This is a genomic window from Spirosoma pulveris (genome assembly GCF_054781875.1).
This window is the reverse complement of record NZ_BAAGTO010000007.1, coordinates 1-98,673: the sequence shown is the minus strand read 5'-3', so window position 1 is coordinate 98,673 and position 98,673 is coordinate 1. Positions and strand designations below refer to the sequence as shown.

Sequence of the window (98,673 nt, the reverse complement as noted above, 5' to 3'; positions counted from 1 at the left end):
GACCCCGTCGTCTTAACCACATTGGCACTCAGGCGGGTATCGTCAATGGGTCCCGTCTGAATGGCGGTGGCGGCCGTTAGTTGCGTTTGCAGGGCACTCAGGCTAGCCGTGTTGGTGGCAATGCCTGCAGTGTTGGCCGCAACGTTGGCGTTTGCCTGGTTGATGGCTTTGGTGACGGCCGCATTAGCGATGGCATTAGGGGAGGTCGCACTCAGGGCCGTGTCGACCGGCATGGAAGCCCCTCCGCTACCAGCGGGAATGGTGATGGTGGTAGACGTGCCTGTGCTGGTCACGGCTGCATTGACAAAGGTGTAGGTGTGGGTGCTGTCTTTGATAACGGCGCGTACCTGAGCGAGATCGGGCTTCTGATTCCAGGCCTCTTTCTCGGTGTCGGAGACAAAGCGCTGCTGGCTGGTTTGGGTGATGCGGGTGGGGTCGAGGGCGCTGATCCAGCCCGGGTTGGCGTACGACCCCGTCGTCTTAACCACATTGGCACTCAGGCGGGCATCATCCAGCGTGCCCGATGTTAACAGACTGGCATCGGTCGTCACGGCGGTCCCACTGCTACCTGTACCTGATGCGCCGGGAAGATTCAGCGAGTAGGCGCTTACGGCTGAGCTGACCGAAGTTCCATAAGGAACACCCTGGTCATTCAGAAAAAGAGAAGGAAAATAATAAGACGTACTCCCACCTACGATACCTACCTCTATCAGATCATTCGCTTCACGTACATTAACTTTTTCGTACGAATAGCTGATTGGATTGGAACCGTCTGCTTCTGCCCTGACCAGATGATCGTTGACACGATAGAGCCGGATCGCCGTCGTTTCAGACACCTGAGCTTGTAAAGAAATCACGCTGGCAAAAAAGAAGAACAGAAAGAATACGTGTTTCATAACGATTGAAATTGAGTTGATTAAGTAAACGAACACGTTAGCGATAACGCGTCGAATCGAGGTCAGCCAGCCGACTAAACCTGTGCAACAAACAGGCAGGTTGAACGGGCTGTCTACCAGGAGCTACTTCCAGTACGTATAAATGGGAGTGACAGCAAAAACGAGGAGCTGCCTGCGGCTACAGATAACTTGTTTTACGACTGGTTTGCGTTTTCCCGGCTGGTGCTTCCAGCGACTGTATTGTAATGATCTATCAAACAGATTGACAGGCGCCACAGCCGTTCGGGAGATGTTCGTTTGGAATGCTCCTGAAGAAATAACGCAGGGGAAAAACATGCCCAAAGTCTGGCATGCTCTGATGACATAGCGGGTACATTTTTGTTGAGTTGCTCATATTTATACGATTGGTGTTTAGTGAATAATCATTGCTGTTTTAGCCGTAACTATTCACCTGGATAGTATTGATGATTCCCGGGCAGACGCCCGTAGTCAGTCTCGACTCCAGCCGTAATTACTACTCACGTTGACGCTTTTACCAGTCATCCTGTTTCTACTGAAAGCTATGTCAATAGTTGGGTGGAAACCGGAAATTTATTTACGTGAATTCTGTTTACGAAGTGTAGACTTTTTGTACATAAAGTAGTCACCTTTTATCGTCGTTATCCTGCCATATTATTTGAAATTAGTCCTCAATTTTAGAATAAAAAAACATCCATTAAGTCCAAAAAGTCTTATAACGGCCTGACAAACTTAGGTCTGTAGAGATAAAAATAGACTAATTAATAACCTAGATCCTGTAGTTGACTAACATGAAGGATCAACACAGGCATTTCTCGTTTAGCCCCGTGGCCTAAACAAAAATAGGTACTGCTTTCATGTTGGCAAAAAGGTGCTATACGATTGGCTGGTTTATAACGGTGTAACAGTAAAGTATAAGTATAACTTATAGTGAGCCGTGGCTATTGATTTGTCTATTAAATTGACGTTAGTGTACATAGATAAGCTGTTGTTAAAGAGGGTTTGTTAAGCTATTCCTGATCATTATAGTCATAACAAATAGCGGCAGGAATGGAACCTATGGTAGATTACTGGCTAATAATCAATGTTATATAATAAAAAATGCGCTTTTAAATTATTAGGTATAATGGACTGTAATTCAAGTTTTTGATTTAACGTATAGCGGCTACAGTTATGATTTTACAGATTTAATTTTATGATCTATATGGCTGCTTTTATCCTGGTATAATCACGCATTTTGAGTTCTAAAAAAGTCTGTAAAATTAATACGTAATCTTTATATTTTTTCCTTCTAAAATGAATAGGGAAAATAAGCGAAAGTTACTAAGCGGTTAGTAAAAACGAGTTTAATTGTAGTCTTAATTCAATGTTGTAAGATTTATAACGTCTATTTTTGTGAACCATAAAATAGAGACATTCAAAAAGTTGTTGCCGTTTAGAAAAACACTCCGGTAGTCTCGGTCCGTAAAGCCTGGGATAATTTCCGAAAGAGCAAAAAAAACTTTACTGTCCACCCGATTTAATTAACTGCTTATGGCCCGTTTAATAAAGAAAGCTGTAGCTGCAAATTGCTGGCCAGTACAGCCATTAAGTGAGCGCTCAGATACGGATTCCTATCAGTCTAGTTTGTTCCTCACGTTAGTGACAATGGCTTTAATAAAAAATAGGCGTTTTCTATACGCGCTCGTGTTTCTTTTGCTTGGTGTTCAAGCTACGGCAGGCTATGCTAAGTCCGTTTTGTTGGCCGCAAGCGATGACACAGTTGTGTTGACTAAAAGTGAAACACCGGTTATCACAATGAATGGCCACATAACCCTTCCCAATGATGCCGGTAAGCGTGGCGCTAGTGTTGTTGTATCTGCCTCTGCAACATGCAGCTGCACGGTTGGTCGACCCGTTGGCGTACGCAGTGATGGCAAACCCTTAACGGCCGATTATCCAGTGGGCACAACAACCATTACCTGGAATGCCAAAGATGTTAACGGAAATGCAGCGGCTGCCGTTACCCAAACCATTACCGTAATTGACAGTGAAGCGCCGGTCATCAAGACCAATGGCAACAAAACGTTTACGTATAAGACGGGCAAGTGCGGGGTTGTCTTTGAGGCACTCGCCCTGGCTACCGACAACAGTTCGGTGGGTAAACCCAAAGCGGTACGTAGTGATGGGAAGCCGTTAAATGCCGAGTATCAGGCGGGTGTTACCACCATCACCTGGAGCGTAACGGATGGTAATGGCAATCCCGCAGCTGCCGTTACACAGACCATTACCGTAATTGATAATGAAGCACCGGTTATCAAGACCAATGGCAACAAAGTGCTGGCGAACGATGCCGGTAAGTGCGGGGCTGTTGTCGACCTGTTTGCGTTGGCTACGGATAATTGCTCGGTTGGTCAGGCCGTTGGCACACGTAGTGATGGGAAGCCCTTAACAGCCGACTATCCAGTGGGCACAACAACCGTTACCTGGAATGCCAAAGACATTAACGGAAATGCAGCGGCTGCCGTAACGCAAACTGTCACAGTAACCAATGCACCCCCCGTTCTAAGCCAGATCAAAGCACCTAATGACCCGATTAAGGCGGGTGACGAAGTTATCCTCAGTACCACTATTGCCGATAACAATGGCTGGCAGCTGGTATGGTACTGGGGCGATGGTACATCCTCGGCCGGAGCCATAGAGGGGACCGCCGGACGGGGAACACATCGGTATACCAGGGCTGGCGTTTACTCGGTTACCATTACGTTGACAGACATGTGCGGTAAATCGGCCAGCCAGGTACACCACTATGTTGTTATCTACGATGCCAGTGCCGAAGCCGCAATCGGCGGGAGTCCCTCTGTTTCGTCGGTGGGTGGCAGAGAGGCTGTCAAGACGCTGGACAGTGCCTTCCTGCTGCGAAACTATCCCAATCCATTTGCAGCGAAGACCGCTATAGAGTTTATCCTGCCAAACGGGGGCGACTACGCGCTGAGCATTCTGAATATGAAAGGAAGTGTACTGCGTACACTTCAAACCGGGAAAGCCCAGGCCGGTGTGCTGAATCGCGTAATATGGGAGGTTAAAGACTTGCCGACAGGTATGTACATCGGGCGGTTAACGACTCCGGAGGGCGTCAAATCCATAGAGTTGCTGGTTGAGTAAGGCCACGGCCTAGGTATAGTCCGATGCGTTGGGGGGGAACATGGCTGTTTTAAACCAATGAGCAGTGATCGCCTGACAGTCTGCTACCAACTGTTGAAAATTGTCCGATTTGATCAGGTGAGCACTGACACCTGATTCGTATAAAGCCTGAACCGTGGCTAACTCGGCAAACGAGCCTATGGCAATGACCGGAATAGATGACCTTGATGCGTGTGAAGAGTAACTTCGAAACTGCGAAAGAGCTTCCATTCGATCTGTAGGGGTCAGGAAGCACGCACTAAGGAAAACCAGCCAGGGTGCCTCGTGAGTTTCCTCCTCTATACGACGAAAATAGTCCATCAGGCCGGGCTTATCGTTAATTACCGCCAACTGGACGTTTGGTACGCTTTCTTCAAGAGCCAGGCAAAGCTCGACCGCATTGGCGGGATTATCCTCAAGCAGAAGAATACGGGGATTGAGGTACATGAAGTAGTTAACTAGTTGTGGATTTACGACAAATGTAGCAAAGCGATTTTGGCTCTGCATGGAGCCAGGCTTAACCTCATAAGCGTTTGAAAGTCAATAATATAGTCCTTTGATTGAGTAGACTTTGTGAAAGTGACTGATAATAAGTAAGTTAGATGTATATGGCTATATGTTTTACGAGTATATAGTGAGTCGATTCGTTTGTTTTTTTTAGCGTAGGCAAAATTTATTGAATGAATGGTATAAAATGACTTGTAAATACGTCTGTTTATAGTTTCACTTCCTAACTAATTCCGTAGCTATTGGTTCAGAAAAGTTTTCAGGGTTTTTCTGGTGAGACAACGATCATTAACGCTGGAAAGCGATGAGTTTATTTGATCAAAAGACTACAGGATGACCAAACGGGATATTGTTGTGATCGGCGCTTCGGCTGGTGGTGTATATGCGCTTAAAGAATTGGTTGCCTGCTTACCGGCCAATTTTCCGGCCATAGTTTTTATTGTTCAGCATGTCGCGGCTGATGCACCGAGTTATCTGCCGCGTATTTTTAATTATGCGGGTAAGAACAGAGCGTCCCACCCCGTCGATGGCGAAACCATCCGGCCGGGCCATATTTACGTCGCTCCGCCGGATCATCATTTGCTCATCGAAAACGAGACGGTGCTGGTTAAGAAAGGACCTAAAGAAAATCGATTCAGACCATCTATTGATGCCCTGTTCCGGTCGGCTGCTTATTGGTACGGTCCGCGCGTAATCGGTGTAGTGCTAACGGGTTTACTGAATGATGGCACATCGGTTATGTGGACCATAAAACAGTTGGCCGGGATTAGTGTCATTCAGGAGCCGGAAGAAGCCGCTTATCCCAGTATGCCGGAGAGCGTTCGGGAACACGTAGCGGTCGATTACTCCGTGCCGGTTAGCGAGATGGCTGATCTGTTGACCAGATTGACGCAGGAGACGGTCGGCGAACGGCCAATCCTTACCCGGGAGGATGCGATGGGTCTGGAAAAAGAAGTAAAGATTGCTGAACAGGAAAGTGCCTTTACGATGACAATCCTGGAAGATGGCGACCTCTCGCCCATGACGTGTCCCGAATGCCACGGCATATTAACAAGTATTCAGGAGGGTGGCCTCCTGCGCTATCGCTGTCATACCGGGCATGGCTACACGGCCGGTGCCCTGTTGGCCGGAGTAAAGCGTTCTGTAGAGGAATCGCTGTGGAATACCATCCGGGCGTTCGAAGAGACGGTGATGCTGCTGGAGAAAGCGGCAGAAACGCTGGAACAGGGTGGCAACGTAAATGCGGCTCAGGACTACCGGACTCAGATCAGCCAGGCTAAAGGAAAACTTGAAAAGCTGCGTCCGCTGGTGTTTGCCGATTGATTAACTCATCTGAAAACTCATAACAAATCCTGACGAAGTGTACCCTGGGAATAAGGCTTGTAAACTCTTATGTGACGTGACTTATGACCATTTTGGCTGCTACAAACATTTTCTGTCTATACTATGTAGTCTATTGATTGTCAATGGGCCACGGGTCATGGTTGACTCAGCGTCAACGTTACATTTAACACCGAAAACGCGCTGGTCGCTCCAGGAAACAAGCCAGCGCGTTTTCAGCGTCTACGGCTATTATTCCAAAGGCAGTTGCGCAGCGCCCGCAGGCTGATTCTGATGTAAAGTTGCTGTGGTGAACGGCTCATCTTTCAGATAAGGCCGGGCATCTCGTGACCGAAGTTTATTTTTCTTTTTCCGACGTTTTGATGGAACCGGAGCATAGTTGGATGGCTTCGTCACCCAGGTCAGTAATACGGAAGCGAGTAACAGGCCAAGCAGGCCATAGATCATCGTCATGGTGTTGGTTATTTAGTAGTGGACATACGTAGTTAAGTACCTTATTAACCGCTCAGGCCAATTAAACGAACAGCTTGAACCGACAGTATTGTAACCAGCCGAACCTTTAGGGAACGGTCATGACAACCCGAAATGCCGTTAATGGCCGACCAATGAGAATAAATCCTGGTCTTATCCCGAATCTGGCAGCTTAATTGATCCTGCTTACGGCTGTTGGTTCAGGGTGATTCTGGCCGAATCGGACCTGAGCACAAATCCCTGCCCCTGCTTTTGAACGGCGTACGATTCATTATTGATACGCAGGCTGTCCCCCTTCATTTCCCAGGTAAAAGGCGCATCTTTTGATACCATGCCCAGTTGAATATGGTTAGTACCCTTGCCATTTTTGCGGAAGCTGTAAATAGCTTTCGAGTCCAGAAGGTGAGTTAAGCTGGCGGTGTCCGTACGCTCGGTTGAATGAATCGTGTACGTTGCCGTAAACCGCTTGCTGGCAAAGTCATTATCCCGAATGCCGCTTTGGCATCCAATCAGTAAGCCCAGTCCAATGGCCCACAGGCTTATCCGTCGATACATCATAAAACAATCATGTTTTGTAGGTTGGAAAGCGTTACGCCAATTGTTCACCCAAAAAAGTGTGGAATAACTTTCGTTTGGGATGGCGCGGGTTGGGCAGACTGCCACCAGCCCCGTCCTGGCGGTATCAAGGACTCGACCGGCTCACCGGCGGCCAGCCGCCTGACCATCTGGGCCAGCCGGGTTGGCTCGGGGTTGCCGCTGCTGACGTTGAAGACACCCGGCTCATGACGGTCCTCCTGCCGGGTAAGCAGGCAATGCCAGTCGTACATACCTAATAAGGCCCATACCGTTACGGCCTGTATGTCGGCACCTGCGTCTGTCGCCAGCTGCGTCTGCTGCCATACTTCACCCAGCCAGCGCATCTGTTCATCTGCGCAATCGCCCAGATGGGCTTCCGTAATGGCAATTGGCAACCTATAGCGTTCCCAGGTTTCGAGCAGCAAACCACTCAGGCCGGTGCGGTGTTCGGGGCGGGCGCGTACCATCTCGGTGTCGGCATAGGTATGGCGGTTGTTGCCGCCATGCGTGCAGGCCGGATAAGCCCGAATGTTTTCGTCCAGATAACGCTCGCTGGTAACGTAGTGATTCACCCCCAGCACGGACGGCGGGCAGGCATTTTCGACCAGAAACCACAAATCGGCCTCGCTCGCCCCCGACCAGCGCAGGTGATCCCAGAGCGGATGGTCCGGCACTACGCGTCCGCAGAGTAGATCCCAGCTTAACCACCGGCGTTCATTTTCCAGCTCTGCCTGATAACCGAGCAGGGGCGTGCTGTGTATTTTTCCCAGATCGTCGGTTTGTATCAATTGGGCATCGGGCCGCACCTTTCGGATTTCGGTCATGGCCCGGACGGTGGCGCGGCATTCGCGCAGCAGTATATCGACAAACGACCTGGCCGACTTGCCATGCGGGTACCAATGGCCGTAAAGTCCGCCGAAACGGGCGGTGGTCAGCGGTTCATTGACGGGTGTGTACGCGTCGATCCACGGGTATCGCTCGGCAACCTGACGGGCATACCGGGCCAGTCCATGTTCAAATTCGGGCCGGTCGTAGGTGGCATAGCAGGGGCCGCAGCCATGGTGTACCAGTCCCGCAATGGGCCGGATGCCCAGCTCCCGTAATCGATTCAGCCGCTCGTCAGTCCAGGACCAGTCTGGCTTATCGGGGTGGTCCGGGGCGGTCCGTTCCCACAATACCGGGTAGCGGAGAGTGCTGATGCCCAGATCGGCAATTAAGTTCAGATCACTCAGCCTGTCCTGATGGCCCCCGCGTTTAACCTGATCCTGATACACATCGCCTACCCGGTTGACGGTGCACTCGAGGCCTCCCCACAAAGCTGGTTTTGTTGGTTGAGAAACGTATAGATCATCCCGGTTTCGTTGTCGATTGCTCATTGAATTCGTTGTCGGGCCGAATATGTAACGCAGCCAGCCTGTTGGTTAGGCCTGCTCAACACGCGCCCCTTCAGGTATGTCCGCCAATTGGTAATAGGAATGAGGCAACGGTCGAACCGGTTTCTAACCCGTATTCGTTTGTGGCTGCATGGCCAGGAGGAGTAAATACTTCCAAACGGGTAAGTACATTAGTCTGAGGGGAATGACTCGGCAGGGTCGGGGTCCGTTTGCTCACCAATTCGGTCGATTATCGGAAAGTGGAAGCCACTGCACAGTTCAATAGGCACGATCACGCCAGTCCAGCAGGTTTTACAAGGTATGTGGCTTGCCACCGGCTTAATGAATAGCCAATGAATTATACGATCAACAAGTCCGACAAGAGCAGTGCCTTACAGCCCCAGCCAGAAAAGGCACTCGTTAAACATAGCGTAGGAAACTACGCCTTTGTCAGTTCACCTGAGGTTCAGAACCTGGTCTGTTTTTCACACCTGCGCTGGGATTTCGTTTATCAACGTCCGCAGCACCTGCTCAGTCGCGCCAGTAAACAGTGGACTGTCTGGTATGTAGAAGAACCCCAGTGGGGCGAAGCGCTCCGGCTCGACATCCGGCAGGTCGATGACCAGATTCGGGTCGTTGTGCCGCACCTGCCCCACGGTATCGACGACGAAGCCGCCGTTCGGTTGCAGCGCCAGTTGGTGAATCAGTTTCTGGAACAGGAACAGCTCACCGACTTTATTGCCTGGTACTACACTCCCATGGCCCTCCGCTTCACGGCTCACCTCAAACCCCGCCTGACGGTCTACGACTGTATGGACGAGTTGTCCGCTTTTTCGGGAGCCTCTCCGCTGCTTCTCGAACAGGAAGAAAAACTCATCCGACGGGCCGATCTGGTGTATACCGGCGGATACAGTTTATACGAAGCCAAAAAAAACCGGCATCCGCAGGTGTTCGCGTTTCCCAGCTGCATCGACGCTCACCATTTCCTGCCCGGCCGGAACGGTATCGACGATCCCGCCGATCAGCAGAACATTGCGGGACCACGTATTGGCTTTTGTGGCGTCATCGACGAGCGACTCGATCTGAACTTGCTCCGACAACTGGCCCAGCGCCGGCCCGACTGGCAGTTTGTTCTGTTGGGACCGGTCGTGAAGATCGACCCCAACACCCTGCCGCAGGTACCGAATCTGCACTACCTCGGCATGAAGAACTACCGCGATCTGCCCGCCTATTTCGGCAACTGGCAGGTAGCCATGATGCCCTTCGCCATCAATGAAGCCACCCGGTACATCAGCCCGACCAAAACTCCGGAATATCTGGCTGCTGGCCTGCCCGTTGTCTCGACGCCCATTCGCGATGTGGTACGTTCGTATGGCGGCTGGGGTCCGGTGCTCATTGGCGACTCGGCCGCTACATTCGAAAAGGCGATTGAGTTTGCGCTCAAGGCCGGCCATGACGCCGACTGGAAAGCCATTGACGCCCGGCTGGAAGAACAGTCCTGGGATAATACCTGGCAGCAGATGCAGCGGCTCATGAACGCGCAGCTCAAGGGAGTTCTGGCGGAGCAATAAATCCCCTCGTTTTTCAGCGGGTCAAACAGCCTTCATAAAAAATCGCAGCTCAATCTGTCGACTGAGCTGCGATTTTTTATCCGTCTGCGGAGACAGGATTACTTACTGGCGATCTCCTTCAGGCTTTTTACGCCCATGTTCCAGAGGATGAAAGAGTAAATGTCGGCCGTTGTTTCGATGTTCTTTTTCGTGTTACTGGCTCCGTGACCCGAATTTGTATCGATTCGAATCAATACCGGATTAGGTCCTTTGTAAGTGGCCTGCAACGTGGCCGCGTATTTGAACGAGTGAGCCGGTACCACCCGGTCGTCGTGGTCGGCAGTGGTAATAAGCGTAGCAGGGTAGTTGATACCGGGTTTGATGTTGTGCAGGGGCGAGTAGGCATACAGCGCCTTAAACTCCTCCGCCTTGTCGCTGCTGCCGTAATCGGCAATCCAGTTCCAGCCGATGGTGAACTTGTGGAACCGCAGCATATCCATGACACCAACCTGCGGAATAGCCACCCGGAACAGTTCGGGCCGCTGGTTCATGACTGCACCTACCAGCAAGCCCCCGTTCGAGCCGCCCTGAATGGCCAGCTTGGCCGGGCTGGTATACTGCTGGGCAATCAGGTATTCAGCTGCGGCAATGAAATCATCGAAAACGTTCTGTTTTTTGAGTTTCATCCCCTGTTCGTGCCATTTCTCACCGTATTCGCTGCCGCCCCGCAGGTTGGCCTGCGCATATACACCACCCTGCTCCAGAAACGGAATCCGAAACGGACTGAATGATGGCGGTAAACTGACATTGAAACCACCGTAGCCATACAGCAGCGTTGGGTTGGTGCCGTCCAGCTTCAGCCCCTTCCGGTAGGTCAGGAACATAGGCACTTTAGTGCCGTCCTTGCTGGTGTAAAAAACCTGTTTGGTTTCGTAATCGGTAGGTTTGAAGTCGACCTCGGGGGCGCGGAAAACGGTGCTTTTCCGGCTGGCGATATCGTAGCGATAAATAGTGGGCGGGAAAGTGAAAGACGTAAACGAATAGAAAACGAACTTGTCGTCTTTCTCACCCCCGAACCCACTCGATGAGCCAATGCCGGGTAGCTGAACGTCCGTCTCGTACTTGCCGCTGTAGTCGTATACCGCTACTTTAGAGGTCACATCTTTGGCATATTCAACGAATAATTTACCACCGGCCGCGCTGACACTGTTTTCGGAGATGGGCTCGGGCTTTTCGGCGATGAGCGTCGAGAACGTCCGCTTTTTGGTGTCGAAGGCCATGACTTTGCTGTTCGGCGCTTTTTCGTTGGTCAGGATCAGCAGCCGGTCGCCGTCATTATCGACAACCCCGTAGCTAAAATCCGTAACCTCGGCCACCACGGGTGTGAATGTCTTTACCGCCGATTTCGCATCGAGAAAGTACAGCGAATTGCCATCTTTCCCTTTGCCCCGGTCGCTGATCGACAGCAGCGCAAATCGCTCGTCGTCGGTTGTGCTGACGATGTGGAACCGCTGCGGATTTTTGGCGTCTTCGTACACCAGCCGGTCGGCCGATTGGGGCGTGTTCAGCTTGTGGAAGTAAACCTGGTGGTTTTCGTTTTTAGCGGCCAGGGCGCTGCCTTCCGGTTTCGGGTAGCGGCTGTAATAAAAACCATCCCCCTGCCAGGCGGCCCCGGAAACCTTAACCCATTCGATCTTATCGGACAGATAGGTCTTCGTGGCCAGTTCCATCACCTGATATTCCTGCCAGTCGGACCCGCCTTTCGACAAGCCCACGACAGCGTATTTGCCATCTTTGGATAGCGAAAACGCACCCAGCCGGGTAGTGCCGTCGGCTGACAGTTTATTGGGGTCGATTACGAGTTCAGGTTTACCATCCAGCCCCTTTTGCCGGTACAGTACGGCCTGATTTTGCAAGCCGTCATTTTTTGAGAAGTAAAACCACTCGCCTTTCCGGCTCGGGGCTGAGTATTTCGGGTAATTGTAGACCTGCTCCAGTCGATCCTGAAACTGCTTGCGGTACGGAATCTGCGACAGGTAGTCGAACGTAACCTGATTTTCGGCTTTGACCCAGGCGGCTGTTTCGGCCGATCGGTCATCCTCGAGCCAGCGGTAAGGGTCGGCAACGGTTGTCGAATGATAGGTGTCGACCTGATCCGTCTTTTTTGTTACCGGATACGGAAGCGGGCCGGTGGTCTGGGCTAGAATAACAGACGAACTCAACATAGGAAGCAGTCGAATGAGATGAAGGTAACGCATAAGCAGAGCGTTTTTTTAGCTAGTTAAGGGAATCTACGCGAATTACGGGGCTGGCGGTGAAAAACCAAATAAGCCTGTTCGAATAGGTTCTCATCCTGTCAGAAACGTCAATTATTTAGTTACATTTAGCGCCAGGGAAAATCTAAAATTCTTGAATAAGTTACTTATTCATAGTTAGTTATTGTCATGTTTGCTATTTGTTAACGATGCGAACTCTGCTCTGCATTTGTATCCACGTCCTTTGCATCTACCTGCATCAGACTGGGTGGGCACAAACCAGCGCGTCGGGTACGGCTCCGGCTTTCCGGGTCGATCACATTGGCGTACGGGATGGGCTGACCCAGGGGTCGGTCTATTATATGCTGAAAGATAGCCGGGGTTTTCTGTGGTTCGGCACGCAGGACGGACTCAATCGCTACGACGGACGTCAGTTTCGAACTTATCGGCCCGCCCTTGGGAAAGAGGGGGCCGTGGTGCCGGGTTCCATCCGGGGTATCAATATTTTCGGTATCGTAGAGGACCCCGACGGTAATTTGTGGATAGGGACCGAGGAAGGACTTAATCGGTACGACCGGCAACGCGACCGGTTCGATTGCTTTTTCGGGACCAGGTCGGCTACCAGCCAGAAACGGCTTGCCAACCGAATCCTGCCTTTTTTTGTCGACAACCATGAACTTCTCTACCTGAGTGATGCCGAAGGACTGGTGCAGTATCAGTTCCGAACCCAGCGTAAGCTCGTTCTGGCGTCGGTCCCGCATTTAGGCAAAGAGTACGATCTGCAAAGTTCGACCGTTCGCACGCCCTCGGGCGATGTCTGGCTGCATGCCTCCACCGGGCTGATGCGCTACAATATTCGGAACCGAACGCTATCCCGCTATTTTAGCGATCATCCCGACAATCAGTTTGGTGCTGTTCAGCATGTCTTTTCCTTCTTTATTGATGCCAATGAGATTGCCTGGATCGGCACCGGAAATGGATTGATTCGGTTCGACCATCGCCGGGAAATCGCCCAGACCTACGAAACTGTCGGTGCCAAACCTGTCAGCGAGATTTACAGCATTGCCACCGACCAGCGCGGTCGGCTCTGGCTGGGTACCCAGAGCGACGGGGTTCTGTACTTCGACAAGCGATCCCGGCTGTTTGGACAGGTAAACCAATTCACCCAGAACGGTCGCCAGTTGAGTGAGTTGAAGATCAGTAAAGTGTACGTTGACCGGCAGGGGATGATCTGGGCCAATATGGACCCCGACGGACTGGCCCGAATCGTACCCGATGCCTTTCTGTTCGGCGGACTTGTCAAGGCGGTCTCGTACGATACCCTGTCGGCCAGCCAGAAACTGAGCAGCTATACGGTTCGGGGGTTTATGGAGGAGCGATTCGATCGCCTGTGGGTGCTTACCGAAAGCGGTATCGACGTGTTTAATCCCCTTACGAACCGAATCGTAGAGCGTTTTCTAACGCGGAAACCGTCGGATACGGGCCGGGTAAACCCACAGGCCAGATGCCTCTATCGAGACCCGAAACGGCAGATCTGGGTGGGAACTCGCGGGGGCGTACTAATGTACAGTAAGACCGCTAAGGTGTTTGAGTCAATTCGTTTTGATTCGTCCATTCCTGGTCTGGCAACGGACGACTACGTCCGGAACATGGTCAGTATTTCGGATACCGTGCTGATTGCCGCCACCGAAAGCGGTCTGTACGCGCTTAATACCAAACGGCGTTTATGGTCGAAAGTGCCGACGCTGGCCAATCAGAACGTATTTAGTCTTTTCTATAATCCGTCGAACCGGCAGCTATGGGTCGGTACTTTCCTGAACGGGTATTACTGCTATCAGTTAACCGGTGCAAACAAGGCGTGGCGGTTTGTCCGGTCGGGCCTGAAAGGCTACACGATATTGAACATTCGGCCCGATGATCGCCATCCTGCGCTCTGGCTCTCCAGCGACCGGGGGCTGGTTAATCTAACGGATAAAAGTAATCGCTTCCGGCTCTATACAGAACGACAGGGGCTGGCCAATTCCTTCGTGTACGGAACGCTGGCCGATGCCGACAATAACATCTGGATGAGTACAAACCGGGGCATCTCCCGCCTTGACCCGTCAACGCAGATGATCAAGAATTTTATGCCGAATGATGGGCTTCAGGGCTACGAATTCAATGGAAACGCCTTCCAGAAGACGGCTTCCGGCGAGCTGTATTTTGGGGGCGTCAGTGGGTTCAACCGGTGCCTTCCGAATATGTTTCGGCCCAGTGCCTACAATCCATACGTGTATATTCATTCGCTGAACATCAATGAGGAGCCCTTTATTACGGATACGTACGTCGGCGAAGCCAAACGCATTCGGCTGGGGCATACACAGAATACGCTGTCGCTGGAGTTTGCAGCTTTGGACTACGCCAGCAACGGACATAACGGCTACCAGTACCAGCTTTCCAATTACGATGACCGCTGGGTAATGGCGGGTGAACGAAACTATGTCCGGTATGCCAACCTACCGCCTGGTTCGTACACGTTTCAGGTAAAAGCGGCCAATCAGGATAGTCGCTGGAGTGTCCACACCCGCACGCTGGCTATTTACATTGAACCCCCTTTCTGGCGAAAAGGGCCTTTTATCGTTCTGGTTCTGCTAATTCTGACGGCACTGGTGTGGTTGTGGATCATCCATCGTGAAAATGCCATTCGTACCCAACAGGCCGACCGGGTGCGGTTAGCGTACGACATACAGGAGCAGGTAAAGAAAGAAATAGCCCGGGATATACACGACGAAATTGGTACCCGGCTGGCAACGATCAAGCTTTACACAACCCAACTTACGCAACTCGCCGGTGAAACGCCGGGCATCCTTCCCCTTAAAGCAACCATATTTCAGTTGATCAACGATACCATTGGCGATGTGCGCAATATGCTGCGCAAGTTAAATCCCCAAACGCTGGAACGGCATGGGTACATAGCCGCCGTGGATGAGCTGTTTTCCCGGATTACGGCCAGCGGCATTGTGCATGCCCAGTATTCGCTGGATGGAATTACCGAGCAGGAGAACCGGCTTCTGGCCGAGGTGGAAGTAATGTTGTACCGAATTACGCAGGAACTGGTCAGTAACTCCCTCAAGCACGCCAACGCGACCTTGATTGACCTGGGCATAACGCAGATGCCCGACCGGATCGTGCTGGTATACCAGGATAACGGACGTGGGTTTAACTATGAACAAACGCAGAAAAAAGCGTCGGGCCTGGGTATTGGAAATATTGAATCCCGAGTGGCCATCCTGGGTGGGCGCATTACCTGGAAAAGCCAGGCCGATAAAGGGGTACAGGTGACGATAGATGTGCCCGTGAGCCCGCTGGTCAGGCATGCGTTTTCGGCAACGCAATCGAATCTGCCCCTTTCGGGTTAGTGGGCGTTGAACTCAGTGCGGGAAGTGATTCGCGGAATCAGGCCCTGCGCGTCGTTTTTTAACAGCATCTCAAACAGCAGGACGGTAGCTGCCGCGTCGCCCATGGCCCGGTGACGGCCGTTGAGCGGGATTTCGAGTGAGCGGCAAAGCTTACCCAGGCTGTAGGACGGATGCCCCGGCAATAATTTCCGGCTGGTGCGAACCGTACACAGTGTTCGCCGGAAAAAGTCATGGCCCAGCCAATTTAACTCCTTCTGAATAAAGTTGAAATCGAAGCCAACGTTATGGGCCACAAAAATAGCGTCCTGAGTAATGTTCATCACCTCCCCGGCCACCTCCGCGAAGGTGGGTGCATCCTGTACCATTTCGTCAGAAATGCCCGTCAAGTGTCGGATAAACGGTGGAATCGGGCAACCGGGGTTAAGCAGTGAGTGGAATGAATCAACTACCTGCTGCCCGTCGTGGCGGAAGATGGCAATTTCGGTAAGGCGAGTAGGGCCTTTCACGCCCCCAGTCGTTTCAACGTCAACGATACAATACACAAAAGAAAAGTTTACGGGATGCGTTCACTTCTTCAGCTAAAGCAGGTGTGTTCGTCAGGGACTTGACCGTAACCCGTAATTTTTAGCCGGATATCGTAAACGATGAACCGAATACCCTATAAAGGTACGGTTTTACCGCGAAGCCTGCAACGACCGGTCGCGAATCGGTTGTTTATCCGGCCCCGGCCGAACCACCACACCCTCCCGGATAAGTCGTAAGGTGTACTCCAGAATATAGTCCCGATTGGCCATCAGGTCGTCGAAATTGCGGGTGACAATGAAGTCGGGTTCGACGGTAAAACCATTAGCCCGCTCGGTGTTGACCGCGTGCGTCAGTTTTTTTAGCGGAATCCGCACCTGAAGCCGGGAGTTAGGCAGGGTTACCGTCTTGAAATGTCCCGCGAAGTCGCCCCAATACGCGCTACCGCTCGCTTCGCCAACAAAGGTGCCCATACCGGCATCGAGGGTTTTGGCCAGCACTGTGGTTGTTGCCGAGAAAGACGCGCCGTTCTGCATGAAGTAAATATTGCCATGGAACGCATCCCGGTGCCGTGGCCGGTACCGGCGGTTGCCGGAGCGGCTGGCAAAGCCGCCGGATTTATCGGTCCGGTATTGCAGACTGAAATTCAGCGCCGAAAAGGGATTCCAGCGGGTAACCAGTTCGGCGCGGGCCGCCTGTTTCATCTCTTCATGGTCCATAATTCGAAACGGTTTCGGCATCCAGTACCGAAGCAGCCGGGCCGAATTCACGACAATGCCGCCCCCGTTGCCCTGCATATCAACAATCAGGTTTTGAACATTCTGCTCGCGTACAGTTTTGAATGCCCGTTTTAGTCGTCGATTGAATGCCCATTGAAAGGGGTCATTCTTTTTGAGGCCCATAAACGACGAAACCCGCAGTACTGCCGTCCGGGTCAGCGTATCGACGATCCGAACGGACAGATTAGGGCGATGGTCAAGCTCCTCTCCGTACCGACGCTGAATAGTAGCCCGGAAGTTAGCCAGACTTAAACACCGAACCCGCGTTTGCCGAACAAGGGTATCGTCGGTGAGCCGATAGGTGATCTTAACCGAATCGGCCGAGCCGAACCAGGCTGCGTAGTAATCAGCAAACTGGACCATGCTCCACTGGCGTCGGCCGGTCAGGTTGTCGCCGTCCGAGCCGGAATGGTCGGTATTCATGAGTTCGCGGTGAACATCGGCTACTGGTTTGCCATTGATGGATAGCAGTTCGGTGCCGCGCCGTAGGCTGGTATCGGCAGATACGTTGTGGCTTATGTAATACTGCGAATCGACAAGCCGGATATAGAACGGAATGAAGCGCGTTGACTTGCCAATGAAGTTTTTTCGGTGATTCAGGTTCGTGTGCCCGTCTTTGAGAGCGGCTACCAGCGGACTAACGTGGTGAAAGAACGACATATAGTCGTAGGGGGCCGTCAGCCGGTTGTAGAGCGAGTCATACAACTGCTCCATCCGGGGCTGTGGCGTGTAGTAGCCCATGCCGGGATGGAGCAGGTCGAGCTTTCGCTTTAAGTAACTGAGGTCGGCGCGGGCCTGAGCCGGCGTAATCGTCTGGGCTGATAAAATCTGATAACTTAAGCCGACAAATAAACCTATTAAAGCCAGTGTTTTACTAATCTTCATCTTTTCACGTTACGGTATAAGAAATTCTATAGAATTTCTTGGTATTCATTCCGTGAAGATAAAATCTAGCGCAACTAAAATCAATAGGAATTGTTTGTTACCTCATTAAAATTTTGTTCGCGGTCGGTTTAGCTGCGTCAATCAGCTGTCTTTCCGATGCGGAACAACCGTCCAATGCTTCACTCCGGGCATGTTTTCGGCAACGATAGCAGCCGCTACTTCCTCCAGATTTTCTTCATTGGTCGTAAAAAACAGACTCTTGGTCTGATCGTTGTCCTGGGTGGTGCGCACCTCATAATATTCATTATGGTGCTCGATAGCCTGTTTTTCGACGAGTTGGTATTGTGCCATGGTAGAGAAGAGTAGTTAGGTAACGATAACTCGGAAGATGGACGGATGGTTATCCCAGCAATGTAATCAGCACGGCACCTCCAACCATAATGCCTGCGCCGATAAGCTTTCGCAGAATTCCCTGTTCATTAAAAAACCGATACCCGAACAACACGCTGATCAGGGCTGATATTTGAAACAGGGCCAGGGCATAGCCAACGCGCATACCGGCCAGTGCCAGATTACTCATCAGTTGCGAAATACCAGCCGTTGCGCACAGTGCCAGATACGTCGTCTTCTGCGAGAAGACGACTTTTAGCTGCGACCACCATACAGCCCGCATCGTTAGGGCAATCCAGATAGCCGAGAATAAGAAGCCAAACAGACACCAGTAAAAAAAGGCGATGGTTGGCGTCGACAGCAGAATGGATTTTTTGAGAAAAGTGCCGTCGATAGCCGAGAAGACCAGTGCTGCCAGCCGTAGTTTAATTTCCGGCCTTTTCCAGAGAGGAACATGATCGGGCTGCGCCGACGAATGGCGCGATTGTCGATCGGCCAGCACGACGTAGCTGCCGGCAATGATGAGGAGGATTCCGACAAACCCCCACCAGCCCGGAACTTCGTGGAGCAGGAAAATGCTCAATACCATACCAACCACGGCTTTGTAGGCATTGATTGGCCCCAGCACCGACAAATCGCCCAGACCGATTGCCCGAACCAGAAAGACGTTGCCAAACATGGCAAATAAACTGGTCGTCAGAATAGTTTGCCAGAAGGCTGGCGATAAACCTGCAAACTGAAGATGGGGCCAGAACGCCAGGCAAACGACTGCCAGCACGCCGTACGTTACCGACATGATGAACAACGGATCGGCCATCCGCTGCGTCAACTGCTTTTGAAACACATTTTGAAGCGGATTGACCACAATACGGGTCAAAACGGCCAGGGATGTAACGGTGGCGACGGTCAGGATCATAGCGAATAGGCTAAAAGTCTGCTATAAAACGCATAAGTCAAGAAGTAAAAACCTTTTTTTGTACATCACTTTCCTGATTCACAAACGTTTCGTACCTTTGCGGTCTTATTTTTGAGGAGGAGATACGAGGTGAACCCATTACGCGCATACGACATCCACATTGTCGGCCTTGACAACAAACGCTACGAGTACGATTTCACATCGGACAGTACGTTTTTTGCTGCGCTTGAGCAGGAGTTGATCAAAGCAGGCAACGTTCAGACGCATCTGGTGCTGGAAAAATCAGAAACCATGATCCGTCTGGAGTTTCACATCGTAGGTACCGTCGAACAAACGTGCGACCGTAGCCTCGATGAATATGACGAACCGGTCGATACGAAGCAGACAATGCTGCTGAAGTTTGGCGACCACAACGAAGAACTGAGCGACGAGATTGAGCTTATCGAGCGCAACACGTCGACCATTAATGTAGCCCGCTACATTTTTGAGTTCATCAGCCTGTCGTTGCCCATGAAGCGGCTTCACCCCCGGTATCGGGACGAGGACGATCAGGACAATGACGATCAGAACGGTAAGCTCATTTACAGTTCTGACACCGCAACGAGTAATGACGATGCAGACGACCAGAAGGATATCGATCCTCGCTGGGCCGCTTTGCGAAAACTGAGTGATAATTAACCGGTTCTGGCCTACGGGCATCGACCGAAAACGAATAACTGACAACTGTAAACTGACATGGCACACCCCAAACGACGCCACTCCAGCACCCGGCGCGACAAGCGCAGAACGCATTACAAGGCTACGCCTGTAGCGCTTTCAACCGACGCCCAAACCGGCGAAGTACACGAGCGGCATCATGCCCACGTTTTTGAAGGTAATCTGTTCTATAAAGGACAAATGATCATTGAGAATTACGCGAAAACAGCTTAGTTCTTATCCATTTTTGAAAAGTATTTCGCTGACGTCTTTCCCAAGATGAACGTGAAATACTTTTTTATTGCCTGTCACCTCCCTATTTTTACGCGCATTTAGTAAAAAAACCAGCTTAACTGGAGGGTATTGAACAAACAGAGTCAATGAAAATTGCAGTGGACGCAATGGGTGGCGATTTCGCTCCCGACGCTATTATAGAGGGAGTCCTGATGGCCGCTGCTGAATTGCCGGATAATGTAGCCATTGTGCTGATTGGTAAGCAGGCTATAATGCAGGAGTTGATCAAGAAGCATACTGCGGAAGCCGTTGCCAATATAGAATTGGTTAACGCCGACGATGTTATTGATATGAGTGAGCATCCAACCAAGGCACTCTCGCAGAAACCCAATTCCAGTATCGGGGTTGGGTTTAAACTTTTGAAAGAAGGGAAGGTCCATGCGTTTTGTAGTGCCGGGAACACCGGTGCCATGCACGTAGGGGCACTGTTCAGCATAAAGGCTATTGAAGGCGTACTACGGCCGTGCATTGCCGGATTTGTTCCGCAATTGACCGGCGGTTACGCCGTTATGCTCGACATTGGAGCCAATGCCGATTGTAAACCCGAAATGCTCGCTCAATTCGGACATATAGGGTCTATTTATGCCCAGTCGACCTTCAATATCGACAAACCGCGGGTGGCACTCATGAATATTGGTTCTGAGGAGCAGAAAGGCTCTTTAGTCGCGCAGGCAGCCCATCAGCTTCTGAAAGAAAATCACCGGATCAATTTTATCGGTAATATTGAAGGCGGAGATTTCTTCGGCGGACATGCCGATGTGATTATAACCGACGGTTTTACCGGAAATGCGATGTTTAAACTGGGCGAGTCGTTCTACAAAGTAGCGTCCCAACGCGGGATCAGCGACGAGTTCTTAGATAAAACCAACTATGAATCGGTTGGTGGAAGTCCAATTCTGGGAGTTAACGGCAATGTGATTATTGCCCATGGTATTTCATCTCCGTTAGCGATTAAAAACATGATTGGTCTGGCCATCCGGCAGGTTGAGTCCGACGCATACACTAAAATTGCACAGGCACTCAGTTAATTATGGACAGTGTTGGCCTACAGTCCACGGCATTGGCCCGGCTGATTTGCTGATAACTGATCATACGGTACTGTTTACTGATAATTGTACTATCTCCTATGAGTAAAGCTGCCATAACTGGAATCCACGGCTACGTTCCAGACTACATACTGACCAATGCCGAATTGGAGCGTATGGTAGATACAAATGATGAGTGGATTACCAGCCGAACGGGTATTAAAGAACGGCATATTCTAAAAGGCGAAGGCATGGGGTCGTCGCACATGGGGGCAAAAGCTGTGGCAGGTTTGCTCGAAAAGCTGGCTATTAAACCCGAAGAAGTCGACCTGCTGATCTGTGCAACAACGACACCCGATTTTGTTTTCCCCTGTACCGCCAATCTGATTTGCGACATGGTAGGCATTCGGAATGTCGGGAGCTTTGATATTCAGGCCGCCTGTTCCGGTTTCCTGTATGCCCTTACCATCGGCTCACAATTTATCGAGTCGGGCAAATACAAAAAAGTTATTGTCGTAGGGGCCGATAAAATGTCAGCTATTACGGACTATACCGACCGGACCACCTGCGTGCTGTTCGGCGATGGAGCCGGGGCCGTCATGCTTGAACCCAACTCCGATGGTTTCGGTATTTTGGACACGATCATCAAGTCGGATGGCGTCGGGCAGAATCACCTGTTCCAGAAAGCAGGGGGGAGCCGCTACCCACCCACCCACGAGACGGTCGAGAAACGCTGGCATTATGTGTATCAGGATGGGCCGTCGGTCTTTAAATTTGCCGTGAAAAACATGGCCGACGTATCCGCCGAAATTATGGAGCGTAACCACTTGTCGGGCAACGATGTTGCCTGGCTGGTACCGCACCAGGCCAACAAGCGCATCATTGACGCCACAGCGCATCGGATGGGTATTCAGTCTGATAAAGTGATGCTGAATATCCATAAATACGGAAATACAACAGCCGCTACCATTCCACTCTGCCTGTTCGACTATGAATCGCAGTTAAACAAAGGTGATAATCTGGTACTGGCAGCGTTTGGTGGAGGTTTCACCTGGGGGGCTGCCTACGTAAAATGGGCCTATTAACTTTATGTATGATATATGATGTAGGATATATATAACCACAGCCCTACATCATACATCTTACATCTTACATCATACATTTCAAACATGGCAACGACCGCAGATATCCGTAACGGATTGGTTCTTAATTACAACAACGACCTTTTTCAAATAACTGAATTTCAGCACGTGAAGCCGGGCAAAGGCGCGGCTTTCGTTCGTACGAAATTGAAAAGCCTCACCACAGGCCGGGTAATTGACAATACCTTCAACTCGGGGGCAACAATTTATCCTGTTCGTGTAGAGCGTCGGAAATTCCAATACCTTTACAAAGACGAAGCCGGGTTTAACTTCATGGACCAGGAATCGTTTGATCAAATCAACCTCGACGAAAAAATCGTAGAGGGTGCCGATCTGATGAAAGAAGGTCAGGAAGTTGAAATTTTGATAAATGCCGACAGCGATACACCGCTTTCGTGCGAATTGCCTCCGTTCGTTGAACTGGAAGTAACTTACGCCGAGCCGGGTATCAAAGGTGATACGGCAAACAGCCCTAAAAAGCGGGTTGAAGTGGAGTCGGGTGCCAAAATAATGGTTCCCCTCTTTATTGAGTCAGGCCAAAAAATTCGTGTAGACACCCGTACCCGAGATTACGTAGAACGAGTGAAATAACCGAGGAGTGAGGAGCGGGAAGCGAGGAGTGAGAAGACACTATGTCTGGCTCTGCTCCTCACTCCTCACTCCTCGCTTCTCACTCCTGAACTATGAGCACACAAGACATACAGCAACTTATCGACTTCATCTCGCAATCTGGTTTAGACGAGGTTAACATCGAAACAACTGACCTGAAAATCAGCGTCAAGCGTTATGGTTCCGGCGCCCCTGTAGCCGTAGCACCAGCCGCCCCTGCAGTCGTGGCGCCAGCCTCTGTTCAACAGGCGGCAGCTGCTCCGGCGGCACCCGTTGCTGCACCAGCCGCCCCGAAAGCAGATACGTCAAACTACATCACCATCAAGTCGCCGATGATCGGAACGTTCTACCGCTCGGCTAATCCTGAGTCGCCGATGTTCGTTGAAGTTGGCGACACGGTAAGTGAAGGCAAAGTGGTCTGTATTATTGAAGCCATGAAGTTGTTCAACGAAATCGAGTCGGAAGTATCGGGCCGTATCGTGAAAATTCTCGTCGAGAACGCCACGCCAGTCGAATACGACCAGCCGCTGTTTTTGGTAGAACCCATCTAATTGAAAGAGTGAAAGAGCGAAAGAGCGAAAGCGTGATTCTAGCACCTTCGCTCTTTCGCTCTTTCACTCTTTCGCTCTTTCAATCATGTTCAAGAAAATATTAATCGCCAATCGGGGAGAAATTGCGTTGCGGATTATCCGGACGTGTCGTGAAATGGGTATCAAAACGGTGGCTGTTTACTCAACCGCCGATCGCGATAGTCTGCACGTGCGTTTCGCCGATGAGGCCGTTTGCATTGGTCCGCCCATCAGCAAACAATCGTATCTAAGCATCCCCAGCATTATCTCGGCGGCCGAAGTAACCGGTGCCGATGCCATTCACCCCGGCTATGGGTTCCTCTCCGAAAACGCTGAATTCTCGCAGATCTGCGCCGATTATGGTATCAAATTCATTGGTGCTACCGCCGAGCAGATTAACGGAATGGGCGATAAATCGACAGCCAAAGCCACGATGAAAGCCGCCGGTGTTCCGGTTATTCCTGGTTCTGACGGGCTGCTCGAGTCTGTAGAGCAGGGCAAGAGATTATCCGCCGAAATGGGTTATCCGGTTATCGTGAAAGCAACCGCCGGTGGTGGTGGACGCGGTATGCGGATCGTTCGGACGGAAGAAGACTTCGAAAAAGCCTGGAACGACGCTCGTACCGAAGCCGGTGCCGCTTTTGGCAACGATGGACTCTATCTGGAAAAATTCGTTGAAGAGCCCCGCCATATCGAAATTCAGATCGTGGGCGACCAGTATGGCAAAGTTTGCCACCTGTCGGAGCGGGATTGCTCGATTCAGCGCCGTCACCAGAAACTAATTGAAGAAACCCCCTCGCCAATCGTATCCCCCGAACTTCGGGAGAAGATGGGAGCTGCCGCTATCAAAGGTGCCCAGGCTATTGGGTACGAAGGAGCCGGAACGGTTGAGTTTCTGGTCGACAAGCATGGCGATTTCTACTTCATGGAGATGAATACCCGGATTCAGGTGGAGCACCCCATTACCGAAGAGGTAACGGATTTCGACCTGATCAAAGAACAAATCAAAGTGGCCGCCGGTGCCGAAATTTCGGGCCGGAACTACACCCCAAAACTGTTCGCCATGGAGTGCCGGATCAACGCCGAAGATCCCGCCAACGGGTTCCGGCCATCGCCCGGAAAAATCACGAACCTGCACTTCCCCGGTGGGCATGGTGTTCGGATCGACAGCCACGTATACAGCGGCTATACCATTCCACCCAACTACGACTCCATGATCGCCAAGCTGATCGTATCGGGTCAATCGCGCGAGGAAGTCATTACGCGGATGAAGCGTGCCTTGCAGGAATTTGTTATCGAAGGCATTAAAACTACGATACCGTTTCATATCCGGCTGATGGACGATGCTAAATTCCAGTCCGGCCAGTTTACAACAGCTTTTCTGGAAACGTTTGATTTCAGTAAGTTGTAATTCTACGCGGACGAGTTTCCACCCGTGTTAGACGGTTTTACATTAGAAAAAACGGGGTGTTGTCCTTTAGTGACAGACATCCCGTTTTTTTATACTTCTGCATGAATCACCTCGCTACGGCCGATTACATTGTTTTCTTCGTTTACTTCATTATTGTAGTTGGGTATGGCTACTGGGTTTACCGGCGCAAACGCCAGGCCCAGATGAACACAACCGACTTTTTTCTGGCCGAAGGGTCGTTGACCTGGTGGGCCATTGGTGCCTCGTTAATTGCCTCCAATATATCGGCCGAGCACTTTATCGGTATGGCGGGGTCTGGTTTTGCCATGGGACTGGCTATCTCCTCGTATGAATGGTTTGCTGCGGCTACCCTGATAATTGTCGCCGTTTTCTTCATTCCCATTTATCTCCGAAATCACATTTACACCATGCCGCAGTTTCTGGCGCAACGGTATAGTGACACCGTTAGTACCATTTTGGCGGTGTTCTGGCTGGTGGTGTATGTATTGGTGAATCTCACCTCCATTTTGTACCTCGGGGCAATCGCTATCGAATCGCTGGTGGGAATTTCATTCACGACCTGCACGATTGGACTGGCCCTGTTCGCCATTTTTATCACCCTGGGCGGCATGAAGGTGATTGGGTATACCGACGTTATTCAAGTGGTTGTGTTGATTTTCGGCGGTCTGGTCGTCACGTATCTGGCTTTGCAGCTAGTAGCGCAGGAGTCGGGTATATCGGGCGTCTGGACGGGCTTAGTCACGATTAAAGAACACGCCGACAGCCATTTCCATATGTTTTTCCCGAAAGGACATCCGCATTACGAGGTGTTGCCGGGCATGGCACTGGTAACGGGCGGGATGTGGATCAACAACCTGTCTTACTGGGGTTGTAATCAATACATCGTTCAGCGGGCGCTGGGAGCCGATTTGAAGACGGCCCGTTCCGGAATTCTGTTTGCCGCTTTCTTAAAGCTGTTTATTCCGGTAATTGTGGTCATTCCCGGTATCGCTGCCTTTGTCTTGTACCAGAGTGGTCCCTTTCATAATGCCATGACCGATGCATCGGGCGTTGTGAAGCCCGACCATGCCTACCCGGTGCTCATGAATCTGTTGCCAATTGGGATGAAAGGACTGGCCTTTGCGGCTCTGACGGCAGCTGTAGTGGCCTCGCTGGCGGGTAAATGCAACTCGATCTCGACAATTTTTACCCTCGATCTGTACAAGAAATATATTGACAAGTCGGCCTCGGAGCAGAAGCTGGTCAACGTTGGACGTTGGGCTATTGTCGCGTCGTTTGCGGTGGCCATCTCACTGGCACCTATGCTACGGTCTCTCGATCAGGTGTATCAGTATATTCAGGAATACACCAACTTCATTACGCCAGGGGTGTTCGCCATTTTCCTGCTGGGTTTCTTCTGGAAACCGGCTACCAACCGGGCCGCCATGACGGTGGCAATTATGACCATTCCCTTCTCAACCCTGCTTAAATTCTGGCCGGAAGTGATGGGCTTGTTCGATGTGCAGGTCGACACGATTCCCTTTCTGCACCGGACAACGATTGTGTTCTGCATCGACATGGTTCTGATGGTCGTCGTGTCGCTCACCGATCCCGCCGGATATAAAACGGGTAAAAGCATTATCGTAGACAAGCAGATGTTTCGCGTAACACCGTCATTCATCATTGGCTCGGTTGGGATTCTGGCTATCCTGGCAGTTTTGTACACCAAATTCTGGTAAGGCCAATGAAACCGGTTTTGCTAGTCGTATTTCTCTGTATAAGCCTGTCGACGATGGCGCAAGTGCCGCAGCGGCTTGATTCCGTCATGCAGTCAATGAACGCACCAACCGGGCCGGGAGCCGCCCTGCTGGTCAGGGTGAACGGGAAGACCATCTACAAAAACGGCTACGGGCTGGCTAACGTCGAAAAAAAGGTGCGTATTACATCCGAAACGAGCTTCCGGATGGCGTCGGTTTCCAAGCAGTTTACGGCTAAGGGCATTTTGCTACTGGAAAAAGACGGGAAACTATCGGTCGATGATCTCCTAATCCACTTCTTTCCGGATTTTAATCCGCTGGTAGGAAAGAAAGTTCAAATTCGCCATCTGCTGACGCACACATCGGGTATTCTTGATTACGAAGCCGTCATGAACCCGAAGCAGCAGACACAACTGCTGGATGACGACGTGCTGACGCTGATCAAAGACAAGGGTTCACTCTATTTTGAGCCGGGTACGCAATTTCGGTACAGTAATTCGGCTTATTGTTTGCTGGCGCTGGTTATCGAGCGGGTTTCCGGGCAGTCGTTCGCATCGTTCATTCGTCAACGGATTTTTCAGCCGTTGCACATGAACCAGTCTACGGTGTATGAAGCTGGAAAGCCAATTAATAACCGGGCGATGGGGTATCGGAAAGAGGGTGAAAAATTCACCTTCTCGGATCAAAGTGTCACGAGTGCGACTAAGGGCGATGGAGGTATATACACATCTCCCGGCGACTATCAGAAATGGATATATGCGCTTGAAGCCAACAAACTGCTCGATCTGAAGACCGCACTGGCACGAACAGGCAAGGTGATTCCACAAACGAGCGATAGCTTTTACGGAGCTGGCTGGTTTTATCGGCAACCCGAAAAGCCCGTACTATTTCACTCCGGAAGTACCTGTGGCTTCAATAATTACGTTGTGAGTATACCCTCGGAACAGTTTTTGATGGTTTGCTTTTCGAACAAAGCGAACAACAAACTGAATGCATTAGCCATTATGAAAGTACTGGCTGAATCCGGTTATGCGAAGCTGGCCGATATACTAGCTTTGGATGATCTGACACAGTGAAAAATTTCGACATAACTTTTGCTCTATGTTGCTGGTTGACAGCAATAAACTTTTAAATTTGCCCTCTTAACTATTTTGAACATGATCAGCGAAAACGCCCCCCTTGCCAGCCTCGATCAGTGGGAAGATGACGTAATCAGCCGCTACCCCGAGCCTGAACACAAATCGAAAGAAGATTACCGGAATTATGATTCACCAGAGCGTGATACGGTCCGGGAGTTTTATCGGCTGAACCACACGTACCAGACCTACGATTTTGTGCGGGAAAAGGAGCGCGAGTTTCTGAAGTTCGATAAAAAAGAATTGCCGGTTTGGGGCGCTATGGAGTTTTTGAATACCCTCGTAGATGACTCCGACCCCGATACGGATCTTGACCAGCTCCAGCACCTGCTGCAAACTGCCGAAGCCATCCGCGCTGACGGTCACCCCGACTGGTTTGTACTGACGGGCTTCGTACATGACATGGGTAAAGTGCTTTGCCTGTTCGGCGAACCGCAGTGGGCCGTGGTAGGCGATACCTTCCCGGTGGGTTGCCAGCACTCTGACAAGATCGTTTATCCCGAGTATTTTGCTAACAATCCCGATTCGCGGGATGAGCGGTACAATACGAAATATGGCGTGTATGAGCCAAACTGCGGCCTTCGCAACGTGCACATGTCGTGGGGCCATGATGAATACCTGTACCAAATCATGAAAGACTATATGCCCGAACCGGCTCTGTACATGATGCGGTACCACTCATTTTATTCGCAGCACCGCGAAGAGTCCTATAATCACCTGATGGACGAGCACGACCATGAGATGTTCAAATGGGTACGGAAATTCAATCCGTATGATTTGTACTCGAAGAGCCCCAAGCCACCGGTCGTGAGCGAACTGAAGCCCTATTACGAAGATCTGATCGCCAAATACCTGCCTGCTACATTGCGGTTGTAACTATTTTTCTTTATTCTTGTATAAAGAAAATAGCCATCGTAACTAACGCTGTATGTACCTGGAAGAACGCATTGAGCAGGTTGAAAAACAAAATGAGGTAACTTCTAGGGCCGTTGCTGACCTGACGGTTGACGTTCGGGCTATCCGTCGGGATATGACTGAAGGCTTTAAGCAAGTCAATGCCCGACTTGACAACCTGGAAGCTGATGTCAGCATTCTCAAACAGGACGTAGCTGAACTTAAGCTGGATGTCAGCGTCCTTAAACAGGACGTGTCTGAACTTAAGCTGGATGTCAGCGTCCTTAAACAGGACGTAGCTGAACTCAAGCTGGATGTCAGTGGACTCAAGCAAGACGTAGCTGAACTCAAGCTGGATGTAGGGACAATTAAACAGACATTACAGCTTGTGCTCGCCTATCTGCACGAAAAACTGCCGTAAATAGGCGTTTACCCTGTAATTTGAAGGCACAATGTATGCAACGTCTATTTGCATACATTGTGCCTTCTTCGTTAACACCCCGCCGATGCTCCTCTTTTTCATCATCCTATATTTACTCTCTAATGTGCTGGTTGGTGCCTGGGCTGCCCGGCGGGTAACCACGTCGCAGGATTTCGTACTGGCTGGTCGGCGATTGCCTTTGTTGTTGGCGGCATCCGTAACCTTTGCTACCTGGTTCGGCTCAGAGACTATCATGGGCGCACCCGCTGTGTTCGTTGAGGGTGGCTTACTGGCGGTTGTTGAAGAGCCATTCGGCTCTGCACTCTGTCTTTTTCTGGTTGGAGCCTTCTTTGCCCGGCCTCTCTACCGGCTTAACATCACGACCTTCTGCGATTACTTCCGTATTCGGTATGGCCGGTCGGCGGAGTTGTTGTCGGCTATTATGGTTATTCCATCCTATTTTAGCTGGATTTCGGCGCAGTTAGTGGCCATTGGTATCGTACTGAGCGTGGTGACCGACATTCCACGTGAGTACTGCATTGTTGGCAGCGCAGCAATTGTTATGGCTTATACTTTGCTGGGAGGCATGTGGTCTATATCGGTCACTGATTTTTTCCATAACCTTATTATCATTCTGGCTTTAGCCGTGCTGGGCGTTATGCTCTGGAATGACGTTGGTGGCTGGGAAACGATAGAGAAACGAACGCCGGAAGGATTCTTCCGTTTCCTGCCCCAGTCGACCATAAAAGACTGGCTTACCTACATTGCGGCCTGGATAACAATTGGCTTGGGATCAATTCCACAGCAGGACGTTTTTCAGCGCGTGATGGCCGCCAAAACGGAAAAAACAGCGGTTCGAGCCTCTTTCCTGGCTTCAGGAATGTATATGAGCATTGCCATGCTTCCGCTATTTATTGCGCTAAGTGCCAAATTGCTCCACCCTGATTTGCCAAGAGATAACCAGCTTATTATTCCGAATATGGTTATGCGGCATGGAAGTTTGCCGCTACAGGTGTTGTTCTTTGGTGCCGTAACATCCGCTATTCTGAGTGTTTCGAGTGGAGCTATCTTAGCCCCGGCAACTGTTTTTGGCGAGAACGTGATGAAGTTTTTTCGCCCCGACATCAGCGATAAAGCTTTGCTACAAACGATTCGCTGGGTGGTCGTTGTCATCACCGTCATCTGTGTGGGCATGAGCACCACGCGCGACACAAACATTTTTGATCTGGTGGGCGAGTCATCAGCGTTTAGTCTCGTATCATTATTTATACCCTTAGCGGCCGGTATTTACTGGAAACGAGCCAACTTAACCGGTTGCCTGTATTCGATGCTGGTTGGCTTTGGTATATGGTTAACCTGCCTTTGGCTGGATACGGCGTATTCGCCGATGCTCTGGGGCTTGCTGGCGAGTACAGTCGCCATGGTTATTGGGAGTTTGCTTAGTCCGAAACATCCAGCAATCGCCGGTGATAATTAATTTGGCCCAGATGGTAGCCTAGATGCGTTGCGAGATGGATCAGGAGATAGCCAGTCGATGTTTTTTCGTTAAAGACCAGTAAGGGGTACTCTTCGTTCAACTGGCTTTCTGTGATGGTGTCCAGTACGTTATCAACTACCACAATGGTTTCATCAACCTTCGCCAGCAGTTCGTCTTTGGGTATATCTTTCAAGGAAAATTCCAGCTCCCGATGCCGAACATAACCTGTTTTACCAAGTTCGGCTCCCAGGTAGGTGTTTAGATTGCCAATTAGATGAAGGCAAAGATTGCCCGCTGAGTTGGCAATGTTGCCTTCTATCTGCCAGATAGTTTCCTCGTTCTTGTAAGCGTCTATTTCCGTTCGTAAGCGGGTTAGGTCGCGACGGAAAAGTGTTTTTAACGTTTGAATAAGCATGTGGTTCGGTGGGGTAGCCATAAACATAGAGCCTGAGCCTGTTTTGGTTTTTATCATTCAAAATACTTTTGCTCGATACGCCCCACGTACCCCAGGTAAGTAGCGCTGCTGAACCAGGGCTGAAGCCGAGCCCCAATGTTTGGGTAAAGATTATACTGATCCAGCTTAGCAACGGGCAGCCATACAAGATCGAGTGCGGTGGTTTCGTCGGGGTTCAGGACGGGTTCGCCTTGAAGATTGCGGACTGCGAACACAACATGCAACACATCGTCGTTGCGCTCGGTCAGAAGCATTTCGCCCGCTAAAATCATCTCACCTAAATCGACCGAAATTCCCAGTTCTTCCCGAATTTCCCGGATGACCGTTTCCGTCAGAATTTCGCCCCGGTTGGGGTTGCCGCCGGGTAGGGCGTAAACATCCTGCCCGCCGTAAGAGTAACGCATGAACAAGACTTGAGTCTGGCCATCAAACTGACGCCAGATAAGAGCAGACGGACGAACTTTCATAGAAACTTGGGCTTTAATCAGGAAACCCCGGCAAATTAGCAATCGCAGGAGTAATTACCATAGCCGGGATAGCGGGGCGATAAATTACCCGAAACACTTACTACACGGTCTAGAGGAATCACATCGCCGGTGGCTAACTCCAACGATTCAGCACCATTAGCATTTTGCAACTGCTTTATGGTTACGTCGGCTTTAATGAACTCATTCAGGTCGGTCAGGTACTCCAGTCGCACAAATTTGCCAGGAATAATAGCTGCCCTAAAAGCGGCCTCATCGACAGTAAAATCAGACTTAATCAGGTTCGTTTCCATGCCAATAGAACAAACCCTATAAGCGAAACGTGCCCCGATTTTAATCGGGGCACGTTTCGCTTTTTTGTCCTGTTTGACGTCAGCATGATAAAGAAAAATCAATATCCTGCCGTTTCCAATTGCTTTTGAAACTCGCGAAGAATGGTCTCTTTCATCGCGATTTTGCGTTTCTGGGTATTGATCTTGTTCAGAATCTGCTTGTCTTCGTCCTTGTTCGGGTCGAGGCCATCGGCGTCCTGCAAGGCAAACTGAAGGTCGTTTTTCTCCCGCTTAACGAGGTATTCCATCTCCCGAATTTTCGTGCGAATCTGCTCCGACTGGCTTTTGAGTTCAAACGCCGGGTATTTTCGGGTGAGTACGCGGCCAAGGTAGCTCAGTTCAAAAATCTTGTCGCAGGCGGCACGGAAGCGTTCGTTCACCACTTTGTCCTGAAGCTTGAATGGCACCCGAATTTCTTTCCAGCTGTTGAGCAGCACTTTGGCGCGTTCTGCTGCCGCAAAAATATCCGACTGTTTCGACAGCTTTTCGGCTTCGTCGGCCATTTTCATCTGCTGTTCAATGCGCGGGTCGATCTTCGGTACGATTACGATGCCTTTCGCGTCGTTGTACTTGGCGTAGAACATGGTCGTCGCCTTCTTGAACTGCTTGTAGAGCTTGCCGCTTTTCTTAATGGGTACCTCGCCAACCTGTTTCCAGGCATTATTCAGTTTACGGACTTCCTGAAAAGCCGCATCCAGATCGCCCAGCCGGTTAGCCCGGAACGCCAGTCGAATCAGTTCATCGTATTTGTCAAGACGTTCCTGAATAACCTTATTTTGTTCATTGAAGAACTCACGCCGGCGAGTGAAGAAACCATCCAGAAGCTCCTGGAACCGTCCCTCAACTTCGGCTTCTGTGGTCTTGTCGACAGGTCCTGTTTTAATCCATTTGACTTTGATTTCCTGAAGGGCATCGGCTGTGTTTCGCCAATCGGTGCTATCCGCCAGAGCTTCTGCTTCGGCGATCAGGGCACGTTTTATTTCAAGGTTTTTCAGCTGATTGACCGTAATCAGGTCGGCCAGCAGTTTTTCCTGCTCATCCAGCCGCTCTAGAAGAGGTGGGAAATCGCCCAGTGCGTCGAAACCAAGGAGCTTTTTGCGAAGCTGTACCAGTTTTGTCAGATAAGAGCCTTTGTTCTGGGCTTCTTCAATATCTTTTTCTAACTGGCTGACTTTGTTTTCAGCGATGATGAAGCGATTCTTGAAATAATCGAGCGCTTCCTGCTCGGTGCGTTTGACTTCGCCAATCTGGCGGTCTTCGTAATTCAGGTAGCCTTTCAAAAATACCTTTCCGTCTTTGACGTAACCGTATTCATCTACCAGTGAAGCGTTTTCCATTACTGTGCTTGGTTAAGGCTGCGCTGTGGGTTAAATTTGAGGATCAATGCTAACCGCAAATCTATCAGAAATTAATGAGCCAGGAAACCATAATTTTCTCTATGGCAGGCGTGAGTAAAAATATTCCGCCTAACCGACAAATCCTAAAGAACATATACCTTTCCTTCTTTTATGGTGCTAAAATTGGTGTTTTAGGGCTTAACGGTTCTGGTAAATCTACTTTATTACGCATCATTGCCGGTATTGATAAAAATTATACCGGCGAAGTCGTTTTCTCGCCCGGCTACTCGGTGGGTATGCTGGAACAGGAACCGCAGTTTACACCGGGCCGTACGGTTCGCGAAATCGTTGAAGAGGGCGTTCAGGAAGTGGTTAATCTGTTGAAAGAATTTGATGAGATTAATGAAGCCTTCGGCGATCCCGACGCCGATTTTGATAAACTGATTGCCCGGCAGGGTGAGGTGCAGGAAAAAATCGACCATTTCAACGGCTGGGAACTCGACCAGAAGCTGGAACGGGCCATGGATGCCCTGCGTTGCCCTCCGCCCGACGCCCTGATCGACAACCTGTCGGGTGGCGAAAAACGACGGGTGGCCCTTTGCCGTTTGCTGCTTCAGCAACCCGATGTCCTGCTACTCGACGAACCGACAAACCACCTCGACGCAGAGTCGGTTTTGTGGCTCGAAGAACACCTGCGCCTATATTCGGGAACGGTCATTGCCGTAACTCACGACCGTTATTTTCTGGATAACGTAGCGGGCTGGATCCTCGAACTCGACCGGGGTGAGGGCATTCCCTGGAAAGGTAACTACTCATCCTGGCTGGAACAGAAGCAAAATCGCCTAGCTAAGGAGGAGAAGACCGAGTCGAAGCGGCAAAAAACGCTCCAGCGCGAGCTGGAGTGGGTAAAAATGGCTCCCAAAGCCCGGCAGGCTAAATCGAAAGCCCGCCTGGGTGCTTACGAAAAACTGCTGAACGAAGACGCCAAACAGCGCGACGATAAGCTCGAAATCTTTATTCCAGCCGGCCCACGGCTAGGTTCGAAGGTGATCGAAGCGGAGGATGTTGCCAAGGCCTTCGGCGATCGTTTGCTGTTTGAGCACCTGGGTTTCCGACTGCCACAAGGTGGTATTGTTGGCATTATTGGTCCCAACGGAGCCGGTAAAACCACGCTTTTTAAATTAATTACCGGCCGCGAGAAGCCCGACGCCGGGACGTTTGATGTAGGCGACACCGTAAAAGTTGCGTACGTCGATCAGGAGCATGACGGCCTCGATCCAAACAAAACCGTTTTTGAGACAATCTCGGGTGGTAACGAGTGGATTATGATGGGGGGTAAGCAATCGAACGCCCGCGCGTATGTGAGCCGGTTCAACTTTGCCGGGTCGGATCAGGAGAAGAAAATAGGTATGTTATCGGGTGGTGAGCGTAACCGCGTTCATCTGGCTATGATCCTGAAAGAAGGTGCTAACCTGCTGCTGCTGGATGAGCCCACCAACGATCTGGACGTAAATACACTTCGGGCGCTGGAAGAAGGATTGGAAAACTTTGCCGGGTGTGCCGTCGTGATCAGCCACGACCGCTGGTTCCTGGACCGGATTGCCACGCACATTCTGGCGTTCGAAGGCGACTCGCAGGTGTACTGGTTTGAAGGTAATTTTTCGGAATATGAAGAAAACCGGCGCAAACGATTAGGTACCGACGCCACGCCAACCCGAATCAAGTATAAGAAACTGGCGTAGATAAAAAACAAAAGAGGGCAAGTATCAACACTTGCCCTCTTTTGTTGAAAAATAACCGATCAAAACTTCGGACAGGGTAGCTTCTTACTGCGTCGTTTTACGCCACCCCGACGCGCTTCCGGCTTATCAAACACATAGGAGAGGGATAACTCGTGTGAGCCACCGCTGTTGCCAAGCGTGGAGACAGTAATATCGTAGCTATAGCCAATAGAGAATTTTTCCATCCGCCAGCCAATCAGAGCGGCAACGGCATCGTGGTTGTTCAGCGTTTGGTTGTATTTCTTGAAGGGAATACCCCGGTAGTAAGCGCCAAAGGTTAGCGGGGAGTAGGTTAGATAAGCCCCAATATCTAACTGATCGTATTTGCCCTGATGCTTGTACATCAGAACGGGTGAGAAACTAATTTCCCGGTCCTCTTCATCTGCCAATCCCGTAAAGCCGCCCAGCGGAATGCGCAGTCCGGCCTGGATGCTGGTTTTCATGGGTAATCGCTCCTGATCTCCGGCAAAGAACCCCTGCTCGGGCCGGTTGATATGATGGGCCGCTGCGCCAATCCAAAACCAGTCGGAGTAGAAAAGGCCCCCCGTCGAAAAATCCATGTATTTTTTGGTGGGTAATCCGCCCTGCAAGGTTGGATCGCCGGAGATGCTGCCCGTAATGAAACCCCGGTCAGTAAATTGATCGCCCGTTGTCAGACCAAAGTAGTTGATGCTGCGGTTTACGTAAGAGCCTTGTAGTCCAAGGCGCACAAATGCCGATTCGCTTACCTGAAACTGGTAAGCATATTGCAACCCTATGTCCGTCGATTGAATCCTTCCCTGTCCCTGATTATCGCTTTGAATTAGTAAGCCGACACCACTGTTGTACTTTTCGATGAAGTGATCCACACCAACCATCGTTGTCACGTAATTCGTAATGGCTGGCCATTGATTGCGGTAGTTGGCCGTTACACGTGGCGCCAGTGCCGAACCCGCAAATGCCGGGTTCAGATATAACGGAGCCGCGTAAAATTGTGTAAACTGAGGGTCCTGAGCGAACGCATGGCGACTCAGGGTCAGCACCAATATTGTAAGTATAAATCTGTTAAACATATGGCTTGAGCAAGGCAAAGACTGGGCCAATCATAGTGTTGCAACGTTTGTAACGTAAACCAAGTATTTATCAGCACAACAACCTCTAAAATTAGTTGGATTTTAGGCGCTTTTGTGGCTGGTGTCGGATAAAATTTTAACGGGACAATGTCGTTTATACTAACGTAATGCCCCTGTTGTTGTTATGTTGAGTATCGAATTTGCGTGGGCGGGCTTCATTCAACGTTTTTCATGTCAATCTTTAATAAGCATATTCGGTTAGTTGGACTTTGGGCCGTGCTGTTATTGCTGGCCGGGTCGACCGTGGCCTGGGCGCAATCAAGCACAGGCTTTAAAATTAGCGGGAAAGCCTGTGTACCGGATCAGGAATGTAAGGCTGATTCGATTACGTTTACAGATAGTGTTTTGAGAGGTGTAACAACCCGTGTCTGGAATTTTGGCGATGGCACAACAGTTACCAAACAGCGCGACTCGGTGGCCAGGCACGTTTATCAACAGGCTGGTACTTACACAATCACAGTAACCCGGACGGTTAGCCAGGGTGCAACGCAGACGTCAACGGGAACAATTACGATTGGTAATCGGCCGCAATCCTTTGCAAACTGGCGAACGGATACCACTATCTGTAAAGGTGAGGTCATTACGCTGGACCCGTACGCCGGAGGGCCACCGCAGTCGGGACTTCGATTCTTATGGTATCCAAAAGGCGATACTACCCAAAGTATACAGGTCGACAGCTCAGGCTGTTACTCCGTTGAGGTTATGAACTCCCTTGGCTGTACGTACCAGGATCGGATCAACGTCGATGTCTGTGGTGAGAAGAAAGAATCGCAGGGAGTGAAGTGGTATTTCGGGCAAAACGCCGGGCTGGACTTTAGTGGCGGAGGAACCCCCAAACCCATTACCGATGGTAGTCTGAGTACGATAGAAGGGTCATCGTCCATTGCAAATACCAAAGGTGTACTCCTCTTCTATTCGGATGGTATTACTATTTATGATAAGAATGGTAAGCCCATGAAATCGCTTGTGCCCGGCGATACATTAACCACGCAGAAACCTTTGGATGGCAGCAAGAACTCAACACAATCGGCATTGATCGTACCAAAGCCTACTTGCCGGGGTTGTGAATACCTGTACTATGTGTATACAACCTCCGAAATCCGGGGCCAGAAAATACTGACGTATAGTGTGGTCGACATGCGTCAGGATGGAGGTAAAGGAGCCATTGTTGAAAAAAATGTTCCCTTGTCCAATCAAAGCACGGAGCAATCGGCATCCGTTGCCAATACGCGCGATTCGACTTACTGGGTCATCACCCGAAAATACGGAACGAACCAGTTTGAGATTCGGCACCTTACCCGCGCAGAAGAACCTATAGTTACTACCTACAGTGGAGGACAAGCCATTGACTCACTGAATAATGCCGAAGGATACATAAAAATCGGGCCTGCAGACACAACAGGAGGTAATAACGGTAACCGCCCAATGGCAGTCGTTATTCCGGGTCCGCCCAAGAACTCAGTTGACCTCTATACCTTCAATGACTCGACCGGGGTCATGAAATTTGATCGAACGATCGATTTAGGTCCGGCACCACCCAAAGCGTATGGCGTTGAGTTTTCGCCTGACGGGAAGAGTCTATATGTCACAATGCTGGCAGACACCAACGCCGACGGCAGCCTAAAGGGCGCTTCCTACCTGTTAAAATACGATCTGAACCAACGAGACTCATTACTTACAAAGTCAAAAACAGTTGTCGACAGCAGTACGACCCGACAGTATGGTTCGCTTCAGATTGGCCCCGACGGCCGAATTTACGTTGCCATAAAAGGCAGTACCTCGCTGGGTACCATCGAAAACCCCAATGGTGGTTTGCTCGACAGTCTGATCTTTTCTCCATCCGGGCAGTCGCTGGGTGGAAAAACGAGCCAGTTGGGCTTGCCGAACCTGGTAGCAAATTTCAACGACCAGTCGAGTGGTCCTGGGCTTACGTATGCAGATACCTGTGTAAACGCACCAACGGTTTTTCAGATAAGTCCCAACTGTCCTAAGCTGAAAGAGGCCTACACACTGGATTTTGGTGATGGTAGCCGACCTACCTCAACAACGGCTACCAAACCGATTACGCACGCCTACAAAACGCCCGGTCAGTATTTTGTCAGCTTACGGATCATCACCAGAACAAGCGCCGGGGGTATTTGTAAAGACACGCTCATCAAGGACACACTGACCATTCTGGAAACCCCGCCCGATATAAAGCTGGGGGCCGATACCGCAATTTGTAATAAAAAGGGGATAACGCTCGATATTAAAGTACAAGCCAAGGTGTATGTCTGGCTGGTCAATGGGGCCGTTGTGAGTAGGCAACGGACCCTGACACTCACCAGGCCGGGCTATTACTTTGTCGTTGGCTTAGCCGCTAATGGCGAGTGCTTTAAAAGCGATACCATTGAAGTACAGGTAAAACCGGTACCCTCTCTCGATCTAGGACCAGATACTCTTTTCTGTTATCGATCGAAAGTTGATGTAACCGTGCCGCAGAAAACCTGGACGCAGTTTCAGTGGAACAACGGGGCCAATACACAAACCATTTCGGTTAATACTGCCGGCGTATATTCCGTAACGGCTCAGTCGACCGTCAATGGAACGACCTGCGTCAACTCAGATACGATTCGGGTTACGGAGTTGCCCAAAATCAGCGTCCGGGCAGCTCTCACGGGGCCAACAGCCTGTACATCAACCGATGGCTCTATTGTTCTTACACCTACCCCGGCGGGTAATTACCAGTACGTCTGGACGGGTGCAGATGGCGCTACGCTTAAGGATAGTTCGAACCAACAGCGGAATCTTGCCGAGGGCGGCTATAAGGTGAACGTGACCGACACTCTGCACGAGTGTAAAGTAGACACAGCATTCGTGCTAAAATCACCAGAGAACCAGTTACAGCTCACACCCAGAGTGAGAGATGCGCTCTGTGCCGTACCCAATAGCGGTACCATTACCCTGACGGTAACGGGAGGCACTCCCGCAACGTATGCCTGGCTGGACGCAACAAACAAAGTGGTGTCCACAACAGCTGTATTTGGTGAAGCTGCTCCGGGATTGTACACGGTACAGGTGGTCGACACCAAGGGCTGTAAAGCTCTCGAAGACAGCATAAAGGTAGGTCTGGATAGTACCGGCTTTGCCCGATTGGGACCGGATACCCTCAAGTGTAACGGCCTCGCTGTAGCACTCGTGCCACTTGTTGGCGACATCCCCGGCAACGTGTATCAATGGAGCACAGGAGCCAGTACGCCAAGCATTTCTGTAACGCAGCCCGGCTCGTATAGTCTTGTTCTGCGAAATACACTGAATGGGTGCGTGGGTCGAAGCAGTATTCGGGTGGGTGACCGGCCACCGCCAGCGTTTTCGTACACCCAGAAAGCGGCTCTGTGCGAGGGCGATCGGGAAACAACCACACTTTCCGCCAGTGGAGCCGCGGGCTTGTCGTATTTGTGGGTAGGTCGTAATGATACGACCAAAACCATAACGGTTCAGCGAGCGGGCGATTACCCCATTCGAGTTACCGATCCATTGGGTTGTACGGCTACGGCGGTTGCCAAAGTTCTGAACTTATGCGAGCCGCGTGTTAATGTACCGGATGCGTTTACGCCAAACAGCGACGGTATGAACGACCTGCTGCAGGTGTTTACGGCCTATATTACCGACTACGAATTCCGGATCTATAATCGCTGGGGCGAAGTCATATTCTCTAGCAATAACCCTGAGCAAAAATGGGATGGAACATATAAAGGAAGTACGTACCCATCCATGATTTACCCGTACGTTGTCGTCTATAAAAGTGAGTTTTTCCCGGAGCGCGATAGGGTTGTAAAGCGAGGATCTGTCCTCCTGATTCGCTAGTAAATCCGGCTGTTTTTTCGTAAATTTGAGGTAAACGACCCGGTAAAATCTGCCCGTTCAAGGGCGATTATTGAACAGGGTTTGTCCCAATCAAAACCATGCGAAACGACTTTTTGAAAGGTTCAGCCGACGGGATGACCGCTACCGATAAAGAAATTGAACGGGCGCTTCGGCCCCTCTCGTTCGAAGACTTTACCGGTCAGGCCAAAGCGCTTGAAAACCTGGAGGTCTTTGTTAAAGCAGCTATGCAGCGGGGAGAAGCCCTGGACCATGTGCTGCTTCACGGCCCTCCGGGATTAGGCAAGACAACGCTCTCGCACATCATCGCCAACGAGTTGGGTGCGGGTATAAAAATGACCTCCGGCCCGGTACTCGATAAGCCCAGCGACCTGGCGGGGCTACTCACCAACCTGCAGCCTAATGACGTTCTGTTCATTGACGAAATCCACCGGCTCAATCCCATCGTGGAAGAGTACCTGTATTCGGCAATGGAAGATTACAAGATTGATATTATGCTGGACTCCGGTCCCAATGCCCGTACGGTACAGATCAAACTGAATCCGTTTACGCTCATTGGTGCTACAACCCGTGCGGGTATGCTGACGGCTCCCTTACGGGCGAGGTTTGGTATCAGCTCCCGACTGGAGTATTACGATGCCCAACTGCTCACGACCATTGTGCAGCGATCGGCGGCTATCCTGGGAACACCCATCGACGAAACCGGCGCCTATGAGATTGCCCGCCGGAGCCGGGGTACACCACGCATTGCCAATAACCTGTTGCGCCGAACACGGGATTTTGCTCAGGTTAAAGGCAACGGTTATATCAATGTCGACATTGCCGAAATTGCGTTGAGTGCTCTTGAAGTCGATCAGAACGGATTGGATGAGATGGATAATCGGATTCTAATGACGATCATCGAAAAATTTAAGGGGGGGCCGGTCGGTTTGTCGACGATTGCAACGGCCTGCGGTGAGGAGTCAGAAACGATTGAAGAGGTGTACGAGCCTTTTCTGATTCAGGAGGGTTTTTTGAAGCGGACGTCTCGTGGCCGGGAGGCTACCGAGCGGGCTTACATCCACCTGGGCATTGTTCCTCCTTATAAAACCGGGGAGCTTTTCGGGTAAAAAAACATGAAAGTAGCGAAAGCGCCCTAGCACAGATGATTAGTCTGGTGTTAGGGCGCTTTATGTTATCAAAGAGGACAGAACTAATTCAGAATCTTACTCTTGTAGATGCATTCGATTACATCGGCTACGGCGGTATCGACCAGGAAATAGTAGATGTTTTTTCCACTACGCCGAATGTCCAGTATCCCTTTGTCGCGCATGTTGATCAAATGGTGAGATATAAGCGATTGCTCGGCATTGAGATTTTTGTAAATCGCCGACACATTCAGCTCTTTGTTATCGTTCAACATTTGAATGATTCTAATACGCAGGGGATGCGCTACTGCTTTGAGAACATAAGCAGCTTTATCAATTCGCTTCTCGTCATCAACTAGTTTATCAGTTGCCATAAAGAGTCTTTAGTCTATAAGGTATAGTAATGAAAGGTGTTGCATATTAATCAGTAACGTTCTGAAAGTGAGCTGGAATTTATTTAATGGTTGTTTTTAAAATCCTATCGTAAGATGACCATTCATTAATTTCAGCACTTGGTAACTTTTTGGTAAGAAATAGAAGCCATATTTTGAGCAATAATACCTAATCTTGTAATTATTGACAAATTGTATCTTACCATGTCAGTTAATTTAAACTATGTTCGTTAATGTGGACAGGTATACTACCGTCTGATCAATATGATCATTTCATGCAATATAATCGTTATCAATACAATTGCTAACATAGGCACAACAAGGTAACTGATTGAGGAAGCCCTATTTAGTTTAACTGATACCCCTTCAGGCCCGGTTTTGAGCGTGGCGAATCACAAATACATAATTTCTTACGTTTGGCATCAGAGTACAAATAGACTTTTGTAACTCGCAAATTGTCAGGGGCTTACGATTAGTGTAGGTTGCGTTTCATTACTGGTAAACTAGTGCGTACCTGTAAACCCGAAAATGCGCAAAGCCAGTATCGGGTGCAAGTAGCCTTCATGGCGATACCTGATAAAAAGTTGTCAGGCTGCATAAAAAAAGGTCAGGAATTAATTAAAATTCCTGACCCTGTTCAGTTAACTCAATAAAATTTACTTCTGTCGGAAGAATACCGTGATGGGCACGCCCGTAAAATCGAAGTGGTCGCGGAGCCGGTTTTCCAGGAAGCGCTGGTACGACTCCTGCACATACTGGGGCAGATTACAGAAGAAAATAAATGTGGGCGATGGTGTTGGCACCTGAACCATGTATTTTATCTTCACAAACTTCCCTTTAAGGGATGGTGGCGGGTACTTTTCGATTTCCGCCTGCATCGCTTCGTTTAGTTTCGACGTTGCAATTTTCTTGGTCTTGTTCTCGTAGACTTCCATGGCCTTCTCCATAACCTGGAAAATGCGTTGTTTTTCGTGAACCGACGCGAAGATGATGGGTACGTAATCAATGGGCATCATCCTCTGAATCATCTCTTTTCGCAGCACATCGGCCGTACGGTGATCTTTCTCAATGGCGTCCCACTTGTTCACCATGATTACTACCCCTTTTTTGGCTTTAATGGCCTGACCAATGATATTCAGGTCTTGCGCTTCCAGTCCGCGGGTAGCGTCCAGCATGATAATACAAACGTCGGATTCTTCCATCGCCTTGATCGAACGCAGTACCGAGTAAAACTCAATATTGGAATCAACTCGGGCTTTGCGCCGGATCCCCGCCGTATCGGTCAAAATAAAATCTTTCCCATAGGCTTTGTACCGGGTGTTGATGGCATCGCGGGTAGTACCGGCAATGTTCGTAACAATGCTACGTTCCTGACCCGTAAGGACATTCAGGAACGACGATTTGCCTACGTTCGGCCGTCCCAGAATCGCAATGCGGGGGATGCCCGCGTCGGGATCTTCGACACCCGGTGTCTGGAAGTGTTTAACTACTTCGTCCAGTAAGTCGCCCGTCCCGGTACCCGTCTGCGACGAGATCGGGTAAGGGTCGCCGAGGCCGAGTGCGTAAAATTCGGCGGCTGTGTGCGCCCGTTCGGCCGTTTCGGCTTTGTTGGCGACGACGTAGACGGGCTTTTTAGAGCGACGCAACACGTCGGCGAAGTCCTGGTCCAGCCCGGAAATCCCCGTTTGGGTATCAACGACGAACAGCAGCAACGTTGACTCCTGAATAGCCATTTCGACCTGTTCGCGAATGGATTCTTCGAATACATCCTCCGAGCCCACTACATAACCACCCGTGTCGATGACTGTAAAATATTTGTCGTTCCACTCGGCCGTGCCGTAGTGCCGGTCGCGTGTAACACCACTTTCATTATCCATGATGGCCTGGCGCTGTTCCGTAAGGCGGTTAAACAGCGTGGACTTGCCCACATTTGGGCGACCAACGATTGCAACTATGTTTGCCATTTTTTTTTGAAGGAGTGAGGAGTTGGGAGCGAGGAGTGAGGAGCCTCCGGCGGCATAACGTCGTGCGCCAGTCCTCCTCACTTCTCATCAACTCCAACTATTTTTTAATGGAGAGTCAGGAGGGTTGATGCGTGCTGTGCCACCGGATGGCTCCTCAGTTCTCGCTCCCAACTCCTAACTACTAAAGGCATATACTATTCATCATATCCCAGCCGCTTGAGCATACGCTCTTTTTGCCGCCAGTCGGGTTCTACTTTAACGAACTGTTCCAGATACACTTTCTTGCCAAAGAAGCGTTCGAGTTCTTCGCGGGCCATGATTCCTGTTTTCTTGATCATCTTGCCGCCTTCGCCGAGCAGAATTGCCCGTTGAGTGGCGCGTTCAACCAGAATTTCAGCCTGAATAACGATGATATCGTCTTTCTCTTTAAACGCGGTAACCACCACTTCGCTGCTGTAGGGTACTTCTTTCTTGTAGTTCAGAAAGATTTTCTCCCGAATAATTTCCGACGCGAAGAACCGCTCGGGTTTATCCGTCAGCTCATCTTTCGGGAAATAGGGTGGGTGTTGCGGTAACCGGCTGATAATTCCTTCAAAAACGCGGTCAACGTTGAAGTCGTTAAGGGCCGAAATAGGGATTATTTCCGTAGCCTTAAACCGTTCTTCCCAGTACGTGATTTTTTCGTTTACCTGATCCTGGGTTGCCTGATCAATTTTGTTAATCAGCAGCAATACCGGTACCTCCGATTTCTGTAGTCGCTCGATGACATCATTTTCGTCGTGTTGCTCGAAAATGTCGGTCACGAACAGCACTACGTCGGCATCTTCAATAGAACCACGCACGAAGCTCATCATGGACTCATGAAGCTTGTAGAGTGGCTTGATAATGCCGGGGGTGTCGGAGTAAACGAGTTGGAATTCTTTACCGTCGTGGGTTCCATTGAGGATACCCATAATGCGGTGGCGGGTGGTCTGCGCTTTAGCGGTGATAATGGATAACCGCTCGCCGACGAGTTGATTCATCAGGGTGGATTTGCCGACGTTTGGCTTTCCAACGATACTGACGAACCCGGCCTTATGATCGGCCGGGAAATTTTCTATAGTTTCCGTATTCATTCGTAGGTGATCCCGCTGGCTGATTACCAGCGGCTTTAGACAACAACTCTCTCCCGTCGGAAAACGTTTCGATAGAGATAAAAACTTTTTTTTACAAAGATAGTTGTAATTGTAGAAAGTTGTCGTACTTTTGCAGTCCCAACATCGCGGGATGGAGCAGTTGGTAGCTCGTTGGGCTCAAGTTTACCGGTAAAACGGTAATGGCAATGTCAACATTAGTTTAGTCAGAAAGCACGTTTCTGATTAGCGAATTGAAAGATTCAAATGATTGACTTGATGGGCGGTACCGGGGGAAACGCCGGTATGTTAACTTGCCAAATTCGGGGAAGCCGGTAGTGCGGTAATCCCGAGCCAAGCCTGAGGGAAACTTCAGGAAGGTGTAGAGACTGAATGGTAGGCACCCTAACGCATCATGGCGAGGGCGAAGAGACAGTCCAGACTACAAATTCTGCCAACGCAGGAGCAACGAAAGTTGTAGTAGTAAGCATAACCCAAAGGTCGCTGGTTCGAGTCCAGCTCCCGCTACTAAGTAGAAAGCCACTGAAATTCAGTGGCTTTTTTGCGTTTTACCCTTTTTTGCTAGATTTCAATCATGATTACAAAGCAAAAAGGAGACATTGCTGAACAGGCGGTTATTTTACAGGCTCTGCGCCTGGGTTGGGGAGTCTGTAAGCCTGTTGGCGACAGATTACTCTAAATTAGCAATCCTGACGCACTGCTTATTGTATACTCAGCAGCAGGTAGCAGCCAAGTCATCCGACCGAACAGATTCGACGTTGCAGAGTTGGTCCGGCCACACGTTTAACCCGCCATGGCACCGACCTGTAACTATTGGCTTGGTTTAGACTCAGACTCAAAACTATTCCAGTGCGCAATGAGTAGTACTTGAGCATCGAATGTAGCTGATGCTTTATGTATGTCTAAAAACAGACAGTTACTGCTTATTTTTTCCATTGTATTGATTGATGTTATTACGGGAAGTGGGTTGGGTGTGCTGGTGTCAAACTATGTATTGAACTTGCCGGCAAAACCGGTGCTTATGACGGTTGGTACTGCCCTCATGCTGGGCGTTCAACTGGCGGGCTCCCCGGCCATTGGTCGCTGGTCCGATTTGCGGGGCCGCCGACCCGCAGCCATTGCTACTACGGTGGTGTCGCTGTTCTCGTCTCTATTCTTGTTGCCCGTTCAAACCTGGGGATACGTTGCCAGTCGGTGGGTAAAGGGTGGTTCTAATGGACTGTACTCCGTTATGCGATCGGCGGTGGCTGACCTGACCGAAAAAGATGAACTGCTTAAGTACGGCGGGCTGTTTAGTTTCATTGCCGGTTCGGCACCCGTTATTGGACCTATGGGGGCCGGATGGCTCATGCTGGTTTTTCACGAAGCCCGAATCAATCCACTACCCACCGTTCTGCTTTTGCTGGCACTGGGTATGCTGAACATCAGGCTGGCAGTGCTTTTTCGGGAGACGAATCCCAAAAAAGAAGCTGTCGATTACACCGAACTCGCCGACAAAGCGCGTAACTCGTTGAAAGTCGTTTCTATCTGGCGGCAGCTCCTTGAGGCCGATAAACAGCTTCCGGGCATAAAATCCATTCTGATACTGAACTTGCTGGCTACCCTCGGTATGGGGTATTTCGCCTTCTTTGTGGCCTTCCTGACCCAGAGTGAGCTGATTATGACGCCTACCGAAACCGCCCGATTCTTTCTGTACTACGGTGGGCTGGCGTTGGCCGCCAACTTTGTTTTCTTTACCTACATTGTTCAGCATGTCAACAAGCGCATTGCAATTCTGGTCATGGCGTTGATCAGTGTTGTTTTGCAGGTAGTGTATACCTTTTCAGAATCGTCGGTCGAGCTGTTTTATGCCGTGGCCAGTGTCGACGCGCTCACCGTTTCTATCATTACCGGTTTAACCGGAGGCATTCTATCGCAGGTAATTAAAGAAGGGAGCGGGCAGGGCGAAATGTTCGGTAATATACAGGCACTGGGTGGGCTGGCGAGTTTCGCAACGACGTTGGTAAACAGCCTGCTCGCGGGAGTAAACCTGAAAGCCCCCTTTATTTTCTGTGCTATCAGCATGATTGCCGTTGCGATCTGGACAGTACGCCTTACGGAAGACGCCAGGCACTATACCGATTAAAAAACACCTGCGATCTGAGGCTGCTGTTCTTTGCATACCGGTAAGCAAATGCCTGTCCAGTAGGTTGATGGGATGCGTGGTAGTCTGTTGTTGATCAGTAGAATATAATCAAAATAGGTAACTATTTTAATCTATTTTTTCGGTAGATTGTTTATAACTTCGTAGTAAGTCAAAACTCCCTTTGTCTTATGAAAAGCGATCAGGAATCAACCCGGATTAAAGCCAATTTCAGACAGTCGAAAGTGTTGATAATTGACGATAATGATGATCAGTGGCTACTAATGAAACGCGCTTTTCAGGAATCCCTTCCTGAAGTAACGCTGGTTAGAGCTGCTACGCCCGGTGAGGCAGTAACGATGCTGCAGGAATGGCGGATGCAGGAATGGGAAATCCCCAAAATTATTCTGCTGGACTTATACATACCTGACAATAAGGATGGCTGGGAACTCCTCAAGAAGATAAAAGGGATGCCTGCCCCCTTCAATCAAATTCCGATCCTGATGTTCAGCTCATCCGTAAAATCGACCGATATTACTACGGCCTATGAGCTTGGGGTGTCTTCTTATCTGACGAAGCCCATCAACTACGAATCCTGGCTTACGTATTTCCAGGAGTTGCGCACCTATTGGTGGGAGACGGTTACGCTACCCCCTTTATACTTTTCAATTTAGGTGCAATGCGCTTAGATTATCCGGATGCCAATAAATGGAGGCTTAGCGTGCAGGTGGTTCGTTCTCGATCTTTTGCAGACGAATCGTGTTCCTTTGACGGTCTTCCTTCGTTTGTCTGTACATACGCCTGTTGCTCTTGAGGAGTGAGTCGTATTGATCATTAACAAGAAGCCGTACGGATTCATGTAACTGTCCGGTGAGCAACAAGGACTTTCTCGTCTCCAGCGACACGATCATTTTTCTCAAATGAATCAGCATATCGTCGTAGTAGGTATCCAAATGAAGATACCAGTTTCTGAGGTGATGTTGCCTGATCGTAGTTGATGGATTGGTACGGCCGCTAGTATTGCTATTCAGGATCAATTGCCACTGGTGCTGTAGGGCTCGGATATGCGTCTGAATAGGTTTTCCATCGATAGCTTCCAACGGAACCAACAGCCGATCCAGCCCATCTGTAATAGTTGCTTCCTGCAAAACCCAATTGGTTGAAACCAACTGCGTCAATAACTCAAAAGCCGACTCGTAATCATCGATCCAGTAGCCTACATGATCGCATTCAACTCCTTCATAAATTCCATTTACAAAAAGTAACATGATTGTGTGTCGCTAGATGCTGAATAAATTGCGCCTGATAGATAGTCTGATAGCTGGTAAATTAGTGTGGTGTAGTGCAAAATCAGGAAGGCGGCTGCATAAGCATACGAATGCGAAAGAGCGTTCCCCGACCCGGTGTAGATTCAATTTCCATGCTGGCGCCTATCGATTCGCACAGGCGCTTCACAATCTGCAAGCCAACACCTTCCCCTTTGTCTGTCAATGCACCGGGTGGCGTTTCTGCCAACGGATTATTCGGCACCCGGTGTTCGTCGTTCGGTAAGGAAGCTGCAGGCTGAGCCGCTTCCGGCGACAGTGTACTCGTCTCCTCAACAATGGGCTTAAGCTGTTTGTGAAATACCTCCCGTAAACCCGCCGGTAAGCCCGGTCCCGAATCCTGAACACTGAAACCCCACCGCCAGTCGTTTTCCGCCGACCACGATACGGATACCATACCCGGATGGTCAGCGTGAGAGGGAGTGTATCTGAGCGCATTCATCAGTAAATTTTGCGCAATCCGATACAGCTTGAGCTGGTCTGTCTTAACGATCATAGAAACCGGTCCATCGGCACGAAGGATGAGGCTTCGTTCGGCAGCCAAATGCTGAATGCTCGTTACCAGGTCATTCAATAAGAGAGCTGCATCGAACTCCTGTAGCTGTACGGGCTCATGGCCAGCCTCCAGCCGGGCCAGATCCATCAGGCCCGTCAGCAGTGACTGAACGTTGGTGAGGTTACGCGTCAGCATATCGGCATACTGTTGCCTGTCTTCCAGGCTTAGGTCATCCATCTGTAAAAAATGGGCGGCTCCCATGCTTAGGCTCAGACCACTTCGCAGATCGTGAGACGAGGTTCTGAGGAAATCGCCCCGCTGCCGTGACAGGTCTTCCATTTCCTGTAAGGCTTGTTCCAGACTGGCGGCCCTGTTAGCTGCTTCCAGCCGCTGAAGTTCATCGTGCTTAGTGATACTGCCCCGCATGGCTTCATTCATAAACACCAGAACCTGCTGCTGTACGTGTAGAATAGCATCCGGCTCCGATTGCGGGAACAGCTGACGAAAGAGTTTTAACTGATCAAATAATATGACCGATAAATGGCTAAGCTCGGTCAATAAATCGGGTAAGTCGAGCGACTTCTGCCAGCGCTGTAATCCATGAGACTGAGCCGCTACGAGCGTGCTTACCTCCGATTTCTTACCAAGCAATTGTTGCTCCAGGCTATCAAGAATAATGGGAACAATGTTATTGAACTCTTCGCGGCTAAGGGCTGATATCTTTTTGAGGGAAGGATCTGCTTCGCAGGCTGTTCGCCAGTTATTTAGTAGGGTCTCCCGTCGGTTAAACAAAAACGTAACTAATTCATCCAGAGTGCGCGAATAATCAAACGACTGCTGAGCCATACCGTACTAAAATTTAGGGTTATGTTCTCATCCTGTGGTCTGGCAAAATTGATTTGCGGACCACATATAGACCTAACTCACAGCGAATTGACCTTGCTGGAAAAACTAATAGAACATGAGGAAACGGCTCGTTAAGGGGAAAAAAACTTCTTCGGATTTCGGATGATTGACCCTACCAAAGTCAGGTTTGAGAAACTGACTTCACGAATTTGCCCGGTTGTGCCATCACAAGTATTAAATCTTATTATTCCAAATGCACCAGATAATCGGTCAGGAGTTTCCACTGGAATTTCTGATAGAACAGCCAGCCCCCTTCTGCAATGACCGTATTGACCAGCGCCCGGCCAAGGCTACCGGCTTCGGGTTGTTGGTTATTTATGCTTTCGTCCTGCCCAATTTCGGCAGCGCGAATGGTGTTGCCCAATAGTTCGACTTGAAAAGTGCTGCGTGCCTGTTCACTAAAGAAATGCTCCGTCTGTTCCGGACGGCTGCTGCCGGGGTCGTGGCTAGGCTGAACCGTGAACTGCACGCACGTTTCGCGGGAGGTAACATCAGTCACGCGAACCCAGTTTTCGGGCGTGGGGCCGGGCAGCTGGATTTTAATATAATCCCCTGGCTGTACCGGTTCGTTTGGCTTTTCCCGGCCTACTGCATTATAAAGCGAAAAATCGGCGGCCAAATCAGATAAACCCGACCAGGCAGTAACGTTTAGCAGCTTCTCAACCGACCGGGCAAAAGCTTCGCGAGCGGTAGCTGCGTCAGCAAAGGTGTTTTGACTGGAATAAGTCTTGTCCTTACTTGCCTCACCCTGTACCGCTTTCGTTTCGTGCTTAAGCTGATCGATTACGGGTTGTTGTTTCATAAGTGGATGGATAGCGTGCCGAGTCGCCCGAATAAGTATTCCGGGCGACTCGGCAGCAGCCTTAGTTTGAAATCGTCTTTTTCAACCGGGTAAGAGCCGTTTCCTGCTTGTTGCGCGTAAAAAACGCGTAGACAAGAGCGGTAGCGGCTACACCAATCACGACATTCTGTACGAGCCCGGCACGATTGTGCTTCCAATCGGCCTTCCAGCCTTTTTCGGCAAAAATATTCGGGATATGCCCGTGGGCCAGATCATCCACAATGCCTTCTACCACATTGACGCGGTCGGCCAGGAGCAGCGGTAGCCAGTGACCGTATTCGGATTCGCTGAATCGGAACGCAAACCGGCGGATGGCCCCGCTCAGGCCCGACGGGGGCGAAGAGGTTCCGAAAACGGCCGTCAGGTTCGGGCGTTCGTTAGAGTGCAGGATTTCTACCGTTTGCGCCTGTTGGGGCGGTCTTTCCCAATTCAGCCGCTGGTGGTCGTCGCCTGTGTAGTTTTTAAGGGGATAAGTCGGCTCGTTGTTAGGGTCGGCGTCTATTCCCCAACCGTTAATATGCGGATAATCGCTTGCTGTTGGTTCCATAATACGGGTTGTTATTGTCTGGCGGATGGGGGGATGAGGATTGGCTTGATGCAGTTGTCCAGTTTGGCCGAAAAGATGTGGTAGGCATCCGATACTTCTTCCAGCGGTACCCGGTGCGTAATGATCTCTTTCGGATTGAGCCGACCCGCCTGGATGTGGTCGATGAGCTTGGGTAACAGCCGTTTGACGGAAGCCTGATTGGCCCGGATGGTAATTCCTTTGTTAACGACATTACCAATGGGGACGAGGTTGTCCGTAGGACCATAAACACCCACAATCGAGACGATGCCGCCCTTCTTAACCGAATTGATCGCCCAGTGAAGTGCCGTAGCCGAACCCGCCTGTATCATGAGTTTTCGTCCCGTAATGGTCTGCAGTGCACTACCGGCTGCATCGCCACCCACGGCATCAATGCAGACATCAGCCCCAAACCAATCGGTCGTTTTCTTGATGAACAGAACCGGATCTTCCATTGACCGGAAGTTGTAGGCTTCGCATTGGGCGTATTTCTTGACGAAGTCGAGCCGGTATTCCAGATGGTCGATGACAATAACCCGGCCCGCACCAAATAGCCAGGCCGATTTAGCGGCCATAATACCCACGGGGCCAGCTCCGAATACAACTACGGTATCGCCTTTCTTGATACCACCCATTTCGGCCGCCTGATAGCCGGTAGGCACAACGTCGGTCAGGAGTACAGCATCATCGTGGTCCATCCAGTCGGGAATAATCGTTGGACCTACATCGGCATAGGGGACCCGGACAAATTCGGCCTGCCCGCCATCGTAGCCCCCGGCGGTGTGGGAGTACCCGAAAATGCCGCCTACGGCGGTGGCTTCAGGATTGGATTCATGACAGTTGCCAAACAGCCCCTGCTTACAAAAGGCACATTTCCCACAGGCAACGTTAAAGGGAACAATCACGTTATCGCCTACCGAGAGGTTCTGAACAGACGAGCCAATTTCTTCAACTACCCCGATAAACTCGTGGCCGAAGGTCATCCCAACGCGTGTGTCGGGAACCAACCCATGATAGAGGTGTAGATCTGACCCGCAGATACAGGAACGGGTAACCCGAACAATGGCATCACCCGGATGCAGAATTTCGGGATACGGTTTTTGGGCGGCCCGGACTCGGAACGGCCCTCGATAATTCATTGCTAACATACGCGTGTTCGTTCGTTTAGTTGTTGTTTGTCTGATGAAGCTTATTGATTGCCTGAACCTTTGGGCACTGTACCTCCCGATTTGGCACCGGCCTTACCGCCCTGCCCCGATTTACTTCCTGATATGTTATTCCGTTTGGCTGTAGCGGGTGCCGATGCCGAAGCCGACTGCCCCCGGTTAACTGTTGGTCCACCCGTTGTGGAGGTCGAGCCGCTGGCTATAGCCCGCTTTTGCTCTGCATCTTTATTGTAGGGGACTCCGTTGCCCATGGTTTGGCTCGTGTTGGCCTTGCGGGCGTTATTCCGGGAGGAGTTGCCCTGACGCCCGGCATTGCTGCTATTGCCGCCATACTTGCCACCCGCCGTTTGTGCGCCGGCACTCGCCACACCGATCAGCAGGGCCATTGTGAAAGAAATGAGTATCGTTTTCATACGTTGCTTACTCAAATGAGTTGATTAATGAAGCCACCGGACAGGCGCTTCATTAATCAACTCGTTCCGGTTGGGTGTTGCTCCGGGAAGTAAGGTAACGGTACGCTGGCAAGCCGTGATCCGACTTATCCGTGATTGGCGTCGGAAGGATCGTTGAGCGATTGAGTAATCAGTTTGGCGAGACTAATGGCTCCCTGTCGTGCCTGGGCCATACTGCCTGGCGCCTGAACGACGACGCTGAAAACGTGATTGTTATACAGAACGTGAAGCGATTTTTTGCCAGGCTCCCAGATGGCTTTGTCGCCTACTTCGGTGATGGCTTCGCCGGTTGCCGTGTTTTTGGCGGGTGTAGCAATGGATGGACTTGGGGCGGTAATGCCTTCCAGCGGAGCCGATGGGTCTGCACCTCTCGTGGAGTCCTCCTGCTGGGTAGTAGACTCTGTCGTGGCGGGGAATTCGGCACCGGTGCCTTCTGGGGCCGGGCCGTAAATGGTTGGCTTGGGCTGGTTGGTTTGGTCCTGGGCTACATTGGCCTGGGGTTCGAACAGCTTGTTAAAATGGTACTCGGACTGGAACGTGGACTCGAACGGCTTTTTGCTTTCCAGATAGAACCCGATTTTATTTTTCCCCCACCGAAGTTCGCAGTTGTTCAGCCCGCTGTATTTCTCCAGCTCGACATCTTCACCAAGCTTAAAAAGGTTTTTGACAAACTCTTCGGGAAGGTAGTTGCACCGTTCCTGATAGCGGTAATCGGTACTGAGCAGCCAGGTGCCGCTAACGCGTCGGGCCAGTTTGCTGTCGGCATCTCCGGCACCGGCGGCATTCAGGGTTTCCAGATTATCCCGACTTTGGGTAGAACAGGCTGCCAGGCACAGCCCCATGAATAATAGCTTTACTTGTTTCATCCGTTTTGGGTCAGACTAGGTAGAACACCAGTTGTACTTGACGGTTGTAGTACACCCGTCAACAGACAAACCCGCCCGGACCGGGAGGTAGGATGAAACTTGCTGAAATTGTGAGGGAAAGGGGAGAAGCAGTATTAGGAGTGAGGAGTTAGGAGTTAGGAGTTAGGAGTGAGAAGCGATCCGGTAGCACAGCGTGCGCCAGCCCTCCTAACTCCTAACTCCTCGCTCCTAATACTTCCTCTACTGCTTATTACTATCGACCACTAAACGCTGGTCGCGGTTGGCGATTTCCCAGGCGGTGTAGAACACGAGCCGGGCGGATTTCTCGGCCAGTTTGAAATCGATTTTCTCAATGTCGTCCGTTGGCTTGTGATAATCCGGGTGCAGCCCGTTGAAATAGAAAATAATGGGGATCTGGTGCTTGGCGAAGTTGTAGTGATCCGAGCGGTAATAAATGCGCTGAGAATCCTGTGGATCGTTGTATTTATAATCCAGCTCCATATTGATGTGCTTCTTGTTCGTCTCTTCGCTGATTTTGTGCAATTCTGACGAGAGCTTGTCCGAGCCGATTACGTAGATGTAATTCTCATTTTTGCCCAGATGCAGATCATCGACCCGGCCCACCATGTCGATATTCAGGTCGGCCACGGTCTTCTCCAGCGGAATAACCGGGTTCATGTCGGCATAATATTGCGAGCCGAGAAGCCCTTTTTCTTCGCCCGACACGGTGAGGAACAAGATGGACCGGCGTGGGCCTTTACCGGCGGCTTTCGCTTTGGCAAATGCCTGCGCAATTTCCAGTACAGACACCGTACCTGAGCCGTCGTCGTTGGCGCCGTTGTTGATCTGACCATCGGCACTGATGCCAATGTGATCGTAGTGCGACGAAACAACCAGTACTTCGTCTTTTTTGTCGGTGCCTTCAATAAAGCCCAGCACGTTGGACGATTCCGTTTTTTCATCGACCCGATCCGCCTTCACGGCGACACTGCCCGCCAGAGCCGACGCCACCGGTTTGGCAGACTGAGCCGTTTGGGTCATGGTTTGCGTCAACGTAGCGGGGGATGTATTCAACAGACTGGCGGCCATGTCGGCCGTGACCAGAAATACACCCAGCGGACCTACGTTTTCGGCCCCCGCCTTCAGGCTAAGCCGGTTAAAACGGGCCTGCATGGCACTCCGCTGCGTGAGCAACTGTTTGAACGCTTCGGCAGATTCGGCCGAGACGATAAATACCTGAGCCGCCCCTTTTTCTTTCGCCAGCATACTTTTAGCCCGCCAGCCGTTTGGACCACCCCATTTAGACGCATCGGCGGTGCCACTGACGATTTTTTTGCCATCGGCGGTCTTAGGCTCATCGTCCATGATTACGAGTGCTTTGCCTTTAAGATCGCGCCCGGCATAGTCATCGTAATTCGCGTCGCTGATGCCGTAACCCGCAAAGACCGTTTCGTAAGTCGTTTCGGTGGGCAGGTACAAGAGCCCATTGGGCATGAAGTCTTTGGACGGTTCGAAGCGTTTGCCGCCCGCGCTAACGTAAAAATCACCCCAGTTTTTCTTGTAAAGCGTATAGGGTTGCTGATAAACCAGCTTGCCATCGCTTGTCTTGACGATGGGTTTCAGCCCCTCGGCAGCAAATTGGGTGGCAATGTATTCGGCGGCTTTGCGTTGCCCGCGGGTTCCGGTTTCGCGGCCCTCCATATCGTCGGCCGCCAGCACGCGGAGGTGTTTTTCAAGGTCGGTGGCGGTGATGGTGTTGGCAAATTTTTCCTGTGCACTACTCACAAAAGGCAGGGAAATGAGCCCCACCGACAGCATTAGTTGTTGAAATGTCATGTAACGGATTTGTTTGGGAATCTAATCGACAATATACGGAGGGGGCAACGATAAATAAAGTGAAGCCCTACAAGGCGACGCCCAATCCGGGTTTTCCCCTTCTGTTTACTAAACGATGAAGGCTGCTATTTCTGTAAAATTCATTCGCCAGACGTGTACGCGTCAGGATTTTACGTTACGGCTGTTTCTGTCATGGCATTGGTCATCCGGGCCAACACCTACGCTGGTTGTCTTTGATGTAAAATTACTCAAGCCAATTGCCTCCGGATCTGGGTTTGTGTTTATTGTTTAATTGAAATTTAACTTAATTCTGCAACAGCCTGTGGCCTGATACCGTATCAGTTATCGGGAAGAAATAGATTCTCTTCGAAAGATAACGCCTACCGTACTGCCCATGAAACACGTTTGCCTGTCGTATTTATACGTACTTATTTTTTGTCCATTACTCAGTCTGGCGCAGGATCTGCCACCCATGCGCCAAAAACTAGTCAAGCCAACGCGGTTTAACTTTACCGTTACGGGGCGGGTCATTGACACGAAAACCGGCGAAAATTTACCCTACGCCTATGTGCGTGTTGCGGCCAGCAAGCAGATCGTCAGCACAAACATTGATGGTTATTTCACGCTGTTGCACGTCCCCTCCGACACCAGCACCCTGCTGGTCAATTATATGGGTTATCGGGATTTACAGCTGAAGCTCCGTCCCGATGAGCCGGTACGTAACCTGCGACTCGAACTCGAAGCCTCGGTTGTTGACCTAACAGCGGTGACAGTGGCCGCTCAAAAGGCCGAAGTCATGAAAGCCTCTACCGATGAGGTTGGCCTTATTCAACTCACCCCCCGCAACCTGACCAAACTCCCGAACATTGGCGAGCGGGATGTATTTCGGGCGTTGCAGCTCATGCCCGGTATCAGTGCCGCCAATGAATCGTCGTCCGGTCTCTACGTCCGGGGTGGCACCCCCGACCAGACGCTGGTGTTGTTCGACGGATTTACGGTGTATAATGTCGACCATCTCTACGGATTTTTCAGCGCCTTCAATTACAATGCGCTCAAAAGTGTGCAGTTGTACAAAGGCGGTTTCGATGCCAAGTACGGCGGTCGGCTATCGGGCGTAGCTGAGCTGACCGGAAAGGAAGGGAACCGCAACCGGTTCAATGCCGGGGGCGATGCCAGCTTTTTAAGCTTCAACGCCTTTGTAGAGGGGCCTATCAGCAATAAGATCACGTTTCTGGTTGCCGGACGGCGGTCGTTCAAAGGGCCGCTGTACCAGAAGCTGTTCGACCAGTTTCAGACAACGGCTAGCAATCCGGCGCAACAGCAAGGACCTGCCCGGCGATTTGGCAATCAAGTGCAGACCAGCACGCAGGTGGCCTCCTATTTTTATGACTTCAACGGCCGGGTAACCTTCCATCCAACGGAAAAAGATCAACTCACACTGAGTGTTTATAACGGACAGGACTATCTGGACAATTCGCAGTCGATAACCCTGCCTGCTTTCGGACCAAGAGGGGGTAATGCGAACAATACAGCCGTGAGTACGACCAACAACAGCCTGAGCAATACCGACCTATCGAACTGGGGTAACACGGGCAGCAGCCTGAAATGGTCGCGCCGGTGGAGCGACCAGCTTTATATCAACTCGATGGTGAGTTACTCGAACTACTTTAGTCAGCGCGACCTCTCGAACACGACATCTATCCGGCGCAACGGAACGAGCGAGAACCAGAATGTGAAGTTCGGTACGTTTGAAAGCAACAACCTGACCGACCTATCGGCCAAAACCGACCTCGAATACAAGGCATCGGCCCGTCATTTCATCGGGGCCGGTCTACAGCTTACACAAAACACCATCGACTATACCTACAGCTCCAACGATACAGTCACCCTGCTCCAGAAACACGACCGGGGTTCGTTTGCGGCAGCGTATCTACAGGACCAGATTCGGCTGATGGATAACCGCCTGACCCTGAAGCCCGGTGTTCGGCTTACGTATTACAATGTAACGGGTAAGGTCTACACGGAACCCCGTTTGTCGGGTAGTTTTCAGCTAACGGACCGTGTTAAGCTGAAAGGCGTCATCGGGCAGTATTATCAGTTTGCCAAGCAGGTCACCCGCGAGGATATTTCGCAGGGAAATCGCAATTTCTGGCTGCTGGTCAACAAGGATTATCTGCCCGTTGGCTCGGCTGTCCATTTTATTGCGGGAGCCAGCTACGAAACCGCTGGTTATCTGTTCGATGTGGAGGCCTACGCCAAGAACCTGACGGGCGTAACGGAGTATACCCTGCGCTTTGCGCCCCAGATTGGCCGGGGACTGCTGCCCAGCGAGACATTTTATACCGGTACCGGCACCGTGCGGGGCGTCGATTTTCTGGTGCAGAAAAAACTGGGCGACTATACGGGTTGGGTGGGTTACACCTACGCCGTGGCGCAGAACAATATTGCCGCCTATTCCGACAAGCCCTACTATGCCAATCAGGACGTGCGTCATGAGTTCAAGTCGATCAATAATTACCACTGGAAACGCTTCGACTTTGCGCTGACCTGGATTTATGCCTCGGGGCGACCCTACACGTCAATCGTTGGCGAATATTCGGTTACGCTGCTGGATGGATCGAGTCGGACGTTTACGAACCCATCGGCTAAAAACGCGAATCGTTTTCCGGCCTATAACCGGCTGGATGCGTCGGTAACGTACACTTATAAGTACGGCAGTATCGGCGTTTCGGTCTTTAATCTGTATAACCGGCAAAATGTCTGGTACAAGAAATTTACGTCGGTGAGCGACGGCCAGAGCAGCCAATTGGTTGTTTCCGACATAACGTATCTGGGCATCACACCTAACCTAACCCTTTCGTTCCGGCTGCACTAAGTAGTAGGTGATCAGCAAATGGTTGACTAGTTATTTGTGTTTAAATAATTGACTATCAATTTTTTGTCAACTAACCACTTGCTTGATTACTCCTACACAACTACTTAAAACAGACGGCTGTACCCTAAACTTATTGAACGCAGACAAACAAAGAACTCAAGTTTAACGAACCCAAGATCAGTTCTTCAGTCTCTGTGTCTAACTATCTTATCCTGCGTAACTACGTATGCGACACGCTTATTTATACAGTATTGGTTTTCTACTCCTGATGGCGGGGGGCTGCACACCGGCCGCCGACGATATTTTATCGGCCAATGTACAACCTGTGGTGCAGGCCTATCTGGTACCGGGAAGCCCGGTAGCCGTATCGGTTACGAAGCAGATTCCCTTTGCAGATGATACGACCGCGCAGGGTCAACCCATCGATGGGCTGTCCCTGACAATCACGAATAACGCCAAAGCCTATCCGCTTCGGTCGTTGGGCAACGGCTCCTACCAGGCGGGAGCCGAGCTGGCGGTAAAAACGGGCCAAACTTACCAAATTGACTTTGATTACAGCGGCCATCATGTATCGGGTAGTACGGTCATACCAACCCGGCCCGTTAGTTTTTCGATCGATCAGACCGAAGTATACCGAACGGCGATTACGGTCGGAGGAGGACCCGGCGGGCCGGGCGGTCAGAATCAGGCCAGTACGCCCGTTCGCCTGACCTGGAGCAATCCCACGGGCGATTACTACTTTGTGGTAGTGGACAACATCGAAGCAAACCCGGTGTCGATCATTACCGGGGGTAACAATCCCAACCGGCCTGTATCGAACGCTGACCGGCGATTCCGTAGCCAGCCCGTACAGAGTGATTTTACGACCATCCAGGCGCAGAGCTTTCAATATTTCGGTCGCTACCGGGTCGTCTTGTTTCACCTTAACCCCGACTATGCAGCTTTGTATAAGCAGAACAGCACCTCGACCCAGAATATCAGTACGCCCCCCACTACGCTAACCAATGGGCTGGGTCTGTTTACGGGTATCAATACGGATACCCTGTATGTAAACGTGAAGCAACAGTAAGCCGGATGCGTTGATGAGCCTCATTCGCCTGACTCATTTATCAATTGCCTGTTGGCTTTCTTCAGGCAATTGGTCAAGTCGTTTGCGTTGCGGCACCAGTACCGGGACGATCAGGAAGCTCAGGCTGCTGAACAGCAGATTAAACCCAAAGCCGACGGCGTGCATGAAGGTTGCCAGTGAAACGCCTTCTGTGGTGCTGAAACCATACAGTACCAGCGCCCGACTGACCAGAAAATGGTAGGTACCTATTCCGCCCTGCGTCGGTACCGCCAGCCCCCCCAGCGAACTGACTGCCAGAATGGTAAGGGCTGCGGTAAACGGCAGTTGATGCGTGCTGTCGGTAGAAAGCAATAACAGGTAGGTAAAAAGCCAGGCGAACCCCTGAATCAGCAGCGTGAGCACAACAAACAGGCTTGGATTGGGAAGCTGTCGAATCGACATAAGCCCCTGTCCGAAGCCGCGTACCATGCCCTTTAGTTTTACCATAATCGGATTGGTTCGCAGTCTCTTATTTGTCAAGACCTGCCACAGAACCACCAGTCCAATAGCCGCTAGTATTGCGCCTGCCACCAGCACCTGGTTTCCCGGTAGCGCCAGGGTCAGGTTCGAGAAGTACGCTTTTGCCCGGCCAAATTCCAGCAGTATTGTTAGCAGCAGCACGAGTACCAGCATGATTAAGTCAATAATCCGCTCGGCGACTACCGAGCCAAGGCCCTGCGAAACCGGGATACCATCCGTTTGCTGAAGTGAGCCGCACCGGGTCAACTCACCGGCTCCCGGCACGATCATACTCGCCAGCGACCCGGCCAGCAGCGCCACTGTGGCCCGAAACAGAGATGGTTCGTAGCCAATGGCCTGGAGCGTAAGCTGCCAGCGAGCGGCCCGGAGCACGTAGAACAGGCCGGTAAGTAGTCCTGCCAACGATAGCCAGCCGTAATTAGCCAGCTGAAACTGATGACCTATTTCGCGCAGTGGAACATCTTTAACAACGTACCAAAGCAGAAAAATAGCCAGCAAAATGGGTACTATCCGTTGTAGGAGAGCCTTATTCATGTTAGCAAATTACCTAATTTCATAAAGAAAACGCCGGGGGTTGGCAAACTGGCACGGTATTAGTAAGTTTGATTAGATGTAACTCTACAGCTAACCCAAAAAGAATTTCGTTCAGAACCAGCCTCATGTCGAAGAAACAAAAAGGCCGACCTACCCTTGCTGGAGCTAACCCGGTCGTTAAGACCGCGAGTTCGACCCCCGCAAAACCGCCCGTTACGGACTCCCCTGCACCTGTTGATTTGCCAAAAACCGAGCCAGCGTTTCAACTTATTCGCTTCGATAAGCGGGTAACCTGGTTTCTGCGAGTCTGCGCCATCCTGTTTGTACTGCTGACCGTATCGAAAATACACCCGGTGTCACTGGCTATCTGGAATCAGCTGCTGCCCGATGGGAGCCCCGTCCGGCGGGGTCTTATTTCTGGTGAGCCCCGGCAAATCCGAATGGACGATTATGCCGTGAGCACTCCCTGGCTGCTGTCGCAGGTAAACAACGGCTTGCCGGATCAGAACGAAACCATTGGGGGCGAAAAAGCGCCGGTACTTGTAGCACCGGCCAAACATTTCAGCCAGATTTTTAAGCCGCAGAACTGGGGGTTTTTCTTTCTGGACTCCGAGCGGGGCTATGCCTGGACATATAGCTTCTTCATTTTTTTTGCCCTCATTGGAGCCTCATTCATTTTTTTGCTCCTTACCCGCAACAACTTCTGGCTATCGATCCTGGGTAGCGTCTGGCTCCTGCTCTCATCCGGTACACAGTCGTGGGTATACGGACCGGCCGTTATGATTGGTGCGGTGGGCTTTATGTTCGTCGCCATTATTTATCTGATATACAGCAACAACTGGAAAACGATTCTGGTCAGCGCCATTGCGCTGGCCTGGCTGATGATGGTGTACGCGCTGATTCTATACCCGCCTTATCAGGTACCGCTAAGCTACGTATTGCTGTTTCTGCTGATTGGCTATGTGCTCAACAATTGGGATACCAAACGCCTGTTTGCCGCCTGGCCGGTTAAAGCTGGCGCGGGTGCGCTCACACTGGTGCTGGCTGGCCTGGCGTTCGTGACCTTCTATTCCGACATAAAGCCAACGCTCGACGCCGTTATGAATACCGTTTATCCGGGTAAGCGCAGTGAACTGGGCGGTACCGGCTTTATTGGTAACTGGTTTTCGGAGTATTTCTCCTGGCAGATGAACGACCGGCAGTTTCCGGCCAAATGGCTCAACCACTGCGAATTGTCGCACTTTATTACATTCACGCCGATTATCATTCCGGCCATGATCGTTTCTTTCTGGCAAACGCGCCGGATCGACTGGGTGCTGGTTTTGCTGAGTGTGTTCGTTATTATCGGCTACATCTGGATTGAAATTGGTTTCCCTGAATGGCTGGCCAAGGCAAGCTTGTGGAGCATGAGCCCCACGCGCCGAACCCAAATTCCCTTTGGCATCGCCAATGTGTTGCTCGCCATTGTTTATTTATACTTCCTGAGCACCTCCAGCGTTAAAGCAAAGCCGCTGTATGCCGGACTGGGTTTTGCAGGAGTTGTGGCCTTTATGATTTACGCGGCCCTGCTAAACATCAACGATTCTGAGGGGTTCTTTAAGTGGTCGAACGTGTTCATTCCCATGCTGTTCTTTATCGGAATGGGAATACTGCTGCTGCCCACCTGGCAGCCCAACTACCGCATTGGTATTTTCTGTGCGGGCATGACTCTGTTTCTGTTGCCTAACCTGCGGGTAAATCCTGTAGCCAAAGGTCTGTCGCCCATTACCGAGCATACCCTGTACCGAACTGTACAGGATATTCACCAGCGCGACCCGAACGCCCGCTGGGTGGTCAATGGCAGTCAGTATATTTCGTACCTCGTAACCGCTACGGGGGTTAAACTGCTGAGTGGAGTGAAATACATTCCGGAACGCAAAATCATGAAGGTACTCGATCCGCAAATGAAGCGTGATTCGGCGTATAACCGTTATGCGCACACGGTGTATAACTCGTTTGTCGACCCGAGCAAACCCGACTCGGTGATCATATTCAATAACTTCGAAGATGGGTATATGGTGGCAATGGACCCCTGTTCGCCCCGCTTCAAGACGCTGAATGTGAAATACGTGATTTTTGACAAGCAGCCGCAGCCTGTCGAAATCCGATGCATGAAAGAAATCTCTGTATTGGGAGGAATTCACATCTATCAGAGAAATGAATAGGCCATCGAGTCAATCGCCCAGAATCCTGATTATTGTGCCTTGCTTCAATGAGGAGGCCGCTATTGGAGGGGTTGTCGCCGATATAAACCGGGTTAAATCCAGGCATGGCCTTACCCTGGATATTCTGGCCATCAACGACTGCTCGACAGATAACACGCTGGGCGTTTTGCAAACGCTGGATTGCCTGTATCTGGATTTGCCGGTCAATCTGGGTATTGGCGGGGCTATGCAAACGGGGTATAGGTATGCCTGGCGGAATGGGTATGATATAGCGGTTCAGATGGATGGCGATGGACAGCACCCCGCTGAAGAGCTTACGACGATTTTACAGCCGATTATCGACAACCGGGCCGATGTTGTGATTGGCTCCCGGTTTCTGACGAAAGAGGGGTTTCAGTCGTCGGCCATGCGCCGGTTAGGCATCAGTTATTTTCGGTGGCTGAATCAGGTGCTGGTCGGGCAAACGATTCACGACAGTACATCCGGCTTTAGGGCCTTTAATCGCCGGACACTGGCGGTTGTGAATCGTTACTACCCGGACGAATACCCCGAGCCGGAAGCGATTGTTCAGTTTGGGCTGTCGAAGCTCACGATGCTGGAGGTCCCTGTGCAGATGCGTGAACGACAGGGTGGCGTTTCGTCGATCAGCAACGGACAGGCCATCTATTACATGCTTAAAGTTACGCTGGGCAGCTTGTTTGTGTATGCCCGCCTTCATCAGAAGAGAATTCCAAACATAGCTTAACCCATGGAATCACTATCGGTTACTATTCAGCTCATTAGCCTTCTGGGTGCTACCCTGTTCATGGTCATGATCTTCCGGCTGATCGTGCGGGGGCGGCTACGCGAGGAATACTCTATCGTATGGATTATCTGCACGGTTATCCTGATCTTTTTCTCGATCTGGCGTAAAGGACTGGAAAAAATATCGTTGTTACTCGGCGTGTATTACCCGCCTTCGCTGATATTTTTGGCGGCTATTTTCGCCATCATCGTATTCCTGGTACACCTGTCGGTCGTGAACTCCAAATTGCAGAACCAGATCAAAGACCTGTCGCAGGAAATGGCCTATCTGAAAAAGGAAGTAAAAAACCTGCGGGAAAACGCGCAGAAGCCCCCGGTTGATGAGGCCGAACCTGTCACCGCATCCTAGTCGTGCCGACAAACATACCACCCGAACTTAGCATCATCCTTGTTTCGTATAACAGCCTGACAGATCTACAGCGCTGTCTGCCAACGATCTATAATCAGTCGGCGACGATACCGTTTAACGTAATCATTGTCGATAACCACGGACAGGATGGAGTGGCCGAGTGGATTGCTCTGGCACATCCATCCATACTGTTTATTAAAAATCCGGCTAATTCAGGTTATGCGGGCGGTAATAACCTCGGGCTGACCCAGGCCAAAGGCCAGTGGGTGCTATTTCTAAACCCCGACACGGAACTGGCGCCTGATTTCCTGGATCGGCTGATGACCACAGCGCGGCAATATCCCACCGCACTGATTACGCCGAAACTGCTGAATCCCGATGGAACGATCAATGCCTGTGGCAACGAGATGCATTATACCGGCTTAACTACCTGCCGGGGACTGAATCAGCCTTCGTCGGCCTTCGAAGCATTACAGCCGGTTCCACTCCTGTCGGGGGCAGCTTTGCTGGCTCCTCAGGTGGTACTACAGACGATTGGGATGTTCGATGAGACTTATTTTATGTACTTTGAAGATACGAACCTGTCTATGCGAGCTAAGCTGGCCGGTTTCGAGTTGCTGTGTGAACCGGCAGCGGTACTGACTCACTATTACAAACTGGGCATGTCGCCCATGAAATTCTACTACCTGGAGCGAAACCGGCTCCTGACGATCTGGGAGGTTTTATCCCGAAAAACAGCTATTCAGCTATTGCCCGCCTTGTTGTTGACGGAGCTGTTCATGTGGGCGTTTGCCCTGCGTGGCTGGCGCTACCTACGCGTGCGGTTCCAGACTTATGCCTACTTGTGGCGTCACCGCTCCCGCATTCGGCAGCAACACCAGACAATTCAGGCCACCCGAGTCATAACCGATACGCAGCTAATGAGCGAAAGCCTCGTTTCGCTCCCCTTCGACCAACTGATTGGTGGCACGCCGGGGCGAATTTGCGACGCCGTTACGCGTCCTGTCTATTCGTTCCTGCGGCCCAGGTCGTTATCGTAAAACAGGGTTGGCGGCTTATTTCTCCACTTTATAGCGATTTAACGCTTCGCCGAAAACCATCTGAAACATATTGCTCCAGGTAGACCCTTTCAGCAGATACTGGCTGGGGTTCCGGCGTATTTTATCATATAACAGACTGGCTTCGTACACGTTGGTCGCTCCGTAGGCCATTGTATTAAAAAACAGGAACGGGTGCGCATACCGTTGAAGGTCGTACCAGACTACATTGATTTTCCGGGTGCGGGCCTCGTCGATCAATCGGTTGACCATGTTGGGAGCAAGGCCCTTTTTATCGGCAAAAAAACGGGTGGCGGCTATAATATCGTCATATTGATTGTTCAGGCGGGTGTTGGCCTCTTTGAGGGCGGTCTCGATGAACGGAAGGATATCGAAACGCTTCATCTCGTCCTGATTAAGCCCCGCGTCAAACGACTGAAGAAAGTTTTCGGCAATCATGTAGCTATACGAGGCCGAATAGATCATGTCGCGATGGAACGGGATACTGACTTCGCTCGCAAATAAATCAGCCGCTTTCTGGTCGGTGCCGTAGTTGAACTGCGACGAGCCGGTGCTGTGCGAGGAAATACCATTGAGCCGTAGACGTCTTTTGGCATACACATACTTGCCGAGCGAATTGGCCAGCGCCACCGCTGAGTAGGAGTCGGGAATCTGCGACCGGAAAAACGGTTTCGATACGCGTTTGACCTGATTGATCACCGCCATGTCAATGAACGATGTATACACGCAGGGGATGGGCGAATGTTCCTGTTTGCAGTACATCAGTTTTTGAAGTTCCGTGTGTCCATCCCGAATCTCGTAGCCGTTTTGAAAACTGACTTTCATCATACCCGCCTGTTGCTTTCTGAAATAGGAAGGCCAGAGGTACATGTCCGTATTCGGATTCATGTTGATGGAGGAGAGACCGGTTTCAGTCAATATGCGGTTCGATTCGGCCACGGCATTGGGCAACAGGCCATCGTCGTCGCCCAGGTAGGTAACGAACCCATCCTGCACATGATCGAGGGCAAACTCCCAATTGTGCGACATGCTCAGCCGCTTGCCCGTGTTAATGTATTTTACACGTGGATCGGCAAACGATTCGACCACATCGCGGGTGTTGTCCCGACCGCAGTTGTCCGAAACGATGATCGTTAGGTTGTCATAATCCTGCGTGGTACAGGTGCGGAGCGAATGCTGTAAGGTATCCGCCCGCTCCCGCGTTGGAATGACAATCGTAAATTTCCTGGGGTTCATAAGAAGGTCGCTGGCTAACGGGTGAGTCTGGCTTAACGGACTCGCTTGAGATAGCCTTCCGGTGCTACCGAAATCAACAGTTTATTGTCGATGGCGCGATCGACTTCGAAGTCAGATGTGGTTTTCAAAAACTCCCAAACGGCCGTCTTAGGATTGTTCCCTTTATCCCATGGCCGGTCGTACATCTGGGCAGGCATGTCTTCCACAATGGTATCGAACACCACACAGTAGGAACCAACCGTTACGAAGGGTGAATACAGTTCCAGCTCACGCAGCACATGCTCGTGGGTATGGTTGGAATCCAGCGACACCATGATGGTCTTTTTGCCCTCAACGAGTTTGGCCACGTTTGCCACCAGTGCTTCGTCAACGGCCGACCCTTCGAGCATGGTAATGCGTTTAAACATGGGGTGAGCTTCGATTTCGGCCCGGTTATGCGCCCGAATATCGATGTCGATGCCAATTACTTCACCTTTGCCGATGAGCTCGAACAGGGATGCGTAGTAAATTAACGAGCCACCATGTGCAATACCGGTTTCGATCAGCACATCGGGCTGAATGCGCCAGATCAGCTCCTGCATGGCGATCATGTCTTGCGGATACTGAATGATGGGGCGACCCATCCAACTGAAATTATACGAGTATTTTTCGCGGTTCGAGGCCACATTGAAGGCCTGTGCTGCAGCTACCAGATCCGTTTTTTCGGGATATGATGCTGCCCGTTCAGCGCACTCCTGTTGAAATTCGGTGATTGGGTTAGGGGCATTCATGAAGGTGATATGGTTAACAGTTTTTGATTGTTTCCCCAGAAAGCCAATGGCTCATAGTCGGGGTATGGGTAATAACCCAGGTTAAGCGACAAGTTGTACTGATGCTCTTGCATAAACCGTTCCACAAATGTTCGAACGGCCACCGGTTGCCCGCTGCAACAGTTAATGAGTCCGGTAACCTGCTTTTGCAAAGCGGTTTTGGTGATGTATCGGGCCACTTCCGATACCGGTAAATAGTCCCGGAGTTGCTCCCCCTTCGACATGTTGAACACCAAGTCGCCCCGCAGGGCAGCCGCTTCGAGTTGCGCCAGCAGCGACTTCGAACTTTGGCCGGGGCCGTACATGTAAAACAGACGCAGCCACTTGAATGATACTGCCCGCTCTTTTAAAAATAAGCTAAGGGACTTCTGGAGCATGTCTTTTCCCAGGCCGTAAGCGGTAGTTGGTAGCGTGGGGGTGTCTTCGGTCAGGCAGCCGCTTTGCAGCCCGTATTCCAGACAGGTGCCGGTTACGGTCAGGTCGGTCAGGCCATTGGTAATCAGGTTGGTCAGAAACCGGTACTGCTGTTGCCAATACGTATCGACATGCTCCAGTGATTTAAAATTGGACAAACCCGGCCACGCTAAATGGATAACGGCGTCGGGCCTACCGAAGCAGGTATACAGATCCGTATCGTCGGAGTGGTTCTCCATATCGAACGGGGTAAACGCAACCGTCGACAGCCAGGGCGTTTTGTCGGGGTCCGGCACAGAACGGGCTGTGGCCAGCACACGGATGCCCGTTGTAGCGGTCAGCTGCTCCACCACATGCCGACCGACAAAGCCGGTAGCTCCTGTCACCAAAACCGTTTTTTGTGCGCTCAAAGGATCGTTAGTTCTGGAATTGGTATCACAAACTGTCCGCCCCATTCGCGGATGTACGCCAACTGACGGGTGATTTCGTCGGTCAGGTTCCAGGGCAGAATGAGGACATAATCCGGTTTTTCCGTTTTTAGAACGTCTTCCTGCACCACAGGAATATGGCTGGCGGGCAGGAATTTGTTTTGTTTGGCCGGGTTGGCATCCACGACAAACGCAATAAGGTCGTTTTTGACACCGCAGAAGTTCAGGAGGGTGTTTCCCTTGGCGGCTGCTCCGTAGGCCGCTACCGATTTGCCCGCCCGCTTCTGCTCGATCAGGAAACTGAGCAAGTCGAGCTTTACCCGAAGGGCTTTCGGCTGCAGGCCCGAATAATACACCATATCTGTTAGGCCGGCATCGGTCTCTTTTTGGAGCAGAGCCGCTACATTTGGTGAGATAGGCAGCGCGTCGTTACCCGCGTGTTTGGCATACACACGCAAGGAGCCGCCATGCGTGGGAATTTCCTTCACATCGAACATCGCCAGGCCTTGAGCGGCAAAAATCTGACTGACGGTGTAGAACGATAAATAGGAGAAATGCTCGTGGTAGATGGTGTCGAACTGGTTCTGATCGACCAGATTCATTACGTGCGGAAACTCCATCGTAATCACCCCGGTTGGTTTCAGCAAGAGCTGCATACCCGCTACAAAGTCGACAATGTCGGGCACGTGGGCCAGCACGTTGTTGCCCAGCAGCAGATCGGCCTTTTTGTCTTCTGCTGCCAGTTCACGAGCCAGTTCGGTACCAAAAAAACGGGTGATGGTTGGAATACCCTTCCCGATGGCCACCGCTGCCGTGTTGGCCGTTGGTTCAATCCCCAGGGCCGGAATATGTTTTTCAACAAAATACTGAAGCAGATACCCATCGTTGGAAGCAATTTCTATCACCTGCGAAGCTGCATTCAGCCCGAAGCGGTTGGTCATGGCGTCGACATACCGTTTGGCATGAGCCAGCCAACTGGTGGAAAACGACGAAAAATAGGCGTAGTCGTTATCGAAGATTGCATCCGATTTCTTGTACTCATCCACCTGAACCAGAAAGCAACGATGGCAGGTAAAAACCTTTAACGGGTAAAACGTTTCGGGCTCGTTCAATTGCTCATAAGTCAAATAAGAGTTCGACGCGGGCGAATTGATCAGGTCGATAAACGTATGTTCTAAAGGTGTTTGGCAGAAGCGACAGTTCATGAAGTCAAATGATAAGGCCAGTAAAAGACGAGGTAAGGGGCGAGTGGTTGCGATCGCGGTCCGAAATATCCGTAACGGACATTGGCCAGTTGATCCCCACCCAGGGATCATTATATAAAATGGCCCCTTCGCTGGCGGGGGTATAGTACTCGCTGTGGCAGTAGACCAGTTCGCAGTTTTCGGTCAGCGTCTGAAAACCATGCGCAAATCCTTTGGGAATGTACATCATTGCCTGATTGGTCGATGATAATTCGGTACCGAACCACTGGCCCAGTGTTGGTGAGCCAGCCCGCAAATCGACAATAACGTCGAACACGCGGCCCACTACACAGCGCACCAGCTTTATTTCGGCATGGGGCGGGTGCTGAAAGTGCATCCCCCGGATGGCGCCCGCCTGTTGTGTTTGCGAATGGTTCATCTGAACCCAGTCCGCAGTATGACCAATCTGTGCCAGTTCAATTTTGTCGTACGTCCGAACAAACCAGCCCCGGTTATCGGACCGGGGTGCCAAATGGATGACGTAGGCACCCGCCAGCGGAGTTTCAGTAAACGTCATTGAGTCCAGATTAAATGGTTTGTTCGCGCCTGCTGTATATAGGCAGACAAATCGGAATCGGTCGATAGCTTGCCGCCTTCATAATAGGCTTTATACCAATCGATGGTCTGTTGAATAGCGGCTTTGGTGTTCCAGACCGGAAACCAGTTGAGTTGCTGATTCGCTCGGGCACAATCGAGCGTCAGTAAATGGGCTTCGTGCGGGTTCTGGCCCGACGGTACTTCGGTATAGCCAATGGTATTCCAGCGGGTTTGTGCCTGCTGAATTACCGCCCGAACGGGTAGCACATCGGCCGGGTCGGGGCCGAAGTTCCAGCCGCTGGCAGCGGTCGTGTCGCCACTCATCAGCCGTTGGCCAACCAGCAAATAGCCCGACAGGGGTTCGAGTACATGCTGCCAGGGGCGCACGGCATCCGGGTTGCGGATAGATACCCGCTGGTTCGAGACGCTCCCCCGAATCAGGTCCGGGATCAGCCGGTCGGCAGCCCAGTCGCCCCCGCCTATCACGTTCCCCGCCCGGACACTGGCCAGCAGTGTCCGGTGCGTTTTGCCGTACTGCGCCAAGTTGAAAAATGAATTTCGGTAGCTGCTCGTAACGAGTTCAGCACCCCCTTTCGACATGCTGTAGGGGTCGTAGCCACCCATGGGGTCGGTCTCGGTCAGGGGTCGCCCATCTTCCGGATTTTCGTAGCACTTATCGCTGGTAACGACCACCACAGCCCTGACGGATGGCGTTTGTCGAACGCATTCCAGCACTTTAGCGGTACCGAGCACATTCGTTTCAAGCGTTTCGATGGGGTGCTGGTACGAATACCGCACCAGCGCCTGAGCCGCCATATGAATGACAATATCGGGCTGACAGGTCGAAAAGACTTTCAGCAGATGGGGCTGGTCATTAATGTTACCCACTTCATCCTGAATGGGTAGTTGCAGCAGATTCCAGTGGCTGGGTGCTGAGGGGGCCGGAAGCGCATAGCCAACCACCCGTGCGCCGAGCTGCTGCAGCCAGTAAGCAAGCCAGGAGCCTTTAAAGCCCGTATGGCCCGTTAACAGTACGGTTTTATTCCGGTATTGATCGGCAAAGAGAGCTGTCATAAAAGTAGGCCAGGCTTACCAGGTTTTCCATTCGGCCGTACCGGTATTCCAGGCGGTTTCCAGTTCAAGTTTATCCCGCAGGGTGTCCATGGGTTTCCAGAACCCGTGGTGCTGAAAAGCCATCAGTTCCTGCTCGGCAGCCAGTGTCTCCATAGGGTAGCGCTCCCAGGTAGTCGCATCGCCTTCGATATAATCGAACACTTCGGGCTGACAAACGAAAAAGCCGCCGTTAATCCAGGCACCATCGCCTTTGGGTTTTTCCAGAAACGAGGTAACGCTGCCGGCATCGCTGATATCCAGCGCGCCAAAGCGTGCCGAAGGCTGTACCGCCGTTAACGTGCATCGCCTGCCGTGGGCTTTATGGAAAGCCACCAGATCAGTAATATTCACATTACCCACGCCATCGCCATAGGTTAACATAAAGGGTTCATCGCCGATGTGGTGCCGAACGCGTTTGATTCGCCCGCCCGTCATGCTGTCTTTTCCCGTATCGACAAGGGTAATTTTCCAGGGTTCGGCCTGCGAATCGTGAATATTCATGTGGTTTCGTCCCAGATCGATGGTTACATCGGACTGGTGCAGAAAATAGTTGGCGAAATATTCTTTGATCAGGTATCCTTTATAGCCCAAACACACCACAAATTCATTGAAGCCGTGGCTGGAGTAGATCTTCATAATATGCCAGAGAATGGGCATACCGCCAATTTCGACCATTGGCTTGGGCTTTACAACCGTTTCTTCGCTCAGGCGGGTGCCTAAGCCCCCCGCAAGAATGACAACTTTCATGGCAATAGGGTTAGGATAATAACGACAGAAGTCATGTGTAAAGCCCTCCGACAAATATCGTGCGAGACTGGGCCAAAGGAGGTACTAAGTCAATGAAATTTTCATAATGTAGTCAAAAATAGCCCCGTATGCCGAGTAAGTTTAACGCATCAGGGCCGCAAATTGCACGTTTTGGCGTAAATTTGAGTTTCCATTAAAACGAAAAGGTGGGTGATCCCGGCATGAAACTAAAACTTCAACAGACAGACCTATTTGAAGACCGACATCACGGTCAAACCGACACGGCACTGGCCGAGATACTTCAGACCGTTGGCGTGGAATCAATTGACGAGTTGATTAGCCAGACAGTTCCCGACGCGATTCGGCTGGCCAATCCGCTGAATCTGCCCGAACCAAAATCAGAAATGGCCTTTCTGGCTGATTTTAAGAAGGTTGCCGGACAGAACAAAATCTTTAAATCGTACATCGGTACGGGCTATTACGACACCCTGACACCGAACGTTATTCTCCGTAATATTCTCGAAAATCCAGCCTGGTACACCGCCTACACGCCCTACCAGGCCGAAATTGCGCAGGGACGGCTTGAAGCCCTGCTGAACTTTCAGACGGTGGTTTCGGATCTGACGGGTATGGATCTGGCCAATGCGTCGCTGCTCGATGAGGCCACCGCTGCCGCCGAAGCCATGCACATGCTGTACGCCATGCGTCCGGCTCAGAAAAAAGCCGCGTCTACATTCTTTGTGTCGGAGCGGTGCCATCCACAAACCATCGACGTATTGCTGACGCGGGCTACGCCCATTGGCGTTACTTTACTCATTGGCGACCACCGCACGGTTGATCTGACTAGCGGTGATATTTTCGGGATGCTGTTGCAATACCCCGCTTCGGATGGTGAAGTATTCGATTATACCGATCTGATTGCTACCGCCCACGAACTGAGCATTACGGTTGCTGTTGCTGCCGATCTGCTGGCCCTGACCTTATTAACCCCTCCCGGCGAAATGGGAGCTGACGTGGTAGTTGGCTCATCGCAGCGGTTTGGTGTTCCAATGGGCTACGGTGGTCCACATGCCGCGTTCTTTGCTACCCGCGATGCCTTCAAACGTCAGATTCCGGGCCGTATTATCGGAGTCTCGCAGGATGCCGAAGGGCGTCCCGCTCTGCGCATGGCTCTCCAGACCCGTGAGCAGCACATCCGTCGCGAAAAAGCGACCTCGAATATATGTACCGCACAGGTGCTGCTGGCCGTAATGGCTGGTAGTTATGCCGTGTACCATGGCCCGCAGCGGCTTCGTGCCATTGCCGAGCAGGTACACTCGCTCACTAAAATATTCGCGACGGCGCTTCGCTGGAACGGTTACGAACTAGATACCGAAAATTATTTCGATACCGTTAAAGTTAGCGTAGCCGATACCGAATCGCTGAAAAAGTCGGCGAAGGCCGCTCAGATCAACCTTCGTTATTTTGACGATGAAGAGCACGTAGGCGTATCCTTCGACGAAGCCAAATCCCTCCACGACGTAACCGAACTGCTGACCGTATTTGGTATTAAAGCCGATATGGAGGCTATTCTGGATACGCTGGAAATAACCTGGCCTGACCAGCTTATCCGGCAGTCGGATTACCTGACCCACCCGGTATTCAACACGCACCATACGGAGCACGAAATGCTGCGCTACCTGAAGTCGCTGGAGGAAAAAGACCTTTCGCTGGTTCATTCCATGATTTCGCTCGGTAGCTGCACCATGAAGTTGAACGCCACAGCCGAAATGATTCCGGTTACCTGGCCTGAACTGGGCAAGCTGCACCCATTTGCGCCGAAAGACCAGACCGCAGGTTACCAGCAGATGTTTGCCGATCTGAACGCCTGGCTTTGCGAAGTGACGGGCTTTGCGGCCATGTCGCTGCAACCTAATTCGGGTGCTCAGGGCGAATATGCCGGTTTGATGGTGATTCGGGCGTACCACGAAAGCCGGGGCGATTTTCACCGCACAATCTCCCTGATTCCGCAGTCGGCGCACGGTACCAACCCCGCCAGCGCCGTCATGGCTGGCATGAAAGTCGTTATCGTGAAGTGCGATGAGCGTGGCAATATCGACGTGGCCGACCTGAAAGCGAAAGCTGAACAGTACAGCAACGACCTGTCGTGCCTGATGGTTACCTATCCATCCACCCACGGCGTATTTGAAGAAAGCATCAAGGAAATCTGTGACATCATCCACCAGCACGGCGGACAGGTGTACATGGACGGTGCGAACATGAACGCCCAGGTTGGTCTGACCTCACCGGCGGCCATTGGTGCCGATGTGTGCCACCTGAACCTTCACAAAACCTTTTGCATTCCGCACGGTGGTGGTGGTCCGGGCATGGGGCCCATTGGTGTTGCATCGCAGCTGGTGCCATTCCTGCCGGGTCATGCGGTGGTGCATATCGGTGGCGATCAGGCCATTCATGCGGTGTCGGCAGCACCTTACGGCTCGGCCAGCATCCTCACCATTTCGTACGCTTACATTGCCATGATGGGTGGCGAAGGACTGACGAACGCCACAAAGCGGGCTATCCTGAACGCTAACTACATCAAAGCACGTCTGGACGGCCATTACGATACCTTGTATACGGGTACCAACGGCCGTTGTGCCCACGAGATGATCATCGACTGTCGTCCGTTCAAAGCCACAACGGGTGTTGAGGTAGAGGACATCGCCAAGCGACTGATGGACTATGGTTTCCACGCGCCAACGGTGTCGTTCCCGGTAGCGGGTACCATGATGATCGAACCGACCGAATCGGAGTCGAAAGCTGAACTCGACCGCTTCTGCGAGGCCATGATTGCCATTCGTAACGAAATCCGGGAGATCGAAGCGGGCGAAGCCGACCGCGCCAGCAATGTGCTGAAACATGCGCCCCATACAGCAACGGTTGCGCTGAGCGATAACTGGACCCGGCCTTACAGCCGTGAGAAAGCAGTGTTCCCGCTGCCGCAGGTTCGCGCTCGTAAGTTCTGGCCAAGCGTGAGTCGTATCGACTCGGCCTATGGCGACCGGAACCTGGTGTGCTCCTGCATCCCCGTTGACGAATACGCAACGGAAGTGGCAGAAGAAGCCGGTGTAGTCCAGCAGGCGTAATATTGATATAATGAAAAAGCGAAAGCCTGTGGGAGAGATCCTACAGGCTTTCGCTTTTTCATAAAGCGGCATACTCAAGGGTACGGTGCCAAAATGGTTTAACGCCTGGGGGTTAGGAGTCTAGTTTCGACACAATCATAATTTCATCGGGCGTAAGCGCGCGATTATATACGCGAACGTCATCAATTGATCCGGCAAAATAGCCGTTGTTACTAACGGCAAATAGAGTCGCTCCTATGTTTAGCCGATCAGTGGGCGCGTTGAAAAGGCTATTTGCCTTTAGTTTCTCGATTCCATTGACAAAAAGGGTAAAGGTTTTATCCTGCTTCAGAAGAGTTAAATGGTACCAGTTTTTGTCCGCTATCTGCTCATTTGAATTACCTAAGTCGCACATAATACTGCCAATGAGCAATGTGATTTTATTCGATTTTGTACATGCGCTATTGCTCATCACAAGGCCAAAGCCATCATTACCCGGGTTTCCATAGTACACCAGAACGGCGTTTTGATAAAAGTTATCTGCTTTGATCCAGCAGGAAATCGTTACATCGCTGCCACAGTTGAGGCTGTCGAGATAGATGGCGCTATTAGTACCATTGAACTGATAAGCTCCATTTCTGATGCCGGTTCGGTTGGTTGTCAGGGTTACTCCCGTTGAGGTAGCAGGTTTTGAGGGCGAGCCCTGGGCGCAGGCCGTATTACGGGTATTCCCATTAAAAGGCAGATTTACGACAATGTCCTCTTTAGGGCCTGAAACATCGCACGTTACATCACTATTGGTACAGGCAATCATTAAAAAGTTGATAAACAGCACCGCTACTCTGGTAAATGACTGTCTCCCCAAAAGAGTGAAATAGGTGTGAGGCATTGGTTTCGTTGATAGCTATACAAGATCAAAGCTAACCAACTTTTATTAATACGAATGTATGTTATACTGATATACTGTCAATCTGTTAAGCAGAGCAAACTGCCAGGGCAAATGCTTGGCCAGACGATAAACACGCGGCTTTAAGTGGGTAGTTATTGAATTCATCCCGGACCGCAAAAGAGCAGCTGCCTTGTCAATTGCAATCCTTGTAAAACTTGTTTTTTTGAAGCGCTGTTAAGTCATTATCTTCCTAAGTCAATCCCCAATAAATAGCTGATTATAATCGTTAAACGTATGTCCCGCCCGAATTTCCAGTATCTTGGGCAGGAAACAGCGATTTGCTTTTTTTAGCCCTATGAAAATCAATACGTTATCTGTACTGCTCGTCGTGTTCGGTCTGGCCAGCGGACTTACGGGCTGCAACTCGGCCATGCAGGCGTATAAAAAAGGAGTTCGTCACTATGACGCCGGTGAATATAATCTGGCCCTGACCCAGTTTCAGAAGGCTGCCAAAGGCTCCATTGACCCCGCCCGCCTGAATTATTATACCGCCGAATCGTACCGACTGTCCAACCGATTCAGCGAGGCTGTTCCGTTCTACCAGAAAGCCATTGAAGCCAACACAACAGAGCCGGATGCCCGCTTTAACTATGCCTACGCGCTGAAATCGCAGGGAAATTATACCGGTGCGCTGGAGCAATTGCAGCAGTATGTGGCCAACGCGCCGAAAACGACTGCCAAAGCCACCCTCGATAAAGCCCGTCGCGAAGTGGAAACGCTGAAGGCGATCAACATCATCGCCCAGAACAAATCGCTCATTACGCTTCGTAACATGAGCAACCTCAATTCGCCGGGGGCTGAGTTCGCGCCCGTAGTGCGGGGCGAGGAGCTGGTCTTTACGGCATCACGGAAAGAAACTATTTACAAGAATAACGGCCAGCCCATGCTGGGGTTGTACAAGACCAAACTGAACCAGAAACCCGACGAAACGGGTAGTGCAGGTGGTGCATCGGGCCAGCCGGAACCCTTCAGCACAAACGTGTTTCAGGGCGATGTGAACGAAGGAACACCCGCTTTTTCGAAAGATGGCAAAACCATGATTCTGGCGCGGGGCAACAACGGTAAGCGCAAAGGCGGGCTGGATGTCGACCTCTACATCAGCCGGTTGGGCGAAGGGAATGTCTGGAGCCAACCCCTGCGACTACCCATCAGCGATTCGCTGGCATGGGACGGCTCGCCCGCGTTTTCGGCCGATGGCAAAACGTTGTACTTCGCGTCGAACCGGGCCGGTGGTGCCGGTGGGATCGACTTGTACCGGACCAGTATCGACGCGTCGGGCCGTTTCAGTCGGCCCGTTAACATGGGTCGCGACATCAATACGCCGGGCGATGAGATGTTTCCGTATGTAGGTGCCAACGCCAAACTATATTTCGCTTCCGACGGACATCCCGGCTTGGGCAAGCTCGACGTATTCGTCGCGACGCGTTCGGGCGGGGTAACACGGGTGGAAAACATGGGTCAGCCCATCAACTCCCCCGCTGATGATTTTGGGCTGATCTATACCGAACCTACCAAAGGCTTTATGGCCTCGAACCGGGGTGGGGGCAAAGGAGACGACGACATTTATTTCTTCCAGGAAGGCCCGTCTACCGATTCGACAACGATCGTTCAGACGCCACCGGCCAACGCGCCTAAAATTGTTCGTTACTTCATTGCCGGAACGGTGTCAGCCAATGAAACGCCCATCGTCCCGCTCGACTCGGCACGGGTTCGTATTCTGGACGATGCCACGGGCCAGCCCATTGCGGAAGCTACAACCGGGCAACCGGGAACATTCGGGAAATATCCGCTGCAGGAAGGGAAAGACTATACCATTCTGGCGGAGCGCCGGGGTTACCTGACCCGCCGGGAACAGTTTACCATGCAGGGCAAAAGCATCCCTCCCGTTTTCCTGACGAAAGCGCAGACCGATACCACCTTCAACGTGGCCCTGCTGCTCGACCGGGCAACGCTCAACAAGACGTTTGTACTGGAAAATATCTATTACGATCTCGACAAGTACAACATCCGCCCGGATGCGGCTGAAGAGCTTGATAAACTGGTGACGATTCTGAAGGATAACCCAACGCTGAAAATAGAGTTGAGTTCACATACCGACGTTCGGGCACCGGATGCCTACAACATGAAACTGTCGCAGAACCGGGCTAAATCGGCTGTCGAGTATATTGTCTCGAAAGGTGTTGCTGCCGACCGGATGATTGCCAAAGGATACGGTGAAACGCAGCTGATTGTCAAAAACGCCAAAACCGAAGAAGAACACCAGCGGAACCGCCGGACGGAGTTCAAGATTCTGGAACTCTAGACAAGACGAGTGGGTGTATTGGTTTTGATTCCCGTAAACACTACCTTGAAGGGCCTGGTTACTTTTTAGTAACCAGGCCCTTTTCTTATGCAAAACGACAAACTCCGCCAGTTCTTCGTCCTCTTCAGTATTATCACCCTTATTGTCATGAACTACCTGTCTAACATGGCTGCTTTTGGGGGGAAGACGAACAAGGAAATTTCAGACCAGTACCATACGCTGATTACGCCCGCCGGGTATGCTTTCTCCATCTGGGGAATCATATTTTTAGGACTGCTGGCCTTTGGCATCTACCAGGGACTTGGCTCACAGCGGACAAACCCGCGTTTTCGGGCCATCGGCTGGTGGGTGGTACTGAATGCCTTCGGCAACGCCATTTGGAGCCCGCTTTTCAACAACGAGAAAATAGGTGTTGCGCTGGTCGTTATACTGACCATGCTGCTGTCGCTGGTGGTGATTGAGCAGCGTCTGCTGGAACGGAAGCACGTTCCAATCATTGATGCCGACCCCGATGTGACCCTGCCCGAGTCACCGGCTTCGGGAATGGAAACCTGGGTGGCTCGTATTCCCTTCTCAATTTATTTTGGCTGGCTTACCGTCGCGACGATACTAAACGTCACGGTTTTCCTTAAATCAACCCAATTCAGCCTGATGGGGCTAAGCGAACAGACCTGGGCCATTGCTATTTTGATCGTTGGTCTGGTGGTAGGAGCTATCGTCTTTAACCGCTTCCGAAGTGTAGCGTATATTCTGGTCTTTACCTGGGCGTATGCCGCGATTGCGGTGGAGCAGGAAGGTGTTGGCCAGATACCGCTGGTGGCCGGAGCAGGTGCTATTGTGGCCGTAGTGCTGGCCATTGTTGGCCTGATCTCAAAGAAAACGCCGGTGTATAGTTAGGTACTCTGTAAAATCAGCCTTGTTGGGTTGGATAGCCGTCTGCTATCCGACCCAACAAGGCTGATTTATTACTACTCTTCAATGACCGTAATGCTATTGATTTTATCGCCCTGCTGAATCTGGTCGATAATGTCCAGACCGTCTACAACTTTGCCGAAAACGGTGTGGTTGCGGTCGAGGTGGGCCGTATTCTGGCGGTTGTGGCAGATGAAAAACTGCGAACCACCCGTGTTACGACCCCGGTGTGCCATCGACAAAACACCCCGGTCGTGGTATTGATTGTCGCCGGTTAGCTCGCAGTCGATGGTGTAACCCGGTCCACCCGCACCCGTGCCGGTTGGGTCGCCCCCCTGGATCATAAAGTTGGGGATAACGCGGTGAAACTTAACGCCGTCATAAAAGCCCTTTTTCGCTAACGTAATAAAGTTATCAACCGCTTTGGGTGCATCTTTCTCGAAAAATTCGATCAGCATCGTCCCCTTGTCGGTATTCATCTGTGCCTTTGGCATAACTCAAATCGGTTTGTTTGCTACAAAATTAAAAGGATTTCCCGTCAATAGCAGACAGGCCTATTCCATCCGTCTACTTTAACAAAAAAGTTGTCATAACAATTTATTCTTTGAATAAGTCAATTATTCAGATTCGTTTTTTTGGAATAATCCAACTAAATTGCCTGATGGTAAGTTAGAAACGGTACTTCATCGCCTTTCACTTCTTGGATTTATGCAATTATACATTGCTCTTTCTACCCGACGGAGTAATAGTACATGCGCAGCATTCGCTAAATTTCTGTTTTTGTTGGCTCATCATGTGGATTGTACGCCTGGCGCTTGAAAAGAAATATACCATCGCTGTAATGGCGTTGCTTATCATGATTATGGGCGGGCTGGCCGTTACGCAGATGCCAACCGACATTTTCCCAAGAATTAACATTCCGGTCGTTTCAGTCATTTGGGGATACACGGGTCTGTCGACCAACGAAATGGAGAAAATGATTACCAATTTCTCCGAAACCTCTCTCATCAACAATGTCAGCGATATTCAGCGGCTCGAATCGCAGACGTATAATGGTACCGCTGTTCTGAAAATTTACTTTCAGCCAACAGTCAAGATTGAGGAAGCGCTGGCACAGGTGACGGCTATTTCGCAGACGATTCTGGTTCGGATGCCGCCCGGTACACAACCACCCCTGATTGTACGCTATAATGCCACCGACGTTCCCGTTCTCCAGCTTGGCCTCTCCTCCGACAGCCTGACCGAAGCCCAGATTACTGACTATGCCCAAACGCGGGTTCGGCCGCAGATCTCGACGGTGCCGGGAAGCCGACTCTCGCAGGGGTTTGGTGGAAAGAGCCGCCAGATTGCGGTCGATCTGGACCCCGACCAGCTCGTGGCTTATAACGTCACGCCCGAAGAAGTCACCAATGCCGTTGCTGCCCAGAATTTGACCCTGCCCGGTGGTTCACTCCGGCTCGCCGAACGGGAATACAACATCCGTCTGAACTCTAAACCGGATGTGATCAATACCCTCAACGATATTCCCATTAAAACCATCGGTGGTACGACCGTTCACATGCGCGATGTGGCCAATGTACACGACGGCGCGGCTGTTCAGTCCAATATTGTGAAGCAGGACGGCAGCAAAGGGGTGTTGATGCGGATCGTGAAAACGGGTAATGCGTCGACCACCGAGATTGTCGATAAGATCAAGAATCAGATTTTGCCCACCGTACGCGCGGCCGCTCCCTCGAACCTGCGCGTAGAAGCCCTGTTCGACCAGTCGGTATTTGTGCGGGCGTCGATTAAAGGGGTACTGGTAGAAGGCCTGATTGCCGCTCTGCTGACGGCCGGACTGATTCTGCTGTTTCTGGGAAGCTGGCGCAGTACGCTCATCGTGGCCATTTCGATTCCCTTGTCCATTCTGGCTTCGCTGATTGTCTTGTATTTGCTCGGCGAAACACTGAATATTCAAACGCTGGGCGGGCTGGCATTAGCCATCGGTATTCTGGTCGATGACGCCACCGTAACCATTGAAAACATCCACCGCAACGAAGAGCTGGGATTACCGCTGCGGCAGGCCATTCTGGAAGGGGCGCAGCAGATTGCTACTCCAACGCTGGTATCGACGCTTACCATCTGTATCGTATTTACATCGGTGCTGTTTCTCGAAGGTCCGGCGCGTTTCCTGTTCGGTCCCCTTGCCGAAGCGGTGGTGTTTGCCATGCTGGCTTCGTATATATTATCCCGTACGCTGGTACCCGCCCTGGCCGACCTGATGCTGCGTGGCGAAACCCAGCACAGTCATGCGGATGAGAAACGACCCAACGCCTTCGCTCGCTTCTATAACCGTTTCAATGCGGGTTTCGACCGGTTTCAGGCGCGGTATATCCGGGCGCTGGAATGGGTACTGGCCAATCGACGGACGGTGTTCGCTGTTTTTCTGGTGGTTGTGGTCTTTACGTTTCTGCTGTTGCCCTTTGTAGGTCGGGATTTCTTCCCGCAGGTAGACGGTGGGCAGATAAAACTTCACCTGCGTGCTCCGGTAGGGTCCCGGCTGGAATATACCGAGCAGATTGCCGCGCAAACCACCGAAATTGTCCGTGAAGTTATTCCGGAGGCCGAGGTAAGCTCGGTGATCAGCAACATCGGTCTGACGTCGGAGCGGTATAACTTTTTCTTCTCGGATAACTCAACTGCCAGTTCCGCAGATGCCGAACTGCTGATCTCACTCAACGAAGATCGGAAGAACCCCACCATCGACTATGTTCGCGAACTCCGGTCCCGGCTGCGCGAAGAGATGCCCGACGTAACCTACTTTTTTCTGCCGGCCGATATCGTCAGTCAGATTCTGAACTTTGGTCTCACTGCCGCCATCGACGTGCAGGTGTCGGGTTTCGATCGGGCAAACAACCTTAAAGTAGCCCGCGAACTGGAGCAAAAAATAGCGCAGGTACCCGGTGCCGTAGATGTACATCTGCATCAGGTGCTGGATGCGCCCGAACTCTTTTTGTCGGTAGACCGGGAGCGGGCCGGACAACTGGGCCTGACGGAGCAGCGGGTGGCTACCAACCTGAATATTTCGTTGAGCGGAACCGGCCAGACCCGCCCTAATTTCTGGCCTGATCCGAATACGGGTTTCCCTTACATCATTGCTGTACAAACACCACCCTACAAGCTGGACTCGTACGATAAGTTGCTGCAAACGCCCGTTGCGGCTGGTCAGGCCGATCGGTCTACCCCCCAGCTGCTGAGCAACGTGATGACTATGAAGCGCACCACGGCACCGGTCATCATCAACCGGGTAAATACCCAGCCGAGTTACGATGTGTATGCCTCGGTCGAGAAAACGGATTTAGGGTCAGTAGCCAAAGCGCTGGAAGAAATCACGGCCGAATACAAGACACAGCTCAAGCCCGGAAACGTCATTTCCATTCGCGGGCAGGTGGAAAGTATGGAAAGCGCCTTTAGCCGACTGGGGCTGGGTATTGTCTTTGCGGCCTTGCTGGTGTATCTGCTCATGGTTGTCAACTTTCAGTCGTTCCGCTATCCGTTCATCATTATCACGGCCCTGCCGGGAGCTTTATGCGGTATGGTCTGGATGCTGTTCCTGACGGGTACAACGTTCAGCATCCCGTCGCTCATGGGAGCCATCATGAGTGTGGGTGTTGCCACGGCCAACAGTATTCTGCTGGTCAGCTTTGCTAAAGACCACCTGCCCGAAGTGGGTGGGAACGCTTACGAGGCCGCTCTCGAAGCGGGCCGAACCCGTCTGCGGCCCATTATTATGACCGCCATTGCCATGATTATCGGTATGCTGCCCATGTCGTTGGGATTGGGTGAAGGCGGGGAGCAGAACGCTCCGCTGGGCCGGGCGGTAATTGGCGGCCTGCTGCTGGCTACCTTTACCACGCTCCTGTTTGTTCCTGTTGTATTCAGCTATCTGGCTCGCAAACCCAAGTCTGTTTAATGAATCTGATTTACCATATTGTTTCAGCCGCCGACTGGCAAAAGCAGGAAAGCAAGTCTACCTACGAAGCGTCCAGTTTGCAGGCGGAAGGGTTTATCCACCTGTCTACTAAAGAACAGGTGGCGGGAACGTTGAGCCGCTACTATCAAAACGTACCCGATTTGTTGTTGCTGCACGTCGATACCGGTAAGCTAACCAGTGAACTAAAATTCGAGATTGCCACCAATAATGAAGCCTTTCCGCACCTCTACGGCCCGCTTAACAAAGAAGCCGTTGTTCACGTCGAAATTTTATAAATGAACGGAAGCCACGCTTTTTCGCCGGCTACTGATAAACGCGCCGATCCGCTGCCCACAACCTGAAAACACTAGTTAGTCTTACTACATGAAAGCACTTCGCATCCTGATTCCTCTTTTGCTGTTGGTTGCCGTGTTCGTCTTTTTCGGCGTATTGCCCCGAATGCGCAATACGCAGGAGCTGAAAGCGGCCGTTTCGGAGGAAAAGAACCGTGACCCCATCGTAAACGCCGTGCCGCTTAAGCACTCGTCCGATACAACCGGCCTTACCCTGCCCGGCCAGATCCAGCCCTTCCGGCAAACGCCCCTTTACGCCCGCACGCAGGGCTTTCTGCGACGGTGGTATGTCGACATTGGTGGACAGGTAAAACAGGGCCAGTTGCTGGCTACCATCGACGTGCCCGAACTGGATCAGGACATTGCCCGTGCCAAAGCCGATCTGCAACTGGCGAAAATTAATCTCGAACGGCTGCAAAGTGTTGAGTTGCCCGGCGCCATTGCCCGGCAGGATGTTGACACGCGCCGGTCGGCGGTGACGGTGGCGGAGGCCAATGTGGGGCGGTTGCAGGCGCTGAAAAACCTGCAGCAGATTCGGGCACCTTTCAGCGGAATCATCACCAGCCGGACGGCCGAAAATGGCACACTGGTATCACCGGGAACGGGGCAGCCCTTGTTCATACTCTCGGAAGTGGGCTCGCTGCGGGTGTTTGTCGATGTGCCGCAGACCTATTACCAGTACATGAAGATCGGAATGCCCGCTACGGTTACGATTCCTGAACTGAGAAATCAGACCTTCCAGGGAAAAGTTATGCATACATCGGGGGCGTTACGGAGCGATTCACGAACACTGCTGGCCGAAGTCGTAATTCCCAATGCCAAACAAAGCTTACCCGCCGGGCTCTACAGCCTGGTGAAATTCGATATGGTTGCCGCTCAGGCTCCCGTGCTGATTCCGGCGAATGCCTTGCAGATAACACCCGACGGGCCGCGGGTAGTGGTGGTCGATAGTGGTCAGCGGGTTCATTTTGTGCCGATCAAACTTGGCCGCGATTATGGCACAACGCTCGAAGCGGTAAGTGGCCTGACCGGACAGGAGTTAGTTGTTACCAACCCCAACGACCGCCTGCGTGATGGTCAGAAAGTAAGATTTCGGAAAGCCCCAGCCGAAAAAATCATAGTTCAACGATGATGAAATTGTTTCGTAGTGTATTCGTTTTAACCCTTTTCGTCGCTCAGGTCAACGCCCAGACGACTCCGCTCAATGCGCCGGGCGGTTCGGTTACCATTCAGCCAGGCACCGGGCCGGCCAACTCGCCGGGAACCGTGCAGCCGCAGGCCGCAAGCCCGATGGGAAATGCCACACCAACCGTGTCGGCTCTTGACCTGACGCCAACGCTCACCATCAGTGGGTTTCGGCGGTTTAGCGACCCAATGCTGGAGTCGTTCATTCAGCAGGGGCTGGACAACAGCCCGAACCTGCGGGCCGCCCTCAGCCGACTGGAAGAGTCACGAATCCGGGTTCGCATAGCGCAGTCTTTTCTGTCACCTTCGCTGCGGAGTTCGGCGCTGGTCACGACCCAGAGTTTATCGGAGCGACGCCCGCTTTCGGTGCCCAATCAGGCCGATCTACTGCCGCGCTTTCAATTAAATACCTTCCAACTGCTGCCCATCGATGCGAGCTACGAGCTGGACCTGTTCAAACGGATTCGCAGTGGGATTACCGTTGCCAACTTGCAGGCGCAGGCTAGTGACGCCGACTTTCAGTCGTTCCGGCTTTCGCTGGCGTCGGATATTGCCCGCACCTACATGCTCATTCGGGGCAACGACGCTGAACAGGCCGTTTTTCGCCGGAATATCCAGTCAAGAGATACAACGCTCTCCATTCTTCGCGAGCGTTTTCGGGTGGGGCTGATCAACCAGATTGACGTGCAGCGGGCAGAAACGGACTACGCTGGTCTGCAAGTGACGCTCAAGGGGCTGGAGCGCGCCCGCGTCGAGCTGGTTAACGGACTGGCTCAGCTTTGCGGGCAGGACCCGACCACGTTCCAGGTGCCATCGGGTGTATTGCCTCAAACTATACCGACCTATCCATACGCCAGCGTTACGGCAGAGCAGCTCCAGCGCCGGCCGGACTTGATCCAGTTTATCCGACAAAACCAGATTGCAGCTGCGCAGGTAATCCTTCAGCAGGCCAGTACCCAGCCACGCGTAACGCTGGTTGGCTCGGGCGGGGTACTGGCGGGAAAAATAGGAAACTGGTTTACACCCAGTGCCGCCACGTATCTGGTTGGGGTCAACGCGTCGGTACCGCTGTACGAAGGTCACCGCGCCCGCCAGAATATTGCCCTGTCGAAGCAGCAGACGCAGACCAATCAGCAGGTGTATGTACAGGCGCTCCAACTCGCCCAGCGCGACGCCGAAACCGCCCTCGATAACCTGACCATGCTTCGTCAGCAAATAGACTTACAGGGCCAAACACTAACACTGGCCCGGCGTACCGAGCAGTACAACCGCGAACTGTATGTGCGGGGACTGGCCACCTATCTGGAAGTACTGGATGCCCAGCGAACCATTTTAACGACGGAACAGCAACTGGTTCAACTTCGCAGCCAGGAGGTTCAATTCGCGGTGGCCTTACTAAGGACTATTGGAGGAGACTTTTAGAAAGATATATGATATATAATGTAGGACGTATTTCTCTAATAGCCAGCTATATCATACATCCTACATTATATATCCTTTCTGCTGTCCGCTGAATCGTAAATTCAGCTCATACTTTATAAATCAAGCAGATAGTTACAACTTTGCTGCAAAATAACTCAGTGTCAATGAACCATACGTATGTTGTCATCATGGCGGGAGGTGTCGGAACGCGGTTCTGGCCTTTCAGCCGAACAAGCTATCCCAAGCAATTCCACGATGTACTCGGCACCGGCCGAACTTTGCTTCAACAGACCGCCGACCGATTTGATGGCGTTTGTCCACCCGAAAATATTTTTATCGTCACCAGTTCACTCTATAAGGATCTTTGCCAGCAGCAGCTTCCTCAGTTATCCGATGATCAGGTACTTTGTGAGCCGGTTGCCCGGAATACCGCACCCTGTATTGCTTACGCCTGTTACAAAATTGCTCAGCAGGACCCCGAGGCCAATATCGTCGTGGCACCTGCCGACCATATCATCTTAAAAGAAGAAGAGTTTCAGCGGACAATTAAGACCGCGCTCGACGCGACCCAAGAACAGGATATCCTGGTAACCCTTGGCATTCAGCCAAGCCGCCCCGATACCGGTTACGGCTATATTCAATACGTTTCTGAAGAAGGTGGCTCGGCTGGGAAATCAGCGCTTCGGCGGGTAAAGACGTTTACTGAAAAACCACATCTGGAGCTTGCCCAACAATTTCTGGAAAGCGGTGAGTTTGTCTGGAATGCCGGTATTTTCGTTTGGAACGCCCAATCAATTATCAAAGCGTTTGAAGCCTATTTGCCCGAAGTCGCCGAGATTTTCGAGGAAGGGAAAGGCGCGTATTATACCGAACGGGAAAAAGCTTTTGTGAATAAAGCCTATTCGCTCACGCGCAGCATCTCTATTGACAACGGGATCATGGAAAAAGCCGACAACGTCTATGTTGTCTTAAGTGACTTCGGCTGGTCGGACCTGGGTACCTGGAAATCCTTGTACGAAGTATCGGACAAGAACGATGACCTCAACGTGATTGACGGCCATATTTTGTTGTACGATACCAAAAACTGCATCATTAAAACCCCTAAAGACCGGCTGGTAGTCGTTAACGGACTGGATGGGTATATCGTTGCAGAGTACGATAACGTACTCATGATTTGCCGTAAAGAAGAAGAGCAAAAAGTCAAAAGCTTTGTTGCCGACGCCAAGGAAAGGGGCACGGAGTTTGTATAAAGTCTTTCGTTACGTCTTCGTGTCTTTCCAATGCAGTGGGACGTCCCAACCTGGAAAGACATGAAGATGTGACGAGAAGAAAAAGCCGACGAAACAATGAGGTTAGTGCGCTGTTCGTTAGCTTTATGAACCGTTAATTAGCCCGTGAGAAACGTTTTCTACCTGAGTCTGACTCTGTTGCTGGCCTGCCTTCTGATTGACTGCAAAGACAAGATGGCCAACTTTTCGCCCGGCCCCGGCGACCCCCGGATTACGGGTACGTGGCGGCTCACAGAACGTTATTTTTCCAAGGATTCGACCAAGTCTATTCTGACGGTTAACCTGAATGTACGGCACGATACTGTTTTGGTGACGGTGGGCGGGCAAACGGTACGAAAAGACACGACGATTACGAAGCTCGACACGATCTTTGTCCGGCGCGACACCTCCTTTTATACTACCCGGTTTTATCCCGCTGTTCCACCACAAACGCTCACCTTTGGGGCTGATGGCCTGCTTTCGTCCGATGGTAGCGAAATGACCTATTACCGGCCTATCAAGAATTTCAGAGTAGACGCTACCTACCCCGATAGCCTTTTTGTTAATTTCTTCATCAGTACCAACGGAGCCACCCTTCCGATTCAGCAGCGATTCATCGTTCAGCAGGATATGCTCATGCTGTTGTCGTACTGTAATCAGGCGCAGCCCTGCTATTCTAAATTCGTACGCGTAAAGTGAGGAATTATGCCCTACAGGCCGCATTTTTGGTTCCGAAATCAACAATACAACTTGCGGACAAAGCGTATATGAGCGTAAAATGCAGCGGCCTTACTATTGGCCTGATTTGTTTAACAGCCCTTTGGTTATCTGGTTTCTCCCAACCCCGACCGACACTACCGGAACTGCGCCGGCAGATCGAGCAGGAGTTGAGCAGGCATCCCGGTGTTTTTGCTGTTGCTTTCAAGGACCTGGCAACCGGTAAGGAATTGCTCATTCGGGAGCACGAGGTATTCCATGCGGCCAGTACCATGAAAACGCCGGTCATGATTGAAGTGTATAAGCAGGCCGCTCAGCGTAAACTGGCCCTTCAGGACTCCATGACCATCACCACTGACTTCAAGAGTATTGTGGATGGAAGTCCGTACAGTCTTCATGCCGAGCAGGATAGCGACACGAGTATCTACAAAGCCGTGGGAACGAAGAGAACCCTGGAGGCTTTGGTCTACAACATGATTATTATCAGCAGTAATCTGGCGACCAACATGGTCATTGAACGGGTTGGTGCCCAAAATGTAACGCAGACTATGCGCAACATGGGGGCGAATGATATCCAGGTTCGGCGGGGGGTAGAAGACAGCAAAGCCTTCGCTCAGGGACTCAATAACACCACAACGGCCTACGACCTGATGGTTATTTTCGATAAGATTGCCAGCGGGAAAGCCGTGAGCCCCGGCGCATCGAAAGCCATGATTAACACCCTCCTCGACCAAAAATTCAACGATGCCATTCCCGGCAAGCTACCGAAAGGCGTGAAAGTAGCGCACAAAACGGGGTCAATTGCGGGTGTTCGGCATGATTCCGGCATCGTTTTCCTGCCCGATGGGCGGAAGTATGTACTTGTCCTCCTCTCGAAGGAGATCAACGATGATAAAGCGACAATCGAGACAATGGCAACGGTATCGAAATGGATTTACGACTATGTAAAACAGTGAATGTACCCACGGGCCGGGCTATTTACCACTCATTCGTCAATACACTTTCGCCAGTGCCCGTACCGGAAATGTTCCGACACCCTTGAACTTGGGTGGTGTTGCACTAAAGGTAAAGCCGGTGGCGGGAACAGCCTCCAGGTTGCATAAATGCTCCACAATCAGAATATCAGCGCCCAGCAGGGTAGTATGAACCGGTCGGCTATTTCCGCGAGTATCGTCGATGTTATGCGAGTCGATACCCACCAGCTTCACCCCGCAGTCGCGCAGGTAAACAGCCGCATCGGCGGTGAGGAACGGGTGATTTTCGTAATAGGCTTCGGTGTTCCAGAAGTCGGCCCAGCCGGTATGAATCAGGACAGCCCGATTTCTGATCTCGTACGACTGCAAATGAGTTTCCGTAATGGCCAGCGTATCGGTATGGGGTACGTGAATAACGGTGCCCTCCAGGTCCGTGAACGCTTCCAGCCCAAACTCAGCTAAGTCTTTGCCATCTGCATATCGATGAAAAGGGCAATCCAGATAAGTTCCGGTATTTGTCACCATTTCGATTTTGCCAATCTGAAACTCGGTACCCGCTTCGTAGAACTGACGCGAGGCTTCCCGGCTCAGGTAGTCGCAAACGATGGGCGCGGGCAGACCTTTATACGTAACGAGACCATCTTCAATAGTATGGCTCAGGTCGACAAGGCGCGTTCGTTGCCCCAGATCGGCTACGGGTGTCCGCTTATGTGCTTCGGTAATGATCTCTTTGTTGAAGATGCGGGTTCGCCCCACCATCAGCAGCCGTAAGTCGGCAACGACATAGTCAACTAAAGCCTGATCGGAAATAGCATCGCCGTCGATGTCCAACCGAAAATCTTCGCCCTTCAGGCTACCGCCGTTAGTGAAGTAAATCTCAAAATCAAACCGAACTCGTTTTTGCATTTTAGGTGGCTGGCGCGGGTATTCACCCGTGTCGTTTGTTTCGTCAGCATTCGCTGACGCAGGATTAGACAAACCGTCAGCGAATGCTGACTAAATAAGCGGCACGGGTAAATACCCGCGCCAGCCGCGCCCTGTAGCAGCCGGCTACTGGTTCCAGCCCTGCGCCCGGATCGGCGTTTGCTGACCGGCTTTTGTAGCCAGCACAATCTGCTTGGGATCGGCCGTTAGGTAACCAATGGCCGTGATGCGGGCGTTGGCCGACAGTTTATCGAACTCTTGGGGAGGAACTGTAAAGAGCAGTTCGTAATCTTCGCCCCCGTTCAGAGCCGCCGTTATCGGGCTAATCTTGAACTCATCGGCTGCCAGGTGCGTCTGATCATCAATCGGAATGTTTTCATCAAAGATGATGGCCCCGGTACCCGACTGATGGCAGAGGTGAAGCAGTTCAGAAGCCAGCCCGTCCGAAATATCGATCATGGCCGTTGGTCGGATGCCCAGATCGCGGAGCTCGTGAACCATGTCGGTGCGGGCATCGGGGCGGAGTTGGCGCTGTACCAGATAGGCCCGTTCTTCGGAGAGATTGGGCTGCATATTCGGGTCGGCGAGGAACACCTGCTTCTCGCGTTCCAGCAATTGCAGACCCAGGTAAGCCGCTCCCAGATCGCCCGTTACGCAAACGACATCGTTGGGTTTGGCCGTGTTTCGGTAAGTAATCAGATTTTTAGGGACTTTCCCCAGCACCGATACCGAAATGATCAGACCCGAGCGGGAGGCTGTGGTATCGCCCCCAACCAGATCAACCTTATAGGCATCGCAGGCGGCCCGGATACCCTCATACAATTCGTCGATGGCTTCTACCGGAAACCGGCTGCTCAGAGCAATACTAACGGTTAGTTGAATCGGCAGGCCGTTCATGGCGGCAATGTCCGAGACGCCAAACGTAACGGCTTTATAGCCGAGGTGTTTTAGGGGAACATACGTCAGGTCGAAATGAATACCTTCGACCAGCATATCGGTCGACAGCAGTCCATAGCCATCGCCCCAGTCGAACACGGCGGCATCATCGCCAATTCCGCGTACCGTTTCTTTATGAGCCGGTACGGGCGTTGCCTGCCGAATGCGTTCTATAAGGCCAATTTCACCAATTGTATTAAGGTCAGTCATTGTGAATTAATTAACACGGCCCGGCCCGTGGGTACAGAAAAAGCCGCTCCGATTGTTATACGGAACGGCTTTTCGTATGAATTGGTTTGCTGATGTCCTACGGATTGGTCAGCGTGTAAACATTCGTTGTGTTGCCGGTTTTCTGGCTGGTGGTTGTCCGCGTCAGGGTAACGCTGGAATCATCAATTGAATTGATCGTGAATTCAATTGTGCCATTGGCACCGGTTGGTGAAGGGGTTAGGTCAGTCAGTACAAGGCGATTGTCAGAAGGAACGGAGTATTTTCCGACAAATACATTGCCGTCAAATTCTGTATAGCGAACCGTAGGGGCCTGGCTTAGGTCGAGTTTGAAAGAGCCGTAGTTACGAACATTGGCCGTGCCGCCTTTGGTATAGACCGTGACTGTGCCTTCGTTCACTTTACTGGCCGACCAGATCTTGGCTATGCGCTCTGAAACAGGAGCCGGTTTGTTGCTCTTACACCCTATTAACACACTAAAGAGGGTTACTACTGAAAGAAAAGCGATGTAATGAGTCTTTCTCATGGTTAATAAAATGCAATGGAGACAGAAGTGGCTAAGTTACGCTATTTTTGTTGTCACTTACAAAAAGGATGCTCAATAATTCATATAGTTTGACTAAACGGAGGTGCCATGTCAACCCCTGAAACGACATTGCCAACCTACACCCGATCGCAGCTGGCCTTGCGAAACGGACAGGACCGGGACGAGATATGGTGCGCGTACGAGGGAATAATTTATGACCTGTCGGCCTCCCGTCTCTGGCGCAATGGCAAGCATTATGAACACTGGGCCGGCCAGGATCTCACCGACGAACTCGTGGATGCCCCTCACACAAACAGTGTTTTTGCTCGTTTCTCTGTTATTGGCAAACTACGTTAACCGTAAACGTTACGTTACTCGATTTACTTATGCTTTTAATCGCTGATAGCGGTTCGACCAAAACCGATTGGCAACTGATCACCGCCGATGGGCAGGCCCGCGCTATTCAAACGGATGGTTTCAATCCATATTATCAGACTACTCAACAAATCGTAGCAACGTTGCAAACCCAGCTTATTCCTTACCTGGCGGATGCTGCCGTAACGAAGGTTTTTTACTACGGAACCGGCTGTACGGGGCCAGCGGTAAATCATATCATTGCCGATGCCCTGCGGGCTGTCCTGCCAGCCTTGCAGACGGTTGACGTGAACAGCGATATGGTTGGCGCTGCCAGGGGGGCGTTGGGTCATGAGCCGGGAATTGTCTGTATTCTTGGCACAGGAGCTAACGCCTGTTGCTATGATGGCACCCAGATTACGCGAGGCATTCAGTCGCTGGGGTTCTGGCTGGGTGATGAGGGGAGCGGGGGCTATCTGGGCAAAACCCTCGTTCGGGACTTTTTTCAGGAACGGCTACCCGACAAGCTGCGGGAAGCATTCCAGAACCAGTACGCGCTCGACCGCCCGACCTTACTGGAAAACGCGTACCAAAAACCGTACCCCAATCGATACTTTGCGGCCTTTACGCCCTTTCTGGTTGCACATCTCCATGAGCCGTACATAACGAAGCTCGTAATTGATGCTTTTGTCCTGTTTCTGACAACATACGTAAACCGCTTTCCGGAGTCCGAAACGTGGCCGGTTCATTTCGTAGGCTCGATCGGGTATTATTTCGCCGATCAACTGCGGGAGGCTGTCGAACAAACCGGTTTAACAATGGGTCGTATCATCAAAGCACCCGCTGTAGCGCTGATGGATTTTCATAAAAATGGGTAAGTTCCACCCGTTCACTTGTACCTTTGTAAAAAAAGAGATTAACGGACCGAACAGGCAGCGATCCAGATAGAATTGCTGCCGAAAAGTAAAGGGGAAATAGGATAATTCCTAGCGACTCCCTTCGATCCATACTGAAAGACAACCTGAATAGTAATGGCAAATCGGTATTTTTTGAAAGTTAAAGACGTTGTCCGCGAAACGGCCGACGCTGTAACAATAAGTTTCTGGCACCCCATCAACGAAGAAATTCGGTACCAACCCGGTCAGTTCCTGACATTCCTATTGAACATCAACGGCCAGAAGGTGCGCCGGTCGTACTCCATGGCCTCGTCGCCCCACGTTGATGTGTCGCTGGCGGTTTCGGTGAAACGTGTTCCCGGCGGACTCGCGTCCAATTACCTCTGCGATCGGATCAAGCCGGGCGACATCATCGAAAGTCTGGAGCCAATGGGCACGTTTGTTCCCAAACTAGAGCCACAAGGCCGCCGGACACTCGTGCTGATCGGGGCCGGAAGCGGCATTACACCGCTGTTTTCCATGGCAAAATCGACCCTGCATGTGGAGCCGAACAGTCGTATCTGGCTTATTTACGGCAATCGAAATCAGGCGTCGATCATTTACAAAGCCCATCTGGACGCCATGGAGCAGGCTTATGGAAAGTCGCGCTTTCAGGTAACACATGTATTGAGCCAGCCTTCCTATGGCTGGTCGGGTGCCGAAGGGCGCTTAAACCAGCATTCGCTAACCAAGCTGTTCGATCAACTGTCGCCCGCTGAGTTGCAGAATGCCAGCTTCTACATGTGCGGACCCGACGGCATGATGGCCGAAGCCCGTTCGGCTTTGTCGCTGGTGGGCGTATCGGCGGAGCGCGTGCATAAGGAGAGTTTTGCTACGGCACCCGTTACGGCCGGAGAAGTGGTTGAGGAACCCGAAACAGCCGCCGAAAGCGGCTCGCCGGAGGTAACGGTCTTGTATGAAGGGAGTGAATATAAGTTTGCTGTTGCCCCTCATCAGACCATTCTGGAAGCGGCTTTGGATCTGGATATTGACCTGCCGTACTCGTGTCAGGCCGGAATGTGTACAGCCTGCCTGGGCAAGTGTATCTCCGGCAAAGTAAAACTGGACGAAGAAGACGGCCTATCGGAATCTGAATTGAAAGCCGGTTACGTTCTTACCTGTGTGGCCCACCCCGATGGCCGCGACGTAGTGATTGAAATTGACTAGTGCAAGGCCGGGCGTCCCGACCGGGTGTGTAGCTCGTAACCAGTTGTCGTTACGTTTTCTCGCACCCGGTCGGGACGCCCGGCATTAAATTAATCCGGACGCTCCGGCTTCTCGGGTAATTCTGGCTTTTCCGGTAGTTCGGGTTCTTCCAACCTCTCTACTTTTGGCGCTTTGGCTGGTTTTGGTGGTTTGGGAACGGCAGATGGCGTTGACCGGCCACGTAATGCTTTAGCGTCAGGTGCTGCGGGCTCCGCAGGAGGAGCTGGTACATCAATAAACGGGGCGGCTGGTTCGGCTGGGGATGTTGGTGGTGCGGGAGCAACAGCACCTTTTATCGACCGGGGCGCGCGTGGTGCACGGGCAGGACGAGCGGCTGGTTCAGCCGGAGGTACAGGTGCTGCGGGTTCTATATTAAGTAGGTCTCTTTCACTGATTCGAATAGAATCCCTCAGCCTTGTCAGTCGTTTAAACGCTTTGGATAAACTGTCCGAATACGGGCTAATTTCCCTGCGGGTAAGCTCCTTCATTCGTTTACGTCCTTCTGATAGGTTTTGTTCGGCAGTGGCGATTTGTGCTAAAAGTGCATCGTTGATCGCCCGAAAGTCGGATCGGGAAGCCTGTCTCTTCATATAGGCGATCTCTTCCTGTAATTTTCGTTGCTCCAGATACATGTGTCGGCGCTGCTTTGCAGGCTCCTCCATCATCGCTATGTATCTTTCCATAGCCTTTTCATGCTCCGTCAACTGTGTAGCCACTTGGTCGTACTTACGCTTAAGCTCCAGAAATTTATTCTGGAATTCATTGGGAAGCGTATCATTGTCAAGCAACCGCTGGTTCAACTGATTGAACTTGTCAAGTGAATCGGGTAGGGGAGCCAGGGCTGGTAGAGATGCAAACGCATTGCTGATAATGGCATTGTAATCCACCTTAGCTAGGCCTTCTACCGTACCATCGGGACTGAGCGGAATGTTCGTCAGCGCCGACGCTACTAGGTTGCTGTAATCGATATGACTCAATCCCTCCGCGAGGGCATTCATCCCCTGCTTATACCCGTAATCGGTTTCGATGATGGTCAGCAGAATGTCCCGGTCGGGTTGTTTTACGTCGTCGAGATTTAGCTGGCCTGCCATTACCTGATCAAGTTCCTGTTGCAGTTGAGCCACCTGTTTAGTTGGTAACTTCTTTCCTTTCCAGATGATATAATCGACTTTTCGATTGTCGGTAATGCTGAACTCTGTACCATTTCCTGCTTTATGTTTTCGGGTTGGCTGCGATTGATTGCTTTTCTGTTTTTCCTGTTCCTGTACGGCGTAGACCGATACACTCATCAATAAAATAGTCGCCAGGGTCAGTCCCGCCAGACTGCCGTTGGAAACGAACGGACGGGTAGGCACGCCCAGCATCCGCCGAACTCGATGCAGTAAGTGCTGCCGCTTGCTGGCAAAAGCCATCGCCAAGGCTGGTGCGGTAGTCTGCTGAAGGAGCCGAAGCTCTTCCACATGCGCCAGTGCCTGCGCCAGAATTCGTCCGTCGCCACCACAAGCCCGCATGGCCAGATCATCGCAACAATGTTCACGCTCTTCGCGCACCCGCGCTGATAACCACCAGAGCGCTGGATGGAAAAAATACAGCACTTCAACAACCGATTGCAGCAGATTGACCGCGTAATCGTGCCGTTTTATGTGCGCCAGCTCATGCGCTAGCACGGCTTCGATCTCGCGGGTGGTCAGGTTCGTAACCAGCGAAACCGGCAGTAACAAGACTGGCTTCAGTAGGCCCACGACCATCGGCACGCCAATCCGGGTCGATTCCCGCACCTGCACCATGCCCCGAATCGCCAGTGTTGACCGAAGGCGGTCGGTTAGCTGGAGCCATACCGTAGACGTAGGTTCGGTCGCGGTTTTCGTGAGTCGCTGCAGGTAGAGCCAGCCGCCAGCCAGCCGAAGTCCGAACAAGATCACCCCAATCAGGTAGATCAGGACGAACTGACTGAGGTGGTTTTCCAGAAACAGCTGTACCTGCTGATGCCAGGGCAGCGTTTGGGTCATGGCCTGCCAGCGAAGCGGGAGCGTTTGCATCGCCATGTATTTAGGCGAAACACTGCCAGCTACCGGTTTGTAATACCACACAAACGTGGCTGCCGAAACAACCAGCTGAGCCAGTAGGGTCAGCGTACTAACCCGGTAGCGCAACGCACTCGACCGATCTCGCAGCAGGTGAAGCACCACGGCTACGGGCAATACCAGTACAAAACCCTGCCAAACAGCGTGAAGCAATGTCCAGCCGAGGGCATCGGCAACCGGACTGGAGAGAAAATGGAGAGAATTCATAAACGTGATGTCTGTTGGTTTAGAAAAATCTTCGTTTCAAAGGCGAAAGAGTGATGATGCCTGCGCCAGCTTTTCACCTTTCACTCGTTCCCGTCGCCACGGTTCAAGTCGTTCAGCAGCTTCTTGATCTCGTCCAACTCCTCGCGGGACGCCTTGTGCTGGCCCAGAATCTGCATTACCAGCTTGGATGCCGAACCCCGGAAGGCCGTTTCCACGAACCGGTCGACCAGCCCCCGCTGTGTATCTTCTTCACTGACAATAGCCGTGTACGTATGCGAGCGGGCTTCTTCGTCGCGGGATAAAAACCCTTTCTCGTGCATGATCTGCATTAACTTAAGGGCCGTTGTATAGCCAATATCACGGCTCTGGCTTAGCTTCTCGTGGACTTGCCGTACCGTACTGGGGCCATTGGCCCAAAGCACATGCAGGATTTCCAGTTCGGAATCAGTTGGCTTCATAATCTATCTACGAATAATTTCGTAGTAAACATATACGAATAATTTCGTAGTTGCAAGTTGGTGAACAAAAAAGTTTCATAATGGCTTACTGTAACGTGGCCGGAAGGCCGCAATTCCTGAGTAAACCAGCACCAAAAAAATCGTTGGCCGCACGTCTTTCTACCCGACTGGCGTGCCGGCCACTTAACACGACCTATGACCGCGAACCAAACCCTGAATCTGCCGGCCCGGCCAACTCGTTCATTCATTGGCGAAACCATCGAACTTACCAGTTGGGACGATGTAAAGCCGCTGTATGAAGAATTGCTGGACCGATCCATCGATAATGCCGACGAATTGCAGCAATGGCTCATTGACCGGAGCGAGCTGGAATCGTATCTGTCCGAAAATTTCGCGTGGCGATACATCCGCATGACCTGCGACACCGCCAATGAGGAACTGGTTAACCAACTGAATTTCTTCATTGCCGAAATACAGCCCCCCATGACCACTTACGGCAATGAACTGGACCTGAAAGCGGTCAACAGCCCTTTTCTGAGCCAGTTGACCGATGATGGGTACGACGTGATGGTGCGGGGGATGAAAAAAGCCATTGAAATTTTTCGGGACGAAAACGTTCCGCTCCAAACCGAACTCCAGACCGAAGAGCGTAAGTACGGCGCTATCGTTGGGGCAATGACCGTGCAGATCGACGGCCGTGAGATGACCCTGCCCGAAGCCAGCGACCGGCTCCAGTCGACCGACCGGGCCGTGCGGGAAGAAGCCTGGCGCAAAATCTGGGAACGGCGTTTTCAGGATCATGAAACGCTGGACCAGCTATTCGATCGGTTGCGCGATTTGCGACATCAGATAGCAGTTAACGCCGGGTTTGCCAACTTCCGCGATTATTCGTTTGCCGCCCTGGGCCGCTTCGATTACACGCCGAAAGACTGCATTAACTTTCATGAATCAGTCGCTGAAGCTGTTGTGCCCTTCCTGAATAACCTGGCCGAAGAACGTAAGCAGAAACTAAACGTCGACCCACTGCGTCCCTGGGATGCAAAGGTCGATGTGGAAGGTCGCTCACCGCTGAAGCCCTTTTCGACCGGTGCTGAACTTCTCGAAAAAACGATTACCTGCTTCGACCGACTCGACAAAGAATTAGGTGATGATCTACGAATCATGCGGGCCATGGGCCACCTCGATCTGGAGTCGCGGAAAGGCAAAGCGCCGGGCGGCTATAATTATCCGCTGGAAGAAATTGGCGTGCCGTTTATCTTTATGAACGCCACCTCCAGTCTGCGCGATCTGGTAACGATGGTGCATGAAGGGGGCCACGCGGTACACTCTTTTCTGACTCGCGATTTGTCCCTGAAAGCGTTCCGGAACCCGCCCATGGAGGTTGCCGAACTGGCCTCCATGAGTATGGAGCTGCTGTCGATGGACCATTGGGACGTATTTTTCGAGAATCCTGATGAACTGCGCCGGGCTAAACTTCAGCACCTGGAGTCGATCATCGAGACATTGCCGTGGGTAGCCACCATCGACAAATTTCAACACTGGATTTATGAGAACCCAACGCATAGCGATGCCGAGCGCCGGGAGAACTGGGTGCGTATATACAACCAGTTTGCCGATACGGTCACCAACTGGGACGGATTTGCCTTTTATCAGGAATACCTCTGGCAGCGGCAGCTGCATTTATACGAAGTGCCGTTCTATTACATCGAATACGGTATCGCTCAACTAGGGGCTATTGGCGTTTGGCGAAATTACCGGCGCGACGCGAAAGCGGGTCTGGACGGGTACAAACAGGCCCTGAGCCTGGGGTATAAAGCACCGATCCGGGAGATTTATGCCGCAGCAAACGTACCTTTCGACTTCTCGCAGGAACACATTCGTGAGTTACTGGGCTTTGTCTGGCAGGAGATCGAGTCGTTAAAGAAGTAATGAGCCACTGCATTTTTGACAGCATTGGCCGGCTGTACAAAGGAAAAACCAGGTCAATCCGGTTAATGCTGTCAAAAAAAGCCGAAGTGAGCTTTCTTGTTTGGAAACCTAAGCGGTCTAACCTATTTTTGCCGAATCAATTCGTAATCAAGTGGCTATGAAACGCGTACAAAGCATAGGTTTGTTGGCTGTAGCGGTCTTATCGCTGGCATCCTGCGACTATCAGAAATATAACACAATTCGTCAGAAAGATGTCCGGGCCAGTGATTACCGGGCTGATTACCGGGCGGGCGATCCTGAAGTATACGGAGCCGGTAGAGATTCTGCTGCTGTTCAAACAAAATACAAATACACGCCGAACCCAGATCTGGATGCACGGACACAGAAAATCCGTGAAAAATTATTTGGTGCCGGGACTATCGGGCAAGGCGCATAAATTAGTTTATTGAACGTATTAAAAGCGGTGAATTAGCGTAAAGACGCTGGTTTACCGCTTTTGTTTTAGCTGCCCGCTTGGTAAAAATTGGTTTCTTCTGATGTGATTTAGTAGACATAAGCGGACATTAGTCTGATTTTTTGCGTTACTTTTGTTTTACATGCACATGGGGAAATAGCATTATTTGGCTAGTAATACCCCTTTACTTCTCTGAATTGATATGAAGATTGCACTCGTTACCGGGTCAGCTGGTTTGATTGGCAGTGAAGCCGTCGCCTTCTTCGCCGATAAATTCGACCTCATCATCGGCATCGACAACAACATGCGCCAGTACTTCTTCGGCACC

General features: G+C 51.4%; 85 protein-coding genes and 1 pseudogene. 45 read left to right on the top strand and 41 right to left on the bottom strand.

What is annotated here, in order from left to right; genetic code table 11:
- Positions 1 to 896 (bottom strand): hypothetical protein (locus ACYVJM_RS21740; RefSeq protein ID WP_461150339.1); only part of this gene is annotated, 896 nt, incomplete at its 3' end.
- A gap of 1,815 nt (positions 897 to 2,711) precedes the next feature.
- Between ACYVJM_RS21740 and ACYVJM_RS21735 the strand changes: the two genes are divergently transcribed.
- Positions 2,712 to 4,058: a PKD domain-containing protein gene (locus ACYVJM_RS21735; RefSeq protein WP_461150338.1), complete on the top strand. Its 1,347-nt coding sequence runs from the start codon at positions 2,712 to 2,714 to the stop codon at positions 4,056 to 4,058.
- Between the two features lie 9 nt (positions 4,059 to 4,067).
- Here ACYVJM_RS21735 and ACYVJM_RS21730 read toward each other — a convergent pair whose 3' ends face one another.
- Positions 4,068 to 4,523 (bottom strand): response regulator, encoded by a 456-nt coding sequence (locus ACYVJM_RS21730; protein WP_461150337.1) that lies wholly within the window; start codon positions 4,521 to 4,523, stop codon positions 4,068 to 4,070.
- Positions 4,524 to 4,916: 393 nt separating this feature from the next.
- Here ACYVJM_RS21730 and ACYVJM_RS21725 point away from each other — a divergent pair, with 393 nt between their 5' ends.
- The gene (locus ACYVJM_RS21725; RefSeq protein WP_461150336.1) at positions 4,917 to 5,906 is read left to right on the top strand and encodes a chemotaxis protein CheB; all 990 of its coding nucleotides are present in this window, start codon (positions 4,917 to 4,919) and stop codon (positions 5,904 to 5,906) included.
- 249 nt (positions 5,907 to 6,155) lie between these two features.
- On the opposite strand, the gene ACYVJM_RS21720 is transcribed toward ACYVJM_RS21725, so the two are convergent.
- The 3 genes from ACYVJM_RS21720 to ACYVJM_RS21710 form a co-directional block, all read right to left on the bottom strand.
- Positions 6,156 to 6,377: a hypothetical protein gene (locus ACYVJM_RS21720; protein ID WP_461150335.1), complete on the bottom strand. Its 222-nt coding sequence runs from the start codon at positions 6,375 to 6,377 to the stop codon at positions 6,156 to 6,158.
- Positions 6,378 to 6,581: 204 nt separating this feature from the next.
- Positions 6,582 to 6,953, bottom strand: a complete 372-nt coding sequence (locus ACYVJM_RS21715; protein ID WP_461150334.1) for a hypothetical protein — start codon at positions 6,951 to 6,953, stop codon at positions 6,582 to 6,584.
- 44 nt (positions 6,954 to 6,997) lie between these two features.
- Positions 6,998 to 8,347 carry a family 1 glycosylhydrolase gene (locus ACYVJM_RS21710; RefSeq protein ID WP_461150333.1) on the bottom strand — a complete coding sequence of 450 codons (1,350 nt, stop codon included), beginning with the start codon at positions 8,345 to 8,347 and terminating at the stop codon, positions 6,998 to 7,000.
- Between the two features lie 350 nt (positions 8,348 to 8,697).
- Between ACYVJM_RS21710 and ACYVJM_RS21705 the strand changes: the two genes are divergently transcribed.
- Complete coding sequence (locus tag ACYVJM_RS21705; protein ID WP_461150332.1) at positions 8,698 to 9,915, top strand: glycosyltransferase family 1 protein; 1,218 nt, start codon at positions 8,698 to 8,700, stop codon at positions 9,913 to 9,915.
- Positions 9,916 to 10,013: 98 nt separating this feature from the next.
- Here ACYVJM_RS21705 and ACYVJM_RS21700 read toward each other — a convergent pair whose 3' ends face one another.
- Positions 10,014 to 12,119 carry a prolyl oligopeptidase family serine peptidase gene (locus ACYVJM_RS21700; RefSeq protein WP_461150554.1) on the bottom strand — a complete coding sequence of 702 codons (2,106 nt, stop codon included), beginning with the start codon at positions 12,117 to 12,119 and terminating at the stop codon, positions 10,014 to 10,016.
- Positions 12,120 to 12,358: 239 nt separating this feature from the next.
- On the opposite strand from ACYVJM_RS21700, the gene ACYVJM_RS21695 reads away from it, so the two are divergent.
- Positions 12,359 to 15,547, top strand: a complete 3,189-nt coding sequence (locus ACYVJM_RS21695; RefSeq protein WP_461150331.1) for a ligand-binding sensor domain-containing protein — start codon at positions 12,359 to 12,361, stop codon at positions 15,545 to 15,547.
- On the opposite strand, the gene ACYVJM_RS21690 is transcribed toward ACYVJM_RS21695, so the two are convergent.
- From ACYVJM_RS21690 to ACYVJM_RS21675, 4 genes are all read right to left on the bottom strand, one after another.
- The gene (locus ACYVJM_RS21690; protein WP_461150330.1) at positions 15,544 to 16,089 is read right to left on the bottom strand and encodes a 3'-5' exonuclease; all 546 of its coding nucleotides are present in this window, start codon (positions 16,087 to 16,089) and stop codon (positions 15,544 to 15,546) included. The genes ACYVJM_RS21695 and ACYVJM_RS21690 overlap by 4 nt on opposite strands.
- Before the next feature lie 132 nt (positions 16,090 to 16,221).
- Positions 16,222 to 17,733, bottom strand: a complete 1,512-nt coding sequence (locus ACYVJM_RS21685) for a S41 family peptidase (RefSeq protein ID WP_461150329.1) — start codon at positions 17,731 to 17,733, stop codon at positions 16,222 to 16,224.
- Positions 17,734 to 17,874: 141 nt separating this feature from the next.
- Positions 17,875 to 18,084 carry a hypothetical protein gene (locus tag ACYVJM_RS21680; RefSeq protein WP_461150328.1) on the bottom strand — a complete coding sequence of 70 codons (210 nt, stop codon included), beginning with the start codon at positions 18,082 to 18,084 and terminating at the stop codon, positions 17,875 to 17,877.
- Positions 18,085 to 18,133: 49 nt separating this feature from the next.
- Positions 18,134 to 19,039, bottom strand: coding sequence for an EamA family transporter (locus tag ACYVJM_RS21675; RefSeq protein WP_461150327.1), 906 nt, complete (start codon positions 19,037 to 19,039; stop codon positions 18,134 to 18,136).
- 129 nt (positions 19,040 to 19,168) lie between these two features.
- On the opposite strand from ACYVJM_RS21675, the gene ACYVJM_RS21670 reads away from it, so the two are divergent.
- The 12 genes from ACYVJM_RS21670 (at position 19,169) to ACYVJM_RS21615 (ending at position 30,470) form a co-directional block, all read left to right on the top strand.
- Positions 19,169 to 19,717 (top strand): YceD family protein, encoded by a 549-nt coding sequence (locus ACYVJM_RS21670; protein ID WP_461150326.1) that lies wholly within the window; start codon positions 19,169 to 19,171, stop codon positions 19,715 to 19,717.
- A 57-nt stretch (positions 19,718 to 19,774) separates the two neighbouring features.
- Positions 19,775 to 19,969, top strand: coding sequence for a 50S ribosomal protein L32 (gene rpmF / locus ACYVJM_RS21665; protein WP_012929722.1), 195 nt, complete (start codon positions 19,775 to 19,777; stop codon positions 19,967 to 19,969).
- A 146-nt stretch (positions 19,970 to 20,115) separates the two neighbouring features.
- Positions 20,116 to 21,057, top strand: a complete 942-nt coding sequence (plsX, locus tag ACYVJM_RS21660) for a phosphate acyltransferase PlsX (RefSeq protein ID WP_461150325.1) — start codon at positions 20,116 to 20,118, stop codon at positions 21,055 to 21,057.
- A 98-nt stretch (positions 21,058 to 21,155) separates the two neighbouring features.
- The gene (locus ACYVJM_RS21655; protein WP_461150324.1) at positions 21,156 to 22,139 is read left to right on the top strand and encodes a beta-ketoacyl-ACP synthase III; all 984 of its coding nucleotides are present in this window, start codon (positions 21,156 to 21,158) and stop codon (positions 22,137 to 22,139) included.
- An 84-nt stretch (positions 22,140 to 22,223) separates the two neighbouring features.
- A complete protein-coding gene (gene efp / locus ACYVJM_RS21650) occupies positions 22,224 to 22,787 on the top strand; it encodes an elongation factor P (protein ID WP_461150323.1) in 564 nt (187 codons plus the stop codon).
- A 92-nt stretch (positions 22,788 to 22,879) separates the two neighbouring features.
- The gene (accB, locus tag ACYVJM_RS21645) at positions 22,880 to 23,356 is read left to right on the top strand and encodes an acetyl-CoA carboxylase biotin carboxyl carrier protein (protein ID WP_461150322.1); all 477 of its coding nucleotides are present in this window, start codon (positions 22,880 to 22,882) and stop codon (positions 23,354 to 23,356) included.
- Positions 23,357 to 23,441: 85 nt separating this feature from the next.
- On the top strand, positions 23,442 to 24,785 hold the full coding sequence (accC, locus tag ACYVJM_RS21640) for an acetyl-CoA carboxylase biotin carboxylase subunit (RefSeq protein WP_461150321.1): 1,344 nt from the start codon (positions 23,442 to 23,444) through the stop codon (positions 24,783 to 24,785).
- 101 nt (positions 24,786 to 24,886) lie between these two features.
- Complete coding sequence (locus tag ACYVJM_RS21635; RefSeq protein WP_461150320.1) at positions 24,887 to 26,524, top strand: sodium/sugar symporter; 1,638 nt, start codon at positions 24,887 to 24,889, stop codon at positions 26,522 to 26,524.
- A 5-nt stretch (positions 26,525 to 26,529) separates the two neighbouring features.
- On the top strand, positions 26,530 to 27,618 hold the full coding sequence (locus tag ACYVJM_RS21630; RefSeq protein WP_461150319.1) for a serine hydrolase domain-containing protein: 1,089 nt from the start codon (positions 26,530 to 26,532) through the stop codon (positions 27,616 to 27,618).
- A gap of 81 nt (positions 27,619 to 27,699) precedes the next feature.
- A complete protein-coding gene (locus tag ACYVJM_RS21625) occupies positions 27,700 to 28,554 on the top strand; it encodes an inositol oxygenase family protein (protein WP_461150318.1) in 855 nt (284 codons plus the stop codon).
- Positions 28,555 to 28,606: 52 nt separating this feature from the next.
- Positions 28,607 to 28,993, top strand: coding sequence for a hypothetical protein (locus ACYVJM_RS21620; RefSeq protein ID WP_461150317.1), 387 nt, complete (start codon positions 28,607 to 28,609; stop codon positions 28,991 to 28,993).
- 85 nt (positions 28,994 to 29,078) lie between these two features.
- Positions 29,079 to 30,470 (top strand): high affinity choline transporter 1, encoded by a 1,392-nt coding sequence (locus tag ACYVJM_RS21615; RefSeq protein ID WP_461150316.1) that lies wholly within the window; start codon positions 29,079 to 29,081, stop codon positions 30,468 to 30,470.
- Here the strand turns inward: ACYVJM_RS21615 and ACYVJM_RS21610 are convergent.
- From ACYVJM_RS21610 to ACYVJM_RS21595, 4 genes are all read right to left on the bottom strand, one after another.
- On the bottom strand, positions 30,433 to 30,885 hold the full coding sequence (locus tag ACYVJM_RS21610) for a DinB family protein (protein ID WP_461150553.1): 453 nt from the start codon (positions 30,883 to 30,885) through the stop codon (positions 30,433 to 30,435). The genes ACYVJM_RS21615 and ACYVJM_RS21610 overlap by 38 nt on opposite strands.
- Positions 30,886 to 30,938: 53 nt before the next feature.
- Positions 30,939 to 31,391, bottom strand: coding sequence for an NUDIX domain-containing protein (locus tag ACYVJM_RS21605; RefSeq protein WP_461150315.1), 453 nt, complete (start codon positions 31,389 to 31,391; stop codon positions 30,939 to 30,941).
- Positions 31,392 to 31,426: 35 nt separating this feature from the next.
- Positions 31,427 to 31,702 carry a hypothetical protein gene (locus ACYVJM_RS21600; protein ID WP_461150314.1) on the bottom strand — a complete coding sequence of 92 codons (276 nt, stop codon included), beginning with the start codon at positions 31,700 to 31,702 and terminating at the stop codon, positions 31,427 to 31,429.
- A 98-nt stretch (positions 31,703 to 31,800) separates the two neighbouring features.
- Positions 31,801 to 33,078, bottom strand: a complete 1,278-nt coding sequence (locus ACYVJM_RS21595) for a DUF349 domain-containing protein (RefSeq protein ID WP_461150313.1) — start codon at positions 33,076 to 33,078, stop codon at positions 31,801 to 31,803.
- Between the two features lie 74 nt (positions 33,079 to 33,152).
- Here ACYVJM_RS21595 and ettA point away from each other — a divergent pair, with 74 nt between their 5' ends.
- Positions 33,153 to 34,820, top strand: coding sequence for an energy-dependent translational throttle protein EttA (gene ettA, locus ACYVJM_RS21590; protein ID WP_461150312.1), 1,668 nt, complete (start codon positions 33,153 to 33,155; stop codon positions 34,818 to 34,820).
- A 59-nt stretch (positions 34,821 to 34,879) separates the two neighbouring features.
- Here the strand turns inward: ettA and ACYVJM_RS21585 are convergent, their stop codons facing one another.
- Entirely contained in the window at positions 34,880 to 35,911 is a 1,032-nt protein-coding gene (locus ACYVJM_RS21585) for a PorP/SprF family type IX secretion system membrane protein (RefSeq protein ID WP_461150311.1), read from the bottom strand.
- A gap of 231 nt (positions 35,912 to 36,142) precedes the next feature.
- On the opposite strand from ACYVJM_RS21585, the gene ACYVJM_RS21580 reads away from it, so the two are divergent.
- Together ACYVJM_RS21580 and ruvB are read left to right on the top strand one after the other, a co-directional pair.
- Positions 36,143 to 39,817: a PKD domain-containing protein gene (locus ACYVJM_RS21580; protein WP_461150310.1), complete on the top strand. Its 3,675-nt coding sequence runs from the start codon at positions 36,143 to 36,145 to the stop codon at positions 39,815 to 39,817.
- A gap of 98 nt (positions 39,818 to 39,915) precedes the next feature.
- A complete protein-coding gene (gene ruvB, locus ACYVJM_RS21575) occupies positions 39,916 to 40,944 on the top strand; it encodes a Holliday junction branch migration DNA helicase RuvB (RefSeq protein ID WP_461150309.1) in 1,029 nt (342 codons plus the stop codon).
- Positions 40,945 to 41,027: 83 nt separating this feature from the next.
- Here ruvB and ACYVJM_RS21570 read toward each other — a convergent pair whose 3' ends face one another.
- The 3 genes from ACYVJM_RS21570 to era form a co-directional block, all read right to left on the bottom strand.
- On the bottom strand, positions 41,028 to 41,336 hold the full coding sequence (locus tag ACYVJM_RS21570; RefSeq protein ID WP_012929701.1) for an ArsR/SmtB family transcription factor: 309 nt from the start codon (positions 41,334 to 41,336) through the stop codon (positions 41,028 to 41,030).
- A gap of 674 nt (positions 41,337 to 42,010) precedes the next feature.
- The gene (der, locus tag ACYVJM_RS21565; protein WP_461150308.1) at positions 42,011 to 43,318 is read right to left on the bottom strand and encodes a ribosome biogenesis GTPase Der; all 1,308 of its coding nucleotides are present in this window, start codon (positions 43,316 to 43,318) and stop codon (positions 42,011 to 42,013) included.
- A 194-nt stretch (positions 43,319 to 43,512) separates the two neighbouring features.
- Positions 43,513 to 44,433, bottom strand: coding sequence for a GTPase Era (gene era / locus ACYVJM_RS21560; protein ID WP_461150307.1), 921 nt, complete (start codon positions 44,431 to 44,433; stop codon positions 43,513 to 43,515).
- Positions 44,434 to 45,025: 592 nt separating this feature from the next.
- Between era and ACYVJM_RS21555 the strand changes: the two genes are divergently transcribed.
- The 3 genes from ACYVJM_RS21555 to ACYVJM_RS21545 all read left to right on the top strand — a co-directional run bounded on the left by ACYVJM_RS21555 (position 45,026) and on the right by ACYVJM_RS21545 (position 47,247).
- Complete coding sequence (locus ACYVJM_RS21555; protein ID WP_461150306.1) at positions 45,026 to 45,130, top strand: group I intron-associated PD-(D/E)XK endonuclease; 105 nt, start codon at positions 45,026 to 45,028, stop codon at positions 45,128 to 45,130.
- 219 nt (positions 45,131 to 45,349) lie between these two features.
- Positions 45,350 to 46,576, top strand: coding sequence for an MFS transporter (locus ACYVJM_RS21550; protein ID WP_461150305.1), 1,227 nt, complete (start codon positions 45,350 to 45,352; stop codon positions 46,574 to 46,576).
- Positions 46,577 to 46,764: 188 nt separating this feature from the next.
- On the top strand, positions 46,765 to 47,247 hold the full coding sequence (locus ACYVJM_RS21545; protein WP_461150304.1) for a response regulator: 483 nt from the start codon (positions 46,765 to 46,767) through the stop codon (positions 47,245 to 47,247).
- A 42-nt stretch (positions 47,248 to 47,289) separates the two neighbouring features.
- On the opposite strand, the gene ACYVJM_RS21540 is transcribed toward ACYVJM_RS21545, so the two are convergent.
- From ACYVJM_RS21540 to ACYVJM_RS21505, 8 genes are all read right to left on the bottom strand, one after another.
- Positions 47,290 to 47,841 carry a hypothetical protein gene (locus ACYVJM_RS21540; protein ID WP_461150303.1) on the bottom strand — a complete coding sequence of 184 codons (552 nt, stop codon included), beginning with the start codon at positions 47,839 to 47,841 and terminating at the stop codon, positions 47,290 to 47,292.
- Positions 47,842 to 47,923: 82 nt separating this feature from the next.
- Positions 47,924 to 49,240: a sensor histidine kinase gene (locus tag ACYVJM_RS21535; RefSeq protein WP_461150302.1), complete on the bottom strand. Its 1,317-nt coding sequence runs from the start codon at positions 49,238 to 49,240 to the stop codon at positions 47,924 to 47,926.
- 244 nt (positions 49,241 to 49,484) lie between these two features.
- The gene (locus ACYVJM_RS21530; RefSeq protein ID WP_461150301.1) at positions 49,485 to 50,102 is read right to left on the bottom strand and encodes a hypothetical protein; all 618 of its coding nucleotides are present in this window, start codon (positions 50,100 to 50,102) and stop codon (positions 49,485 to 49,487) included.
- Positions 50,103 to 50,163: 61 nt separating this feature from the next.
- Entirely contained in the window at positions 50,164 to 50,688 is a 525-nt protein-coding gene (locus ACYVJM_RS21525; RefSeq protein WP_461150300.1) for a hypothetical protein, read from the bottom strand.
- An 11-nt stretch (positions 50,689 to 50,699) separates the two neighbouring features.
- Positions 50,700 to 51,854: a zinc-dependent alcohol dehydrogenase gene (locus ACYVJM_RS21520; protein WP_012929690.1), complete on the bottom strand. Its 1,155-nt coding sequence runs from the start codon at positions 51,852 to 51,854 to the stop codon at positions 50,700 to 50,702.
- Between the two features lie 41 nt (positions 51,855 to 51,895).
- Positions 51,896 to 52,285 carry a hypothetical protein gene (locus tag ACYVJM_RS21515; protein ID WP_461150299.1) on the bottom strand — a complete coding sequence of 130 codons (390 nt, stop codon included), beginning with the start codon at positions 52,283 to 52,285 and terminating at the stop codon, positions 51,896 to 51,898.
- Positions 52,286 to 52,410: 125 nt separating this feature from the next.
- Positions 52,411 to 53,190, bottom strand: coding sequence for a hypothetical protein (locus tag ACYVJM_RS21510; RefSeq protein ID WP_461150298.1), 780 nt, complete (start codon positions 53,188 to 53,190; stop codon positions 52,411 to 52,413).
- Positions 53,191 to 53,430: 240 nt separating this feature from the next.
- Positions 53,431 to 55,026 carry a M28 family peptidase gene (locus tag ACYVJM_RS21505; protein ID WP_461150297.1) on the bottom strand — a complete coding sequence of 532 codons (1,596 nt, stop codon included), beginning with the start codon at positions 55,024 to 55,026 and terminating at the stop codon, positions 53,431 to 53,433.
- A gap of 115 nt (positions 55,027 to 55,141) precedes the next feature.
- Between ACYVJM_RS21505 and ACYVJM_RS21500 the strand changes: the two genes are divergently transcribed.
- From ACYVJM_RS21500 to ACYVJM_RS21490, 3 genes are all read left to right on the top strand, one after another.
- Entirely contained in the window at positions 55,142 to 55,318 is a 177-nt protein-coding gene (locus ACYVJM_RS21500; RefSeq protein ID WP_461150296.1) for a hypothetical protein, read from the top strand.
- Positions 55,319 to 55,420: 102 nt separating this feature from the next.
- Positions 55,421 to 57,901, top strand: a complete 2,481-nt coding sequence (locus tag ACYVJM_RS21495; protein WP_461150295.1) for a TonB-dependent receptor — start codon at positions 55,421 to 55,423, stop codon at positions 57,899 to 57,901.
- A 226-nt stretch (positions 57,902 to 58,127) separates the two neighbouring features.
- Positions 58,128 to 58,970 (top strand): DUF4249 domain-containing protein, encoded by an 843-nt coding sequence (locus ACYVJM_RS21490; RefSeq protein WP_461150294.1) that lies wholly within the window; start codon positions 58,128 to 58,130, stop codon positions 58,968 to 58,970.
- 33 nt (positions 58,971 to 59,003) lie between these two features.
- On the opposite strand, the gene ACYVJM_RS21485 is transcribed toward ACYVJM_RS21490, so the two are convergent.
- Entirely contained in the window at positions 59,004 to 60,023 is a 1,020-nt protein-coding gene (locus ACYVJM_RS21485) for a lysylphosphatidylglycerol synthase transmembrane domain-containing protein (protein WP_461150293.1), read from the bottom strand.
- A gap of 125 nt (positions 60,024 to 60,148) precedes the next feature.
- Here ACYVJM_RS21485 and ACYVJM_RS21480 point away from each other — a divergent pair, with 125 nt between their 5' ends.
- Genes ACYVJM_RS21480 through ACYVJM_RS21465 form a run of 4 tightly spaced genes read left to right on the top strand, consistent with a single transcriptional unit; the run spans position 60,149 to position 64,420 of the window.
- Positions 60,149 to 62,227 (top strand): DUF7657 domain-containing protein, encoded by a 2,079-nt coding sequence (locus ACYVJM_RS21480; RefSeq protein ID WP_461150292.1) that lies wholly within the window; start codon positions 60,149 to 60,151, stop codon positions 62,225 to 62,227.
- Entirely contained in the window at positions 62,220 to 62,972 is a 753-nt protein-coding gene (locus ACYVJM_RS21475; RefSeq protein ID WP_461150291.1) for a glycosyltransferase family 2 protein, read from the top strand. The genes ACYVJM_RS21480 and ACYVJM_RS21475 overlap by 8 nt, the downstream gene beginning before the upstream one ends.
- Positions 62,973 to 62,975: 3 nt before the next feature.
- On the top strand, positions 62,976 to 63,380 hold the full coding sequence (locus ACYVJM_RS21470) for a DUF2304 domain-containing protein (protein ID WP_461150290.1): 405 nt from the start codon (positions 62,976 to 62,978) through the stop codon (positions 63,378 to 63,380).
- Positions 63,381 to 63,382: 2 nt separating this feature from the next.
- A complete protein-coding gene (locus ACYVJM_RS21465) occupies positions 63,383 to 64,420 on the top strand; it encodes a glycosyltransferase family 2 protein (protein WP_461150289.1) in 1,038 nt (345 codons plus the stop codon).
- A 15-nt stretch (positions 64,421 to 64,435) separates the two neighbouring features.
- Here ACYVJM_RS21465 and ACYVJM_RS21460 read toward each other — a convergent pair whose 3' ends face one another.
- The 7 genes from ACYVJM_RS21460 to rfbF are packed head-to-tail and all read right to left on the bottom strand — an operon-like array spanning position 64,436 to position 70,966.
- Positions 64,436 to 65,674, bottom strand: coding sequence for a glycosyltransferase family 2 protein (locus tag ACYVJM_RS21460; RefSeq protein WP_461150288.1), 1,239 nt, complete (start codon positions 65,672 to 65,674; stop codon positions 64,436 to 64,438).
- A 32-nt stretch (positions 65,675 to 65,706) separates the two neighbouring features.
- Entirely contained in the window at positions 65,707 to 66,444 is a 738-nt protein-coding gene (locus ACYVJM_RS21455) for a cephalosporin hydroxylase family protein (RefSeq protein WP_461150287.1), read from the bottom strand.
- The gene (locus ACYVJM_RS21450) at positions 66,441 to 67,307 is read right to left on the bottom strand and encodes an NAD-dependent epimerase/dehydratase family protein (protein WP_461150286.1); all 867 of its coding nucleotides are present in this window, start codon (positions 67,305 to 67,307) and stop codon (positions 66,441 to 66,443) included. Before ACYVJM_RS21450 ends, ACYVJM_RS21455 begins: the two co-directional genes overlap by 4 nt.
- Positions 67,304 to 68,530 carry a methyltransferase domain-containing protein gene (locus ACYVJM_RS21445; protein WP_461150285.1) on the bottom strand — a complete coding sequence of 409 codons (1,227 nt, stop codon included), beginning with the start codon at positions 68,528 to 68,530 and terminating at the stop codon, positions 67,304 to 67,306. The genes ACYVJM_RS21450 and ACYVJM_RS21445 overlap by 4 nt, the downstream gene beginning before the upstream one ends.
- 4 nt (positions 68,531 to 68,534) lie before the next feature.
- Positions 68,535 to 69,086, bottom strand: coding sequence for a dTDP-4-dehydrorhamnose 3,5-epimerase (rfbC, locus tag ACYVJM_RS21440; RefSeq protein WP_461150284.1), 552 nt, complete (start codon positions 69,084 to 69,086; stop codon positions 68,535 to 68,537).
- Positions 69,083 to 70,180, bottom strand: coding sequence for a CDP-glucose 4,6-dehydratase (gene rfbG, locus ACYVJM_RS21435; protein WP_461150283.1), 1,098 nt, complete (start codon positions 70,178 to 70,180; stop codon positions 69,083 to 69,085). Before rfbG ends, rfbC begins: the two co-directional genes overlap by 4 nt.
- A 15-nt stretch (positions 70,181 to 70,195) precedes the next feature.
- A complete protein-coding gene (gene rfbF / locus ACYVJM_RS21430) occupies positions 70,196 to 70,966 on the bottom strand; it encodes a glucose-1-phosphate cytidylyltransferase (protein ID WP_461150282.1) in 771 nt (256 codons plus the stop codon).
- 221 nt (positions 70,967 to 71,187) lie between these two features.
- On the opposite strand from rfbF, the gene gcvP reads away from it, so the two are divergent.
- Positions 71,188 to 74,091 (top strand): aminomethyl-transferring glycine dehydrogenase, encoded by a 2,904-nt coding sequence (gcvP, locus tag ACYVJM_RS21425; protein WP_461150281.1) that lies wholly within the window; start codon positions 71,188 to 71,190, stop codon positions 74,089 to 74,091.
- Between the two features lie 112 nt (positions 74,092 to 74,203).
- Here gcvP and ACYVJM_RS21420 read toward each other — a convergent pair whose 3' ends face one another.
- Positions 74,204 to 74,959, bottom strand: a complete 756-nt coding sequence (locus ACYVJM_RS21420; protein ID WP_461150280.1) for a LamG domain-containing protein — start codon at positions 74,957 to 74,959, stop codon at positions 74,204 to 74,206.
- Between the two features lie 355 nt (positions 74,960 to 75,314).
- Here ACYVJM_RS21420 and ACYVJM_RS21415 point away from each other — a divergent pair, with 355 nt between their 5' ends.
- Positions 75,315 to 77,321: an OmpA family protein gene (locus ACYVJM_RS21415; protein ID WP_461150279.1), complete on the top strand. Its 2,007-nt coding sequence runs from the start codon at positions 75,315 to 75,317 to the stop codon at positions 77,319 to 77,321.
- Between the two features lie 87 nt (positions 77,322 to 77,408).
- On the top strand, positions 77,409 to 78,218 hold the full coding sequence (locus ACYVJM_RS21410) for a tryptophan-rich sensory protein (protein WP_461150278.1): 810 nt from the start codon (positions 77,409 to 77,411) through the stop codon (positions 78,216 to 78,218).
- 71 nt (positions 78,219 to 78,289) lie between these two features.
- Here ACYVJM_RS21410 and ACYVJM_RS21405 read toward each other — a convergent pair whose 3' ends face one another.
- Positions 78,290 to 78,727: a peptidylprolyl isomerase gene (locus tag ACYVJM_RS21405; RefSeq protein WP_461150277.1), complete on the bottom strand. Its 438-nt coding sequence runs from the start codon at positions 78,725 to 78,727 to the stop codon at positions 78,290 to 78,292.
- Between the two features lie 299 nt (positions 78,728 to 79,026).
- Between ACYVJM_RS21405 and ACYVJM_RS21400 the strand changes: the two genes are divergently transcribed.
- The 7 genes from ACYVJM_RS21400 (at position 79,027) to ACYVJM_RS21370 (ending at position 88,086) form a co-directional block, all read left to right on the top strand.
- The gene (locus tag ACYVJM_RS21400; protein ID WP_461150276.1) at positions 79,027 to 82,185 is read left to right on the top strand and encodes an efflux RND transporter permease subunit; all 3,159 of its coding nucleotides are present in this window, start codon (positions 79,027 to 79,029) and stop codon (positions 82,183 to 82,185) included.
- Positions 82,185 to 82,481, top strand: a complete 297-nt coding sequence (locus ACYVJM_RS21395) for a DUF952 domain-containing protein (RefSeq protein WP_461150275.1) — start codon at positions 82,185 to 82,187, stop codon at positions 82,479 to 82,481. Before ACYVJM_RS21400 ends, ACYVJM_RS21395 begins: the two co-directional genes overlap by 1 nt.
- Before the next feature lie 88 nt (positions 82,482 to 82,569).
- The gene (locus ACYVJM_RS21390) at positions 82,570 to 83,670 is read left to right on the top strand and encodes an efflux RND transporter periplasmic adaptor subunit (protein ID WP_461150274.1); all 1,101 of its coding nucleotides are present in this window, start codon (positions 82,570 to 82,572) and stop codon (positions 83,668 to 83,670) included.
- Complete coding sequence (locus tag ACYVJM_RS21385) at positions 83,667 to 85,145, top strand: efflux transporter outer membrane subunit (RefSeq protein ID WP_461150273.1); 1,479 nt, start codon at positions 83,667 to 83,669, stop codon at positions 85,143 to 85,145. The genes ACYVJM_RS21390 and ACYVJM_RS21385 overlap by 4 nt, the downstream gene beginning before the upstream one ends.
- Before the next feature lie 164 nt (positions 85,146 to 85,309).
- Positions 85,310 to 86,395, top strand: coding sequence for a mannose-1-phosphate guanylyltransferase (locus ACYVJM_RS21380; RefSeq protein WP_461150272.1), 1,086 nt, complete (start codon positions 85,310 to 85,312; stop codon positions 86,393 to 86,395).
- A 144-nt stretch (positions 86,396 to 86,539) separates the two neighbouring features.
- Positions 86,540 to 87,112 (top strand): hypothetical protein, encoded by a 573-nt coding sequence (locus ACYVJM_RS21375; RefSeq protein WP_461150271.1) that lies wholly within the window; start codon positions 86,540 to 86,542, stop codon positions 87,110 to 87,112.
- 68 nt (positions 87,113 to 87,180) lie between these two features.
- Positions 87,181 to 88,086, top strand: coding sequence for a serine hydrolase (locus ACYVJM_RS21370; protein WP_461150270.1), 906 nt, complete (start codon positions 87,181 to 87,183; stop codon positions 88,084 to 88,086).
- A gap of 36 nt (positions 88,087 to 88,122) precedes the next feature.
- Here the strand turns inward: ACYVJM_RS21370 and ACYVJM_RS21365 are convergent, their stop codons facing one another.
- The 3 genes from ACYVJM_RS21365 to ACYVJM_RS21355 form a co-directional block, all read right to left on the bottom strand.
- Positions 88,123 to 89,010, bottom strand: coding sequence for a cyclase family protein (locus ACYVJM_RS21365; protein ID WP_461150269.1), 888 nt, complete (start codon positions 89,008 to 89,010; stop codon positions 88,123 to 88,125).
- A 144-nt stretch (positions 89,011 to 89,154) separates the two neighbouring features.
- Positions 89,155 to 90,174 (bottom strand): thiamine-phosphate kinase, encoded by a 1,020-nt coding sequence (gene thiL, locus ACYVJM_RS21360; RefSeq protein WP_461150268.1) that lies wholly within the window; start codon positions 90,172 to 90,174, stop codon positions 89,155 to 89,157.
- Between the two features lie 97 nt (positions 90,175 to 90,271).
- The gene (locus ACYVJM_RS21355; protein WP_461150267.1) at positions 90,272 to 90,718 is read right to left on the bottom strand and encodes a hypothetical protein; all 447 of its coding nucleotides are present in this window, start codon (positions 90,716 to 90,718) and stop codon (positions 90,272 to 90,274) included.
- Positions 90,719 to 90,826: 108 nt separating this feature from the next.
- Here ACYVJM_RS21355 and ACYVJM_RS21350 point away from each other — a divergent pair, with 108 nt between their 5' ends.
- The 3 genes from ACYVJM_RS21350 (at position 90,827) to ACYVJM_RS21340 (ending at position 93,174) form a co-directional block, all read left to right on the top strand.
- The gene (locus ACYVJM_RS21350) at positions 90,827 to 91,075 is read left to right on the top strand and encodes a cytochrome b5 domain-containing protein (protein WP_461150266.1); all 249 of its coding nucleotides are present in this window, start codon (positions 90,827 to 90,829) and stop codon (positions 91,073 to 91,075) included.
- A gap of 29 nt (positions 91,076 to 91,104) precedes the next feature.
- On the top strand, positions 91,105 to 91,950 hold the full coding sequence (locus tag ACYVJM_RS21345; RefSeq protein WP_461150265.1) for an N-acetylglucosamine kinase: 846 nt from the start codon (positions 91,105 to 91,107) through the stop codon (positions 91,948 to 91,950).
- A gap of 153 nt (positions 91,951 to 92,103) precedes the next feature.
- Positions 92,104 to 93,174, top strand: coding sequence for a 2Fe-2S iron-sulfur cluster-binding protein (locus ACYVJM_RS21340; protein ID WP_461150264.1), 1,071 nt, complete (start codon positions 92,104 to 92,106; stop codon positions 93,172 to 93,174).
- Between the two features lie 89 nt (positions 93,175 to 93,263).
- On the opposite strand, the gene ACYVJM_RS21335 is transcribed toward ACYVJM_RS21340, so the two are convergent.
- Together ACYVJM_RS21335 and ACYVJM_RS21330 are read right to left on the bottom strand one after the other, a co-directional pair.
- On the bottom strand, positions 93,264 to 95,504 hold the full coding sequence (locus tag ACYVJM_RS21335) for a M56 family metallopeptidase (protein WP_461150263.1): 2,241 nt from the start codon (positions 95,502 to 95,504) through the stop codon (positions 93,264 to 93,266).
- 80 nt (positions 95,505 to 95,584) lie between these two features.
- Positions 95,585 to 95,962: a BlaI/MecI/CopY family transcriptional regulator gene (locus ACYVJM_RS21330; protein ID WP_461150262.1), complete on the bottom strand. Its 378-nt coding sequence runs from the start codon at positions 95,960 to 95,962 to the stop codon at positions 95,585 to 95,587.
- Between the two features lie 195 nt (positions 95,963 to 96,157).
- Between ACYVJM_RS21330 and ACYVJM_RS21325 the strand changes: the two genes are divergently transcribed.
- From ACYVJM_RS21325 to ACYVJM_RS21315, 3 genes and pseudogenes are all read left to right on the top strand, one after another.
- The gene (locus ACYVJM_RS21325; protein ID WP_461150261.1) at positions 96,158 to 97,891 is read left to right on the top strand and encodes a M3 family oligoendopeptidase; all 1,734 of its coding nucleotides are present in this window, start codon (positions 96,158 to 96,160) and stop codon (positions 97,889 to 97,891) included.
- 157 nt (positions 97,892 to 98,048) lie between these two features.
- Positions 98,049 to 98,327, top strand: coding sequence for a hypothetical protein (locus tag ACYVJM_RS21320; RefSeq protein WP_461150260.1), 279 nt, complete (start codon positions 98,049 to 98,051; stop codon positions 98,325 to 98,327).
- Between the two features lie 220 nt (positions 98,328 to 98,547).
- Positions 98,548 to 98,673: pseudogene (locus tag ACYVJM_RS21315) on the top strand (NAD-dependent epimerase/dehydratase family protein); the annotation flags it as partial.

Excerpts from the sequence above, each read along its gene's own strand:
- ACYVJM_RS21395 (WP_461150275.1), top strand. The coding sequence starts at position 82,185 with ATGAATCTGATTTACCATATTGTTTCAGCCGCCGACTGGCAAAAGCAG.
- ACYVJM_RS21500 (WP_461150296.1), top strand. The coding sequence starts at position 55,142 with ATGAAGGCTGCTATTTCTGTAAAATTCATTCGCCAGACGTGTACGCGT.
- ACYVJM_RS21600 (WP_461150314.1), bottom strand. The coding sequence starts at position 31,702 with ATGGAAACGAACCTGATTAAGTCTGATTTTACTGTCGATGAGGCCGCT.
- ACYVJM_RS21415 (WP_461150279.1), top strand. The coding sequence starts at position 75,315 with ATGAAAATCAATACGTTATCTGTACTGCTCGTCGTGTTCGGTCTGGCC.
- ACYVJM_RS21710 (WP_461150333.1), bottom strand. The coding sequence starts at position 8,347 with ATGAGCAATCGACAACGAAACCGGGATGATCTATACGTTTCTCAACCA.
- ACYVJM_RS21490 (WP_461150294.1), top strand. The coding sequence starts at position 58,128 with ATGCGACACGCTTATTTATACAGTATTGGTTTTCTACTCCTGATGGCG.
- ACYVJM_RS21735 (WP_461150338.1), top strand. The coding sequence starts at position 2,712 with ATGAATGGCCACATAACCCTTCCCAATGATGCCGGTAAGCGTGGCGCT.
- ACYVJM_RS21400 (WP_461150276.1), top strand. The coding sequence starts at position 79,027 with ATGTGGATTGTACGCCTGGCGCTTGAAAAGAAATATACCATCGCTGTA.
- ACYVJM_RS21555 (WP_461150306.1), top strand. The coding sequence starts at position 45,026 with ATGATTACAAAGCAAAAAGGAGACATTGCTGAACAGGCGGTTATTTTA.
- ACYVJM_RS21610 (WP_461150553.1), bottom strand. The coding sequence starts at position 30,885 with ATGCTTATTCAAACGTTAAAAACACTTTTCCGTCGCGACCTAACCCGC.
- ACYVJM_RS21365 (WP_461150269.1), bottom strand. The coding sequence starts at position 89,010 with ATGCAAAAACGAGTTCGGTTTGATTTTGAGATTTACTTCACTAACGGC.
- ruvB (WP_461150309.1), top strand. The coding sequence starts at position 39,916 with ATGCGAAACGACTTTTTGAAAGGTTCAGCCGACGGGATGACCGCTACC.
- accB (WP_461150322.1), top strand. The coding sequence starts at position 22,880 with ATGAGCACACAAGACATACAGCAACTTATCGACTTCATCTCGCAATCT.
- ACYVJM_RS21530 (WP_461150301.1), bottom strand. The coding sequence starts at position 50,102 with ATGAAACAACAACCCGTAATCGATCAGCTTAAGCACGAAACGAAAGCG.
- efp (WP_461150323.1), top strand. The coding sequence starts at position 22,224 with ATGGCAACGACCGCAGATATCCGTAACGGATTGGTTCTTAATTACAAC.
- ACYVJM_RS21385 (WP_461150273.1), top strand. The coding sequence starts at position 83,667 with ATGATGAAATTGTTTCGTAGTGTATTCGTTTTAACCCTTTTCGTCGCT.
- ACYVJM_RS21605 (WP_461150315.1), bottom strand. The coding sequence starts at position 31,391 with ATGAAAGTTCGTCCGTCTGCTCTTATCTGGCGTCAGTTTGATGGCCAG.
- ACYVJM_RS21570 (WP_012929701.1), bottom strand. The coding sequence starts at position 41,336 with ATGGCAACTGATAAACTAGTTGATGACGAGAAGCGAATTGATAAAGCT.
- rfbF (WP_461150282.1), bottom strand. The coding sequence starts at position 70,966 with ATGAAAGTTGTCATTCTTGCGGGGGGCTTAGGCACCCGCCTGAGCGAA.
- ACYVJM_RS21685 (WP_461150329.1), bottom strand. The coding sequence starts at position 17,733 with ATGAAGATTAGTAAAACACTGGCTTTAATAGGTTTATTTGTCGGCTTA.
- ACYVJM_RS21475 (WP_461150291.1), top strand. The coding sequence starts at position 62,220 with ATGAATAGGCCATCGAGTCAATCGCCCAGAATCCTGATTATTGTGCCT.
- ACYVJM_RS21355 (WP_461150267.1), bottom strand. The coding sequence starts at position 90,718 with ATGAGAAAGACTCATTACATCGCTTTTCTTTCAGTAGTAACCCTCTTT.
- ACYVJM_RS21620 (WP_461150317.1), top strand. The coding sequence starts at position 28,607 with ATGTACCTGGAAGAACGCATTGAGCAGGTTGAAAAACAAAATGAGGTA.
- ACYVJM_RS21545 (WP_461150304.1), top strand. The coding sequence starts at position 46,765 with ATGAAAAGCGATCAGGAATCAACCCGGATTAAAGCCAATTTCAGACAG.
- thiL (WP_461150268.1), bottom strand. The coding sequence starts at position 90,174 with ATGACTGACCTTAATACAATTGGTGAAATTGGCCTTATAGAACGCATT.
- ACYVJM_RS21470 (WP_461150290.1), top strand. The coding sequence starts at position 62,976 with ATGGAATCACTATCGGTTACTATTCAGCTCATTAGCCTTCTGGGTGCT.
- ACYVJM_RS21675 (WP_461150327.1), bottom strand. The coding sequence starts at position 19,039 with ATGATCCTGACCGTCGCCACCGTTACATCCCTGGCCGTTTTGACCCGT.
- rfbG (WP_461150283.1), bottom strand. The coding sequence starts at position 70,180 with ATGACAGCTCTCTTTGCCGATCAATACCGGAATAAAACCGTACTGTTA.
- ACYVJM_RS21505 (WP_461150297.1), bottom strand. The coding sequence starts at position 55,026 with ATGACATTTCAACAACTAATGCTGTCGGTGGGGCTCATTTCCCTGCCT.
- ACYVJM_RS21535 (WP_461150302.1), bottom strand. The coding sequence starts at position 49,240 with ATGGCTCAGCAGTCGTTTGATTATTCGCGCACTCTGGATGAATTAGTT.
- ACYVJM_RS21730 (WP_461150337.1), bottom strand. The coding sequence starts at position 4,523 with ATGTACCTCAATCCCCGTATTCTTCTGCTTGAGGATAATCCCGCCAAT.
- ACYVJM_RS21695 (WP_461150331.1), top strand. The coding sequence starts at position 12,359 with ATGCGAACTCTGCTCTGCATTTGTATCCACGTCCTTTGCATCTACCTG.
- ACYVJM_RS21350 (WP_461150266.1), top strand. The coding sequence starts at position 90,827 with ATGTCAACCCCTGAAACGACATTGCCAACCTACACCCGATCGCAGCTG.
- ACYVJM_RS21595 (WP_461150313.1), bottom strand. The coding sequence starts at position 33,078 with ATGGAAAACGCTTCACTGGTAGATGAATACGGTTACGTCAAAGACGGA.
- ACYVJM_RS21635 (WP_461150320.1), top strand. The coding sequence starts at position 24,887 with ATGAATCACCTCGCTACGGCCGATTACATTGTTTTCTTCGTTTACTTC.
- ACYVJM_RS21715 (WP_461150334.1), bottom strand. The coding sequence starts at position 6,953 with ATGATGTATCGACGGATAAGCCTGTGGGCCATTGGACTGGGCTTACTG.
- ACYVJM_RS21550 (WP_461150305.1), top strand. The coding sequence starts at position 45,350 with ATGTCTAAAAACAGACAGTTACTGCTTATTTTTTCCATTGTATTGATT.
- ACYVJM_RS21580 (WP_461150310.1), top strand. The coding sequence starts at position 36,143 with ATGTCAATCTTTAATAAGCATATTCGGTTAGTTGGACTTTGGGCCGTG.
- accC (WP_461150321.1), top strand. The coding sequence starts at position 23,442 with ATGTTCAAGAAAATATTAATCGCCAATCGGGGAGAAATTGCGTTGCGG.
- plsX (WP_461150325.1), top strand. The coding sequence starts at position 20,116 with ATGAAAATTGCAGTGGACGCAATGGGTGGCGATTTCGCTCCCGACGCT.
- ACYVJM_RS21455 (WP_461150287.1), bottom strand. The coding sequence starts at position 66,444 with ATGAATGCCCCTAACCCAATCACCGAATTTCAACAGGAGTGCGCTGAA.
- ACYVJM_RS21630 (WP_461150319.1), top strand. The coding sequence starts at position 26,530 with ATGAAACCGGTTTTGCTAGTCGTATTTCTCTGTATAAGCCTGTCGACG.
- ACYVJM_RS21525 (WP_461150300.1), bottom strand. The coding sequence starts at position 50,688 with ATGGAACCAACAGCAAGCGATTATCCGCATATTAACGGTTGGGGAATA.
- ACYVJM_RS21655 (WP_461150324.1), top strand. The coding sequence starts at position 21,156 with ATGAGTAAAGCTGCCATAACTGGAATCCACGGCTACGTTCCAGACTAC.
- ACYVJM_RS21460 (WP_461150288.1), bottom strand. The coding sequence starts at position 65,674 with ATGAACCCCAGGAAATTTACGATTGTCATTCCAACGCGGGAGCGGGCG.
- ACYVJM_RS21700 (WP_461150554.1), bottom strand. The coding sequence starts at position 12,119 with ATGTTGAGTTCGTCTGTTATTCTAGCCCAGACCACCGGCCCGCTTCCG.
- ACYVJM_RS21335 (WP_461150263.1), bottom strand. The coding sequence starts at position 95,504 with ATGAATTCTCTCCATTTTCTCTCCAGTCCGGTTGCCGATGCCCTCGGC.
- ettA (WP_461150312.1), top strand. The coding sequence starts at position 33,153 with ATGAGCCAGGAAACCATAATTTTCTCTATGGCAGGCGTGAGTAAAAAT.
- ACYVJM_RS21325 (WP_461150261.1), top strand. The coding sequence starts at position 96,158 with ATGACCGCGAACCAAACCCTGAATCTGCCGGCCCGGCCAACTCGTTCA.
- ACYVJM_RS21705 (WP_461150332.1), top strand. The coding sequence starts at position 8,698 with ATGAATTATACGATCAACAAGTCCGACAAGAGCAGTGCCTTACAGCCC.
- ACYVJM_RS21370 (WP_461150270.1), top strand. The coding sequence starts at position 87,181 with ATGAGCGTAAAATGCAGCGGCCTTACTATTGGCCTGATTTGTTTAACA.
- ACYVJM_RS21405 (WP_461150277.1), bottom strand. The coding sequence starts at position 78,727 with ATGCCAAAGGCACAGATGAATACCGACAAGGGGACGATGCTGATCGAA.
- ACYVJM_RS21330 (WP_461150262.1), bottom strand. The coding sequence starts at position 95,962 with ATGAAGCCAACTGATTCCGAACTGGAAATCCTGCATGTGCTTTGGGCC.
- rpmF (WP_012929722.1), top strand. The coding sequence starts at position 19,775 with ATGGCACACCCCAAACGACGCCACTCCAGCACCCGGCGCGACAAGCGC.
- ACYVJM_RS21480 (WP_461150292.1), top strand. The coding sequence starts at position 60,149 with ATGTCGAAGAAACAAAAAGGCCGACCTACCCTTGCTGGAGCTAACCCG.
- ACYVJM_RS21445 (WP_461150285.1), bottom strand. The coding sequence starts at position 68,530 with ATGAACTGTCGCTTCTGCCAAACACCTTTAGAACATACGTTTATCGAC.
- ACYVJM_RS21615 (WP_461150316.1), top strand. The coding sequence starts at position 29,079 with ATGCTCCTCTTTTTCATCATCCTATATTTACTCTCTAATGTGCTGGTT.
- ACYVJM_RS21515 (WP_461150299.1), bottom strand. The coding sequence starts at position 52,285 with ATGAAAACGATACTCATTTCTTTCACAATGGCCCTGCTGATCGGTGTG.
- ACYVJM_RS21625 (WP_461150318.1), top strand. The coding sequence starts at position 27,700 with ATGATCAGCGAAAACGCCCCCCTTGCCAGCCTCGATCAGTGGGAAGAT.
- gcvP (WP_461150281.1), top strand. The coding sequence starts at position 71,188 with ATGAAACTAAAACTTCAACAGACAGACCTATTTGAAGACCGACATCAC.
- rfbC (WP_461150284.1), bottom strand. The coding sequence starts at position 69,086 with ATGACGTTTACTGAAACTCCGCTGGCGGGTGCCTACGTCATCCATTTG.
- ACYVJM_RS21420 (WP_461150280.1), bottom strand. The coding sequence starts at position 74,959 with ATGCCTCACACCTATTTCACTCTTTTGGGGAGACAGTCATTTACCAGA.
- ACYVJM_RS21585 (WP_461150311.1), bottom strand. The coding sequence starts at position 35,911 with ATGTTTAACAGATTTATACTTACAATATTGGTGCTGACCCTGAGTCGC.
- ACYVJM_RS21540 (WP_461150303.1), bottom strand. The coding sequence starts at position 47,841 with ATGTTACTTTTTGTAAATGGAATTTATGAAGGAGTTGAATGCGATCAT.
- der (WP_461150308.1), bottom strand. The coding sequence starts at position 43,318 with ATGGCAAACATAGTTGCAATCGTTGGTCGCCCAAATGTGGGCAAGTCC.
- ACYVJM_RS21495 (WP_461150295.1), top strand. The coding sequence starts at position 55,421 with ATGAAACACGTTTGCCTGTCGTATTTATACGTACTTATTTTTTGTCCA.
- era (WP_461150307.1), bottom strand. The coding sequence starts at position 44,433 with ATGAATACGGAAACTATAGAAAATTTCCCGGCCGATCATAAGGCCGGG.
- ACYVJM_RS21410 (WP_461150278.1), top strand. The coding sequence starts at position 77,409 with ATGCAAAACGACAAACTCCGCCAGTTCTTCGTCCTCTTCAGTATTATC.
- ACYVJM_RS21680 (WP_461150328.1), bottom strand. The coding sequence starts at position 18,084 with ATGGCACAATACCAACTCGTCGAAAAACAGGCTATCGAGCACCATAAT.
- ACYVJM_RS21720 (WP_461150335.1), bottom strand. The coding sequence starts at position 6,377 with ATGACGATGATCTATGGCCTGCTTGGCCTGTTACTCGCTTCCGTATTA.
- ACYVJM_RS21510 (WP_461150298.1), bottom strand. The coding sequence starts at position 53,190 with ATGAAACAAGTAAAGCTATTATTCATGGGGCTGTGCCTGGCAGCCTGT.
- ACYVJM_RS21345 (WP_461150265.1), top strand. The coding sequence starts at position 91,105 with ATGCTTTTAATCGCTGATAGCGGTTCGACCAAAACCGATTGGCAACTG.
- ACYVJM_RS21340 (WP_461150264.1), top strand. The coding sequence starts at position 92,104 with ATGGCAAATCGGTATTTTTTGAAAGTTAAAGACGTTGTCCGCGAAACG.
- ACYVJM_RS21390 (WP_461150274.1), top strand. The coding sequence starts at position 82,570 with ATGAAAGCACTTCGCATCCTGATTCCTCTTTTGCTGTTGGTTGCCGTG.
- ACYVJM_RS21725 (WP_461150336.1), top strand. The coding sequence starts at position 4,917 with ATGACCAAACGGGATATTGTTGTGATCGGCGCTTCGGCTGGTGGTGTA.
- ACYVJM_RS21380 (WP_461150272.1), top strand. The coding sequence starts at position 85,310 with ATGAACCATACGTATGTTGTCATCATGGCGGGAGGTGTCGGAACGCGG.
- ACYVJM_RS21320 (WP_461150260.1), top strand. The coding sequence starts at position 98,049 with ATGAAACGCGTACAAAGCATAGGTTTGTTGGCTGTAGCGGTCTTATCG.
- ACYVJM_RS21520 (WP_012929690.1), bottom strand. The coding sequence starts at position 51,854 with ATGTTAGCAATGAATTATCGAGGGCCGTTCCGAGTCCGGGCCGCCCAA.
- ACYVJM_RS21485 (WP_461150293.1), bottom strand. The coding sequence starts at position 60,023 with ATGAATAAGGCTCTCCTACAACGGATAGTACCCATTTTGCTGGCTATT.